The sequence below is a fragment of the Anaerolinea thermophila genome, from assembly GCF_020723905.1.
GTDB classification, from domain to species: Bacteria; Chloroflexota; Anaerolineae; order Anaerolineales; family Anaerolineaceae; genus Anaerolinea; species Anaerolinea thermophila_A.
Map to the genome: position 1 here is coordinate 57,672 of NZ_DYHZ01000005.1, position 115,343 is coordinate 173,014.

Consider the following 115,343-nt stretch of genomic DNA (forward strand, 5'->3'; position numbering starts at 1 on the left):
GGGCGTTTTGCCGCAATGATTACCTTGAAATGAATATGGACGCTTTGGTACAGCAAATTCGCAACAGGTATCAACAGGTAAAAGAACAGGTTGCCCAATCAGCGCTTCACGTAGGGCGAACCCCAGAGAGTGTTCGTATTCTTGTGGTGACCAAAACCCAACCGGTTGAAATCATTCAGGCGGCGATTCAAGCCGGAATTACGCTTTTTGGGGAGAATTATCCAGAAGAAGCCCTGCCTAAAATTTTAGCCTTTCGGGATCATCCATTTCTTGAATGGCACATGATTGGACACCTGCAGAGCCGGAAAGCGCGGATTGTGGTTCAGCATTTTGATGTTATGGAAACCATTGATCGCGTGGAGATTGCAGAGAAGTTAAACCGTCTGGCACAGGAAGCCCAAAGGTGCTTGCCTGTCCTGCTGGAACTGAACGTCAGCGGTGAGGAGAGTAAATTTGGTTTTCCTGCCTGGAATCAGGAGACGCTTTCTCTTCTGGAAAATGAAGTAGAAAAAATTCTTTCTCTGCCATTCTTGTCCATTAGAGGTTTGATGACCATGCCACCTCTGTTTGAGCATATGGAAGAAAGCCGTCCTTATTTTGTAAAATTGCGCCAGGTGCAGGATTTGTTGAAAAAGAAATTCCCACAGGCTTGCTGGGATGAACTCTCGATGGGAACCAGCGTGGATTATCCGGTGGCGGTGCAAGAAGGTGCAACCATTATCAGGATTGGAACGGCAATCTTGGGTCCGAGAAGACAAAAAACAGTATAATTGATTGCATATGACAGGAATACTGATTACATTAATTCAAAGTGTTGCACAGATTTTGAGTGTTCTCATCATCATTGATGCATTGTTATCCTTTTTCCTTTCTCCTTTCCATCCCGTCAGAGAGACACTGGGAAGAGTCTTGAACCCCCTTTATGCTCCGATTCGGCGAGTGCTCCCTGCTATGGGTGGGTTTGACTTCAGCCCCCTGATTTTGATTATTTTGATTCAGGTAATCGAAACGCTTTTGATTTCTTTGATTTCTTCATTGGGGTAGTGAAATGACCAAGGCAAAACGTGAATTCCGTTTGCATGATGGGATGACAGGTGCGGCAATTACCGTACGGGTTACACCTCGTGCGAGTAAAAATGAAATTTACGAAATTCTAGATGACGGCACCATAAAAATTCGCCTGACCGCTCCCCCGGTAGAAGGAAAAGCCAATCAAGCCTTGATTGATTTTCTCTCGGAAGTGCTGGATGTACCAAAGTCTTCACTGGAAATTGTGGCGGGAGAAACAGGGCGAGATAAAATTGTCACCATCTTGAACCTGGATGCCCCGACTGTACAGGCGAGGATCCTCCAGCATTTGAGTTAAATCAAAAAAGCCCCAACTCTGGGGCTTTTTTTGATTTAACTCAAACAGATAACACTCCCCACAAATTCCAGATCCAGAGCACCGAAAAAGCCATATCCTGAACCGATCGATCCATGCTTTGTGAAAGACGGTAAACTTCTGTCTGGATTTGTTTATCAGGATACATGCGGGCATATTCCATAGCGGCTTTTTGATCCTCCACGGAACTGGAGCGAAGCGCTTCTAGCAGTAATTCAATTGGCGGGACATTGGGGGTAACGCCAATACCCCGCTTGGCGGCAAAACTGATCAGCCAGGAAGACTCCCATGGAGGCGGAACAGGATTTGGTATTCTTGGATTCTTTTGGGCAAGAACTTCGGCAACCTGAGATGCAACATTCCGAACCACCCATTGCCCATCTTCCACTGCAACCCGTTCTGCAAGTTGTTTTGCCCACTCTTCTCTAAATTGAAGAAGCGCCAGAACCGCGGCTCGACGGGTCAACAAATCAGACACTTTGAGGGCTTGTTGGATAATTTCCTTCCCTTCTTGAGGATGATGAGCCAGAGCCTCTGCCGCTGCCTGACGCATCATTTCATCCCCATGCATCAAGGTTTCGGCAATTGCGCTTTGTGCGCTTTCTGAGGGGATGGCGCTTAAGGATAAGCAAGCGGTCAATCTGACTTCTTCAGATGGGTCGGCGAGGAATGGCAGGATATCTGGAACGAGCGTTGTATCTCCCGATGCACCAGCCCCCAGGAGGCTAAGCCGTTTCATGACGGGGGAGGGCGATGAAAACAGGGATTTGAACAAACGCGCTATGGATGGATCTCCAGAATGGACAAATGCTGCAACAACCCTGGCTCTCAACCCTTCTGGCAAATTTTCGTCCTGTAAATATTGCACCATTTGTTTAAACAGGTTGGATCGCCACGGTGCAGTGGTAGAAATATCAGGAAGCCAGCGTGCCAGAAGGAAGAAGTGGCTTTTCAGGGTAGAGTCATCACCGGATAAAAGGGTTAGCGCATCAATAGAATTGGCGTTTCGAACGATGAGGTAACGCACTGTCTGGCGGGCTATTTCCCACTGGTTCTGGGTCCACAACTGGGGTAAATCCATCGGAGTAAATCGGCCGCCTGCAAGAAAACCAGTAAAGAGTGGGTTGACGATGCATAACTTTTCACCCGGGTACTCTCGAAGAAGCCCCTCCGCTAGCAGGCTTTCCAGCACCTGTTCAGAAGGCGAAAGAATAATATCGCGCTTCTTTTTCTGTCGCTTTTGTTGGGTTTCGGAGACGATTTGTGCCAGTTCGTCAGGGCGTGGACCGGTGATCTGCGCAATCGTTTTTTCCAGGTCTCGATAGGGCAAAGCGCTGGTTTTCCTCAGCAGATATTCGCTGGCAATTACCTCCAGAATTTGATAGGTGATATTCCCCTGGATAAACCGATTCAGGAAAGTACGGAGAACCTGAACTTTTTGAGAAGATTGTATTTCACCGGTGAAAGCCAGCCAGATTCGGAGTGTCCATTCAAGCGGAGAAAGATAACTTTTTTCTCCCCTGAGCCAGTTCTTGAGTAGAAAAGTAGCAACAGGTTGAGCCTCTCCTCTTTTTTGTATCTCCGGTGCAATCCATCGCTCCCAGGCTTCACACCACTTTTCAAGGAATTGCTCTCGTTTTTGAACTCCCCAGGCGGACAAGGCGAGTACCTGGAAGCCGCTCTCAATTAACCCATTCAGATATGCTGGGGAAGCGGCTAGCATAATCCGCAAGTTGGGGTATTTCGTTTTGAGCAAATGAATGTATTGGTTAAAAAGAGGGAGTTCTTCCTGAGAAAGTTCATCCACTCCATCAATCAGCAGAATGGCTCGCCCCGAATTGAACCGGTCAGTCAGAAATTGATGGAAACGGGGACGTAGGACAACCGGTAGCCGTCCCTGGAAGAACGATAAAACCGGTTTTAAAGGCTCTGACACCTCTTCAAAGATCTCGATCTCCCTGATATGAAAATAGAATGGTGAAAGTCCTTTCAGAGAGTTTTCTGTTACTTCGTTTCGCACCAGTTGACAGGCAAGATGTGCCAGTGCCACGCTTTTGCCACTACCCGGTTCGCCAACGATAGCAATCAAAGGATGTCCTGAGATTGCCTCTTCGAGGGTGAGTGTTTCTACCGGATAGTTGGCGCTCAATTCGGGCCAGTCTGGGGTGTAGGGGATAATTTGACTGGCAATGGAGTCGGGTGCCGTAGGATGTTTTTCCAGGGCAGATACCGGCGGAGCCAGCACTGTGGGAGGAATGAGAATTTCATCCAGAGGAAACAGTGCCGAGGCAAGATGCATCCGTTGAGCGCGTTGTAAGGTGTCTTTCTGAAGGAACTGGTTGGCAACTTCGAGATTTCTTTCTCGAATATCCTGAATGAATTTCTTGATTCGATTGATGAGTGGTGGAATTAATGGGCGAAGTCGTCCGATTAACCACCAGAAGACGCTTGCGGCAACAAAACCAAGGAGAAAGGAGGTGAGATCAATTCTCGAAAACGCGCCCATGAAACATCACCCTGAATACAAGATTCGTCCACAGGAATTGCAGAAAATGAGATGCGGTTGCATCCGCGCGGCTTGTACCTCGGATGCCCGAATGGTAGCACCACACGCAGAACAGGAATTCTCTTCTACGAGTGTCACGGCTACACCTTTTTTCTGTGACCGCAGTTGTTCGTAGATTTGAAGATTTTCGGATCGGATGGAGGCGCAAATAGCCTGGCGTTCTGTCTCTAATCGAGATTTGGTTTTTTCTAACTGCTCCCGCTCGCCTGATAACCCCGCCTGTTCAGAAATGACCTGCCCGAGGGTTTTTTGATATGCTTCAGAAGCCTCTTTCTCGAGCAGTTCGTTTTGCTCAACAGCCATCATGGCTTCCAGTTGTTGATCTTCCAGCGTTTCTAAATGCTTTTTCAGAGAAGCCAGTTCTTTTTCGAGATCTTGTAGTTCTTTAGGGTTCCGGACACTGCCACTGTACAGAGTAGATGTGGTTTGTTCTATTTTGATGGTGTGCTGTCGAACGAGTTCTTCGGCATTGTGAAGTCGAAACCGGGATTTTTCTAACTGGCGATGAGTTTCTTCCAGTTTCTTCCGGGCGTCCAAAATGCGCGAGTCTTCGGAGAGCATTTTTTCAATTTGTTTTAAGCGGGCATGAATTTGATCCAGTTGGGAATCAATTTGCTGGAGTCGGTAGAGATGAGCACTCTGGTTCATACGACCATTATAGGTTGGGTTGAACGCAACCGCAAGTTTTTTGAAAGAAGGCGAAAAAGTTTGACCGTATAATTAGTATACCGCCTATGAAGACAAAAATGTCACTCACTACAATCGTCATTGTTCTTGTGATCGTTTTCTTTCCCTATGTCCTCGGATGGTTGTTACAGGGAGATTTTGTTTTCTCGGGTTTCCTGTTCAATCCGCAGGATGGATTTTCGTACCTTGCCAAAATGCGACAGGGTTGGGAGGGTTCGTGGGGGTTTACTCTGCCATTTACCTCGAATCCTGGTGAACCGGTACCTCTTTTTCTGTTTTATTTGTTTTTGGGACACCTGGCAAGAATTTTTCATCTTTCTCTCCCTGTGATGTATGGCATAACCCGTTTCCTTTCCTCGGCATTCCTGCTTTTCATGCTTTGGGATTTTCTCCAACGCACCTTTAAGGAGAAATCTCCAGATGCGCAAAGGGTGTTCTGGCTCCTGGCGCTGGGAGGTGGATTGGGGTGGCTGGTTGCTCTTACCAGCGGTTTTCTGACGGGAGATTTCTGGGTGGCGGAAACCTACCCGTTTCTATCCATGTTTGCTGCTCCTCATTTTTCACTGGGGCTGGCTTTGATTTTGTGGGGTGATAAGATTTCAACGATGCCCTTCAATCCCCTCAATGCGTTAGGCTTGAGTATTATCAGTCTGACTCTGGGGTTTATTCAACCATTTGGAGTGGTCATCTTAGGGTTATGGCTCGGTATACGTTTCCTGGTTCAGGGTTTGTTTCAACAGAATTGGATACCATGGGTTCGTTTTATTCCAGTTGTTCCCGGATTGCTGGTGTTGTTCTGGCAATATGGGTTGATTTCATCCCATCCGGTTTTGAGACTGTGGAATGAGCAAAATGTCACTTCAGCCTTGCCTTTGTGGGATTTGCTGGTCTCGCTTTCGCCTGCTGTCATCCTGGCTGTGCTGGGGGGAAGGCGCGCATTTCAGCGCAAAGATTTTCCTTTCATTGTGGTTGCAGGATGGGTCCTTGGGGCAATGGTATTGATTTATTTCCCTTTCAATTTACAGCGGCGATTCATGACCGGATTGTATATCCCGGTTGGGGTTTTAGCGGGATATGGGGTGAGTGCGTGGTTGGGATCGCGCTCTGTTCTAAAAAAATGGGTATGGCGCGTGGTGTGGATAACTTCTTTTTTCACACCTTTACTGGTTGTACTGTCCACAATCGGCGCTGTCTTCCAGAAAGACGCCAGTGTGTATTTGTACCCTGATGAGGTGCGTGCTTTCCACTGGATGGAGCAAAATCTTCCCAAAAATGCTGTGATCTTAGCCGCTCCTCAAACGGGATTAATGATTCCCGCATGGACAGGGTTGAGAGTGGTTTATGGACATCCCTTTGAGACGGTGCGCTCGGACGAAAGCAAGCAATGGGTGGAAAAATTTTTCCTTGGGGAGATGACAGCAGCAGAAACTGATGTGTTTTTCCGCCAGTTTAATATCCAGTATCTGTTAATTGGTCCACGAGAAGAAGCGCTTTTACAGGGCAGGAATCCATCTGTTGGCAGGATGGTTTATCAAACAGAAAATGTGCGAATATTTCGTGTAGAAAAATGAGGCGTTTGACTCACAAAGTTTGGCTTCTGGCGATTCCATTACTGGGATTGATTCCTGGGTTATGGGGTGTTTTCTTTCCAGCACAGTCTTCCTATAGTGACCTGGTGATCAGTCATTTACCCAATGCACTCTGGATCCAGACATCCCTTTCTACCATGGGGGAAATTCCCTTATGGTCTCGTTTGATTTTGAGCGGGTATCCGTTTTCTGCCAATCCATTATCAGGTCTCTTCTATTTTCCTTCCTGGTGGGGCTTGCTGTTTCCTCAACCTGCAGGTTTATATCTGGTGACTGCCTTCCATCTATTCCTTGGCGGGGTAGGAATGGTGAAGTTTTTGGAGGAAAAACATTTGCCCTACCCGGCAGCAATTTTTGGTGGGTTGTTGTTTCAAACCATGCCTCGACTTTGGGCTCACTTCCTCGCCGGGCATATTACTCTGGTATTTGCTCTTTGCTGGATGCCTTGGCTTTTCTGGGCTGTTGACCGCTCTATCAGGGTGAGAGGACGTATCATTGGCTTGTCTGCTTTATTTTGGGGGTTGATTGCACTTGCGGATCTGCGGATGGTTCTCCCTGTTGGTCTGGCATGGGGTGGGTACGTTCTGTTCAGGGTGCTTATTGCCGAAAAATGCTGGAAAGATTTATTCAGATTCATTTTGGAAGGTACAGGTGGGCTTCTTCTTGCCGCTTCAGTCTGGTTGCCCTTGAGTGAGTACACCCGTCTCTCTACACGGGCGCTGATGAGCACAAGCGAAAATCTGGTTTTTTCTTTTCCTCTTGACCACCTCTGGGGGCTGTTCATACCGGATCTGGGCGGCAGTCCCGAATGGGTAATTTATCCGGGGGCTGTTGTGCTGGTACTGCTTCCACTGGCTTCGTGGAAAAGAAAAGAAAATGTGTTTTGGTGGATTCTTTCCATAACTGGGATTGTCTTTGCCCTGGGTGATACTGTGCCGGGGCTGGGGGAACTGTATCACTGGCTCGGGTTAGGAGTGTTACGGGTACCGGCAAGGATGCTTCTGATCACCCAGTTTTCCTGGATCTTGTTAGGCTCATTGACGGTCTCTCAATGGTTAGAAGTTCCTCCGCGAATAGCGCCGTCCATGAAACTGGCTGGAGTTGCCGTTACGACGTTTCTCCTGTTACTGGCTTTTGGAACCGGGGTCATGACCGGGGAGTGGATCCCTCGATTGTGGACAGGTAGTGTATCTTTTTTCCTGGCTTATGTATGGCTCAGGATACTGGTTGCGAAAGGCTTTTCATTCAAGAATTCTATGAGCATTTTTTGGGGAGTGCCGCTGCTTTGCAACTTACTGGTTATCGCTTTTGGGGCAAAAATACTCCCGGCAGGAGAGGTACTCGCTCAAAATGCAGAAGTGGCTCGCTGGTTGACAGCGCAAAAGCGAGAAATGGGTAATTTTCGCACTTACTCGCCTTCGTATAGCCTTCCACAGCAAACTGCCGCTCTTTACGGAATTGAACTGGCGGATGGGGTCGATCCTCTCATACTGGCGTCATACCAGCAATTTATGGAAAAAGCCACCGGGGTTCCCTCCAGAGGGTACAGTGTTACCCTGCCTCCTTTTGAAACAGGAGAGCCGGCGCTGGATAATCGTTTTTACAAGCCCGATTTTCAACAACTTGCTCTGGTAGGGGTTAAGTATGTGCTGGCTGACTTTGATCTCGTGGGTGCGGAAACGAATCTTGTGACAACCATCGGCTCAACAAGGGTTTATCAAAACCCATTTTTTGTGGGCATGGCATGGCTGGAACAGGGACAGGAAACCATTCCTGTGTCTGAAGTTGTTTATACAGCCAACACTCTTGAAGTTCGCCGGGTGGGACAGGGGCGTTTAGTGTTTGCAGAACTGGATTATCCGGGCTGGCGTGCCTTTGTGGATGGAAAACCGGTTGAAATCACTCCAGCCTATGGAATCTTGCGATCTGTTCTGATACCTGCTGGCACTCATCAGGTTCGAATGGAATATCATCCACAAAAAGGGTACTGGGGGATCCTGGTGAGTGTGCTTTCCTGGGGAGGGCTGGCTGTTCTGTGGTTCAAGCAGAAACGTGTTGATGATTGATATGAAACGTCGAAACATCTTTTCCTTTGCATTCATTGTTATTTTATTGACCAGTCTTCCATACCTGGTGGGCTATCTGCGCCAGGATGAACAGTGGCGTTACACCGGGTTGTTAATTGCCGCCGAGGATGGACACTCATACCTGGCAAAAATGTTGCTGGGTGCTGCAGGGGACTGGTTGTTTCGTACCCCCTATACGGCATACCCTCAAAGAGGCTTCCTGGCGTTTTTCCCCTATATCCTGTTAGGAAAACTGACTTCCCCTCCCGGACAGTACAGTCAACTGGTTGCTTTGTTTCATCTGTTTCGAATTGCCGGGGTGATATTCTGCATCTGGGCAACTGACCGATTCGTTTCTCTCTATTTCTCCGAATGTCGCTACCGATTATTTGCTGTAGTTTTAGCCACTCTTGGCGGAGGACTGGGATTTCTCTACGTATTTGGATTATCTTCTTTCTGGCAGGGGGGGCTTCCTCTGGAATTTTATTCACCGGAAACTTTTGGTTTCCTCTCTTTCCTGGCTATTCCCCATTTGCTCTGGGCGCGAGGTTTCCTGTTTTGGGGCTTGACAGATTATCTTCATGCCCATCGCGAGGAATCTTTTTGGGGAGGATGGAAGGCTGGGGTAATCTGGAATCTCACCGGTTTGATGCAACCCTTCACAATTGTCGTTGGATGGGCTGTTTTAGCCATTCACCTGTTTGCTGAATTTCTTTATTCTCTCCTGCAAAAAAATAATCCTCTTCATTCCTCTTTTAGTTTCTGGGCAAAACGGGCATCAGGCGCTGTCCTGGCTTCATCTCCTTTTGTGATCTACACGTTTGTCTCTTTCCGATTAGATCCTTTCTTGAAGCAGTGGGAAAAACAAAATATTATCCTTTCGCCCCCAATCGGGGATTATCTTCTGGCATATGGGATATTGCTGCCCTTATCCTTGGTGGGGACATGGAAATGGTTGCGCCAATCAGATGTCTCCAAACGGTTATTGATTTTCTGGGCATTGTTTTTCCCTGTTCTTGCCTATGTGCCCTATAATTTACAGAGGCGCTTACCGGAAGGGGTATTCGTTGCCCTCTCCATTCTGGCTGTGGCTGGTTTTTCTATCCTCTCAGGATTCCCTCGTTCTCTGGCAAAGATCTGGCTAGGACTGAGCATGATTCCATCCCTCATTTTGGTGGGCGGCGGGATAATCACTCTGCTGAATCCCTCTCCACCTTTATACTTCAGTGCGGATGAACAGGATCTTTTTAAGACAATGCGGGATATGGTGCCACGGTCATCTGTGGTTTTAGCCGATTGGGACCTTTCGAATTTGTTGCCTGCTCATGTTCCGGTGCGAGTGATTATTGGTCATGGTCCTGAGAGCCTCCGGGCAATTGAATTGAAACAACAGGTGGAAAAATTCTATCGAGGAGATTTGAGCGAGAAAGAAAGGTTACAGTTCTTAAAGCAAGAAAACGTGGATTATTTAATTGTGAGACAGGAGATCTCCCCAAATGGGTGGCGAAAAATGCCCGATCTTAAATTGCTTTATCAAAATTCTTCTTTAGCATTATTTCAAGTCACCAGACCATGAACAAAAATAAACCCCGTCTTCATGCTCTTTTGAATTCCTCTGTGTTTCGTCTGGCCCTGATTGCCGTGGGTCCTCTGATTCTGGTGGGGCGTTTTTTGATTCAGGGAAAAGTCCTGTTCTGGGGAACGCCGTCTTTACAATTTGTTCCATGGTGGCTGGAAGGGTTGCGACAGATGCAGGATGGGGTTGTTCCCCTGTGGAATGCCTTTAATGGCATGGGGGCTCCTTTACTGGCTAATTATCAAACGGCTTTCTTTTACCCCCCAAACTGGATTTTATTTCTTTTCTATTTCATCTGGAAAACAGAAGGTCTGGCTTGGGGTTTTACTTTTCTGGCGATGCTTCATCTGGTTTGGGGCGGGTGGGGAATGCTTTTCTTTCTCAGGCAACGGGGTGCCAGTCCATTTGCACAGGTAATTGGCGGGATGGCTTATGCTTTAGGGGGGTACCTGGTTGGAAGGTTAGAGTTTTTCAGCATGATCTGGGTTGCTTCCTGGCTCCCGTGGATTGTGGGATATTGTGAGCGGTTTTTTTCAACAGAAGAAATTAAGGCAGGTGTATTTCCGATGCTTGTCCGTTGGCTACCTGGTTTGGCGGTGCTTTTCTCCTTCCAGTGGCTGGCAGGGCATGCACAGTTATCCTGGTACACCCTTGTATTTACAGGAATTTGGGGCATTGTGAGGTCTTTTTCGACTGCCAGGTGGCATGGCCTTATCCGATGGCTGGTTTTATTGGCTTGCGCCGGAGTCCTGGCAGGGATGATTAGTGCCGTTCAGTTGCTTCCAACCGCAGAATATTTATTGCATTCTCAGCGGGCAAGTGAATATGGATTTGAGGAAGCGGTTGTTTATTCCTACTGGCCCTGGCGATTATTGACCCTGCTGGCTCCCGATTTATTCGGTAACCCTGGCACTGGCAATTACTGGGGGTATGCAACTTACTGGGAAGATGCGGCTTATCTTGGTTTAATCCCTCTGGGTATGGCTTTCACTACCTTAAGAGGGGTGTTTGGTCGCCGATATGCTCATCCATGGTTGACACGAAGACAAACCCTGGGATTATGGCTTGGAGTGGCTGTATTCTTTATCCTAGCAATGGGAAAAAACACCCCGGTTTTCCCGTTCCTCTATCACCATGTCCCCTCTTTCAATTTATTCCAGGCGCCGGCACGGTGGATGATTCTGGTAGTGTTTTTATTGATTATTCTGGCTTCTGCGGGAATTGATTCATGGCATCATCCTTCAGGAAGAGGATTGTACTGGTTACGTCTTGGAACCGCAGGAGCGTTTGCCATCACTCTGGGCGCTGGATTGGCTTCGCTGGTTTTCCAAAATATTCGTTCGACCTTTATTCTGAGTACAGCCGTGATGGGATGGTGGGCACTTCTTGCGGGAGGTCTGACCCTGATCATTCCATGGTTTGAGAAAAAGGATGGTTTATTGTTCTGGCAATATCTGGTGGTTTTGGCGGTTGGAGCCGATTTGCTTTTGGCTGGTTGGAACCTGAATCCGGTGGTTTCGACTGCTTTTTATTCCGAAACCACTTCTTCCGAAAGATTATTACAGCAAAAGGCTTTTTCTGGTCGAGTGTTTCTCTCTGATGCAGAGGAATATTTCTTGAAATTCAGACGTTTTTTTCGTTTTCAGGATTATCGTGCAGTGGAACCATGGCACCATCTCAGAAGTGTTCTTTTACCCAATACCAACCTTTATAATCGGATTTCCTCAGCGGTTAATTTTGATCCCTTCGTTCCTCGACGCTTTGCCGACTGGATGGATGCTCTGAATCAACGCAGTGAAGAAGAAATATCTCTTGTTTTACCCTGGATGGGAGTGTCTGTGTGGGAAAAACTGGATGGCTCCTCTCCGATAGGAGTCCGTTTTGATCCGGTTTCGAAGCCGATTGAGGTTGCTTGGTTTGCGTGTGCTCAAAGGGGAGTTGAAGATGTCCATCAAGTGATGGATTATTTGGTTGAGAGGAAAGCCGTGAAAGGGCCCCTGCTCCTTGAAGCAATCCCTGGGGAATCTTGTGCTGATGAGGATATGCTTCTTCTGGATGCGCAACTGCGTTCTTCCCAAATTGTGGTTGTTTCACCAGAGGAAGGATGGCTGTATTTTGCTCAAATTGTCTTTCCGGGCTGGCAGGCGTATGTGGATGAGCAACCGGTACCCATTTATCGGGCAAACTATGCCTTCATGGCAGTGTATTCGCCCAGGCAAGGTGCTTCCATTCGTCTCATATATAACCCTCTGTCATTCCGAATTGGAGCATTGTTGAGTATACTGGGTTTAATTCTCCTGGGTATTTTCACCCTGAGAGCGTTTGATCGGTTCAACCGCGTAAAAAAGGATAAAGACGCATGGAAAAAATCAGCATGACTGTAGCCGATGTTCAAAAATTGAGTGAGAAAATCCTCCAGAATCTGGAACGTGTCATTGTTGGGAAACGCCATGTTCTGGAACTGACTCTTATTGGATTACTCAGTCAGGGACATATCTTAATTGAAGATGTTCCTGGCGTGGGAAAAACGATGCTGGCGAGGAGTCTGGCAAAATCTTTAGGATGTTCCTTTAATCGCCTTCAATTTACTCCTGACATGCTTCCCAGTGACATTACCGGCGTTTCGATTTTTAATCAGGTTACTCGTAATTTCGAGTATCGTCCCGGTCCAATCATGGCTCAAATTGTTCTTGCCGATGAAATTAATCGTGCAACGCCTAAAACGCAATCGGCATTGCTGGAAGCCATGGAAGAGCGCCAGGTTACGGTGGATGGGGTGACGCATCCTCTCCCAATGCCGTTTCTGGTCATGGCAACACAAAATCCTATTGAGTATGAGGGAACATTCCCTCTCCCTGAGGCACAACTGGATCGCTTTTTGTTGCGGATCCGTTTGGGATACCCAGCGCTGGAGGACGAAATCAAGATTCTTGGAGAACAACAGTACCAGCATCCCATTCAAACTCTTGAGCCGGTGCTTTCTCAAGACGAATTGTTGGAGATGCAGGAAGCGGTGAAATCCGTCTTTATCTCCCCGGCAGTTAAGCGTTATATTGTAGAACTCAGCCGGGCAACCCGAGAGAACGATGACGTGTACCTGGGAGCCAGTCCGAGAGGAAGTTTAGGTTTGGCAAGAGCCAGCCAGGTCCGGGCTGCGATGCAGGGCAGAGATTATGTGTTACCTGATGATGTGAAAGCCCTGGCTGAGAGTATTCTGGCTCATCGAATAGTCATTAATCCAGCCGCACGTTTGAAGAATCTGACTTCCAGTCAAATTGTCAATGAAATCGTCTCTGCACTTCCTGTTCCGGGTGGTTTAATGAGTAAGTCCTGATGTTGGTTCTACGAAAAACGTTTTGGGTTATTTTGGGTGTGTTTTTGTTTGCTTTGCTGGGAGGGTACCTCATTCCCAGCGGGATTTTCCCTGTTCCTGCGTCCTTACAGAATCAGACCACAATTCGTATCTTTACCCGGATTGCTGCCATCAGCGGAGGCGCTATTGTGTTAGGCTGGCTCTGGGCTCAGTTTTCTCTGGTGGGTATAGTTGTCCGCCGTGAGGCTCGAGTATTGCGTCATCAGGTAGGGCAGATTTTTGAAGAACGTTTTCGTGTCATCAATCGCCTGCCGGTTGTGCGCCTGTGGCTGGAAATTCTGGATGAATCGGAGTTGCCCGGGGCATCAGGTTCCAGGGTTTTATCCTTAATGGGTCCTCGGCAACAAAGAACCTATGTGGCTTACACATTGCTGAATCAACGGGGAGCGTTTCGGTTAGGACCGACGCGAATTTCCTCAGGAGATCCGCTGGGGATTTTTCGAAAAGTGGTAGAAATACCCGGAACTCAGGAATTGATTGTCCTGCCCTTTGTGGCAAACCTCCATCGCTTTCCATCCCCCCTTGGGCAATTTCCGGGCGGAAAGGCGATTCTGCAAAAGGCTACTGAAGTCACCCCCCAGGCAGCGGGAGTCAGAGAATACCTTCCCGGGGATGCTTTGAGATCTATTCACTGGCCTACTTCTGCCCGAAAAAATCGTTTAATGGTTAAGGAATTCGAACAGGATCCCCAGGCTGACGTGTGGATTATTTTGGATGCAGAATCCAGAGTGCACTTTTCTCTTTCTGAGAACGTTGTTCCTCCCCGGATTGATCATATCTGGTTGAGAAAAACCGAGTTAGCATTCAATCTTCCACAGGATACATTTGAGTATGGCGTTAGCGCGGCGGGCTCGATAGGGGCTTATTATCTCAAGCAGGGAAGGTCGGTTGGATTTATCTGCGCAGGACAGGCATTTGTGGTTTTGCCGGCAGAGCGTGGGGAAAGACAGCTGAACAAAATTCTAGAGACACTGGCTTTCTTGAAACCGAATGGAAATTTACCCCTTCTGGCTGTGGTGGAAGCGGAAGCCACGCAAATTCCCCGTGCCAGCACAATTGTCCTCGTCACACCGTCTATTCACCCTTCAATGGATTTAACCATTGACACGCTCCTGGTGCGTCGCATGAAACCCGTTTTGGTTCATATTGACGCACATACCTTTGGAGCGAATTTTTCCAGTGAAGAATTTATAGATCGGGTCTGCTTGAGAAACGTTCCGGTTCTGCGTATCAGGAATAACGAACCACTCACCGAAGCGTTAGAAATGAAAACACCCTCTTATTATCGAGAAGATTGAGTTTCCTCACCCTTTTCTTCGGATGTTGCAGGAACTTCGATTACCGCGGGTCCTACATTGCTATGGATTTGATTGTGGGTGCCATCACAAAACGGGAAATTTTTAGACCCATAACAACGACAAAGCGAGACCCTCTCTCCCGGTTTTAACTGGACGATATGACGAAAATGTCCGTTTTTCTCCACGGTAGAAAACTCAGGCATAGATCAATCCTCCTTTTATATATCAGGATGAAGAAAGGGTATGTCCCTTTTCTGCATCTGGACTTTCCTGAAGTAATTCTACAGCATGAGGAATAACAGCGGCAACGGTTTGTAGATTCTCAACGGCTGCTTTTGGACTTCCGGGTAAGTTGATGATGAGGGTGCGTTTTCGGATTCCTGCAATTGCCCGGGAAAGCATGGCGTGAGGGGTTATTTGCAGGCTTTTCTGTCGCATGGCTTCAGCAATTCCGGGAGCCTCGCGCTCAAGAATAGCGCGGGTTGCCTCAGGAGTCACGTCTCTTGGAGCAAATCCAGTCCCACCTGTGGTTAAAACCAGGTCAGTTTTACCAGAATCGCATGCCTGGATTAACCAGTTGGAAATCATCTCTTTTTCATCCGGAACCAGTCCAGTTTGCACCACATTCCAGCCCAATTGTTGAATGGCTTTAACCAGCGCTGGACCGGATAAATCTTCTCTTTCTCCCCGAAAGGATCGGTCAGAGATGGTAAGGATACTGACGCGAATGCCTGGATTACTCATGGGGCTGAACCTGGTGAATCAAACTCAGCAGGTCATCGGGCATATAAGGCTTGAGCAGGAATGCATCTGCTCCGGCTTCAAGACATTCCTCTTTAAGATATTGTCCGGAAGTCATGATGACGCGGATATTTCTGGTTACGGGATTTTGTCTTATCTCTTTGACAATTTCAGTGCCGTTCTTATCCCTCAAGTAGTAGTCCAGAATCAGTAGTTCGGGCATTTCTCTCTGAATTTGCGAGAGGGTATCGCTCTCAGAAATACCATCCCAGATAATGACTTGATGATGATCCAGTTCCAGCAAGGTTTTCAAAATAGCCTGCATGGTTCGATCATCATCCACCAGCATGATTTTCATGGTTGCTTTTTTTTCCCTTTCCGCGGCTTTTTCTGTTGAGGTGTTTCTTCTGACACTTTCCCGGCTGGTTCAAGCGCCGTTTCCAGTACTTCGTCTATTTCATCAACCAGCACAAACTGCATGCTCTTCTTAACCTCTTCAGGTAATTTTTCCAGATCCGGTTGATTCAATTTGGGAAGGATGACAGTTTTCAATCCCGCTCGATGCGCTGCCAGAACCTTTTCTTTAATTCCCCCCACGGGAAGAATTTGCCCTCGCAAGGTGATTTCTCCTGTCATTCCAATATCCGATTTGACCGGACGGTTGGTCAATAAAGAAACCAGAGCAGTTGCAATGGTTACGCCTGCAGAGGGACCATCCTTGGGTTGGGCGCCTGCCGGTACATGGACGTGAATATCCGATTTTTCAAAGAAGTCCACCGGAATCTGATATTTTTCTGCTCTCGCCCGGACTAAGGAAAGAGCGGCACGTGCCGATTCTTGCATGACATTTCCAATGGATCCGGTGACTATGAACCCTTTGGCTCCGGGCATTCGGGTGGCTTCAACGAATAAAATATCCCCCCCTACCGGCGTCCACGCCAATCCGATGGCAACCCCCGGTTGTGAGGTGCGGATATTAATCTCGTCGTTGGTACGATAGCGCGGTTGCCCGAGCAATTCGCGGACAATCTCCGGGGTAATTTCGGGAGATACCTGCTTTTGCTCTGTGATGCGTGTGGCGATCTTCCGCAAGACGCTGCCAATCTCCCGCTCAAGGTTTCTTACCCCCGCCTCCCGCGTGTAAGTGCGAATGATGGTTCGCAGGGCTTCATCTGAAAATCTGGCTTCATCTGGCTTCAAACCGTTTTCTTTCAACTGGCGAGGAACCAGATATTGTTTTGCAATTTCTACTTTTTCCCCTTCTGTGTATCCCGAGATGCTGATGATCTCCATGCGGTCAAGCAAAGGGGGAGGAATGGTTTCTAACTGGTTGGCGGTGGTAATGAACATTACCTGGGAAAGGTCAAAGCCCACTTCAATGTAATTATCTCGGAAATCATTGTTTTGCTCGGGGTCAAGCACTTCCAGAAGAGCCGAGGCTGGATCTCCGCGAAAATCAGTGCCGAGTTTATCAATTTCATCCAGCATAAAAACCGGGTTTCGGGATTCTACCCGCCGAAGTGCCTGAATGATTCTTCCAGGCATGGCACCAATGTATGTTCGTCGGTGACCGCGAATCTCGGCTTCATCCCGCACGCCGCCCAGAGAGATGCGGACGAATTTTCTTCCCAGTGCTCTCGCAATGGATTGTCCCAGTGAGGTTTTTCCAACCCCCGGTGGACCCACAAAGCACAAAATGACCCCTTCGCGTTGTTTGCGAATAAAATCGGTAGGGGGAGTTTCTTCAGCCGTTCCGGTCTGACGTTCAAGTCTGAGTTTCCGAACGGCTAAAAATTCCAGAATACGCTCTTTTACGTCTTCCAGACCGTAATGGTCTGCTTCCAGAACTTTTCGGGCGTGAGGAATATCCAGATTATCCTGGGTCAGTTTCGACCAGGGGAGCGAAACCAGCCAGTCCAGATAGGTTCGGATAACCCCGTATTCCGCTGCCGCCGTGGGAAGCCGGGACAACCGGTCAAGTTCTCGGCGGGCTTGTTTGTAGGCTTCCTCAGGCATTCCAGCCGACTCGATTTTTTGACGAAATTCTTCCACTTCAGCGGCCTGTTCATCCATTTCGCCCAGTTCGCGTTGAATGGCTTTCATCTGTTCCCGCAGGAAATACTCCCGCTGAACCTTTTCAATTTCCGAACGGGCTTCATTCTGGATTTTTTGCCCGAGTTCAAGCACCTCAATTTCCCGGGTGAGGATTGTGGTCAGTTTCTTTAACTTCTCAGTGACTGAATTGAGTTCCAGGATGGCTTCCGCATCTTCCAGATCCATTCGCTGGAAGTTGGCGATGGTGTAGACCGTGAGCAATGGATCTTCGATGGCTTCAATGGATGCTACCAGTTCTCTCGGAAATGAGGGGATCAATTCCGCAATCCGTTTAAACTGATCCCTGGCGTTTCGAGCAAGGGCTTCAACTTCAAGGCCCTCTTCAACTGTTTCGGGAGCCAGTTCGATATTGGCTCTCAGGTATGGCTCAATCTGGGTAAAGTCTTTCAGGATAAACCGATGAATGCCCTGTACCAGCAGGCGAATGGTGCCGTCGGGGACGCGGAACATTCGGTGAACAACTGCAACGGTGCCATATGAATACAGGTCTTCCGGTCCCGGATTATCCAGTTCGGGATTTTTTGAGGTGACCAGCCCGATGAGTTTTTCCCCAATCACAACATCATCTACCAGTCGAATGGATCGGGGTTGACCGATGGTCAGGGGAACGGCAATTTGGGGATAAACCACCAGCCCGCGCAGTGGCAGGATGGGTAAATTGCTGGGAATGGGGGCACCCGTTGAGGAATTTTCGCCTTCTGGCTCTTCGTTTGATGGGTCGATTTTATGCTGTTCGGTCATGAACTCCAGAATTAAATCCGCAAAATTTTCTTTGATTTGATTTTCTTCGTCTTCCATCCACTTGATGAGTTCGAGAGGCGTTGAGTTCCATCGTGATGCGGGCATAGATTTTTACTCAATTCGAATATGTTTTACAGCAAGTTTGGGCAAACGAATCAGCAAAAAACCATTTTGGTATTCTGCGGTTGCCTGTGAGGGATCGACCGGACCCGGCAATTCAACGGCGGAGAAGAAATCGCCAAAGTTCACTTCCATCTGATGGTAAATTCTCTGACCGGGGATGTCCGGACGGGTACCCTGAATGATCAGGGTTTGCTGGTCCAGACTGATTTCGAAATGTTTCTCGTCCATACCGGCAATTTCCACTCGCACCAGATAGGCATCTTCCACTTCCAGCAAATCGGTGGGGGGGCGCCAGATATGCGAACGTCCTGTGACCCGCCAGTTTACAATGAGATAGTCGGGTTTATCGGAATTGAATACGTTTTTTAAGTAGGAGGGACGCATGGCAACTGTAATCATAGAACACCTCTTTATAAAGCGGCACGTGCCGCTTCGAGAACTTGTTCGTAATTGGGTTCATCTCCCAGCGCTGCCATGTACTCTGCATAGGTTACTTTGTCATTGCGATCTACAACAAAGACTGCACGCCGTAGGATCCGGTATTCCTTCATCAGACATCCGTAGCGTGTGCCAAATTCAACTTCCCGATGATCGGATACTACCAGAACCTGATCAATTCCGGCTGCGCCGCACCAGCGTTTCTGGGTGAATGGCAAATCGGCAGAAATGACAATGATAACAATATCTTTACTCAGTTTGGCGGCTTCTTCATTGAAACGTCTGGTTTCGCGGTCACAAACTGAGGTTTCAAGAGACGGAACGGCGGCAATGACCCGTACTTTTCCTTTTGTACTTTCCAGTACAGCAATATATTCCCAGTTTTGAGTGACTGCATGAAATTCAGGGGCGATTTGTCCGGGAAGGATGTCTTCACCAATAACAGGGGTATCCTTCCCTTGAAACTTGATCAACCCGTACCGTTCTTTCATTGTTCCTCCCTGGAAGACCGGAGAAAGGCGCCCCTGGAGAGATTCGAACTCTCAGCCAACTGCTTAGAAGGCAGGTGCTCTGTCCATTGAGCTACAGGGGCACACCATTTTATTTGATTTTACCATGAAAAATTTTCGCCGTTTGACATCAGTACAAAAAAACTATCCCGTTTCCAGAAGAATATTTCATGAATCTGTTTCCCTTCACTATTTGTATAATAAATTTATGAATGCAATCACAATCTCTCGGCAAATGGGGGCTTGGGGCAGGAAGGTGGCGGAAGCCACTGCTGAGTTATTAGGGTATAAGTTGGTCTGGCGAGAGGTGATCAATCAGGCAGCGTTGAGGGCGGGAGTTCCTGAAGTCGCTCTGGCGGCAATTGATGAATTTGGCTTTATGGGCATAAAACCCAGAGAAGAAGATTTGCAGGCGTATCATCGTGCTGTACGTCAAATCATGGAAGAACTGGTGAGGGAGGGCAGGGTGGTGATTATTGGCAGAGCGGGGCAGTGCATTTTGGCAGATAATCCCCGTGTTTTTCACATACGCGTCATTGCTCCCATAGAGGTAAGGATTTCCCGGGTTGCAGAAGAGCAAAAAATGCCCCCGGAGCAGGCAAGAATCCTGATTGAACGCAGTGATCGTTTCAGGCAGGATTATCTGAAACGGTTTTATCACGCCAATATTGATGATCCGACCCTGTATGATCTGGTGTTGAACACGCATCGCATTGATATCAGATGTGCAGCGCATTTGATTGAATCCTTAGTCAGAAACCATGAGGCTGAATCGTCTCCCGGAGATTTTCACCTTGGACTCTGAAAAAAAATCGCCCCAATTTGTTCATCCAATTGAAGAGGTTTTTGCGCGGATTCTGGATTTCTATGGAATCCAGTGGGAATACGAGCCGCGAACTTTCCCGTTGAAATGGGATGACGAGGGGAATGTGCTTGAAGCCTTTACACCAGATTTCTATCTACCAGAACAAAATTTGTTTGTTGAGTTGACTACGCTTCGCCCAAGGTTAACCACCAGGAAAAATCGCAAATTAAAACGGTTAAAGGAACTGTATCCTGAAATCAATATCAAACTTTTTAAGAGAAGAGAATTGAGAAATATGATGTTGCGATTTGGACTGCGCGAAGAAGTGGAGAGAATCATTGGAACGGATGCACAGGAGATGGATGAATAACCTATGGAAAGAGAAACATGGTTAAAAGATATTCAGGAAGTCCTGTTCACTGAGGAGCAGATTCGAGAGCGAGTGAAAGAACTGGCGCGTCAAATCTCGGTAGACTATCAGGATAAAAATCCTATCCTGATAGGGGTTCTTAAGGGGGTGATGTGCTTTTTACCGGACTTAATTCGTGAAATGAGCATTCCTGTAGAAGTGGATTTTATTGCGGTATCCAGTTATTCGACTGAATCGCGAGATAAGGGAGTGGTTCGCGTCGTCAAGGATTTAGATCTGCCATTGATGGATCGGCATGTCTTGTTTGTGGAGGATGTAGTTGATACCGGTTTGACCCTTCATTACTTGCTACGGAACCTGCGAGCACGCAATCCGGCAAGTTTAGAGGTATGTACCCTCTTAAATAAAAATCCCCGCAGACTGGTAAATATTCCCATCCGTTACATAGGTTTTGAAGTGCCTGATTACTTTGTGGTGGGATACGGGCTGGATTTTAATGAGCAGTATAGAAACCTGCCGTATATCGGGATTTTGAAGCCTTCGATCTTGTTTGGGAAAGATTAAAAAGTAAGGGGCCTCAAGTAACCCGTCCAGCCTTCTCTTCAAATTTGCCTAGTCTTTTACTCTAGTTTTGTTCACTGCGGTACCGCTGTGCATCCGGTCCGCTCCCAAAACCTAATCGGTTTATGACTGAGGCTTTTTAGAGTGCTTATCGAATTTCTTGAGGCTCCCTTTATCCGAAGGATTTTTCCTTCGGCATTTTCATCTTAAACGATAAAAGATTAAAATTCAAGATGGTTAAGATTAGAAAATTCGCTTTTGCCCATTCGCTATTTTTTTGGGAGAAAGATACAGGAGATTTCTGTGCCTTGATGCATGCATTGATGTTGTCCGTAGGAAATTCCTGTCAGCCGTTCGAGCATCTTTTGATCGAACGCACATATCTGTGGATGGTGTTTCCATAAAGAGGCGTATGGGCAACTTCGGAGGATGATCCTGGGACCGTTCTGGGTTGCTTCCCACCGGGGGGCGTAATGAAGTTTCTCTAAAACTTCCATAGCACGACGAAGTTTTGTGGGCAGGGGGTATGCTGGACTTTCGGGAAAGATCTGCCCGGCAAGGCTTTCCCAGATGTGAGGTTCAGGGCATTGAGGCACAATTTGTTTGAGAATACCCAGTATCAACATTTCTGTATTCTCCGGGTGATTTGTGGGAGCAAGGCGGTATCTTTGGGGGGGGCGCCCAACTTTACCGGGCGAATTTAAACCCGGAGGAATTTCTTCAATCCGATTTTCTTGCAAGAGAATCTTTAAATGATACCTTATGTCGACAGGTGAAAGCCCTGTGTGGCTGGAAATTTCCCTTGCAGTCAGAACAGGTGATTTTAAAAACAGGTTCAGAATTTTTTCTCTGGTTGTGGAATCAGCCATAGAGACATTATAACGCAATTTAATAAAATAATTTTTATTAAATTATCCTGCTTGACACTCCCCAGTATCCTGTTTACAATGAACAAAGATGCCCGATACAATGGAGTAGGTTATGGCAAATGAAGATCTGCAAATTCCCGGTTATGAAATCCCCCCCGAAATGCAGGGACAGGTCGCGGTAACAACCCTGGACCGTATTTACAACTGGGGGAGAAAAAATTCTCTCTGGCCCATGATGTTTGGTCTGGCTTGTTGTGCCATTGAAATGATCGCCACTGCCGCATCACGTTTTGATTTCGCTCGTTTTGGGATGGAAGTTATGCGCCCCAGTCCCCGTCAGGCGGATGTGATGATTGTCTCAGGCACGGTGACGAAAAAAATGGTGCCCCAAATTGTGCGTCTGTATAATCAGATGCCTGAGCCGAAGTATGTGGTGGCAATGGGAGCATGTGCTTCCGGAGGCGGTCCGTTTAAAGAAGGGTACAACGTGGTCTCCGGAATTGACAAGTTCATCCCCGTAGATGTGTACATCCCGGGATGTCCGCCTACCCCGCAGGCGCTTATCAATGGATTAATGATGTTGCAGAAGAAGGTCGAACGGGAATCGTTACGCACTGCGCGCTGGTATTCTCGTGAACCTGCACCAGCAATTCCTGTGCCGGTTTTAGGACCCGACCTCATGGATCCGCGTCGTTACGATGAAATCCGGGCTTATACCCTGAGCAAACGAAACCAGCAAACGACTGAAGAGCAGACGGAGGCGTAATCATGGCTGAGTCTCCCGTTGTAGGAACCCAACTCAATTTGTTGGATCATTTTCCGGAATGGCTGAAAAAAGATGAGCGTCCGGGTTTTGAGGGCTACATTGTACCTGCTGAGCATCTCCTGGAATTTGCCCATGCCCTCCGGGACCGTTTTGGCTATGATTTGCTTTCCAGCGTCACCGGGGTAGATTACCTCCCTGAAGGAAAGATGGAGGTGGTTTACCACGCTTTGCAAACTACCGGCGGACCGGTCCTGAACTTCAAAGTACAGGTGGATCGCCAGAATCCTGTGGTGCCCTCTGTGGTATCCATCTGGCCCGGTGCAGATTTTCAAGAGCGAGAAGCTTGGGATTTGCTGGGTATCCGTTTTGAAGGGCATCCGGATCTGAGGCGCATTCTCATGTGGGAAGGGTTTGCCGGGCATCCGCTTCGGAAGGACTGGAAAGAGCCGTATTTTGAAGAAGAAGCAAAGCCCTATAAGAGCCGCTGGCCAGAGGGTCATGTTCAACGGGCAGAAGACCGTCATCCATTACACGATAACGTAGATTATCCTGCGGGGTTTGATCCAGATTCGTGGTCTCCAGAAACGGCTGATGATGTCCTCTATAAAACTTATCAATCCATAATGGAAGGGTCAGATTCCGAACTTCATACCGACCGAATGATTGTGAACCTTGGCCCTCAGCACCCTTCCACTCATGGCGTTTTTCGTATGGTGGTTGTGCTGGATGGCGAAACCGTTGTGGATGTAAAACCAGTCTTCGGGTATCTTCATCGCAACCATGAAAAAATTGGTGAGCGCTGTACGTGGTTGCAAATCATGCCGTTTACCGATCGCCTGGATTATATTTCGTCCATGAGCAACAACTTTGGATACGCTCTGGCGGTGGAACGGTTGATGGGAATTAAGCCCCCCGAACGGGCGGAATATATCCGCGTGATGATGGCTGAACTGACCAGAATTGTGAGCCATCTGATTTCGATTGGATTCCTTCTAAACGATTTAGGGGCTTATTTTACTCCGTCGTTATATGCGCTCGAGGAACGTGAACTGATTCTGGATATCTTTGAAGCCGTATCGGGTTCCCGCATGATGTGCAATTACTTCCGGTTCGGCGGGGTGGCGCGTGACCTCCCTGAGGGAGTGTTGGATAAAGTTAAAGAGCTGGTCTTTGAACGCCTGCCGCGGAAGATTGATGAATTTGACCGTTACCTGACGCGCAATGAAATTGTCAGAGTTCGCACGGAAGGCGTTGGAGTTTTGACGGCGGAACAGGCTATTGCGCTTTCGGCAACCGGACCCATTCTGAGAGCCTCTGGCGTTCCATATGATATTCGTCGCGCTGACCCGTATAGCATTTATGACCGTTTTGATTTTGATGTGGTGGTCCGTTACCATGGCGATGTTTACGACCGCTATCTCGTACGTCTGGAAGAAATTCGCCAGAGTATCCGTATTCTCCAACAGGTGGTGAGGGATATTCCCGAAGGACCGGTTCAGACAGGCAAACCGCAATGGCAGGTTCGAGTTCCTGCTGGCGAATCCTATGGCAGAGTGGAAGGCCCAAAGGGTGAACTGGGGTATTACATCGTTTCTAACGGAAAACCCAATCCATGGCGATACCATGTCCGGGCGCCTTCATTTGTCAACCTTACCAGTCTGGCACAAATGGCGCGCGGTGGTAAAGTTGCCGATATTGTGGTTATTTTAGGTTCGATTGATATTGTGCTGGGCGAAGTGGATCGCTAGGAGGATTTTCATGAACGGACTGGGCATCGTTCGAGGTCTCTGGGTGACCTTTAAACATTTCATCCTTACCTACATTGAGGACATTCGTACAGGCAAACGGCGATATTATTCTCCAGAAGGGATCCTGGCTCGTACAAAGGGGGATGTCCAGGGAGCCTTTACCATTCAGTATCCCGAAGAAAAATATCCTGTTCCAGAGGAATTTCGCTATATCCCCTTCCTGGTTTATGAGGAAGGGGAAAATGGGCAAAAGAATTATCGCTGTACTTCCTGTGGAATTTGTGCAAAAGTTTGCCCTCCTCAGTGTATCTGGATTGTGCGCACCAATGATCTCAACACGGGAAAGCCCATTCCCGCACCGGCTGAATTTTACATTGATGTAGATATCTGCATGAATTGCGGCTTGTGCGCAGAATATTGTCCCTTTGATGCCATCAAAATGGATCATGATTATGAGATTGCCTCATACAATCGCTTTACCGACCATATCTTCAACAAAGAAAGATTGGGAAAACCGCTGAGTTACTACGCACAGATTCGACCGCAGAACTTTGCCCGCGAAGAAGCCGCCCGAAAAGCAGAAATGGAAGCAAAGGCTGCCCGAAAAGCCGCAACTGCGTGATACAATTTCAGGAAAACAGGCAGGTGGTGGATGTATAATCCAGATACAGATTTGCTTTTCCCCTTGAGGGTGGTTCCTCAACTTCGCTCGTTAAGAGGAAGCGAGTGGGCAAAATTGATTGATGAAATTCAATCCGAAAAGGCAAGTCTGGCGGAACAGGCAGCATTTGTTTTATTAATGGTGAAATTGAGCGGCTGCGGTACATGTAATGCTGATTCTTTCAGGGCAATGCGAGGATGTACGGCTTGCTCACGTCAGGTTGTACGCAGATACCGGGGTAGCGATACAGAACTGGTTGAGCAGTACCGGTTTTTAGTGACTGAGGTTCAGCAATTTATAAGCGCTCAAGAATCTAACGGTATAGACTCTTTTTGATGAAAAGATTGTCTTATAGGAGAACATGATGAGCAGTGTTGTTACCAGAGAAGCGGTTTTACAGGCTCTCAGTCAGGTTCAGGAACCTGAATTACACAAAGATTTGGTCACTCTCGACATGATCAAGGATGTTGAGATTGATGGTGATAAGGTTCGTTTTCGCATTGTGCTGACTACACCGGCTTGTCCTCTGAAGAGCCGTATTGAAAATGAAGCACGGAACGCGGTTTTATCCATCCCCGGTGTCAGGGAGGTAGAAGTGGTGTTGGATGCCCGGGTTCCTTCTGATGGGCGAAATCGGGGGGTGCTCTCTCTACCCGTTCATAATGTTGTGGCTGTGGCGTCGGGCAAAGGTGGTGTGGGTAAAAGCACTGTTGCGGTCAACCTGGCAGTCAGTCTGGCACAATCGGGTGCCCGGGTCGGGTTACTGGATGCCGATATTTATGGTCCCAACATTCCCACGATGATGGGGGTTCAGCGCTTGCCTCCCCAAAATGGTCAAAAGTTGATCCCTGCTGAAGCCTACGGAGTACAGATCATGTCCATTGGTTTCCTGGTGAAACCTGGACAGCCTTTAATCTGGCGTGGTCCCATGCTTCATTCAGCCATTCGGCAATTCCTGGCAGATGTGGCGTGGAATGAACTGGATTATATGATTATTGATCTGCCTCCAGGAACAGGGGATGCGCAGTTGAGCCTTGCGCAGTCTGTCCCGTTGAGCGGCGGATTGATTGTTACCTTGCCCCAACGAGTTTCCCAGGAAGACGCCATGCGCGGTTTGCAAATGTTCCGCGAATTGAATGTCCCTGTACTGGGAGTGGTGGAAAATATGAGTTACCTGGAACTCCCCGATGGAACGAAGATGGACATCTTCGGTTCGGGTGGCGGAGAGGAATTGGCGCGTGCTGCCGAAGTTCCCTTCTTAGGGGCGATTCCTATGGATCCAACGGTGCGAGTTGGCGGAGACCAGGGGGTACCGGTAGTTATCTCTGCTCCGGATTCAGCACCTGCACGTGCCTTGACTGCTATTGCTCAAAAAGTTGCCGCCAGTTTGAGCGTTGCCGCCTTATCTACGCCGGGAGCCATCTCAATTGATGTGATTGATTAATCATGAACGGCATGCTTCCTGTTCTGGTCGGTGTACGTTTCTCGAAAGTCGGGAAAATCTATCATTTTGACGCCACGTTAGTTCCAGATGTGGAAGTGGGGGATTCTGTTGTCGTTGAAACTGCAAGAGGACTTCAGATTGGTACCGTTGCGCAAATTTTCCCAACCCCCGAGGAAATACCTGAAGGTCTTAAGAGGGTAGAACGCAAGGCCACCCCCCAGGATTTACTTATTCGTCAGGAATGGCAGGCAAAGGAAGCCGAAGTCGTCTCGGTGTGCAAGGCGAGAGCGCGCGAACTGGGGCTTTCGGGTGTCAAAATTGTTGCGGCAGAATACAGTTTTGATGGCACCAAACTGGCTATTCTCTTCAGTACAGAAACGGATGAGCGAGTGGATTTAAAGTCCCTTCGGCAGGATATGCAAAAGCAATATGCTCCCGCTCAGGTAGAATTGCGTCAAATCGGTCCCCGTGATGTTGCCAAGTTGCTGGGAGGTATGGGCGCCTGTGGTTTGGAATCCCGGTGCTGTTCCCAATTCCTGTGTGAGTTCAGTTCCATTTCGATTCGAATGGCAAAGGAACAGGGGATTTCTCTGACCCCCTCAGAAATTACCGGGATGTGCGGAAGGCTTCGGTGTTGTCTCATCTATGAATTTCAGCAGTATGCTGAGGCACGCGCTCGACTTCCAAAGCGTAACAAGCGGGTGGTTACCCCGGATGGAGAGGGTAAGGTTGTGGATGTAGTCCCATTGAAGGGAGCGGTCATTGTGGAACTGCCGGATGGCGTCAAGAGGGAATATCCGGGAGAGAAAATCTCGCTGGTTGGTGAACCTCTGCCACAGAGCGCTACCCCGGTGACCATTTCAGCAGAAGAACCTGAACCCGCTGACCTGGTAGAGGAAGAATCGGGCGGGGAGTGGGAAGAAGGAGAAGGGCTTGTGGACGAGGAGCAGGAATTAGAAACTCTTCCACAAGAGTCACCTGAACAAACACAGAGGGATCAAGCCCGAACGCGACGTGGTGGCAGGTTTCGGAGGAAGCCGAAAAAGAAACCCAGGCAGTAATTCTCAACCTGAAGGAGGATCATGGAAGCCTTACGACAAGACGCACAGCGTTTAGCCCCGGAACTCGTGGCAGTCCGCCGGGATCTTCACCGTCATCCTGAATTAGGGTTTCAGGAAGTTCGTACTGCCGGGGTGGTTGCCAAAACGCTTACCGGGCTGGGATTGGAAGTCACGACCGGGGTTGCCAAAACCGGGGTGGTAGCCTTGCTGGAAACTGGCAAACCAGGTCCTACGATTCTGGTTCGTTTTGATATGGATGCCCTCCCCATTCAGGAACAGAATACTGTTGATTATGCTTCCCAGACTCCCGGGGTCATGCATGCCTGCGGTCACGATGCTCATGTGGCAATTGGACTGGGGGTCGCCAGACTTCTGTCTGCTCATCGGGAAGAACTTCGCGGGCGGGTGAAATTCATGTTCCAGCCCGCCGAAGAAGGTTTGGGCGGCGCAGAGAAGATGATTCAGGAAGGGGTTCTGGAGAATCCACGTCCCGATTACGCATTGTCCATGCACGTATGGAACGAAAAACCGGTTGGGTGGGTAGGTATCAAATCGGGTGCGCTTATGGCAGGTGCGGATAGTTTCCGCATTTTGATTGAAGGCAAGGGAGGACACGGCGCTATTCCTCATCAGACTGCCGATCCGGTATATGCAATGGCGCAAATCATCACGGCTTTGCAGTCCATTGTGTCCCGCAATGTTTCTCCTCTGGAAACCGCGGTTATCTCAGTGGGCAGTGTCAGAGCCGGGGAGGCTCATAATATTATTCCGCAAACGGCTGAAATTTTAGGCACGGTTCGCACCTACTCAGACGAGGTGCGTGAATTGGTATTAAACCGTTTATGCACGATTGCAGAGGGTGTGGCGCAATCTTTGGGGTGTCGAGCGACGGTAAAAATCAACGATGTAACTCCGGCTGTTATCAATGACAAAAAAGTAGCCCAGATCGTTCAAAGTGCTGCTGCGAAAGTGTTGCCTGAAATGACGAATGATACTTCCTGTCAGACTATGGCATCGGAAGACATGGCATACGTGTTACGGGAAATTCCCGGTTGTTATTTCTTTGTCGGATCTGCTAATCCTGAAAAAGGACTTTCTTTTGCTCATCACCATCCACGGTTTGATATTGACGAAGAAGTCCTCTGGCGCTCTGTGGCAATCATGTCTGCGGCAGTGATGGAACTGGTATGGAGCGAATAAACTTTTCTCTAGACCATGTTCTTTCTCAATTACTTCGCCCGCCCCGGCGAGTGGTATCTCTGGTTCCCTCATATACCGAAAGTTTGTTTGAATTAGGATTTGGTTCTTCGGTGGTGGGGATTACAGATTATTGTGTTCATCCATCTGAACATTTGAAGAATATTCCTCGCGTAGGGGGTCCAAAAAACGCCCGCATTGAGGCGATTCTTTCGCTAGAGCCGGACCTTCTCCTGGCTAATCCTGAAGAAAACAGCGCCGATGTGGTCTTGGCTTTATCGGGAAAGGGTATTCCCGTGTGGGTGAGTTTTCCCCAGACAGTCCAGGAGGCTATCCAGTTTCTATGGGGGCTGGTGGATTTGTACCGGGATAAACAGGCAGGGTTGAAGGTGCGTATCCTTGAGCAAAGTTGGGAGTTTGCGCGTCAGGTTGCTGATACTCTTCCGCGATTCCGGTATTTTTGCCCGATCTGGGAAGAACAAATCGGTGAAGAAACCCGGTGGATGACCTTCAATAATCATACCTACTCAGCGGATTTGCTCGCTTTATTTGGCGGGGAAAACCTGTTTGGTTCCAAAGAAAAAGAAATTCCGGCAGAGAACAAGCGTGTTCACGATCTTCGCTACCCGAACGTCACTCTGGCAGAGGTAATTGCGGGTCAGCCCGAAGTTATTCTTCTTCCCGATGAGCCTTTTGCATTTGATTCAGGTTCGGTTGATCGGTTTTTTAAAGTATTTCAGGACACCCCGGCTGGGAAGAACCGCCACATTTACCTCATCCCCGGGAATTTGATTTTCTGGTATGGAGTGCGTTTAGGGAAAGCCCTAACCGAACTACCCGACCTATTATCCCCTCTCTACCAGCAAAGTTAATAATCTGGTTGCATAAAGGTTTGATCTCAGAACCAGTTGACTGAGAGATCCTCTTATGGTATGATTTAATCAGATTAATCTGATTAATTAGAGCAATTCCATGATTTTGCCAGAGCGCCAAAACTTAACCTTTCTCAGTCCCTTTTTAAAGTATCTTGCCACAATACAAAAAGAGGGGGATTCTCTGCCCCCTTTGACCGTGATTAGCGAACAACTGGGAATCAGTCTGGCTTCCCTTCGAGAACAACTCGAGGTGGCAAGGGCATTGGGACTGGTTGAAGTGCGTCCCAGAGTGGGTATACGTATTCTCCCTTATTCCTTAAAACCTGCTTTGCTTCAGAGCGCCGGCTTTGCCATTCAAATGGATGAAGCGTACTTTTCCCAGTTTTCGGACTTGAGGAAGCAGGTGGAAACGGGTTTCTGGTATCAGGGCGTTAGAAGTATGAGTCCCGCAGATCGCCAGTTGCTGTTAACACTGGTGGAAAGAGCCGAAGAAAAATTAAACGGTACTTCTCCACAGATTCCTCATGAAGAGCATCGTGAACTGCATTTGAGCATGTACCGTAAACTGAATAACCCGTTTGTAATGGGGGTTTTGGAAGCCTACTGGGATCTGTACGAGGCGGTCGGTCTGGCTTATTACACCGATATGACGTATTTATGCAGGGTTTGGAATTATCATCGCCGCATGGTTGAAGCCATTCTCAATGATGATCTCGATCTGGGATTCCAATTATTGATTGAACATGCAGGGCTGTTGACCGAACGTCAGCGACCTGATGTTGTACCTCGATTTGAGTGATCAATTGATCCAAAAAGGAGTTTTTATGCCCCTCACAGAACAGATTGAATCGGTTTTATCCTCACACCTCCAGTCGGAAGTGATTAATGATTTTGCCATTACCTTTTGCACGGTGAATGGCTCAGGGAGTGCTACTGCCAACCTTACTGTCATGCGTGCCCTGTTTAAGATGGGTATCCCGGTTTCGGGTAAAAACATATTCCCGTCGAATATTCAGGGGTTGCCCACGTGGTATACCATTCGGGTAAGCAAAGATGGTTATATTGGACGGGTTGAAAAAGATCATATCATTGTGGCGATGAACCCTGCCACTTTTTTGAAAGACCTCGAATTTCTGGTGCCCGGTGGAGTCGTGTTGTACAACGAGGATATTAAAACTCCCCCAACCCGTGATGACCTGATTTATTATCCCATGCCCGTCAAGCAACTGATTAAAACAGTGGAGGTTCCCTCTCAGTTGCGTGATTTTATCTCCAACATGGTTTATGTTGGGGTATTGTCCTACATCCTGGATATCGATTTGAATGCAGTACATTCAGCATTGGACTTTCACTTTAAGGGCAAAAAGACCCCTGTGGAAAGCAACATGGCGGTCATTCAGAATGCCTATAACTGGGCAAAGGAAAATATCCAGAAGAGAGATCCCTATAAAGTGGCTCCAATGGAAAAGACAAAAGGGAAACTCCTCTCGGATGGCAACACGGCGGCTGCTTTAGGGAGTATTTATGGCGGTGTGCAGTTTGTTTCCTGGTATCCCATCACCCCGGCTTCTTCCCTTCCAGAGGCTTTAATTGAATACATTCCCAAACTCCGCACCGATCCTGAAACGGGAAAGCAAAATTACGTTATTGTACAGGCAGAGGACGAGATTGCTGCCATTGGTATGCTGGTAGGTGCAGGTTGGGCTGGTCTGCGATCAATGACCGCGACTGCTGGACCCGGATTAAGTCTGATGAGCGAATACATGGGGCTGGCGTACTTCGCCGAGGTCCCGCTGGTGATTTGGGACGTTCAACGCGTGGGACCCAGCACTGGCTTACCCACGCGCACGGCTCAAGGGGATATTACCGAAGTTTATTTCATGAGCCATGGAGACACTCAGTTCATCCAGTTGTTCCCCGGCAATATTAACGAGTGCTTTGAATTTGGCTGGAAAGCGTTTGATATTGCGGAGCGTTTACAAATGCCAGTGGTGGTCATGAGCGATCTGGATTTGGGGATGAATAACTGGATGTGCGATCCTTTTGAATATCCTCAAACGCCGATGGATCGGGGCAAAATCTTGTGGGAACAGGATCTTGAAGAAATCCTCCAGAAAAATGGCGGAAAGTGGGGAAGATATCTGGATATTGACGGCGATGCTATCCCTTATCGCACCGTTCCGGGAAATCTGCATCCAAAGAGCGCTTATTTTGCCCGTGGAACAGGACACGATGAATTTGCAGGATATTCCGAAGATCCAGAAGTCTGGGAACGGGTACTGGACCGGTTAGCCAGGAAATGGGAAACTGCAAAGCAGTATGTGCCCGATAGCGTGCATTACCCCAGGGGAGGCGAAGGTATTGGTATTCTTGCCGTGGGCTCCACCGAAGCGGCAATTCTGGAAGCGTTGGACCTGCTTGAGAAGGAAGGAATCAAGGCAGATTACCTCAGAATACGTGCCTTCCCGCTGAAAGAGGATGTGGAGAAATTCATCCGATCTCACCAGCGTATTTATGTAGTTGAAATGAATCGAGATGGTCAATTGCGCCAGATTTTGATGATGAATTACCCGGAGCATGCCGGAAAGTTTGTCAAAGTTGCTCGAATCAACGGCTTGCCATTAAGCGCTCGATGGATTAAGGATGAAATTCTGACTCAGGAAAGGAAATAACCATGGCAGACATTCAGGCTCTTAATGCAATAGGGCTTTCGCGAACCGATTATCGCGGTTTACCTTCTACTTTGTGTCAGGGCTGTGGACATAATGCAGTTTCCAATCAAATTATCCAGGCTATGTACGAAATGAACATCCAGCCAGAGAAGATTGTCAAGTTCTCGGGCATTGGTTGTTCCAGTAAAAGCCCTGCGTATTTCCTCGGACGTTCATTTGCGTTCAACGGTGTGCATGGACGTATGCCTTCTCTGGCAACCGGCGCGTTGTTTGCAGATACTTCCCTGTACGGGATGGGTGTGAGTGGAGACGGCGATACAGCCAGCATTGGCATGGGACAGTTTAAACACGTCATCCGGCGCAATTTACCCATGGTGTATATTGTGGAAAACAACGGCGTGTATGGGTTGACCAAGGGACAATTTTCTGCGACCGCAGAAAAAGGACTAACCCTCAAGCACGAAGGCACCAACCTGTTTTTACCGGTGGATATTTGTCTGGAAGCCCTGGCTTCCAATGCCACGTTTGTGGCGCGCGGGTTTGCAGGGGACCCCAAACAACTCAAGGAATTGCTCAAAGCGGCTATCAAGCATCGCGGGACGGCTGTACTGGACATCATCAGTCCCTGTGTCACTTTTAACAATAAAGATGATACGATACACTCTTATGCTTTTGGGAAAGAGCGCGAAGTGCGTTTGCACGATTTGATTTTTGTCCCAGCGCGTGACCAGTTAACCATTGAGGATTTTGAAGAGGGAACTGTCCGCGATGTTGAACTGTATGACGGCTCGATCATCACCTTGCGCAAACTGGAACGGGATTATGACCCAACCAGCCGCAGTGAGGCTTTCCGCATTTTGGAAGAGGCTCGTGAACGGCGAGAATTGATCACCGGGTTGATTTATGTTGAGCCGGATGCTCCTTCGATCTTTGATTTGTATCAGTTACCGGAAAAGCCTTTGAACCGGATGACCGAAGAAGAACTCCGACCGGCTTCCCACACCCTGAAGGACGTTCATTCGTGGTTGTTTAACAATCTCTGATTGAGATGACATTTATGAAGAAGCCGTGCGAGCGACTTTTCGCCGCACGGCTTTTTTTTCATGGTTGGTTGCCTCGACGGATGGGACGCTTGGGATCGCGAATCCACTCGCTCCATGAACCCGCGTATAATCGTGCCATCCCCAGCCCGGCTATGGACATTGCCAGAAGATGATGACAGGACGTTACGCCAGATCCGCAGTACACAACAGTGTGATCTATGGGTGTTTCTCCAAGAAGTCGTAGAAATTGATCGCGTAAAGTGTCCGGCGGTAGAAATGTACCATCGGGTTGCAGGTTAAGCCCATGAAAACGATTTATTGCCCCGGGAATATGTCCGGCTACCGGGTCAATCGGCTCTTCTTCTCCCGCATAGCGTTGCGGTGCCCGGGCATCAATGATTTTCCATCCGTTTTTCCCAAGGATTGCCATCATTTCTTCAGTGGAAATGAGCCAGCCGCTTTTGGGGGTAAGGAATGGCTTTCCGCTGGAAGGAGGGGGAACCTCTGCCGAGACCCGGCGGTTTTCGCGTACCCATTTGTCCCAGCCGCCATCCAGAACGCACACCGTCTCATTTCCCCAGTATCGAAGCATCCACCACAGACGGGCGGCATAGGCGCCGCCATTCTGGTCGTACACCACAACCAGAGATTGAGGTGAGATTCCCCATGTAGACAATCGTTTTGCAAAGGTTTCCGGTTCTGGAAGAGGATGTCGTCCAGTCTGTGGCGTGCGTACTCCACTTAAGTCTTCATCCAGATGAGCGTAGAATGCGCCGGGAATATGGGACTCCCGGTATTGTTCTCTGCCCCATTCGGTTTGAAACAGGTCAAACCGGCAATCCACAATGACCAGATTGGAGTCATTCAGAAGTTGTTCAAGTTCATCGGTTTGGATCAGGTCTTGAACGACGGTCATATTATTTTCCGGATTGAGGACTGGTATAGGTCTCGCCGAGGGTGTGAAGCAGGCAGAAATTGGGCTGTCTCATGGCGCCTACCGGTAAGCCAGAAATCAAAACAATTTGTTCCCCTTTATGAAATCCCAGTTTGCCCAGCAACATCTCTTCAACAATTTGCAACATGCTCTCCACAGAATAGGCAAAAGGTACGTAATAGGCGCTGACTCCCCAAAACAGCCCTAATTTTTGCAGAGTTTCCTGAACGGGTGTAAAAGCCAGAATAGGGACGATAGGACGAGATTTTGAGGTGAATAAAGCCGTCCTGCCCGTTTCAGTAAACACGATAATGGCTTTCACGTCTCGATCATGGGCAAGTTCCCGTGCTGCCCACGTGATGGACAGAGCATCGCTTTGCACCGCCTCGCGGGGCAAATCTTTATAGTGCCCCCACATGGAATAATTGGTCTCGGCATCTTCAACAATGGAAGCCATGGTACGAATCGCCTCAACCGGATACTTCCCTGCGGCAGTTTCAGCCGAGAGCATGACTGCATCTGTTCCATCAAAGACAGCATTGGCAATGTCAGAAGCCTCAGCACGTGTCGGACGGGGGTTGTAAATCATGCTTTCCAGCATCTGCGTGGCGGTAATCACAATTTTGGCGTGACGGTTAGCCAGGTAAATGATTTCTTTCTGCAACGTGGGAACTTCGGCAAGGGACATTTCTACCCCTAAATCGCCGCGGGCAACCATAACGCCATCTGCCTCGTGAATGATTTCATGCAGGTTCTGGATGGCTTCGGGAAGTTCGATTTTGGCGATGACCAGGGGAGCAGAGCATTTTCCACTGCATTGTGAATCAATGGCGTTCTTAACGGCTCGGATGTCATCGGCTGTTCGGACAAAAGACATGGCAACCACATCTACACCATGTTCGAGCCCGAAAATGAGGTCAGCCCGGTCTTTCTCTGTAAATCCGTCAATTCCCAGGTTGGCTTCCGGGAGATTGACACCTTTCTGAGAGCGCAGGTTTCCCCCGTTGATGACCTCACAGATGATGTAATCTGCAGAAACTTCACGAACTTTGAGTTCTAAATTCCCATCATCCATCAAAACCCGGTTACCTTCATGGACGCTGGATTCCAGATTGGGTACATCCATAGGAATGATTTTAACGGAGGAAGGAATATCAGGGAGCGTTTTCTTCGAGGTCAGGGCAATCACTTCACCGGGATTGAGATCAATGCCATTTTCAGGTAAGACTCCTACCCTTAATTTGGGACCCTGTAAATCCTGCAGAATGGTGATTTCCTTTCCCAGTTCTTTGGAAATCTGTCGAATGGTTTGAATGCGTCGGGCATGTTGTTCATGTGTACCGTGAGAGAAATTCAAACGGGCGACATCCATTCCGGCTTCTGCCATTGCACGGATCGTCTCTGCGTTTTCGCTTGCAGGACCTAAAGTGGCAATAATTTTGACTCGTCTATTCAAGTTCGCCTCCCGTTTTTTATAAAAATTATACCGCCGCTCCGGTTCCGGAGCGGCGGTGATTTTCAGAGACTGGTCAGGACGTCGCGGATCTTGGGGAGTGCCCAGTCAATGGTAGAACGGTCTATGATTAGAGGAGGAGCAAACCGGATGACGTGCATATGGGTTTCTTTTGCCAGAATACCCTGAGTCTTTAAGGCTTCACAGAACCGGCGGGCGCCTCCGGCTTCGGGTTTTAACTCAACCCCGATCAACAAGCCTTTTCCGCGGACCTCTTTGATGTGTTTGCTGGGAATTTCTGACAGTTGTTCAATGAAGTACTCGCCCTGAACCGCAGCATTTTCAATCAGGTTTTCTTCCTGTAAAACTCGAATGGCAGCCCGGGCAATTGCCGCGGCAAGCGGGTTTCCTCCAAATGTGGAGCCATGTTCGCCGGGCTGGAATAACCCCATGAGTGGCTCATCTGCAAGGACGGCAGAAACCGGATAAAAACCTCCGGAAAGGGCTTTGCCAACCACGACCATGTCTGGACGCACATTTTCATGCTGGCAGGCAAATAATTTACCGGTGCGCCCTAACCCGGTTTGAATTTCATCGGCGATGAAAAGCACCTGATGTTTCTGGCAGATCTCAGCCACCTGTTTCAAATAACCCGATGGAGGGATTATTACACCGGCTTCCCCTTGAATCGGCTCAATGAGAATAGCGGCAGTATTCGGTGTGATTGCCTTTTCAAGGGCTTCCACATCGCCGTATGGAACCACGACAAAGCCGGGAGTGAATGGACCAAAGGGCTCTTTGTAGGCGGGTTCGGTAGAAAACGAAATGATTGTGGTTGTGCGACCGTGGAAGTTACCGCTGGCAACGATAATCTCTGCCTGGTATTTGGGAACTTTCTTGACCTCGTATGCCCACTTGCGCGCCAGTTTAATGGCAGTTTCAACAGCCTCTGCCCCGCTATTCATCGGAAGAGACATGTCATAACCGGTCAGTTCAGAAAGTTCTTTATACAGGAGGGGTAACTGGTCGTTTCGAAACGCTCGAGAGGTCAGGGTTACCCGGGAGGCTTGTTCGACCATTGCCTGCAGGATTTTGGGGTGCACATGCCCCTGGTTCAAGGCGGAATAAGCAGACAAACAGTCCAGATATTGATTACCTTCTACATCATATACCCAGACTCCCTGTGCCCGTTCAATGACCACGTCCAGGGGATGATAGTTGTGTGCGCCGTGTTTTTCTTCCAGTTCAATGAAATATTGAGATTTCATAGATTCCTTCTATTCATTACCCTGCTTGGAATAATCGAACCAGAATGGCTTTTTGGGCATGCAGCCGGTTATGTGCCTGAGGGAAGAGAGCAGAATGGGGTCCATCGGCAACTGCATCGGTAATTTCCTGTCCACGATGAGCAGGTAAGCAGTGCATCACGATGCAGTCCTTGTCCGCTTCGCTAACCAGTTGCTCATTTACCTGGTAGGGAGGAAAGACCTTTTCGCGTTCTCTGGCTTCTGCTTCCTGCCCCATGCTTGTCCAGGTATCGGTATAGATGACTTGAGCATTCTTAACGGCTTCATGGGGATCTCGGGTGAAACGCACTTTTGACCCGCTCTGAGCCGCAAATTGCAATCCCAGTTCGACAGCCTGTTTGGGCATGTCATATCCTTCGGGGCCGCTGTGGGTGAAATTCCCGCCCAGTTTGGTGACGATGTGCATCAGTGAGACACACACATTGTTTCCATCGCCCACAAAGGTCACATTGATTCCCTTGAGCGTGCCGAACTTTTCCAGAATGGTCAGTGCATCTGCCATAGCCTGGCAGGGGTGGTCGTAATCGCTCAATCCGTTGATCACCGGCACGCTTGCCCACCTGGCGAGTTCCAGAACATGTTCGTGGGCGAATACTCTAGCCATGATGGCGTGAACATATCCGGAGAGAACCCGCGCCACATCAGCGATGGATTCCCGTTGACCCAGACCAATCTCGTTGGGAGAGAGATACAGCGCATCTCCTCCCAGGTGGCGCATTGCCATATCAAAACTTACCCGGGTACGTAAACTGGGTTTCTGGAAAATCATTCCCAGCACTTTCCCTTTTAGAAGCGGGGGGTTGCCTCCTGAAAAGTACTCCTTTTTGAGTTGAATTGCCAGATCCAGCATGCTTTGGAGTTCTTCGGGGGTGAAATCTTGAATACTGATGAAATCTTTTTTCATAACCACTCCTGTTTATCATAAAGTCGTGGAATCTGCTGTAGTATAACATAAGCGAATATATCTCCGCATCCGTCATTCGAATTGCCTTTGACTGAATAATGTCACAACCTGGAGTCGTTTTGATTAAAGTCAGGGGATAGGTACAGTTGCCTGTTTCTAAAGATTGAGAAATTCGTGCTGGATACGGGTAAATCTCCAAATCAGTTTGGATGGGCGGTGGTAAAATTATCCAGATTTTTTATTAATATTAGCAGGTGAACAACCTGCATTTTCATCAATCTATTTCAAGGGGCGGCATGATGGAAACAAAAGAGTTTCAAAACAAAGCCTTAAATACCATCCGATTTCTTTCTGCCGATGGTGTTCAGAAAGCCAATTCGGGGCATCCCGGATTACCCATGGGCGCTGCTGCAATCGCCTACACAGTTTGGACAAGACATCTAAGGCACAACCCGGCGAATCCAAAATGGTTCAACCGCGATCGCTTTATCTTATCGGGCGGACACGGTTCCATGCTTTTGTACAGTTTATTGCATTTGACCGGGTATGATCTCCCACTGGAAGAACTTCAACAATTCCGTCAGTGGGGTAGCCGCACTCCAGGACATCCTGAATATGGATTGACCCCGGGTGTGGAGACTACAACTGGACCGCTCGGACAGGGGTTCGCCAATGGTGTAGGTATGGCAATTGCCGGGAAACATTTGGCGGCAGTGTATAACCGTCCTGGTCATGAAATCATTAATTATTTTGTCTATGCTTTAGTCACTGACGGAGACTTAATGGAAGGTGTAGCCGCAGAAGCCGCTTCTCTGGCAGGGCACCTGAAGTTAGGAAACTTGATTTATTTATACGATGATAACCGCATTTCCATTGAGGGCTCCACGGAGGTTGCTTTTACCGAGGATCGTGCCAGGCGTTTTGAAGCCTACGGATGGCAGGTGCTTTTTGTTGAAGATGGGAATGATGTTGATGCCATTGATGCGGCGATTTCGCAGGCGAAAACCGATCCAAGACCCAGTCTTATCATTGCCCGAACGCATATCGGTTATGGTTTGCCCACCCGACAGGATACTGCCAAAGCCCATGGAGAACCCCCGGGGGAAGAAGAACTGCGAGGCGCAAAACAAAAACTTGGCTGGCCTCTTGAACCAATGTTTTACATTCCCGAAGATGTGCTGGTGTTTTTCCGTCAGGCTGTAGAACGCGGCAAGCGTTGGGAAGAAGAATGGCAAGCCAGATGGATAGCCTATCGCCAGGAATTTCCGGATTTAGCCTCCGAGTTGGAACGGCGAATTCAGGGGAATTTACCTGCCGGATGGGCTGATGATTTACCTGAATTTCCGGCGGATCCAAAAGGAATGGCAACCCGGGTTGCCTCTGGTAAAGTCATCAACGCGCTTGCCGCTCGATTGCCCGAATTAATGGGTGGCTCTGCCGATTTAGCGCCTTCGACCATGACGTGGATCAATTCATCCTCTTCTTTCCAGGCTGAATCACCTGAAGGGAGGAATTTACAGTTTGGCGTTCGTGAACACGGCATGGGTGGAATTGTGAATGGGATGGCTTACAATGGCGCTTTCATCCCCTTTGGTTCAACTTTCCTGGTGTTTGCGGATTATATGCGCGCAGCCATTCGTCTGTCCGCGCTTTCGCATTTGGGTTCCATCTGGGTTTTTACCCACGACAGTATTGGATTGGGAGAAGATGGTCCTACCCACCAGCCCGTTGAACATCTGGCAAGTTTGCGGGCAATTCCCAATCTGGTAGTCCTCCGTCCGGCAGATGCCAATGAAACCCGAGAAGCGTGGAAAATTGCCATCGAACGACGCGATGCTCCCACAGCACTGGCGCTCTCCCGTCAACCTGTGCCAACGCTGGATCGAACTGAATGCGCTCCGGCGAGTGGTGTTGCCAGAGGCGCTTACGTACTGGCAGATTGGGGAAGTCAATCCCCTGAAGTGATTCTGATGGCATCAGGTTCGGAAGTGTCGCTCATCTACGAAGCTGGCAAGGAATTGGTCAAACAGGGCGTTTCTGTACGCCTGGTTTCTTTCCCCTCCTGGGAATTGTTTGCCCAGCAAGACCTGTCCTATCGGGAAAGTGTTTTACCCTCCCGGATTAAACATCGGATTGCCGTGGAGGCAGGTGTGGGCATGGGATGGGAACGCTGGGTTGGCTGTGAGGGGAAGGTGATTTCAATTGAGCGATTTGGCGCATCTGCCCCCTATAAAGTCATTTACCAGCAGTTGGGGTTAACGGTAGAAAGAATTGTTGAGGAAGCACGTTCTCTTTTGAAGGGAGGGCACTGAAATGCGCATAGCCGTTGCATGTGACCATGGCGGTTTCCCCCTGAAAGCCACTGTCCTTCGGGTAGTTCAGGAAGAAGGGCATGAAGCGATGGATCTGGGCGCATACGATGCTCAAAGCTCCGACTATCCTGATTTTGCGGAGAAAGTTGGAGAAGCCATTCTCAGTGGAAAAGCGGAGCGTGGGATTCTGATTTGTGGCTCGGGAGTTGGTGCCTGCATCGCGGCAAATAAAATCCGTGGTGTTTATGCGGGAGTCTGCCACGATACTTATTCCGCCCACCAGGGCGTTGAGCATGATGACATGAATGTCCTCTGTCTTGGCGCAAGGATTGTGGGAGAAGAACTTGCCAAGGAACTGATTCGGGCGTTTCTTCGAGCACATTTTTCTCAAGAAGAACGCCATGTTCGTAGAGTGCAGAAAGTCCGTAAAATTGAGCAGAAAGGAGCGGTTCAACCGTAAGGAATTATGAGCAACCGATTCCAGGAACTGTTACAGGCAGGTCAATCGCTTTGGTACGATAATATTCAGCGCTCCCTGATTAAGAACGGGGTACTGAAGCAAATGATTGAACGGGGTGAAATTCGAGGTATCACCTCCAATCCTACAATATTTAATCTGGCAATCTCTAAATCCAATGATTATGACTCTGCAATTGCTCCTATGGCATGGGCTGGCTGGACAGCCGAGGAGATGTTCTACCAACTGGCGGTAGAAGACATCCAATCTGCTGCTGACCTGTTCCTGCCTCTTTATCAACAAAGCAATCGCGCAGATGGTTATGTGAGTCTGGAGGTGAGCCCGTATCTTGCCAGAGATGCTGAAAACACCCTTCGAGAAGCGATTGAACTATGGAAGCGGGTCAACCGCCCCAATTTGATGATTAAAATTCCCGCTACCCGGGAGGGATTGACAGCCATTCGTGAGGCTATTGCACAGGGTATTAATGTGAATGTGACCCTGATTTTCTCCCTCGAACGCTACCGCGAAGTGATTGAGGCTTATCTGGCTGGACTGGAACAGCGCATCCAGGCTGGATTACCTGTTGACACCATTGCTTCAGTGGCGTCTTTCTTTGTGTCCCGGGTGGATACCAAAGTAGACGCTCTTCTGGAGAAAGGGATTGCAGAAGGAAAACTGGGGGAGGAAGCACGCGCTCTCCTGGGGAAAACGGCAATTGCCAATGCCAGGCAGGCGTATCAAATATTCAAAGAGGCGTTTAACTCCCCTCGCTTTCACGCGCTGGCTCAAAAAGGATCGCAGGTGCAGCGTCCCCTTTGGGCTTCGACCAGCACCAAGAATCCGAATTACCGGGATGTGCTGTACGTAGAAGAACTTATCGGTCCATTTACCGTCAATACCGTTCCCCCTCAGACCCTGGATGCCTTTCGTGATCATGGGCGGGTTGCCTTAACGCTCGAACAGGGGATTGAGGAAGCCCGGGCGCATCTGGAAGCCCTCGAGCGGTTGGGTATTTCTATGGCGGTGGTTACGGCTCAACTGGAAGATGAAGGGGTTAAAGCCTTCGCCGATTCATTTACAACCCTCTTACAGACGTTAAACCAGCGCAAAGAGGAATTTAAGTCTGCTCTGGGCCCTCTGGCTGAGTCCGTTTCTCAACGCGTAAAATCCTTTGAAGATATCCAGTTTCCTGAACGGTTTCATCGTCACGATCCTACACTCTGGTCTTCACTTCCGGAAGATCAAGAGGAAATCCTCAAGCGGATGGGCTGGTTGGAAGCACCTCAAACGAGCCGCGCTCTCATCCCTGCCATTCAGGAATTTGCCCGCGAAGTGACAAAAGCAGGATTCACTCATGCGGTGTTGTTAGGCATGGGAGGCTCTTCTTTAGCCCCTGAGGTCCTGCGCCAGGTTTTTGGGGTTGGAAAGATTGAGGATCGTCCTGCCCTGGATTTGCTCATCCTGGATTCCACAGATCCTGCTCAGGTACAGGCAGCAGAAGCCTGGTCGCCTATAGAGAGGACTCTTTACATCGTTTCCAGTAAATCAGGAACCACCATAGAAATTACAGCCTTTATGGAGTATTTCTGGAAGAAAGCCGAAGAGCGCTGTGGGGCGGAAGCCGGTACTCATTTTATTGCCATCACCGATCCTGGAACAAAACTGGAAAAGATTGCCAGCGAACGCAGGTTTCGCAAAGTATTTCTGGCAGATCCAATGGTTGGTGGGCGTAATTCAGCGCTTACGGCTTTTGGACTGGTACCTGCTGGTTTACTTGGAATCCCTCTGGATGAGTTTTTATCTCGCGCCCAGCAGGTTGCAGAAGAATGTGCTCCCGGTATTCCAGCAGGACGCAATCCCGGATTGGTGCTGGGGGCAATCATGGGAGAGGCTGCTTTGTCAGGGCGGGATAAAGTTACCTTCCTGGCAGATAAACTATGGCAGCCGTTAGGTGCCTGGCTGGAGCAACTTATTGCTGAAAGCAGTGGAAAGAGAGGTAAAGGTATTGTTCCCGTTGACCTTGAGCCTTTCTATCCGGCTGATGTGTATGGGAAAGACCGTTTGTTTGTTTACTTACGTGCAACGGGCGAGAAAGATGCGATGGTTCGCCAGCTCGTGCAATCAGGACACCCGACGGTTGTGCTCACAGCAGAAACCCCCATGGATCTGGCGGGAGAATTTTACCGATGGGAAGTTGCCACAGCAGTGGCTTGCTCCATCATTGGCGTGAACAGTTTTGATCAGCCCGATGTTCAGGACAACAAAGATCGAAGTGTTAAGAAAATTCAATCTTTCCATGAGACCGGGGTACTGGAACAGGAGAAACCGGCATGGGAGAAAAATGGGGTACAGGTTTTCAGCAAAGACCCGGTGCATGGGATGTCTCTGAAAGAAGTTGTCATGCGGTTCCTTCAAAACGCTTCTCAGGGAGATTACATTGCCATTAACGCCTATTTGCCTCGTAATTCGGAGATGCAGACCCAACTGGGAAAACTGCGCTACTGGATTCAGCAGTTAACCGGTTTGCCCACTACTCTGGGGTTTGGCCCTCGTTTTTTGCACTCCACCGGGCAGTTGCATAAAGGCGGGGCAAACAATGGCGTTTTCATCCAGATTACCGCTGACCCACAATTCGATGTCGAAATCCCGGGGATGAACCTGACTTTTGGGCAACTGGAACGGGCTCAGGCTTTGGGCGATTACGAGTCGCTGGTGGCTCGAGGCAGGCGGGTCATTCGGATTCACCTTGGCAAGGAATCTCCCGAAATTCTGGATTTCTAGGGTCATCTTCCCTTAAAAAGCAAGGCGGAGCAGGGAAAGCATCACCTGCTCCGCCTTGGCTTTACAAACTTATCATTCAGATAATCTGTTGTGCCATGGCTAAAGAGCCCAGAATCCCGGAGCGATTTCCCAAACCGGGCGGCACAATGTACTGGTCAATGTTCTCCAAAAGAGTTCTGGCTTGTACATAACCATTCAGGAGAGTGATGACCCTTTGACGAATTGCAGGGAATAAATGGGAGCGTTGCATGACTCCGCCACCCAGAATCACTTTTTGTGGAGAGGTGGTAAGAATCAGGTTGCTCACAGCCAGAGCGATATATTCGGCTTCCAGAGCCCAGGCGGGGTGGTCATCGGGTAATTGATGTCCGGGCATTCCCCACCGCTTTTCCAGCGCAGGGCCGGAAGCCAGACCTTCAAAACAGTCTCCATGATAGGGGCAGTTTCCAATGAACGGGTCTTTTTTGAGATCGTGAGGAATACGCATGTGACCGATTTCAGGATGCACCAGTCCATGAATCGGTTTTCCGTTTACCAGGATTCCCCCGCCAATCCCCGTGCCTATGGTGATATAAATAAAATCACTGAGCCCCTTTGCGGCTCCCCACGTGGCTTCGCCAATTGCCGCACCAACGACGTCATGTTCAAAGGCTACCGGGAGATTGAGGGCTTTACGCAATGTTCCCACAACATTGGTGTTTTTCCATCCCGGTTTGGGGGTGGTGGTGATAAATCCATATGTGGGGGAATGAGGATTTAAATCAATTGGACCAAAACAAGCGATTCCCAGGCTTCGTAATTTTTCCCGGTATTTTTCCTGTTGTTCTTTGAAAAATGCTATGGCTTTTCCAAGGGTCTCTTCTGGATGAGTGGTTGGAATGCGAATTTCTGCCCGGATGTCATCAGGCCCCGTCCCAACCGCGCAGATAAACTTGGTTCCACCGGCTTCAATACCACCTGCGAGTTTCGACATATGCCCTCCCTGATAAATGTCCTTTATTCAAATTATAAGCATAAACCATCCGACTTAACCAGCCTTAATCCGGTATAATCTATTCGTGCTCTGATTCATTTTTTCTCATATCAGAGCAAGATTATTTTTTTCATTCTACCTGATGAGGAATTCATATGGACATCTTTGAGAAAACCCGTCAATTTACTGCCGCAAAGGAGGCAATAAAGGAAGGGTATTACCCATATTTTATCCCACTGGATGAAAATGAGGGCACTGAAGTTGTGTACAAAGGGCACCGGCTGATCATGTGCGGCTCCAACAATTATCTGGGGCTAACCACACACCCCAAAGTGCGAGAAGCCGCTGAGCAAGCCATTAGAAGATACGGTACCAGTTGCACCGGCTCACGTTTTCTGAACGGTACTCTGGAAATGCACGAGGAACTGGAACGCCGGCTTGCTAAGTGGGTGAAAAAGGAAGCCGCCCTGGTATTTTCTACCGGTATGCAGGCAAATTTAGGAGCGGTTTCGGCAATTGTTGGGCGAGGGGATTACGTGATTCTGGATAAGGATGACCACGCCAGCATCGTGGATGGAGCGCGGTTGAGTTTTGGAGAAATTACCCGTTTCCGCCATAATGATGTGGCTCATCTGGAAAAAGTCCTCCAATCCTTACCAGAATCTGCCGGTAAACTGGTGGTTGTGGATGGTGTCTTCAGTATGGGTGGAGACCTGGCGCCGTTGAAGGAAATGGTACCCGTGTGCCAGAAATACGGAGCAAGATTAATGGTGGATGATGCTCATGGTATGGGCGTGATGGGGAGAGGGAGAGGAACTGCTGAAGAACTGGGTGTAACTGACCAGGTGGACCTGATTATGTCCACTTTCAGCAAATCCTTTGCCTCGCTGGGTGGTTTTATTGCTGGAGATGAAGATGTTGTTCATTACATCAAACATCATGCCCGTTCATTGATCTTTAGCGCCAGCATTCCACCGGCAAATGCTGCTGCGGCTCTGGCGGCGCTGGAGATCATGGAACAGGAGCCCGAGCGAGTCCAGCGGGTCATTGATATTGGTAAGAAGATGAAGGCAGCCTTTGAAGAGATGGGTTATAACACCGGAAATTCGCAAACTCCCATCATTCCTATCATCATTGGTGATGATCAAAAAACTTTCTTTTTCTGGAAAGCCTTGTTTGAAGCAGGCGTTTTTGTTAACCCGGTAATTTCTCCGGCAGTACCTCCTGGAATGCAGTTACTGCGCACCAGTTACATGGCCACTCACACAGATGAACAACTGGACCGGGTGCTGGAAATTTTCTACCAGATTGGCAAACAAATGGCGATAATATAAAACGAGAGCGGGCTTTTCTAAAAAAGCCCGCTCTACTTTTTATTTCAGTCTGTACAGAATACCGATCGTATTCGGGCCACAGTGACTGGCGATGACCGAACCCGCATAAGTAATGAGGATTTCTTCGATGGGAGCGCGGTTTAATAACTCCTGTTTGAGGAATTCTGCATCTTCATCGCAACCCGTGTGGGTAACAAAGACCCTCTTCAACCAGACTTGAGGCAAATCTTTCTCGAAGTCGGAGATCATTGTCATCAGTCCTTTTCGCCTTACTCCCCGGGTTTTTGAACGAACTCCCAGTGTTCCATCTTTACGGACTTCAATGATTGGGCGGATGGACAGCAAACTTCCCATCAGATTTTGCAACGCGGAGCACCTGCCGCCTTTATATAAATAATCAAGGGTATCAATGATGAAAGAAGTACGCACTTTGGGAACTCGTTGGGAGATTTCTGAGGCAATTTGTGCAGCATCATAACCGGCATCTCTTAATTCTGCTGCCTCAATTGCCAGCATCCCGATGCCTGTGGAAAGGTTAAGACTGTCCACAATGTAGATATCGTCCCGTCCAAGGTTCTCTCTGGCAAGAATGGCATTTTTTAAAGTTGCAGAAAGTTGAGAGGAAATGCCAATATACACATGGGGTCCCGGGGCTTCAAACCGTTTCAAGAAGTCTCCGATAGAAGCCGCTGAAGTTTTTGGTAATCTTCCCGTCCTGGAAACAAAATCAAATAATTGAGGAAGGTGAATTTCGACACCATCCAGGTAGGTCTTATCATCCAGAAGAACGTACAGGGGGATGACAGAAAGGTTGTACCGCTCAATTAAAAAAGGGCTTAAATCGGCTGTGCTGTCTGTCCAAATGGTTGTCATAATTCCCTCAAAACCAGTTTCGTTTTTTGAAAAAAAGAATCATTCCTGAAGCGATCAGGATAAAAATAACCCAAACCATCAAATAGCCCAAACGCCACTCCAGTTCCGGCATATATCTGAAATTCATGCCATAGATTCCGGCAACGAAGGATAACGGCAGGAAGATGGTGGAAACAATTGTCAGGGCTTTCATGATTTCGTTCAGCCTTAAGGATGTGGAATTCAGATAGATATCCAGAATCCCGGTGACGATGTCTCTAAGAGACTCCGATAAATCTTGAAGCCGGACAAGGTGATCATAAATATCTCTGAAATAAATCCGGCTTTGCCGGTCTATCAAAGAAAAGTCATCTCTGCTAAGCCGATTGACAATTTCTCGTTGCGGTGCAACCAGTCTACGGAGGGACATCAGGGCGTGTTTTATTTCCAGAGTTTTCGAGAGTACATCTGGAGTAGGAGATTGCAGGACCTGATCTTCCAGATGCTCTATTTGCTCATCAATTTCGTCCAGAACCGGTAAATAATCATCTACAAGGCGATCAAGAATGGCATGGCATAGAAAATCAGATCCGCGGGTGAACAGGCGTTCATCTTTCTCAAGGCGTTGCCATACTGCCTCAATGGGAGAGACGTGCATTTCATGAGCAACCGTCACCACATAATTTTTTCCGAGAAACAGGTCTAGTTCCACCGGGTTTGAAATCTCCCAGTAATTTCCGGGAGGAAGTGCGTGCATAATGATGAATAAATAGTCCCCAAAGTCATCCATTTTGGGGACTTGATAGCCATTGCTGGTACAGTCTTCAATGGTCAGGGGGTGGAAGTGAAACAAATTTCCAAGGATGGTTTGCAATTCTTCTTCCGTGGGTGCGTTCAGACAAATCCACACCAACCCCTCTGGGTCCTGTAATGCTTCTTGTATTTCCCCAGATGAGAGGTTGATCCTTGGGGGATGGTTGTTTGTGTAGTATAACGATCGGATCATGACGCAGAGACTTCCACATTGAACAATGTGAGGGTTATTTTATTCGATTTTCATCGTTTTGTGGGTAACTTTGGATGGCTCTGCGAAAAGATTTGGCAATTCAGTCTATTCCCGTTACAATGAAGAAAAAGAGACAAATAAGAGGAACCGATGCAGGAAATTGACAAAAATCAGATTACCCAGATGTTGCTTCAAGCCTTTCAACCCGAAAAAGCAGCAGGTATGAAAGCCGTCATTCAAATTGAACTCAGTGGGAATCCGGGCGGAAGTTATTACCTTCGGATTGAGAATGGACGCCTGGATGGAGGAGAAGGTAAAGCGGAAAAACCTCATCTGACATTAATTTCAGATGCGCAAACCATTCTGGATTTGCTTCAAAAGAAAAGCGACCCAACGAGTGCTTTTTTTCAGGGTCGCTTGCAGATCAAAGGAGATATGGGGTTGGCGATGAAATTGCTCCAGGTGTTTAAAAATCCTTTGGGTTAGTAAATTCCCCAGTCGTCAATCAATCCTTCTTCCATATAGGAAAAATCCCACATCTCATCTGCCCGGAAGTCAATATGAGTGGGCATGCCTAACACTTCTTCCGTTTTCTGGCGGGTAGTTTCCAGCATTGCTGGACCATATGGACAGAATGGTGTGGTGAGAATCATCTTGATTAAGGCATTTCCATCCTGAATGGTGACATCTCGAACCAACCCTAACTGGATAATGTTTAAGCCAATTTCTGGATCAACAATGGTCCGCAGGGCTTCGGTGAGCGGTTCAACCAGTTCGGGATGTGTGGAGTCAATCCCCCATTCTGGACGGTTATGATTTTGGTTTTCGGTCATCCTGATCTCTCCATGGCGGATTTTTTATTAATGACATAACTGCAGTGAGGATCCCCCGATAACACACAGGAGATTTTCTCAGCAGGGACTGAAAGCATGGTGCTGATCAATTGCTGGTCCACAGCACACACTTCCGGGTGAGATTGCCCGATTTGATAGTACGGACAGGTAATTTCTCGAATGATATATTGATCGTCTTGCTGTTCCAACTCCACAGTGAACCCTTCCTGCGCCAGTAATTGTTTGACGGCTTCCATCTTTTGCTCAAATGGAAGGGTTTTCACTTTTTCTGCTGCATCTGCTGCAATGTCTTCAGCGATTTGCTCGAATAATTTGCTGACCATGGGGGCGGGAAGGGCTTCTTTCAATTGTTCCAGTAAACGGTTGGTTAAACGAAGGTATCGCGAGGGAAACCGCTCCATTCCCTTTTCGGAGAGAGAGTACACCTGGCGAGGTCTCCCCACGCCATGGCGTTCTTCTTCTATGACGATCAACCCTTCTGCCATCAAGGCGCTCAGGTGATGTCTCACGGAAATACCATTAATGCCCGCGGCATCTGCCAGTTCCTTAATGGTAGATTTGGGGTGGGTTAATAACGTATGAAGAATTCTGTCTCGCGTGCTCTTAATCTGTTCCATAGACCTTCTGTCCAACCTTTGATTTGTAGTATAACGATTTCCTGAGAATTTGTCAATATATAAGATTTTTATATTAAATATTGACGCAGGGGTTCTGCTATGCTATAATGCCATCAGTTGATAGGATATTCCAGACGATAAAGGAGTTGAAGTTATGTCTGAGTTGGTCATCAAAAATTTACATGTAGCCATAGAAGGTAAAGAAATTATTCGAGGCTTGGATTTAACCATTCGTCAGGGTGAGGTGCACGCCATCATGGGTCCTAACGGGACGGGGAAGTCTACTCTGGCATATACCCTGATGGGGCACCCCTCTTATGAAGTCACTGAAGGAGAAGTCTGGTTCAAGGGGCAAAACATTCTTGAACTGGAGCCTGATGAGCGCTCTCGCCTGGGCATCTTTCTGGCTTTTCAATACCCGGTTGCTATTCCCGGAGTTACAGTAGCCAATTTCCTGCGCACTGCCATTAACGCCCGGCGTCGCGCTGAAAACCCCGAAGACAAGGGCATCCCCATTCCTGAATTTCGTAAGTTACTCAAATCCAAGATGGAACTTTTGAAGATGGATCCATCTTTTGCTGGGAGATACTTAAATGATGGCTTTTCTGGCGGCGAGAAAAAACGCGCCGAGATTTTGCAGATGGCGATGCTTCAACCGGAAATTGCCATTTTGGATGAGACCGACTCAGGCCTGGATATTGATGCACTCCGCATTGTAGCAGAAGGTGTTAATGCCCTCCGTGGCAAGGATTTAGGGGTGTTGGTAATTACCCACTATCAGCGCATATTAAACTATATTACTCCCGACTTTGTGCATATCATGTTGGGTGGTCGGATTGTAGAATCTGGCGATGCTGAACTAGCCCTTCATCTTGAAGAGCACGGGTACGATTGGGTGCGCGAGAAGTACGAAGCCGTTTCCTAAGTGTCTTAATGGTATCAGGAGGTTGATATGTCGAACTCCCCGCAAAATGACTTTTTAGAGGCGCTGGATGAATATCGGTATGGATTCAGCGATCCGGAGACTTATGTCTTCAAGAGTCAAAAAGGGCTGAGCCGGACGGTCGTGGAACAAATCTCCCACATGAAGGGAGAGCCGCAGTGGATGCTTGAATTCCGCCTTAAAGCCCTGGAGCATTTCTTGAAGCGTCCCATGCCCACATGGGGGGCTGATTTGAGTGACCTGAATCTGGATGATATTTATTACTACGTCAAGCCTACCGACAAAGAAGGACGTACATGGGATGATGTGCCTGCTACCATCAAAGAAACCTTCAACCGTTTGGGGATCCCGGAAGCAGAACAAAAATTCCTTGCGGGTGTAGGCGCTCAGTATGAATCTGAAATGGTATATCACAGTATTCAGGAACACCTTGAAAAGCAAGGGGTGATTTTCCTGAGCATTGAAGACGGCTTGCGTAAGCATCCTGATCTCTTTCGCGAATACTTTGGCACGGTGGTTCCCATTGAAGACAACAAATTTGCCGCTTTGAACAGTGCGGTCTGGTCTGGTGGGTCTTTTGTGTATGTGCCAAAAGGGGTCAAGGTGGACTTACCGCTTCAGGCGTACTTCCGTTTGAACGTTGCAAACATCGGGCAGTTTGAACGCACCCTGATTATTGCAGATGAAGGTGCCCAGGTTCATTACGTGGAAGGTTGTACGGCGCCTCAATACACCACTGATTCATTCCATAGCGGGGTGATTGAAATTGTGGTAAAGCGCGGAGCGCGTGTGCGTTACTCCACCATTCAGAACTGGTCCAATAACGTTTACAATCTGGTCACTCAGCGTGCGGTAGTCTACGCAGATGGGGTCATGGAATGGGTTGATGCCAATCTTGGTTCCAAGGTGACCATGAAGTATCCTTCCTGTTACCTGATGGAACCCGGTGCTCGAGGGGAAATTCTTTCCATTGCCTTTGCAGGAAAAGGACAACATCAGGATGCGGGCGGTAAGGTGGTTCATTTTGCGCCTCACACCAGCAGTAAGATTACTTCGAAGTCAATCAGCAAGAGTGGCGGGCGTACTTCTTACCGCGGTCTGTTGAAGGTGTATAAAGGCGCCGCTGGAGTCCGCTCCAACGTGGTTTGTGATGCTCTGCTTCTGGATGACAAATCTCGCTCAGATACGTATCCGTACATTGAAATTGATGAAGATGATGTCACCATTGGACACGAGGCTTCGGTTTCCAAAGTCGGAGAAGAGCAACTCTTCTACCTGATGAGCCGTGGATTGAGCGAGGAAGAAGCCACCACCATGGTTGTTTCGGGATTCATTGAGCCTCTGGTCAAGGAACTCCCCATGGAATATGCCGTAGAGATGAATCGGCTGATTCAGTTGCAAATGGAAGGCTCAATCGGTTAAGGGAGGAAGAATCATGGCAATGCAGGAAACACCGCGAATCATTACCCGGACTCGTCGGGCAGATATTGCGAAACCCAGGGAATTTCAATTTGACGAGAGTGCGGTAGATTTGTCTTTACCGCATCCTGATTTGGTTGCATATCGTCAACAAGCCTGGCAACACTTTAAAAATCTTCCCATGCCCTCTGTTCAGGAAGAAGCATGGCGCAGGACGGATATACGAGGTTTAAAAGCCGATACATTCCGCTTGCCTCGCAAAGAAGAATACAAAGATCTGACTCCTCCTCCGGATGACCTTCTTCAACCTCTGGCAGATGGTGAACACGGGGGGGAAATTGTCCTGTTCCCCGGTGGCGCCCGCGTTTTCCTGGATGAGGAATTGCAAAAGCAGGGTGTGATTTTTACCGATTATCAGACGGCTTTGAAGGAGCATCCTTCCCTGGTGACAAAAATCCTCGGAAAGGCTGTACAAACGTCCGATGGGAAATTCGCTGCTCTGGCAGGGGCATTGGCACAAACCGGGGTATTCCTGTATGTACCTCGCAACGTTCATCTGCAGACACCTTTGCACAGCCTGTTGTGGGGACCGGGAATTGGACTGGCGCATATCTCTCACATCCTTGTTTACCTTGAAGAAGGGGCTTCGGTAACTTACGTACACGAGTCTGCCTCCCCAACCGAAATGGATCAGTCTCTCCATGCAGGGATTGTCGAACTCTATGTGGGTCCGTCGGCTCAATTAACTTTTGTTGAATTACAGAGTTGGGGTGAGCATGTCTGGAATTTTACCCACGAGCGAGCGCTGGTGGACCGTGATGGCAATCTGGACTGGATTTTTGGCGCTATTGGCAGTCATTTGACCAAGAACTTCTCGGAAATTAATCTGGTTGGCGAAGGAAGTACTGGTAAGATGTCCGGCTTCTACTTCACCGATCATGACCAGCACCTTGACCATGATACCCAGCAAAATCACTTAGCCCCTCACACAACCAGCGATTTGCTTTTCAAAGGAGCACTGATTCAGGAATCGCGGTCAGTGTGGCAGGGAATGATTTACGTTGCCCCTGGTGCTCAAAAGACGGATGGCTATCAGGCAAACCGCAATCTGGTGCTCAGTCCAAAAGCCCGAGCCGATTCCATCCCCGGATTGGAGATTCTGGCGGATGATGTTCGCTGTACCCACGGCGCAACGGTAGGCAAAATTGATGAGGACCAGATTTTCTACCTGGTGTCGCGGGGCATTCCCCGTCCACTTGCAGAGCGGTTAATTGTAGAAGGCTTCTTTGATCCGATTATGCAACGCATCCCATTTGAAGGCGTACGACAGCGCTTCCAGAGGACGATTGCTGAAAAAATGCGCGTCTTCGATGAGCAAATGGGTCGTTAATATTGTATAATTGTCTGGCTTAATAACTTTGCCAGGAGCAAGTAAATTATGGCACAGTTTTCATACATGAAACCGCCTGAAACCAGCAAGACCTATGAGGTTGGGGATGTTGTAGAAGTCTATTGTGACCACGAAAAGGGAGGCCAGCGCATTCGCGGTTGGCTGAAGGGCATTGTGGTTCAGGTAGATGCCAAAATGGTTGCCATTCAATTCCGTTCCAACGTTTTTCTGACCGATGGATGGATGGTTCCTGACCATATCCTCTGGTATCCGGTCAATTCTCCACACGTGCGATTCCCTGGCGAAAAGAAGGGCCCGGGGCGCACAGACTACACAAAGGACTTCTAGGTTATGCTATCTGTTGAAGAAATTCGCAGACAATTTCCCATCCTCCATCGTCAGGTACGGAAAGGGGTGCCGCTGATCTATCTCGATTCGGCGGCAACCTCACAAAAGCCGCTGCAGGTCATTGAGACCATGCAGCGGTTTTACCAGTTAATGAATGCCAATATTCATCGCGGAGTCCACACTCTGGCAGAAGAATCCACGGCGGCTTATGAAAAAGCCCGTGAGAAAATCGCTTCATTTATCGGCGCATCCTCCACTAAAGAGGTTATCTTTACACGCAACACGACAGAAGCCATTAACCTTGTTGCCTATTCCTGGGGCAGAAAATTTTTACAACCCGGGGATGTGATAATCCTGACCGAGATGGAACATCATTCCAACCTTGTTCCATGGCAGATTCTCTCATCTGAAAAAGGCATCAGGCTGGAATTTATTCCCGTACAGGAAGATTTCCTGTTGGATCTGGATGTGTACCGGCGATTACTGGAATTACGCCCCAAACTGGTGGCTTTTACCCATATGTCCAACGTATTGGGCACAATTAATCCTGCAAAGGATATGATTCGCCTTGCTCATGAAGCAGGGGCTTTGACACTTATAGATGGCGCCCAATCAGTTCCTCATTTTGCAGTCAATGTGCGGGATCTGGATGTGGACTTCATGGCTTTTTCCGGGCATAAAATGTGCGGTCCCACCGGCATTGGCGTTCTTTACGGAAAGCAGGAATTGCTGGAAAAAATGCCTCCATTCTTGGGTGGCGGTGACATGATTAAAAAGGTGCTCCTCCGTGATTTTGTACCCAATACCCTTCCGCATAAATTTGAAGCCGGTACACCAGCCATTGCGGAAGCCATTGGCTTGGGAGCCGCCGTGGATTTTCTCCAGGAAATCGGTATGGATTGGGTTCTTGCTCACGAGCAGGAAATTACCGCTTATGGTTTAGAGCGGTTATCTGAAATTCCTGGTTTGAAGATCTTTGGCCCTGATGCCTCACATAAAGGGGGGGTCATCTCATTCACCATGCAAGGCGTACACCCTCATGATGTGGCCCAGATTCTCGATCAGGACGGGATTGCTGTGCGCGCAGGGCACCATTGTGCCATGCCCTTGCATGAGAAATTCCACATTCCCGCCACCACTCGTGCCAGTTTCTACCTGTATTCCCGTAAAGAAGAAGTGGATCTACTGGTGGCTGGGCTGGAAAAAATCCTCACAATCTTTGGATAGGCTCTTTTATGGATGATTTATACCGGGAAGTAATCATCGAGCGTTATAAAAATCCTCTTTACAAAGGGGAACTGGATCCATGCGATATCCGCTTTGAGGATGAAAACCCGCTCTGTGGAGATCATATCCGAATAGACTTGCGGGTGGATGACCAGAATAGGGTTACCGAGGCGGCTTTCAGTGGACATGGATGCGCGATTTCTCAGGCATCAGCAGATCTCCTGCTCGAGTCCATCATTGGAAAATCCCTGGACGAGGTCAAGGCTCTTACTAAAGAGGATGTGCTTGACCTTCTGGGAATTGAACTGGGACCGGTGCGGTTAAAGTGTGCTTTGCTTTCTTTAAAAGTCTTGAAAGCCGGAGTGTACGGACTGGGCGAAGCACCCGATGATCTTGTTGGCGAGGGTATTGAGTGATATGAATGACTCTTCCAACGTTGAATTTTTGCAAATCGTTGAGCAATCTGAACTTCCCCCTGGAGAACGTTTGTTTGTCGAAGTAGAAGGCGTACCCATTGTTCTGTTCAATGTAGGCGGGCAATTCTATGCCATTGGGGATGTCTGTACTCACGATGATGGTCCTCTGGGAGAGGGTGAACTGGACGGCTACTGCATCCGATGTCCCCGCCATGGCGCCAGATTTGATATTCGCAATGGCAAAGCGCTTTCCCTGCCTGCTGTTGAAGATACGCTTTCATTCCCGGTGCGCGTTGTCAACGGATGGATTGAACTGGGGTTTCCTAGAAAATCCAAGTATTAATATTGACTGGAAAAAGTAAAAAAAGGCGGCTAAAGCCGCCTTTTTTGTTATTCTTCGCATGCGTTCAGCATTTCCTTACAGCCAAAGGCTCCAACAATTCTCAATATGTCGAACCCCTCGGCATACGGTCTTTCGCAGATGGCACCGTTTCGAATGAGCGTTGCACGGGTAATCTCTGGATTAAAGTAGTACCTCTCAGCGTAGGTTTTATATTCAGCAAGGGCTTGAATCTTTCGATCGACATCCTGCTGGCTGACTTCTACCAGAAAACTGGGGAAAAAGCCGTAACTGCTGCGAATCACGTCAAAGCCCAGCACAGTTTTTCCTCTGAAGGCTCTCAATGCTTCTTCGGTGACTGTGCCGTGGTCCTGATGAATGTCGGCTCTGGTATGAACGAAAATGATATCGGGTTGGAATTTGCGATTCCAATCCAGTAAGTATTCCAGAATCTCCTGCCGATAATGGGGAAATCGCCGGGTTTCGAACGGACCCAAAATCGCCCATTCCCTGGGAACGCCCAGAACATCCATGCTGCGATAATGTTCTTCGACCAGATTTTTCAGGGCGGGATTTTTCTGGTTGTCCGAGAGGGTTACACAGCGAATTTCGGTGTGGGGAACGATATGCGCAATCAATGCCCCACATCCCAGTTCGATGTCATCTGGATGTGCACCCAGGAAGAGAACCCGGCGCCCATAAAAGATCATGTCGTTGTTCATCGTGATTTACTTCGTAGCGATAAATCCGCCTACCACCTTGGTCATAACCAGTTTTCCATCGCGTTCAATACGTGCTCTGGCAACCTGCTCAATTTGCTTCATGATGGTTTCAAATTCCTCTTTGGTATTAAAGAGGCTGTTCCACAGCTTGCGATCTTCGGAGAGAGATGCACGCGTGTATGCAAGGAAAGGTTCGACAGTCTCAAAGGTAAGAGGATTTTCGAAAATATGTGTCTCAACCTTCGAGAACAGTTTTTCAATCGCGCCGAAAATTTCCGTGCTGTAGCGGGAACTTCCCGGCATGGGAGGAATGGGTTTTCCAGTGGCTTCCCGAATGATGTCGTAAAAGACTTGCTTATTGGTGGGCATTGGCCCGGTTGTGAACAACCGTCCGCCAGGTTTCAGTACCCGGTGCATTTGTTCAATAGTAAAAGGAATATTTTCTGCATAGTAAATGGCGAAACAGCAAGATACCAGGTCGAATTGATTGCTATCCAGAGGAAATACCTCATTGAAGTTCAATTCGGAAAATTCGACCTTGCGATTGGTTTTCTCTGCGATCTGGCGCGCTTGCCCAAGCAATTCTTCGTTGATATCTACACCCAGAATAGAGGCTTCCCCACCAAGAAAATCGTAAAAAGAAAAGCATTGTTTTCCAGCCCCACAGCCTACATCCAAGATACGCATTCCCTTTTGTAAGGGAAGAATGTCCAGCATCCATGCATCAATGTCTTTTGCGCCATACTGGTTGTGAATATTGATGCGAGTTTGCAAATCGTTCGTTGTTTCGTGGTATTCAATTTTCATGGTTCTCTCCTTAAGAAGAATTGGAATTTAATTATACCAGGCCTTTTTTCGATCTTTTTCAGCAGATTCTCGGTAGAATTTCTCCAGAAAGACTCTCAACAATGCGGGTTGAACCGATAACGGTACGCATCAGGACTTTGCCGGGGTTCTCGGCAATTACTTTTCCAATGATCTGGGCTTGAGCGCCGTGGGGGTGCTCTCGTAGCGCCTCCAAAGCGGTGTGCGCTTCACTTTCTGGCACAATGGCGAGAATCTTGCCCTCATTGGCAACATAGAGGGGGTCAAAACCCAGCATTTCACACATGGAACGTACTGCTGGATTGACCGGTAATGCCATCTCATCTAGCAGGATGCCCACCTGACTTTGTGAGGCAATCTCATTGAGGGTTGTTGCCACTCCACCTCTGGTGGGATCCCGCAGGACATGAGTGTGAGGTGCTGCTTTCAGCAATTGTTTAATCAGTTGGTTGAGGGGAGCGACATCAGATTGAATGGGGCTTTGAATTCCCAAATCTCCCCGCGCGGTCAGGATTGCCATACCATGGTCTCCCATTGTACCCGAAATCAGCACCAGATCGCCTGGTTGGGCATTGGCTCCATGGATATCGCAGTCAGAAGGCAACCACCCGAATCCGGTAGTATTGATAAATACTCCATCCATCTTGCCTCGTTCGACCACTTTAGTGTCCCCGGCGACAAATGTCACGCCGGCTTCTTCGGCAGTTTTTTGCATCGAAGCGAGAATCTGCTCCAGCAATGCCACAGGAAAGCCTTCTTCAAGGATGAAAGAGGCTGTTAAGTACAATGGAGTGGCGCCAGAAACAGCAACATCATTGACTGTGCCAGCGACAGCCAGGCGTCCGATGTCTCCGCCCGGAAAAAACAGGGGGAAAACCACATGGGAATCAGTTGAGACAATCAGTTTTCCCTGGCTTTCAGGAAGTTCAGGCAAAGCCAGCCTTGCAAAGTCATTCCCTGCAAGGAGAGCAGGACTGGAAAGGTATTTTTGAAAGACCCTGCGAATTAAATCGTGGGTCATTTTACCGCCGCTCCCGTGCCCGAGAACAATTTGTTCGTTATGCGGTAGAGGCAAGGGACAGGCTAGCCCCTGATAATCAGGGAGTTGTTGACTCTCGTTTAAGTCGTTCATGACCTGATAATCCTGGAGTAACGATAGAATGCAGAACAAGCGCCCTCAGCTGAAACCATTGGGGCCCCCAATGGATGTTCGGGAGTGCACTGTGTACCAAAGGCAGAACATTGATGGGGTTTCTTAACCCCCTGAAGGATTTCGCCGGCAATACAGAGGGGCGATTCGTGAGTCTGAATATGCCCAACCTGGAAGCGGTGCTCTGCGTCAAATTTTTTGTAGGCTTCGCGCAACCCCCAGCCGCTTAGCGGAATGAGACCGATACCGCGCCAGTTTCGGTCCACCGGCATAAATACCTGATCAATCATTCTTTGTGCAGGTTGATTTCCTTCTCGCTGAACAGCACGGGGGTAAGCGTTATACACTTCCGCTTTGCCGTTTTCCAGCAATTCAACGGTTTTTAAAATGCCCAGCAAAATATCCGCGGGTTCAAAACCGGTCACGACGATAGGCACCTGATACTTTTCTGCAATGGGTTCATATTCCCAGTAACCCATCACCGTGCAAACATGTCCTGCCGCCAGAAACCCCTGAACCCGGTTGGAGGGGGAACTCAGGATGGTATGCATGGCAGGGGGAACGCGAACTTGAGAGACCAGCAGAGAGAAATTTCCAAGGTTTTGTGCCTGCGCCTGAAGGATTGCCGCTGCGTTTGCGGGTGCAGTGGTTTCAAATCCAATTGCGAAAAACACCACTTGTTTATCCGGATTTTCCCGGGCAATCTGTACCGCATCAATGGGGGAGTATACTACCCGGACATCTCCTCCTCTGGCTCGTATGGAAAAGAGATCATCCGAACTACCCGGGACACGTAACATATCGCCAAAAGAAGTAAAAATGACATCTTTCTGGCTGGCAATTGCCAGGGCTTTGTCAATTTGTTCCAGTGGAGTTACACACACAGGGCATCCTGGTCCATGAACCAGTTCGATTTCGGGAGGAAGAACCTGATCGATTCCATAGCGGAGAATGGCATGCGTTTGCCCGCCGCAAATTTCCATCAATACCCATGGTTTGCTAACGGTGCGTTGAATCTGCCTTACGATTCCCTGAATGAGATGATGATCTCGGAATGGAAGGTTGATATCACTCATAGGTTTTCTTCTTCATCCAGAGCGGAGATTTCACTGAGTAATTGTAAAGTCTCGCGGGCTTCCTCTTCACTCAACAGGGTAATGACAAATCCCGCATGCACTAAGGCGTATTGGCCAATCTCTGCCTCAGGAACAGATTCAAGGCAGGCTTCCCGAATGGCACCTCCAAAATCAATTTTTCCCATTTTCAACCCGCCTTGCTGATAAATTTCAACAATTTTTCCCGGGATTCCCAGACACATATTTTTTCTCCTTATCCGTTTCTCTTCGTGGCTTTCCATCCCGCAATTGCCGCCTGTCCCAGCGATAACCCGCCGTCATTTGGAGGGACAATCTTGTGGAAGAAAACCCTGAACCCATGTTGTTCAAGAAGCGTTTTGGCTTTTTGAACCAGAACTCGATTTTGCCATACACCACCTGAACAGGCTACCGTATTGATTCCGGTTTCTGAACGGATGGTTTCACTGGCGTAGAGGGCAACTGTTGCTACCCAGTTGTGGAATTTTGCTGAGATTGTCGAAGGTGGGGTGCCGGCCAGCCAGTCGTTCAGTATCTCTTGCCATAATGTGCCTAATTTTATCTCATCCTCTTGTAGGATGACGGAATATGTACCCGTTTCCTTGGGATCGCATATGGTTTCCAGCATAATAGCAGCCTGGGCTTCATAACTGGCTTCATGCCGTAATCCGATGCAGGATGAAACAGCATCGAAGAGCCTGCCCATACTTGAAGTCCATGGGGCATTAATTCGGTGTTTCAGTTGCGAATGAAGCAAAGTCAGTTCATCTCCACACAGAGCTGAGCAGGGCGGTAAATGTTCTTCCCATGGAATGCCGGCATGCCAGAGATGCGCCAGCGCTGTACGGGCAGGTTTTCGTATCGATGCATCACCACCCGGCAACGGAATATATTCCAGATGGAAGCGGCGATGATATCCGCTGTACCCACCGACCAGAATTTCACCTCCCCAGATAGCGCGGTCTTCACCCAGCCCGGTGCCATCAAAGATTAATCCAATGACAGGATCATCCGTGTCCCATTGATGTTCCACCAGACAGGAGGCCAGATGGGCGTGATGGTGTTGAATACGAATTAATGGGAGGTTTTCCCGTTCGCTACGGGCTTCTGCGTATCGTGTGGCCATGTAATCGGGGTGTAAATCACAAGCCAGGACTTCGGGAACTGTTTTAAAGACATTCTGGTAATGCTCGATCCCCTCTACAAAAGAATTGAGCGTTTCCAGATTCTCCATATCTCCAATGTGGTGGCTCAGGAACGCATACCGTTCGCGAGTGAGACAGAAGGTATTTTTCAATTCTGCTCCCGCCGCTAAAATGGGTGGAAAGTGAAATGGGAGAGATATCGTGTCGGGAGCATATCCTCGCGCCCGACGTATGGGAAGAAAACCGCCTGCCGAAACGGCCACTACAGAATCATCTACCCGCATATGAATTGGTCGGTTATGCAACAAAAACGCATCGGCGATGTTTTGTAAGCGAGTGAGCCCTTCTTCATCTTCGTAGGCAATCGGTTCTTCGCTGAGATTGCCGCTGGTCATTACCAGCACCTCAGGGAAACCTTCTCCTGGTTCTAGAAGCAAATAATGCAACGGCGTGTAGGGTAACATCACACCAATGGTATCCACATCCGGAGAAACATCCTGCACCACTCGCGCATCTTTTTTCTTACGCAATAAAACGATGGGTTTTTGGCGCGAGAGGAGGATAGCCTTTTCTTCTTCGTTTATTTCAGCAATCTTTTCCACTCTGGAAAGATCAAATACCATGACAGCAAAGGGTTTATCACTCCGTTTTTTGCGGTTGCGCAGGGCCCTCACAGCTTTTTCGTTTGAAGCGTCGCAGGCCAGGTGGAACCCTCCCAGTCCCTTAATCGCAACAATGGCTCCTCCTTTGAGAAGTTGACGGGCTTTCTGGAGAGCATCTTCTCTCTCCGCAACCCGCTGACCTTTCACCTCTAACCAGAGGTACGGGCCGCATTCAGGACAGGCGATGGGTTGGGCATGGAACCGCCGATCCAGAGGATTAGTGTATTCCTCCTGGCATGCAGGGCACAGATCAAAAGAAGCCATGGTCGTGTTAGGGCGATCATAAGGGATGCCCTTGATAATGGTAAATCGCGGTCCGCAATTGGTGCAGTTGATAAACGGATAGCGGTACCTGCGATCGTTTGGGTCAGATAATTCTCGCAGACAGTCTTCGCAAATGCTGATATCGGGCGATACAGGTAGAAACTGGCTCTCGGAATCTGCACTCTCCAGAATCAGGAATTCAGTAGCCCCATTGGGATGGGTTTCGGTTACCTTGATGTGGTCTAACCGTGCCAGGGGAGGGGGATTATTCTGCAATGTGTGGAGAAACTGTTCCACGCATTTTCGAGTGCCGCATATTTCAATTTCCACCCCACTGGAGGTGTTTCGAACCCATCCAGTCAAAGAATTTTTAACCGCTTCCTGATAGACAAAGGGACGGAAGCCTACTCCCTGCACTATGCCCCTGACTAATATTTTCACACAATAAAGATCTGTGTCAATCATGAGCGATTCGTTTGAATTTGAGCAGAGAGCCACTGCACCCACTCTTCAATTCCCTCACCTGTTTTGCAGGAAACCGGGAATGTTACCAGACCTGGATTTAGCATCTCCACTCCTTGCCGGAAGTAATCCATATTGAAATTCACATACGGCATAAGGTCGGTTTTGTTAATAATCAAAACCTGGATGCCTCGATAGATCGCAGGGTATTTGTACGGCTTATCGTCTCCTTCGGGTATCGAAGCAATGAGCACATTAATGTGAGTACCCAGTTGAAAAGCCGCTGGACAGACCAGATTTCCCACGTTTTCAATGATCACGACATCCAGTTGCTCCAGGGGTAATTTTTCCAGTCCTTTGCTCACCATGATAGCGTCTAGATGGCAATCGCCGCCGGTGTTGATCTGTACAGCAGGAATGCCCACTGCGTTGACTTTGTCGGCGTCAATGGTGACCGGTGCAGTATCCCCTTCAAGCACACCAATTCGAAATGAAGGGCTAAGGGCTTTGATGGTTTGTAAAATAAAGGAGGTTTTCCCTGCACCGGGAGATGCCATCAGGTTGATAGAGAAAATTTTCCGGTCATCCAGTAATTTTCGGTTCAGGTGTGCCACCTGATCGTTTGCGCTGAGAATATTTTCCACAACAGTGACTCGATTGCTCATTTTTCCTCCGTAGCCGTTTCAATTGCAATACTGTCCAGGTAAAACTCTTCTCCCTGTAATACTTTAATCCTTGTGCTGGAGCAGCTTGGACAGGGGGTTAAATCTGCAGGAATCTCATAGGTATATTCACAATCCAGACACAATAACTGGGCGGGAATTCGTTCAAAATGAAGAACGGCGCCTTGACAGAGAGTATTCTGGCTGATGATGTCCCAGTAGAACTGAATGGAATCGTCTACAATGCTGGACAACCGCCCGATAACCAGATAAATATCTGTTACCCGGGTGGCGTGATGTTGCTCTGCATACTGGAGCGAGAGGTTAAGGATATGTTCGGTTACCGATAATTCGTGCACAACGTGATTATACCTGTAATTATTCTGAAAATTCCAGTGTATCCTCTTTATGAATTTGTGAGGCTTGTTCTCGAATCACCTGTAATAAATTGATGCGGCTTTGCATTAAGGTAGTTGCCGCAAGGTTGGCAACTCTTTGGATGATCTGGTATCCTACGGAGGGAACTTCATCGCAAATTTTTTGTAGCGCTTCAGCATTAATGCAAAGCACGGTGCTCCGGCGAATGCTTTGGGCAGTCTCAAGTCGCTGACGAATCATTGAGGTCATGGAAGACCACCCAATGATATCCAGAGGTTCTGCCTTTGCAATGATCACCTCACCATAACCGGGGGCGTAACACGAGAGTTTTACTTCTCCATCCAGCAAAATATACAGGGTTCGATCTACATCGCCCTCTTTAAACAGAATTTCCTGCGGCGGAATCTCGCGAAGATGGCTGATTTGTGCCAGCTTGAAGAGAATCTCCGAAGAGAATCCATGGAAGAGAGGAATGCTCTGAAAGATTTCAGTAAGGTTTGTAGACTGCAAATTCATTCTGAAGCGTTTTTATCATTATCAAGGCAGTTTCTAAAGTGCAGTGTGTCATCATCCCAATCGAAAATTGTCATGCAAAAAGAAGAGCCCCATGAGCGGGGCTCTCATTCAAATGCTTTGCCCTTATGCTTCCTGAGGACTCTTTTCTGGCACCATGGTACACACGCCGGTCGGACAGACACCTAAACGAATGTGGGCTTCTACTTCGGCGCGGAAGTACTTCAGGATGTCTTTAATCGGCGTTGCCGCTGTTTGTCCCAGTCCGCAATTAGACAGATTTACCAGGTTATCACTCAGACTTAAAAGTTCATCCAGATCTTTGAGCACCCCTTGACCTTCAGAAATGCGTTGCAGGATTTGATATGCCCGATAGGTGCCAATTCGGCAGGGGGTGCACTTTCCGCAACTTTCTTTCCGGAAGAAGTTCACCAGCACTTTGGCTAAATCCACAACACAGGTGTCTTCATCGCAAATAAGCAATGCTCCTGAACCAAGAGATACCCCGGCTTTGTTATAGGAATCAAAATCCATGGGAGTATCCTGAAGGCTGGCTGGAATGACAGACCCTGAAGATCCACCCGTCTGAGCCAGTTTGAAGGTGCGACCGTTTTTCATCCCCCGGGCGTAAATAGCGATCACTTCCCGGAGGGTGATTCCCATGGGAACTTCAATCAACCCCGTGTTGTTCACGTTGCCCAGAATGGTGTAAACCTTGGTTCCGGGACTGCTGGGAGTGCCAAATTTCCGATACCACTCGGCACCGTTGCGCAGGATGGGAGGAATATTTGCCAGTGTTTCAACATTGTTGACCAGAGTAGGTTTTCCCCATAAACCATGCGTGGTTGGATAGGGTGGACGGGCGCGCGGTTCTCCCCGTTTTCCTTCAATAGACTCAATCAGGGCTGTTTCTTCGCCGCAAATATACGCTCCCGCGCCGGAGTGGATATGAATTTCGAAGTGAAAATCGGTACCAAAAATATTTTTCCCCAGGAAACCATATTCTTTTGCCTGAGCAATGGCGACGTTCAGGCGTTCCTGCGCCAGGGCGTATTCCCCGCGCACATAGATATAGCCTTCATCGGCTCCCACCGCATAGCCGGCAATTGCCATGGCTTCCAGAATTGCATGGGGATCCCCTTCCAGGATAACCCGGTCTTTAAAAGTACCCGGTTCACTTTCATCTGCATTGCAAATGACGTATTTTTTGCCTCCGGGGGCTTTTGCAACGAATGACCACTTCAACCCCGTTGGGAAACCCGCGCCGCCGCGTCCTTTCAGCCCGGATTTTTGAACCTCGGCAATGACATCCTCTGGCTTCATTGAAGTGAGCACTTTACCGAGGGCGGCGTATCCATCATGCAGGATGTAATCTTCAATATTTGTAGGGTCAATCACTCCGGCGCGTTCCAGCACGATGCGCTGTTCAGCAGGAAGCGTCCCTTTTCGGGCAGTTAACCAGGCAATCCGTCCGCTTAATTCCTGGGGCGAAAGTTGCAATTCAGGAACAACCCGCCCTTTGTAGAGATGCTCTTCAACAATAAGAGGTACGTTTTCGGGCTTCACAGGTCCGTACAATACTGCTTCAGGATAAACAATGACAACCGGGTGGACTTCATGTCGTCCCAGATCGCCTACCATGGATACTTGCACTTCATCCTGTAATCCTTTGGCTTCAATTTCCTGTTGAAAGCGCTGGAATACTTCTTCCGCACCATACAGCATGCTTTTGGGGTCGCTGGAGATGAGAACCATCGAACGATAGATTTTCACGGCACCCTCCTTAGTTATATCGCGCCAAGATGTCGGGGATCATCTCAGGGGTTACATTTCCATACAGGTCTTCATCAATGACAATTACAGGTCCCACACCGCAAACTCCTAAACAGGACACTGTAACCAGGCTCCATTTCTTGTCCGGTGTGGTTTCACCGGCATCAATTTTTAATTCCTGTTTCAGGCGTCGCCACACTTCGCGTCCGCCAACCACATGGCAGGGGGCGCTTTCGCAGAACAGAATGATATGGCGCCCCATCTCTTTAACATTGAGCATGTGGTAGAAAGTAGCCACTGAGAACACCTGACTTTTCGGAATCTGAAGGAGTCGGGCAACTTCTTCCAGCCCTTGAGAAGGGATATACCCGTATTCTTTATTAATGTCCTGCAGAATAGGGATGAGTTCTTCGCGCGTTTTGCCATGAACTTCTACCACGTGTTTAACAATTTCGAGGATGTTTTTTCCATGAGGTTGTTCGTTTGTCATGAGCCTGTTCCTCCCGACGAAAACATGGTGATTGGAAAAAAGCACGAAGGCGCCCTTTTTGAGCGCCTTCGCTGGGTCCTTAGTTGACAACGATCGCATTGAAGTTGCACACCTGCATACAAATTCCGCACCGTACGCAGATGTCTGGGTCAATCTTGTGGGGCTGCCGTCTTTCGCCGGTAATGGCGTTGACCGGACAGTTACGCGCGCAGACCGTACAACCTGTGCAGGCTTCAGGCACGATTTCATATGCGATTAACGCCCGGCATACTTTTGCTGGACAACGTTTCTCGTAAATATGGGCTTCATATTCGTGGCGGAAGTACTTCAACGTGCTGGCAACCGGATTAGGTGCACCCTGCCCAAGCCCGCACAAACTTGCAGTGCGAATTTGTTCGCACAATTCTTCCAGCCGCTCGATATCACCGTCTTCCCCTTTCCCTTCGCAAATGCGGGTGAGAATTTCCAGCAATCGGCGGGTTCCAATTCTGCAGGGGGTGCATTTTCCGCACGATTCTTCCTGGGTGAACTCCATGAAGAATCGTGCAATATCTACCATGCAGGTTTCTTCATCCATGACCACCATGCCCCCTGAACCCATAATCGAGCCAGCCTGGGTCAGGGACTCATAATCTACTGGCAGGTCTAAAAATTCTGCCGGCAAACATCCACCCATGGGACCACCCGTCTGGATGGCTTTGAACCCCTTATCGTCTTTGATGCCACCGCCAACATCGTAAACAATTTCGCGTAGAGTAATACCTAAAGGAACTTCAATCAGCCCGGTATGTTTCACATCGCCTGCCAGGGCAAAGGTTTTCGTGCCTTTGCTTTTTTCAGTTCCCATGCTGGCAAACCAGTCTGCGCCTCTAAGAATGATCTGGGGAACGTTGGCATAGGTTTCCACGTTGTTGATGTTCGTCGGTTTGCCCCACAAACCGGAGACGGCGGGGAAAGGAGGACGGGGACGTGGCTCTCCCCGGCGTCCTTCGATAGAAGCCATCAGAGCGGTTTCCTCGCCGCACACAAATGCGCCAGCACCCTGCCGAACTTCCAGATCAAATGAGAAACCTGTTCCGAGGATATTCTCTCCCAGGAAACCAAATTCTCGGGCTTGTTTGATAGCAATGTTCAAAGTCTTTACGGCTAATGGATACTCAGCACGACAGTAGATATATCCCTGCCTTGCGCCAATAGCATATGCGGCAATGATCATTCCTTCAATCACTGAATGCGGATCAGATTCAAGCACCCGGCGGTTCATAAAAGCGCCTGGATCGCCTTCATCCGCGTTACAGACCACGTATTTCATGTCTGCCTGACTGTTTCGGCAGAACTGCCATTTCCGTCCCGTTAAGAAACCTGCGCCTCCACGACCCCTCAGACCCGAACGGGTTACCTCATCAATGACCTGTTCCGGGGTCATTTCTGAGAGGACCTTTGCCAGCGCCATGTAACCATCTTCTGCAATGTAATCCTCGATGTTATTGGGGTCAATGACTCCGCAATTGCGCAAGACGACCCGCACCTCTTTGGCTTTGGGAGCACCCAGTTCTTCATCTACCACTTTTTTCTCTTGAGCGCGGAATTTTTCAACAATCCGCCCCTTTAAGAAGTGCTCCTCTACCAGATAAGGGATATCATCGGGGCTTAAGCAGGCATAATGTACCCCTTCAGGGTAAACAATCATGTCGGGACCAAATAAGACGGGGTCGCCAATTCGCGATGTCTCTAAAACCTGAATTTCGTCGATGAGCCCCTGTGCTACTAACTCATCATTTAAGGCATCAATAATTTGATGTGCCCCTCGCTTCACGCACTCAGGATCCACCGACACCAGTACATGTGATCGGTAAAATGCCATAAACCACCTTCTATTCTTTTAGGATCAGGACAAGGCGGTAAATCCTTAACCTTCTAATAAATGATCTTTTACCACCTGTCCGTTCAGGACATGCTCTTTCATAATGCGAATGGCAGCATCAGGAGTCACCTTTCCATAAGTGACTTTTGGCTGTTCTCCAATAACAACCTGAACAATCGGTTCGTATGAATCCCAGCCAATGTTGCCCGTCTGTCTGACTGTAATTCCGGAAAGATTTTCTTTTTCAATGAATTCAAGGATGGCTTTTAGAGTTTCACGGGCTCCCGCAGCAATGCCCACAGTGCCCATTCCCACAATAATCTGAACCTCCCCTGAAGCGGTTTTTACCTTCCGCTTTTCCAAGGCCTGTTCCCGCAATTTTTTCAGATCCTCAAGGCTTTTTACCCTGTCCATACATGTCTCCTCATGATTATGAGATTTCTGAATAGGACGCCTGGAGTGCCTTAATACCAGATTCAAATTCCTTGCGCAGATAATTTAAAACAAGTGGATCTGTCAAAGGCACATCACCAAGTTCCTGTTTAACCAATGTATCATCAAACTCAAATTTTTGTTCATCCACTTCGTATATAAACGTCCAGTGGACTTCCGGACATCCCACTTCAAGAGAGAAGAAAGTTTCAGCAAGATTTCCTAAGGGCATTCGGTCAATGTGACTGCGTTGAAACGTTACTTTCACCTCAGTCCCTTTTCCCGGGGTGGAGTGGATTTCCAGGTTTCCACCGCACGCTTCGGCAGCGGCTTTCAAAAGGGGGATGCCCAGCCCTACATTGCGGGTGGTTCGGGTGGTTACAAATGGATCGATCACCTGTTGAACCATTTGGGCATCCATACCTTTACCGTCGTCTTTCACTACCAGGGTGAGCAAATCTGATTTTGTATCTTCTTTAACCTCAATCGTAATGTTTCGAGCGTTTGCTGAAACACTGTTGTGGGCGATATCCAGTAAATGTAAAGCCAGTTCTTTCACGCTTCTTTCTGTTCGTCTTGAATCAAACGAAGCAATTGCGGGAACTTGTTTGGACGAACGCGCCCCTGAATTTCTTCGTCCACCACAATCACAGGTGCCTGACTGCAAGCCCCAACGCACCGGCATAATTCAAGGGTAATCTGACCGTCGGGAGTGGTTTCACCGGGGTCAATTCCCAGAATCTGTTTTGCTTTTTCAATCAGTTGGGGGGTTCCGCCTACATAACAGGCTGTGCCCATGCAGAATTTGATAGTGTGTTTTCCCCGGGGAGTGGTGGTAAAGAAGGAATAGAAAGAGACCACGCCATGAACTGTACTCACAGGCACGTGAAGTTTATTGGCAATGTATTGTTGCATGGGTTCGGAGATGAAGCCAATCTGGCTTTGCACCTCATTGAGAATCACCATTAAACCGCCGGGCAAATGTTTGTTTTGCTCTAAAATCTGATCAATAATGGCGCGTTTCTCTTCGATGGCAACAGGGTCGTTTTCTGGTACGGTAACGGTTCTCAGCATACTTTGCTCCGAATGCATAAATTAGATACAAAATATATAAATATTTCCTGGAAACCTACATGAGTTTACCCTTTGAAAACCAGAATGGTCAATTATCAAATGTCATATAAACAAATGAGACTTGTCAATTCAGGTATTCCTCCAGACATCAATCCGGAATAATCTGGTGCTTTTGAGGACAAAGGCTCTTGATGGCTTCGGAAATATCTTTCAAGGATATTTCGGGTATGCTCAGATAATTCCATCCAAGAATATCTTCCAGAAAATGGGCGTCGCCGCTTTGAATCAAAGGGAGATTCTGGATTTGTGGGAATAGCATTGCCGCTTTTTCCACCGGGAGATGCCGGGAGATTTCCACAATTTCAATAGGGGTATCCAGGGGGATCATCCCCAGTATGGGGATCAATCCAAAGGCTTGCCGATTGACGTGTGCGGGAATGAACAGCCCTTCCAGTGCTTGGACTTCCTCCCATGCTTGATGAAGGGTCAGTGTAGTGGAGGTTAGCAACAGGCGTTCTTCTCTGCGGATGAAATCACCGGTCTCATCTACAACAAATTGTTCCCCAAAGTATTCGATGTTATTTTCAATGTTGGGCAAATGGGCATCAACGATTTTCTGAAAGGCAAGAGCCTGATCCAGTTCATCGAACAGGCACAATACATGCACTTCCTCGGAGGTTTGTAATTCCATACCGGGGAGGATTTTTAGTGGAGTATCTTTTGCCGCTTTTTGAACGGCTTCTATGTTTGCAGTGTGGTTGTGGTCTGTGATGGCAAGAATGTGAATTTTCTTCCGTAAGGCTTCCTCAACAATCAACGGCGGGATCATTTCAATATCCGCGCACGGAGAAAGGACAGTATGAACATGAAATTCTGCCCGCAGGAAGTCACTCATGGGAAATTCTATTCTTCCGGAGGCATTGCCCTCAACCCCATCTCCCATAACCGTCCAGCCACCTCAAAGGAGCCCTCTTTTGTCGAGAATAAAATTACTCCTTTTTCATTGGCCTTTTCAATGGTAGAGGGTTCAGGCTGTGCTCCTTCGGTGATGATCACCGCAGAGAGTTCTAACAATGCGGCAACGGCGATGATGTTCATATGGGCTTGTAATGTGATCCAGATCCCCCGATGGGGAGCACCAGCCATGACACAGGACAACATATCCGAGGTATACCCGGCAGAGGGACGGATTTCTTCCCAATCTTTCGATTGTGTCAGCAGTTCAAGGTTGAGGGCTTTTGCAATCTCTCCAAGGGTTAGATTCATGGATTCTCCTGTTTGACCTTATGATTATTTAAGCCGCAGATTCTTCAGGTTTCATAAATATTCTGACTTTCAAGCGCGTTCCTTTTCCCCAGGTCGATTCCAGACGGAATTGATCTACACAGCGCTTGATATTGACCAGTCCCATCCCTGCTCCAAAGCCCAGTTCGCGAATTTCTTCGCTTGCTGTGGAATATCCGGGTTGCATTGCCAGGTCAATATCACGGATACCAGGTCCATCGTCGGAGGCTTCGATAGTAATCTGGTGAGGTTCTATTTCCACCCGAATCATTCCTCCGTTGGTGGTATGGATGATGAGGTTCATTTCTGCTTCATAAGCGGCAATGCCACACCGTCGCGCTATGTTTGGCGTCGCCCCGAGCCGAAGTAATGCCCGCTTGATATTGCTGGAAGCGGCGCCTCCATGGCTGAAATCTCTGGGTTTGATCTGGTATCGGAGAATAAGGCTGGTACGGTCGGAAACAATATCTTCAAATAAATGACTGGCTCGATACCGTCGAAGTTCTTCTGCATGGAAGTCTTTCTGAAGAGCACGAAGAAGCCCTGCTGTAATGTCGCCTTTAGTCAGAATGCCAACAACCTTACGATCTTGGTCAACTACAGGTAATCTGCCATGTCGGGTAGAAACGAAGAGCTTCAAGGCTTCAATTACAGGATCCTGTGGGTGAATGAAGAAAGGATTGGGGGTCATGTAATCGGAGATGCGCGCATCCAGATCCTGTTTCAAGAGGCAGCGAATCAAGTCTTCCATACTGACTACGCCACAGAGGGAAGAATCGCAGGTGACTGGTGCGCCTGAAATCCGTTTTGTGCGGAATAACTCTAAAGCATCATGCATCAACATGTCGGGATGCAGACATTGAACATCCCGACTCATCACCTCTTCAACTTTTAACTCATAGGCAAGTTCTTCCGCGCGGGTAATCTGTTGAATATCTTGATCGGTGAGAATTCTTTGAGGGTTTGAGTTATCACTCATGATTCAATTATCCGCAGTCACAATCATCTGGGTGTATCACCTGTTCCAGACTCGACACACCGGCTACGTACAATTTCCCGCACACTTCAAACATCCCAAGCGGGGTTGAAATGAGGGGGATCGCTTCTTCATCGGCTAAATCAATTGTTTCCTGAGGGGGTTGTTTTCCTCGAACAAGCACAATAGCGGTGACATCTGCCATGACTGCAGTGCGGACTACCTGCGGATTGCACAATCCTGTGATAAGCACTGCATGAGGTTGGATAGTTGCCAGCACATCCGACATTAAGTCTGCCGCAAAAGCCCCTTTGATTTCTTTCATGGATGGCTTTGTATTGTTGAGGAATTTGCCGTTAATCAATCCAGATAATTCGTTGAGATTCATATGAACGCCTGTTGGAAGTTTTTAATGATTTTACACCAGATTGATTGGGAAAGGCATGAAACCCATCGTTTCCATGTTAAAATCGGGGGCAGGAGAGTGGAGGATATGAAAACAATCGTGCCTTCTGTTAAAGGAACCCGGGACTTCTACCCGGAAGTAATGGCAATTCGAAACTGGCTGTATGCAAAAATTCGGGAAGTATCAGAAAAATTTGGTTATCAGGAGTATGAAGGTCCCTTCCTGGAACGGGTTGATTTGTATGCAGCAAAATCGGGAGAAGAACTGGTTAATGAACAGTCGTTTGTATTTCAGGATCGTGGCGGAGACTACATTGCCCTGCGTCCGGAATTAACACCCACATTAGCGCGCATGGTGGCACAGCGCCAGAATGAACTGGTATATCCTTTACGATGGTGGTCCTTTGGTCCCTTCTGGCGTTATGAACGTCCTCAAAAGGGACGCACCCGCGAGTTTTTCCAGTGGAATATTGATATGATTGGCTCCCAGTCCATTGAGTCAGATGCAGAATTGCTGGCTGTGGCTGTGGAATTTTTCAAACGGGTTGGGTTGTCTCCCGAGCAGGTAAAGTTGCTGATTAACAATCGTCGTTTGATGGATGCTCAACTGGAAAAACTGGGAATTCGCGAAGAACAAAAGCGGGCGGTCTTTCGTTTGATTGATCGTAAGGAAAAATTGCCTTTGCAGGAATGGCGGCAGTATGCCCTGGAATTGGGGTTGACTGCAGAACAGTTGTCTGGAATTGAGGAGTTGCTCTCCAATCAATCTCTCTGGGAAACTTCAGACGAACTGAAGCGGGTGTTTGAACTTCTGGAGGCGATGGGGATCCGTGAATACGTGGAGTTTGCTCCCCAGATCATTCGTGGTTTGGATTATTACACCGGCACAGTCTTTGAGGCTAAGGATTTGGATGGCGGGCGTTCCATCCTGGGAGGCGGGCATTATGATAATCTGGTAGCCAATGTCGGTGGAGATCCTCTCCCGGGGGTAGGTTTTGCAATGGGCGATGTGATGATCACCCTGGTGTTGGAAAAATATGGCAAACTGCCGGCATTTGAAACCTCACCTGCCCAGATTTTAGTCACTGTGTTTGATCAGGAGCGACTACCACAGTCCTTCTCTCTGGCGGCTCGTCTGCGTGAGCAGGGGCTGAAGGTTGTCTGGTACCCTGAATCTGCCAGACTCCAAAAGCAGTTGAAATTTGCTGATCGTAACGGAATCCGGTTTGCAGTGATTTATGGCCCAGATGAAATTGCTGCTGGTCAGGTAGCCCTGAAAGACCTCGCTCAGAGGAATCAGGAACTTGTCTCTGTAGAGCAAGTAGGTGAGCGTATTCGCCAGATTCTTGCACAGAGCGAAAGGGTGTGATAAAATAATTTGCGCAAAATATGGTGCCTGTAGCTCAATGGCAGAGCGCTTGACTGTGGATCAAGAGGTTGAGGGTTCGAAACCGTCCAGGCACCCCATCAGTATGACTTTTAGAGACAACCTGAATCTTTATCAAGAGGGGTTGTCTCGAATTTTTTAACTTGTTTGTGCAGGTGGTGCCTGTGAAGTGCTCCATTGTGATCCGCGCTTTTAATGAAGCAGAACATTTACCCAAATTGTTTGAAGGGATTCGTCGCCAGACCATTCAGGATGTAGAAATTATTCTGGTGGATTCAGGTTCTACAGACTCCACCGTGAGCATTGCTCAATCTTTCGGAGCCAGAATCTGCCATATTTCTTCGAAAGAATTTACTTTTGGCCGCTCGCTCAATGTGGGAATTTCAGCAACAACCCGTGAATATGTGGTAATTGCCAGTGCGCATGTGTACCCTGTTTATCCGGATTGGCTGGAAAGGTTGCTGGAACCATTTACCAATCCCCAGGTGGGGTTGACTTATGGAAAACAGCGTGGCCCTGAAACTGCCAAATTCTCAGAAAAACAAATTTTTTATCAATGGTACCCCGAAAGGAGCAATTTCCAGCAGAGCACGCCGTTTTGTAACAATGCGAACGCCGCTATTCGTCGTTCCCTCTGGGAACGTCATCCTTATGATGAATCCCTTACCGGGCTGGAAGATGTTGCCTGGGCAAAGTGGTTGCTCAATCAAGGTTATATTGTGGCTTATGTCTCAGAAGCGGAAATTGTCCATATCCATCGAGAAACACCCAGAGGGGTTTACAACCGATACCGCCGGGAAGGCATGGCATTTAAACGCATCTTTCCAGAGGCGCACTTCAGCCTTTACGATTTTTTTCGCCTCAGTGTGGAAAACATCTTTTATGATGTGTGGCACGCATTGAAGCAAAAAGTCCCATATCGAGATATCCCTTCAATATTCTGGTTCCGTTTAATGCAGTTTTGGGGAACGTATAGGGGATATCGGCGCCCCGGAATGGTCACTCCCCAGTTAAGGGAAACCTTTTATTACCCGCGTGGAATGCAACGGATGGATGAAAATTACCGCAACGATGTTGAACCCATTGCCTATTCGTTAGAAAGTCATCAAAAATCACCGCCGAAGAATTGACATTTTGGGCACTTCGCCTTAAAATACACATCGCTCTGGCGAGGTAGCTCAACGGTGGAGCAGTGGACTCATAAGCCATTGGTTGTGGGTTCGAATCCCACCCTCGCCACTGGCAATCCGCTGAGTGGCGGGTTGGAGAAATACCTCGAGAGAGGTCATACTGGGGGCTCGTCTAATGGCAGGACGACAGACTCTGGATCTGTTTGTAGAGGTTCGAATCCTTTGCCCCCAGCCTGTAAGCGCCTCAAGGGCGCTTTTCTTTTTCCCAATACTCCCATAATTTCTGTACAATCCTTCTGATTCCCTTCTTCTAGAAATCTTCTATAATCAAAAATAATCCTCTCTTCAGAGTTTTTCCGATGAGTACCTTCAACGGTAAGGTTGTTGTTGCTGGACATCTCTGTCTGGATATTTTCCCCGATATGAATCATTTGCCTCCTGGGCAGTTAATGAAACTCCTCCAGCCAGGACATTTGATTCTTACCGGTGAGGCAGTTATGTGCACAGGGGGTCCGGTATCCAACACGGGGTTGTCATTACACCGTCTGGGTATTCCGGTTTACCTTATTGCTCGAATTGGCAATGATCCGTTTGGCTGGATTGTTCGAAAACTGGTTGAACAATATGGGGAACATCTGGCACAGGGATTGATGGTGGATCCGCATTCATCAACCTCCTATTCAATTATTCTGAGCGCTCCTGAGGTCGATCGGATTTTTCTCCATTCCCCTGGCGCCAATGACCTTTTCGGTGTGGAAAACCTCGATGAATCCTGCTTACGGGAGGCTTGTTTATTTCACTTTGGCTACCCTCCCATTATGAAACGAATGTTTCAGAATGACGGAGAAGAATGTATCAAGATTTTTCAAAAGGTTAAGTCTTTTGGTGTAACAACTTCTCTGGATATGGCATTGCCGGATCCGCAATCGGAAGGCGGCAGGGCAGACTGGAGGAAGATCCTGGAGCGCCTTTTGCCCTTTGTGGATATCTTTTTACCAAGTTTCGAAGAAATTTTATTTATGTTACACCGGCAAGAGTGGGAAAAATTTTATCAATCTGCCCCCTCAGGAAATATTCTTTGTTTGGCAACACCGGAACGGATGAGTGCATTAGGAGATGAACTGATACAACTCGGTGCCAGGATTGTCTTAATTAAAATGGGAGATCAAGGAATTTACCTGCGAACATCGGGAGGATGGTTGCCTGAAAGTTTTGGTAGAGCCAGACCTGCCCCATTGGATGAGTGGCAGAACCGTGAACTTCGTGGAGCGTGTTTTCAGGTTAAGGTTGTGGGAACTACCGGTGCCGGCGATGCCACCATTGCAGGTTTTCTTTCTGCTTTCCTGAGAGGATATTCTCCGGTAGATGCCCTCAACATTGCACTTGCTGTAGGCGCTTCCAATGTGGAAGCAGAAGATGCTCTCAGTGGTATTCAAGAATGGCAAGCCACGCTTTCCAGACTGCAATCAGATTGGAAAAGGAGAGACCTGTTACACTCGCTGGATCAATGGGTGCCTCTCATGGATGGTGTCTGGGAAAACAAAAAGTGAGAATTAACCATAACCATTTTAGGGTATCGTCATATAATAAAGATGACTGTTAGATGACAGAATGCCAGATGTCCTGAAGCAGGGGAGTTGTTATATGGCAGAATTCTCAAGGTATGAAACCTATATCTTGCTCAATCAGCCCAAACCCTTATGGTTGAGCCATATTGACCTGAGCGGAATGGATTTGCGCGGGGTAATGCTCTCTGGAGCCACTTTAATTGGCGCAAACCTTTCCAATGTAGATTTGCGTGGCGCAGTGATGGTTGAAGCCAACCTGGGTGGGGCAAATTTGAGGAATGCTGTCCTTATTGGGGCTGATTTGCGACGTGCTCATCTTCGCGGCGCTGATCTTCGGGGGGCAGATTTACGAGAAGCCAATTTAGCCGAAGCAGATTTGTCTGAAGCCAACCTTACGGGGGCTAATCTCATTGATGCAAACCTTGGGGCAGTAGATTTAACAAATGCGAATCTTACAGACGCTGATCTGACCGGAACAAATGCACCTGACCATCGTTTGTTACGAGCCAAATCGCTTTCAGGAACGATTATGCCTGACGGACAAAAACACGATTAATGACTGGGTTGTGGATTGTATGCCCCTGCTCAACCAAAAGCAGGGGCTTATTTTTTAAGTTCAATCAAAGAAAAGCGGTTGATAATTGGCTTGGGGTTGTTGGCATATAAGTTATGATAGCCAGGTCTCTGAAGGTATGTGTATACTTGAAATTAGAGGTGTGTTATGAGCAATCACGTGCAGATATTGGTGGAACCAGTCCCAAAAGCGCAATTTATGATTCTGGGGTGGCGTCAGTGGGCAGATGCCGGGGCAGTTTCTTCAGGGCTTCCGGTTTACCTGATTGAAAAATACCATGGCGAACGAGTAGCGAGTATTGATTCTCAAGGATTTTATTTGTTTCAAATCCCGGGTACTCATGATTTGCTGCGCCCGATTGTTCATTATCACAATGGTTTTCCTCATAGCCTGGAAGTACCGGAAAATCAATTTTTTATGATTAGACGAGCGGGTAAAAATATTCTGGTATTTATTGGAGACGAACCTCACTTAAATGTCGAAGAATATATCCAGGCGATATTGAGTGTAGCCGCAGCCTTTGGTGTTGAAAAGATGATAGGACTGGGCGGCGTTTACGGAGAGTTCCCTTATGATAAGGAGCGAGATATTTCCGGAAGTTACAGTCTGCAGGATATGCAACAGGAAGCCGAGAGGCTGAGTTTGCACCTGACCAATTATCACGGTGGTGCCAGTATCGATTCATATCTTTGCAAGCGTGCGGGAGAGGCAGGCATACCTTACATTGGAATGTATGCCATGGTCCCCTATTATGATCTTTCCCCACTATTGAATGTTGAGCAAACATTGCGCATTGAAAACGATTACATGGCTTGGCTGGGGATTATGCGCAGGATTAACTACCTTTTTAAGACCGATTTTGATGTTCTGGATCTGGCTCAAAAAAGCCGCCAGTTAATTCAGGAAGTTGCTCAAAATGTTCAGGAACTCTCCAGGCAGGTTCCTGAGGCTGGGATTCAAGAATATTTTGAGAATCTCTCAAAGGATTTTAAAGAAACGCCCTTTATTCCCCTGGAAGATGTCTGGGAAACGCATCTGAGAAAAATTTTGAAAAAGATGGATGGTGAGGGGGAATAAACCTGTATCCGGTCAAACAAATAAGTCTTTTGGACGGTATTGCAGGGCTTCTGCCAGATGAATGGACTGAATCTGCTCACTGCCGGAAAGATCGGCAATGGTACGAGCCAGTTTTAAAATGCGGTGGTATGCTCTGGCAGAGAGATCCATTTGGGACATGGCAGTTTTCATTAAAGCACTGGTGGCTTGATCCAGTGCGCAGTATTTTCGAATATCTGCCGGACGCATTTCTGCGTTGCAAGTCACTCCGTTGGATGTTCCAAACCGTTGCCGTTGAATTTCGCGGGCTTTTTCCACTCTTGCCCGGATGACTTCGACTGATTCACCGGTGCGACGGTCACTGAGCTTTTCGTAATCAATGCGGGGGACGGTGACAAAGATATCAATTCGATCCAGCAAGGGTCCAGAGATGCGTTTTTGATATTTCACCACTGTACCCGGTGAGCAGGTGCAGGGTTTAACAGGGTCACCAAAATAACCGCAGGGACATGGATTCATTGCTGCTACAAGCTGGAAGTTGGCAGGAAAGGTCAAAGATCCCTGTGCCCGGCTGATGGTCACAATTTTATCTTCCATAGGCTGCCGTAAAACTTCCAGAACGCGAGAACCAAATTCAGGAAGTTCGTCCAGGAAAAGCACCCCGCGGTGGGCAAGAGAAATTTCACCGGGGTGAGGCTGATTGCCACCACCAACCAGACCGGCATGGCTGATGGTATGATGTGGCGCGCGAAAAGGACGCGAACGAATTAGAGGGATGTCCTCGGGAAGTTGATCGGCAACCGAATAAATTCGGGTCACATCCAGGGCTTCGTCAATAGTCATCTGAGGCAAAATACCCGGCAATGCTCTTGCCAGAAGCGTTTTACCGGAGCCAGGAGGCCCGATCATCAGCAGGTTGTGTCCACCTGCCGCAGCAACTTCTAAAGCCCGTTTTACGTGTTCCTGCCCTTTAATTTCACTGAAGTCCGTTGCAACTTCAATGGGAATGTTTTCTGGTTGGGTAGGGGGATGCGGAGGGATGGTGATGGTATTTCTCAGATGAGCCACAAGTTCTGCAAGCGAGTCTACAGGAATAACCTCAAGATTGGGGAGCAGGGCGGCTTCGGCAGCATCCGTTTTGGGTACGAATACCCGCGAGATTCCCTGCTCTCTTGCCACTGCAGCCATCGGAAGGACCCCGCGGACGTGACGCACACTTCCATCCAGTGAAAGTTCTCCGATAACCAGACTGTTTTCCAATGCATCACAGGGAATTTGTTCGCTTGCCGCCAAAACCCCTAACGCAATTGGTAAATCGTAGGCAGGCCCTTCTTTCCTGACGGAAGCCGGCGCCAGATTGACAGTAACCCTTTTGCGGGGGAATACCAGCCCGGTATTTTTAATGGCAGACTGCACCCTTTCGCGGCTTTCCTGCACTGCCGTATCCGGTAATCCAACAATGACCATGCCGGGCAGTCCAGGGCTGGTATCCACTTCAACTTCAACCAGAACACCATCCAGACCAATGACAGCACAGGAATAGATCCGGGCGAGCATGAAATTAGTATAGGTAAGGAAAATAAAAAAGTCAAATCAAACCGTGGAATATCTGTACAAATACCATGATAGATTAAAAGAGGGCTGCCCACTACTTTTTGGACAGTTCCAGAATGATTAATCCGCACATCAGGGATAAGCCGAATTGTTTTCAATGTGGCAAATGTGGATACGAAAAAAATCGAATGGCTTTAGAAGCAAGGAAAACCACCCATGACCAGGCTTTTTTAGAGGGCAAGTAAAGGTGCATTTTCAGTGATGAAGAGGGAAAAAGTCAAACAGACCGGGTATTTTCACAGATCGAAGGATTATGTCAATTTGTTTGCAGAAAGCGAATTGATTGACCGGGAGCAGGGCTGTTCTGCCAATCTCCTTTGCTTTTAATGCTTTCTCGGGCTTTCTCATTGACATCGTTCAAAAATTCACATATACTACCTGTACTCACTAAGTGAGTAACCCAGTTGAACAGGAGAACATGATGAATCGGGTTTTGTTTGTTGTGATAATCAGCCTGGTGTTGTTAAACGCCTGTTCCGCACCTGCTAAACCGGAAACGATCACCCCCTTTGCACAGGAGACTGTTGAAGCGATGGAAACTGAAATCGCCCCGAGAACGGATATGGCGCAACCTTCCATCGTCATTGTGGATGCACTTGGTAGAGAAGTGACTTTTTCCAAAGTGCCCTCACGTATTGTGATCACCGGTAAGGGGTTGATTCAGATTCTGGATGCTGCGTATATGTTTCCAGAAGCACCCGAGCGGATTGTTGCTTTAGGTAAAGCCACCCAGGGTACCGGAAACTTTATTTCGCTTATTGATCCCGGTTATGGTTCTAAAAAACTTCTGGAAAACGATGCCAGTGCAGAGCAAATCGCCGCGGTACAACCGGACCTGGTCATTCTAAAAAGTTATCTGGCTGAAACGGTTGGTAAGCCAATTGAAACGCTCAACATCCCTGTGGTGTATGTGGATTTTGAGACACCTGAACAATATACGCGCGATCTTGCCATTCTGGGCAAGGTATTCCAAAATGAAAGCAGGGCACAGGAACTGGTTGATTTTTATCAAAATAAAGTCAACTTCATTCAAGAAGCGTTGAAAGATGTAAAAGAAAAACCGAGTGTTCTGATGCTTTACCACAACGATAAAGATGGAGCGGTTGCCTTCAGCGTGCCGCCAATGACCTGGATACAGACTCAAATGGTCGAACTTGCCGGCGGAATGCCTGTCTGGGGTTCTGCAAACCCGGGCAAAGGTTGGACTGTGGTCACTCTGGAGCAAATTGCTGCCTGGAATGCAGACCAGATCTTCATCATCGCTTATCAAAAGGATTCATCTGAAATTACTGCCTCGTTAAAAAATGACCCGCAATGGAGCGCTTTGCGTGCAGTGAAGGAAGGGCACCTGTACGGATTTCCCGCCGATTTATACAGCTGGGATCAACCAGATTCACGCTGGATTCTGGGACTTTCCTGGCTGGCTGCCCGCTTGCATCCTGATCGCTTTCCGCAGTTTGATATCGTTGCTGAAGCCCAGCAGTTCTACCAGCGGTTATATGGCCTGGACGTTCAATTCTTTGAGTCCAGGATCAAGCCCACATTCCGGGGAGATTTACCTTGAACACTGCCGTCAGCATTGCTGCAATGCAGAAATTGAATTCCCGTAACCACACCAGAGCCTGGATATTCGCATGGCTGGGTGTTGGGCTTCTCACATTCTTCATTCTGTCACTGTTGTTTGGGCGTTATCCGGGAATGGGTTTCATATCCCTGGAACACCTCCGCAATGACGAATTGGCAAGGTTACTGGTTTTCAATTTACGTTTACCACGGTTGTTGACAGCCATGCTGCTGGGCATGTCGCTTTCCGCTGCCGGGACTGTCTTTCAAATGTTGTTCACTAACCCCCTGGTGGAACCCGGTTTTCTGGGGGTCTCCCAGGGAGCCGCTTTTGGAGCCGCATTTTGTATTGTTTTTCTGGGTGGAGCAGCAGTGGTGACGCAGATCAGCGCTGCTGCATTTGCCCTTGCCGGATTAGGGCTCTCTTATCTGCTCGCGCGGCACATCCGATACGGTGGCTGGGTGCTTCGCCTGGTGCTTTCAGGCATTGCCGTTTCAGCCATGTTCTCAGCAGGACTTGGCGTTTTAAAATATCTGGCTGACCCGCTCAGCCAACTGCCGGAGATCACTTTCTGGTTGCTGGGTGGGCTCTCCAGTATCACCTGGACAAAGTTCCTTTCCATCTTGCCTGCAGTTACCCTGGGCCTGGCATTTCTCTTTCTGTTTCGTTGGAGGCTCAACCTGCTGGCTTTGAATGAAGAGACTGCGTTCTCTATGGGACTTTCGCCAAAACAAGAGCGGCTGCTGATGCTTACTGCTGCTGTGCTACCTGCTGCGGCGGTGATCTCCGTGGCGGGTATGGTTAGCTGGGTGGGATTGATCATTCCTCATATCGCTCGCCGTCTTTTCGGCTCGGATACGCGCTTTGTGCTTCCGGCATCCATGTTGCTGGGTGGAATTTTTGTCATCCTGTGTGATGATCTCAGCCGGACGCTTCTGGCTGGTGAAATTCCGTTAGGTATCCTGACATCTTTGTTGGGAGCAGTTATCTTTATCGGGCTGATGATGTCTCGTGGGGTAAAGGTGGACCGATGAATGCGGAGTTAATCACCTTACAAGAAGTGGTGTTTGGCTACGACCGTCGAAAACCCGCGGTGATAGAGGGTTTCAATCTCTCCATCTACGAAGGTAGCATCACTGCGATTTTAGGTCCAAACGGAGTTGGGAAAACCACATTACTGAAACTGGTGCTGGGCTGGTTAAAGCCATGGAGTGGGAAGATCCATTTGAATGGAAAGCCCCTGGAACATTACAGCCGGCGGGAAATGGGTAAGCAAATTGCTCTGATCCCTCAGAGTGAACACACACCTTTTGAATACAGTGTTCTGGAATACGTCCTGCTGGGTCGCACACCGTATATGCCTCCATTGGGCTTACCTTCCTCATCTGATGAGATGATCGCTTATGAGGCGCTGGAACAGGCAGGCATTGCTCACCTGAGTGACCATTCCATTATCGGGCTTAGTGGCGGAGAGCGTCAACTGGTACTGGTTGCCAGGGCACTTGCGCAACAGACGAAAATTCTGTTATTGGATGAACCCACTTCTCATCTGGACCTCAGTAATAAACACAGACTGGTTAATATCCTGCAGAGATTAAAAGAAAATGGCACAACAATTTTGATGACCACTCATGAACCGGATATTGCCTTGGCGCTAAGCAACCAGACTATCCTGATAGCAAACGGGCGTATTCTGGCTGCCGGTCCTACGGACGAAGTCGTTAACAGCGGATCCCTCACACAGGTTTATCATCTTCCAATAAAAATCATTAACTTAGACGGAAAAAAACAGGTATTATGGCTGTAAATCTCTGGATCGTTACAGGGTGGCGCGGAAGTGGGAAAACCACATTTTGCCGGGAAATGGTGCAGGCAGCCAGTCGGATCGGTTTGGACCCGGCTGGACTCATATCGCCAGCCGGTTTCAAACAGGATCAAAAAGATTCCATTTGGGCTGAAGCAATCCGCTCCGGAGAAAAGAGATTATTAGCAACTGATCGCCCTCGCACACAAGAGGATTTGGCTTTTGGCGACTGGTACTTTAACCAAAGCACATTAGAATGGGGTAATGAGGTACTGAAATCCAGCGTTCCCTGTGACGTGCTTGTGATTGACGAGTTAGGTCCACTGGAGTTTCATTTTTCTTTGGGTTGGGTGAGCGCAATGGATGTGATCAGAACAGGAAACTATCATCTCGCTCTGGTTGTTGTCAGACCTGAATTGCTTGAAACTGCAAAAATAATCCTTCAACCTGTTAATACCATCCAGATGACCAATGTTGAAGAGGTAAATTCCAGAGTACTTCAATTCACACCTTTGTTGTTTCAGGTTAAAGAGATTGTGTGCCGAACCTCAATGTAAACACACAGAGATTCGTTCTCTTGACATTGTCATGGGAACATGATAATCTTGCGCTCACTGTACGACGCCGGGAATTCGCCTGACCATCGCGCAGCCCTGGACGGCTCGGGGGTTGTTGGCGAGCAAGCGTCATCGAATTCAATTTTATGGAGTGTGTTTCATGTCTGTTCGTTATACTGGAACCGTAAAATGGTTCAACGCCACAAAAGGGTACGGCTTCATCGGGCGTGATGACAATGCCGGGGATGATGTGTTCGTTCATTTCTCGGCGATCCAGATGGAAGGGTATCGCACCCTGAAAGAAGGTCAAAAGGTTGAATTTGAAATTGAGCAGGGTCCAAAAGGACTTCAGGCTGCTCAGGTCATTCCACTGTCCTGACACCACGAGAATCAATACTTATGCGCCGTTTCGAAATGAAAACGGCGCTTTTTATTTTTTGCCCAAAAATGCGAGCAGAGAAATTAATTCCCGAACAACCGAATTCCTGGAATCCCTGTCCAGATACCACAGCCATGCATTCAAACGGGGTTCTTTTGAAGATACGACGATAAATTCTACAGGCTCTTTGCTCAAAACTTGCTGGAATATGAGTTGACTCCTTCTCGTGTGATATGGGTCGGTCACCACAATCAAGGTGTTCCATCCTCTTTCTTTGAGGATATCCAGAGTGGCAATGGCTTCTTCTTGAGTGTTTGTAGCAACTTTTCGGGTAATGACGATTTGGGGTACAGGGATACCCCGTTGGTGGGCTTCACTGGCTAGATAGTCGGCAGTTTTCCATCCACTCTCAGTTGTTTCCTGCGTTTCAGTCAGAATTAAGTATCTCGCTTTTTCCGCCTTGATGATGTTGACTGCTTTCTCCAGCCGGTCCAGTTCTCCGCCACTCAAGACGACCACGGCATCTGCAGGTTGCAATGGCTCATTTACGACTAAAAAGTTTCCCAGTGCTCCCAGGACAAAGAGGGCACTACACAAACAAAATAAGCCGATTCCTGCCAGGATCAAACCGATCGAAATAATGTGTTTGTGTTTCATGAGTAAAGGGCGTGTTTCATTCTTTCCAGTGCTTGCTGGAGGGTCTTTCTTGGGCAAGCAAAGTTCAAACGCACAAAACCTTCCCCCTCTTTTCCGAACCATTTTCCATCCACTAATGCAACTTTTGCCTTTTCAAGGAAAAACTTGGCGGGGTTGGAATGAGTAGAGAGGAGTTTTCGGCAGTCAATCCATGCCAGGTAAGTCCCTTCAGGTTTGGACATTTGAAGTTCAGGGAATTCGGTATATATCATCTCGAAGAGAAAATCCCGGTTGGATTGAAGGTAGTCTAGAAGCTGGATAAGCCATTCTTCGCCATCCTGGTATGCTGCCAGAGCAGCAGTCAGTCCCATCACATTGACTCCACCGACCAGCCCTTGTCTGGCAATTTGAAACGTTTCTCTCAATTTTGGATTTTGGATGATGGCGAAGGAACAATACAAACCGGGCAGGTTGAAAGTTTTTGATGGTGCCATCAATGTAATGGTGTTTTGCGCAATTTCTGGTGAAATTGCTGCAACTGGTGTGTGAGGGTGCCCTTCGTAAACCAGGTCGCAGTGGATTTCATCCGAACATAATATCACTTCGTTCCGAAGGCAGAATTCTGCAACTTGTTCCAATTCTTTTGACGTCCAGACTCTGCCGACCGGATTATGTGGACTGCAGAGAATCATTAGCCGGGCTTCATTTGAAAGAGCAGAAGCCAGGATATCCCAGTCGATTTCGTATTCTCCGGTTTCTTTTTCCACAAGGGGTGCATCAATACGAATGGCTCTGGCATTTTGAGGGGCGGTTAGAAACGGACCATAAACCGGAGGCTGGATTACCACCCCTTTATTTTGGGCAAAAGCGTGGCAGGTGATATTGATTCCCGGAACAACACCCGGTATCAAGACAATGTCATCGGGAGTAATTTTCCATGAGTATAGTTTTTCCATTCGCGAGACCAGGGTCTCTTTTAGAGCCAATGCCTGGTTGGGATACCCAAAAATCCCATGATCTGCTCTTGCTTTCAGGGCTTCTATAACGGGTTCAGGAGAACGAAAATCCATATCGGCTACCCATAAAGGAATGACATCTTCCGGGTAAAGGCTCCATTTTTCACTGTCAGTATTTTGGCGAGGAATAATTACGTCGAAGTCGTATTTCATTTTGGTGTCCTCTTAATTTTTTATTGATTATAAACGCTCCATGATATACTTTTACTCCAGAATGAACACTACCCCTCCTTTAGAACTTCGGTTGCTCTACCCACAAAACTGGAAGGATTATGAACTTCTGGATTGTGGGAATGGATATCGTTTGGAACGGTTTGGCCCTTTTCGGGTGGTTCGCCCGGACGCAGAAGCAATCTGGGATCCAGTATTGCCTGAAAAAGAATGGAAAGATATTCATGCTCGATTTGTTCCCTCACCAGAAGAAAATGGGGGACACTGGGAGAAAATTCGGCTGATTCCAGAGCGCTGGTATATTCAGTATAAGAATCTAAAATTCTGGCTTCAGATGGGTGGATCAAAGCATTTAGGAGTTTTCCCTGAGCAATCTGTACAATGGGAATGGATTCAGGATCAAATTACAACGTTTTCTCACCCTGTGCGTGTTCTAAATTTATTTGGTTACACTGGTTTATCCACCCTTGCTGCTGCTGAATCTGGGGCAAGTGTTACTCATGTGGATGCCTCTCGAAAGGCGATTTCCTGGGCAAGAGAAAATCAAATCCTTTCTGGATTAGACCATAAACCTGTGCGCTGGCTGGTGGATGACGCCTTGAAATTTGTCCAACGGGAAGCGAGACGTGGAATGACCTATGAGGGAATCATTCTGGACCCACCTAAATTTGGTAGAGGTCCCAAAGGCGAAGTGTGGGAATTTTATAAGTTGCTTCCTGAATTGCTACAGGCGTGCAAAACCATTTTAAGTCCAAAACCGTGTTTTATTGTATTGACGGCATATGCCGTGAAAGCCTCTGCTGCCACGATGTATTATGCACTTGAAGACATTGTGAAAGGGAAAGGTGGGCATCTGGAGGCTGGCGAAATCGCGCTGAGAGAAAATAATAAAAGAGCAAGGTTGCTTGCAACAGCATTATTTGCACGGTGGACGTATCAGAGAGGAGTAGAAGGTTTATGAATCCGAAAATTGCCTTGATTGGACCAGGAGCCATGGGAGAAGCCATAATCATTGGTCTGCTTAATAAAAAAATTACATTACCGGAATTTATTTATGCCTCTGGTCCTGTTGTGGAACGTGGCGAAGAGTTAAAAGCAAAATATGGGATTATCCCGTTGACGGATAATGTTCAGGCTGTCCAGCAGGCCGATCTTATTATTATGGCGGTCAAGCCTCAAATTTTGAAAAAGGTCATGAAGGGGTTGAAAGGACATATTCCCCCCGGGGCACTGGTGCTTTCTATTGTGGCAGGCGCGTCTATCCAGACTTTGAGTGAGGGTTTAGCGCATCCATCCATTGTTCGTGCCATGCCCAATACGCCGGCTCAAATCGGGGAAGGAATTACCGTATGGACGGCTTCTTCATCCGTCACTCCTTCCCAAATGGAATTGGCCAGGCAGGTTCTGACAGCGCTTGGTGTGGAAATATATGAGGAAGAAGAATCCCACCTGGATATGGCTACGGCATTGTCGGGCACAGGTCCTGCCTATGTATTTCTCTTTATGGAAGCCCTGATTGATGCCGGGGTGCATATGGGGTTTGCTCGAAAAACAGCAGAGCAACTGGTTACTCAAACAATTTTAGGTTCGGTGCTGTATTATAAGAAAATTGGGATTCATCCTGCCCAACTGAGAAACCAGGTGACCTCGCCGGGTGGCACCTCTGCTGAGGCGCTGTATTATCTGGAAAAGGCAGGCTTTAGAACTGCTTTATCTCGAGCCATTTGGGCAGCCTATGAGCGTTCGCTCGAACTTGGGAAGGGGCTGAACAGCAAACCGCCGGAGAGCAAGAGCGAGTCATAACTTTGACCATGAGCAAGCAAAAAGAGACTGCCTGGTGGATGTTGGTAGTGGCAGTCTCTTTTTGTCGGCTGAAAAATTACTACACAGCCCAAAATGTCTGAACCAGTTTGAACCAATCTGTGGAAAAGAGAATGGAGAGTACAAGGATTAAGAATATGAGAAAAATAATGAATCCGCACCCGCATCCTGTACACGAGCCACTTTTCCATCCAAAGGTTTTTTGAAAGAACTCATAAGCCCACTTTAAAAGAGTGAGTTTGAGCAATCCAACCAGGCAACCGGGGCGATCATCCATTGTGTCCTCCTCATACATGCTTTTGCTTTTCATATCTTTTTACGCACATCCGATAGAAAAGTTGCAAAATGGCTAAAAAAAAGAGGCGCAAACGCGCCTCTGAGGGTATTCCTGGAAGGAAGTTACGATAATCCAATAATTTTTTCCGTGTCCGGATCTATGTCGATTTCAAAGAAAGCAGGGCGAGTGGGCAATCCAGGCATGGTGCTCATCTTTCCAATGAGTGGATACAGGAAACCCGCCCCGGCTGAGGCTCGAACTTCCCGAACAGGTAGTCGAAAGCCCTTGGGAACCCCTTTCAGATTTGGATCATGGCTCAGGCTGAGATGGGTTTTTGCCATGCAGATGGGTAATGTGTCAAAGCCCATTCGGGTGTATTCCTCAATTTGTTTTTCTGCTTCTGGAGAATAATCCACGCCATCTGCTCCGTACACCTCACGGGCAATGGTTTCAATTTTTTCTTTAATCGGCATCTCGAGAGGATATAAGAAACGGAAGTTTCGGGGCTTTTGTGAAGCCCGAACCACGGCGTTTGCAAGGTCAATGGCGCCTTCTCCACCAAGTTCCCAGTGCCGTGAAACAACTGCATCCTCTGCCCCCGCCTGGACTGCCGCTTCCTGAATCATGGCTAATTCTGCCGGGGTATCAGTATGGAAACGGTTAATGGCTACCACAACTGGAATACCAAACTTGCGCACAATTTGGATATGGTGGATGAGGTTCCCAAGACCTTCCCTGAGCAACGGAAGATTTTCATCCGTGTACGCAGGGTCTAATGGCTTTCCGGCTACCACCCTGGGTCCTCCCCCGTGCATTTTCAAAGCGCGGACAGTCGCTACCAGTACCACTACACTGGGAAGCAAGCCGGAGTATCGGCATTTGATGTCAAAGAATTTTTCCATGCCGATGTCAGAACCAAATCCCGATTCGGTCACCACAAAATCGGCCAACTTGAGAGCAATTTGATCGGCGAGAATGGAACTGTTGCCATGAGCAATATTGGCGAATGGACCTGCGTGAACAAAAACAGGCGTTCCCTCAAGGGTTTGCATCAGATTAGGTTTGATAGCGTCTTTCATTAACACCGTAAGCGCACCTGCCACTCCCAGATCCTCAGCAGTGATCGGCTCGCCACTACGGCTAACAGCAACTACAATGCGACCGATTCTCTCACGCATGTCTTTGAGACTGGTGGTGAGGGCAAGAATTGCCATTAATTCACTGGCAACAGTGATATCAAAACCCGTTTCTCGTTCAAACCCGGCTTCTTCAGGTCCTTTGCCAATGATAATTCCACGCAGGAAACGATCGCTGGTATCGAGAACCCTTCTCCATGTGATAGTTGCAGGATCAATGTCCAGACGAACCAGTCTGGAGCGTTCTTCTGGTGTCAGATCATCAGGATCGGTTTTCTGAATGCCCAGTTTTTTAAGTCTTCCGAGCAAGCCGGGAGCGAAACGGCGTTTCCCATTTTTATCAGTCGGACATAATCGGTTGAATAATTGCTCGTCGGTGGCTCCAGATTCGTGTAAAACTCTGGCATCAATGGCTGCGGCGAGAAGATTATTTGCGGCAGTGATGGCGTGGATATCTCCGGTCAGGTGGAGGTTGAAATCCTCCATAGGGATAACCTGGCTATACCCCCCGCCAGCCGCTCCGCCTTTAATACCGAATGTAGGTCCCTGGCTGGGTTGTCGAATACAGGTGAACACACTGTAACCCAGATGGGCACCTAATGCCTGACTCAGTCCAACGGTTGTGGTCGTTTTTCCTTCTCCCAGAGGAGTTGGAGTAATAGCAGTTACATCAATATATTGTCCATTGGGGACATCTTTGAGCCGTTCCAGAATGGATAGTTTAACTTTGGCTTTATAGGGCCCGTATAATTCCAGTTCTTCCGGCAAAATACCAATCTCTTCTGCAAGTTGGGCAATGGGCTTAAGAGTAGCAGATTGAGCAATCTCAATATCCGCTGGAACAGGTGTAACTCGTTTGAGCGGAGTAGGGGTAACCGGTTTTCGGGATGTCATAATGTTGTGGGTCCTTTCTCTCAAGGTAGGGGTACACTGAATTATCTTTCAGGTTGGAGAAAAGCGCAAGGCAATTGATATTGTCGGACAAATTTGAAAGAAAGTTTATCCTGTCTCCTTACCGTTTCTTGAAAGCACCCAGAATGGTAGCCGTTGCTGTAACACCGCAGCGGGTGCATCCTGCTTCAATGACCTTCGATAAAGAATTCAGGGGTCGCACTCCACCAATTACCTCCTGTTGGGTTTTCTCTGGGCGGAGCAAAGAATGAACAATAACCTTTGCAATTTGTTCACAGGTCAAATTTTCAGTCCTGAACATGCCTCATTCTTCTTTTAATCCCGAATGGCATCGGCTTTTCCCAATCCAACATCTCATTGACATAGGCGAATGCCAGCGCCGTTACAGGATCAGCAGCACCGTGATAAATTTCCATTCTCCCTGTTCGCCCGTCTATGAGTGCCTTGCAGGGAATTACCACGGTTAGAACATCTCCAATGCATTCATACAGTATTGGGGGAGACATTAAGTTAGGGTATATCATCTTTCAGGAGTTGATCCTGCTCAAGGAAAACCGCTTCTATTTGGTGGTATTTTTTATGGGAACCGGTGTTATATTAATTACCTTGACAATGATATAACAAAATCATTCGCTTGTGTTTTACTTTTTGAGCAGAATCTCTGCTGGAGTACCCAAACGGGTCATTTTGAATAAGGAACTTCCCGTAAAATTAACTCAGGTTTTGGCGAAGGTTCACATTCCCATGACAACCATGCTTCTCAGTGTATTAGAGAATCTCAATCGTATTGGCAGAGCGATTAATCAAATTGGCGCAGAAGCCAGTGAAAATGAGCACGCGGTTTTACAGCAAATCGTTGAAAGTGCCATACAGGTAATCCCCGGATCTGCCGCTGTCATTTTCACTTATAATGAAGCCCAAAAAAGTTTTGATCCCCAATCAAGAGTCTCAGCAGGTGAATTTGTACAGGGCCTGGCGGGAGAAAAGCCTCGTCCAAAAGGCTTTGGCTTTCGCGCTATCGAGCAAAAACGTCCAGTTCTTTCCTATGAGGAAGTAGATCTGGATATAGACCCTGTGAAAAGGAAACAGGGCGCACAGACTCTTGTTTGTTTTCCTTTGATTGTCGCTCGCGAGCCAGTTGGAGTGTTATACGTTTACCTGAAGGAAGAAAGGCGATTTACTCGCCTCGAACTGCTGATGCTGGAAAATTTTACCAATCAGGCGGCAATGGCTTTATATCAGGCGCATCACCTGGCAAATGTATCCCGAGATCTGGCTCGGAAAGAAGAACAAATGGCGCGCCTGCAAAGAGCCAGCATGATCATTTCATCCCGACTGAGATTGGAAGAAACCCTGGAAGCCATTTTACAAATGGCTTTAGAAGTGACCAATGCCCAGTACGGTATCTTCCGATTATTAGACCCTGTGCGGAATGTTTTGGTGACCCGGGCTTATGCAGGGGAAGGTTTAGGCCATCCATTTGTTCAGGAGTTGCCTTTAGATCAACCCAGTATTAGTGCATGGGTGGTAAAAAATCGCCAGTCTGTACTCATTCCGGATCTCACTGCCCAGCCGTGGTCAAAAATTTACTTTCCATTGGATGCCAATTTGAGCATGAAATCGGAACTGGCGGTACCGTTAATTTCATCAAGTGGTCGGTTAGAAGGCGTTTTGAATTTAGAAAGTCCAAGGAAAAACGCGTTTTCAGAAGAGGATCGCCTCCTGTTACAATCGCTTGCAACTCATGCAGTGATTGCAATTCATGAAGTTCGCTTACTGGATGCTTTGCAGGAGATTTCGCAGTTATTGCTTACACAACCGGAAGAGGTGGTTCTGAAGCGGTTGGTATCTCTGGCAAAGGACTTGCTGGATTCCCTGGTTTGCGGAATCTGGATGCTGGATGAACAACGTTTGATATTGCGCGTAGCCGAAAGTGAAGAGAAAATTTCTCTAAAATTCATTGTTCCTGAAATATCAGAAATTCTTAATTCAGAAAAAGAAATCTTTCAGATCCCTGCCGCGTCGTTTCTGATGGAGATTCCTCAAGAATTACCTGCATCTGCCTGGGTGGTTCCCATTGGTTCTTTGCCGGAATATGGGGCGGGGGGAATTTTGCTGGTTTACCCTGTCTTTGCCAAAGGGGCAGAAAATGAATGGGAAAAGAAAGTCCTTTCTTTGCTGGCACATTATGCAGAAATGGCAATTTTCTTCTCCTCTCATCAAAAAGAACTGAGACAGGCTCAAGAACAGCGTTCCGTTGCTGAAATGTTTGCCGCTGTGGGAGACATTGCCACAAATCTGTTACACCAATTGAACAATAAAATTGGCACAATTCCTGTGCGAATTCAAAGTATTCAGGATAGAAGACAGGAACTATTATCGCAAGACCCCTATTTATCGAATCATCTGGAGGAAATTGAGCGCAGTGCCACCGAAGCCATGCGGATTGTGAGAAAAAATCTGTCCCACCTTCATCCTGTACAAATTGTTCCGGTTAATCTGGCTACCTGCATTCAAGAGGCTATCCAGATGGCTAACCTGGGTGCCGAGATTGAGGTACAGGTTGAGAATCTCCAGAACTTGCCCGAAATTGCCGGTGCTCAATATAACCTTGCCCTTGCTTTTGCAAACTTACTCGAAAATGCTTCTCATGCTATGGAAGGCAGAGGGAAGATTATCATCAGCGGGAGTCAGTCTTCTTCCTGGGTTGAAGTTGTCGTGCGAGATTTTGGGCCCGGAATTCCGCCAGAGATGCATCAACGGATTTTTGAACTGAATTTTTCCAGCGGATCCCCCAGTCATGCAGGGAAACTGGGGTTTGGTTTGTACTGGGTTAAAGCCTTGATGATCCGACTGGGTGGCAGTGTGGATGTTGAAAGCGATGGAATGAGTGGTACGGCTTTTCGCTTGAGATTTCCCTTACGGAGGAAACCTTTATGAGCAATATCTCCCTTCGGGCTTTGGTGGTTGATGATGATCCCTCGTGGCTGGAACTGATTGCTGAGATTCTGGAAGAAGTAGGATATCTTGTTGAACGGGCTGCAAGCCTCGAACAGGCGCAATCATTACTGAAGCGTCCCTTTCATTTGGCGGTGGTTGATTTGTCTTTAGATACTTATGATCATCATAACCAGGAAGGGTTGAAAATTCTGGAGGAAATTCATCATCTGTACCCGGATTGTGCTACCATCTTACTGAGTGGATACGCAACCGTAGAGATAGCGGTAAGTGTCATCAAGGATTTAGGCGGGTACACCTGTTTACGTAAAGAAGTTTTTCGACGTTCAGAATTTCGCACACTTGCCAGCAGACTTTTAGAACAAACCCTGATGGCAGAGCAACTCGCCGGCGCAAAGATGGATACCCGGCGTCCCAAACCGGAGGAATCGCTGGCGCACTCGACCATACTTGTTGTTGAAGATGATGCCGGATGGAGAGATTTATTGGAAGAAATTTTGCTGGACGCTGGTTACTCTGTAAGGGTTTGTACGGGATATGGTGATGCACAGGGAATTCTCCGGCGGGAACGATTTTCTCTGGTGATTTTAGATCTAAACCTCAGAGGAAATTTGCTGGAAAGCCCACGAATGTTGAAAGGGGAATCTCTGGATCAGTTGGAAGGATTTCGCTTACTTGCCAGTGCCAGAGCAAGTGGCGCTCAAATTATTGTCATCAGCGGGTTATCTTCTCCCAATATCATCGATAAGATGTTCAAGAAGGGAAAAATTTTTGCATATTTAGAAAAGCACTCTTTTGAACGCAGAGGGTTTCTTCAAACGGTTCGGGAGGCAATTCTTATGGGAGGGCGTTCCGATGATTTATCATCCCTCACCGAACGGGAGCGTGAAGTTCTCTTGTTGCTGGCGCAGGGGCTAACAAATCGTGAGATTGCCGAAACACTGGTTATCTCTAATAACACGGTAAAACGGCATTTGAAATCTATTTTTGCAAAACTCAATATCCATACTCGCTCTGCGGCAGTTGCAAAGGTTACTGGACTGGAGAAATAAACCGGATTGGGGTGAAAAAAGGCTGTCTGTGAGTCATTCCAGACAGCCTTTTTCTTCATGAATGGATAGCCGGAACAATTTTCACAAAACGATGCATCAGGAGAAAATCATCCTGCAAAAAAGCCCGGAGTCTTTCGGCTGTCTCATACTGATAAGTTTGTTCCAGGGCAAATAAGTAATGTGACATGAGCGCACGAATCTCTTTAAGATCTTCATGAGTAATGGATTCTATGCACACCTGAGCACCTTTGGCGATTCGCCGTTTGAGCATTTCCTGGTCAAAACCAAATTCTGGGGTTAATTTTTGGTACACAACCCCTCCCGTCATGCCAGAAAATGCATAAGGTCCCGGATCTCCCATAATGATCACTGTACCAGACGTCATATACTCGCAGGCAAATCCTTTGAGGTTAGCAACTGTACCGGGATTTTCGTTTTCAGAAATGGGCTGGGTAATTTCCCCGCCAAAAATCACCTTTGCTCCTGAAAGACGGACGCAGGCTCTTGAATCCGCATTTCCTTGCACAATGAGAATGCCATCCTGAGCCCCATAAGCAAAGGATTTTCCTACACTGCCATCGATTCTTAATCCATCATGGTTCAATCCTTTCATGATTGCTACCCGTCCTCCGCTTGCCCCTTTTGCAACGCCATCCTGTGCTCCACCTTCTATAAGCACATCCATTTTTTCTGTGTTCCATGCCGCGAAGCCATTGCCAGCCAGAGCAGAGGGACCAAAGCGGAGATGGATCATATCCATTTGTTCTGCAACTTCAGGATGACGCATGATCTCACCGGCAAGCCGGGAACCCAGAGCCCGGTCAATTGCAGACACGGTATCCTGATAGGTGACTTCCCGTTCCTGATCAGCAATCGTTTTCATGATGAGATCCGTCAATATGGTGGTCAGGCTGTTTCGAGGACGAATCAGTAAGACCCCCACCCCGGGTTGAGAGGCGCTTTTGTTTTGAACAGGCAGTGGTTCAAACAGGGATGACAGATCAATTTTGTCATGAAGATGTCCCTGCTCAAGCAGGTCCGCTCTGCCTACCAGGTCCTGCAAACGCGTGGTGCCTAAACGGGCAGCGATAGAACGGATTTCTTCTCCAATTCCCCTAAACAGGCGGACAACCCGTTCATAATCCTCTTCAAAATGAAGAGGGACGAAATGTTTAAGCCCTTTTTCTTGTGCCTCTTCCTTTGTCTGGATTTGGGTGGCAATACCTACATGACAGGTGCCTAAATTACATTGTCGACATATCGTGCATCCAAGGGCAACCATTGCCATGGTGGCAAATCCAACCCGATTTGCTCCTAAAAGAATCATCTTAACAGCATCTGCGCCGGTTTTCATTCCGCCATTTGCCCACAATTCCACTTTGTGACGGATCCCTGCAGCAAGAAGGGCGCGGTGTGCCTGGATGATTCCTATTTCTGTGGGTAAGCCCACGTATTGCAGGGAATGTTTACGGGCAGCCCCAGTACCACCATCATATCCTGAGATGTTGATAATATCTGCACCAGCCTTGGCAATTCCAACGGCGATAACCCCGATTCCGGGAACAACAGGCACTTTAACAGAAATTTTTGCCTGTGGATTCACCATTTTCAGTTCTTCAATCAATTGCGCGAGATCTTCTATAGAATATAAATCGTGATTATTTGAAGGCGAAAGAAGGGTGACGTAAGGCGGCGTTCGTCTTGCACGGGCAACTTTTGGGGTAACTTTGTAACCGGGTAACATTCCGCCTTCGCCGGGTTTTGCTCCCTGCCCAATTTTAATTTCCAGTACAGAAGCAGAATTCAAAAATTCTGCATTCACACCAAATCTTCCGCTTGCCACCTGCTGACCACGGTTATGACGGTACTTACCCAAAATTTCTGGAAGTTCTCCGCCCTCGCCGTTTATACAGATGATATTTAAGATGGATGCTGCATGGATATAAGACTTAAAAGAATTTTCTCCCTGAGACCCGTAAGACATTGCATCAATGACAATAGGCAAGTCATAGCCATTAATGGAAATATCCACTTGATCCGTGGTTATCTCCTCTTTTCCAGAAGAGCGAAAATTAATTAGATGCCGAAGCGCTACTGGAGAGTCTGAACAGATGGTCTGATAGACCTTCTGGATTTCGGAATATGGGGTTTCACCTTTGGCAAATTGATGAGCAACTTTCCAGAATTTTGGAAACACGCGGGTCTGATAGGGTATTCGGGGTTCGGGGATTTCCTTTCTCAGTTCTGCACCTCTTTGTTTTGAATCTGCATGCAGAAATTCCCAGGTAACCCCTGCTGTTTCATTCCCAAAATAATTGGGTACTCCAAACACCGCTGCAACACTAGGCGCCAATCCAATTGTGCTGAAGACCCTGCCATATCCTCTCAATTCATGACATCCCATGGTGGAGGTTACTTTTTCCAGACCGCTGGTTAAGTTTTCAACCAGTCGTTTCAATACGGTTTGAGTATGCTCGGCTGATTGTGGCTTTGCGAGTGCTATCGCAGATGCAATCATTGCATACGGGTTGACTGCATCGGCGCCTAAACCGCAAAGCAATGCTACATCATGAAGCGTGCGGATGGCTGCACTGCGTACAACCAGCCCCGTCCTTCTTCTCAAGTTTTCCTGAGGTAAAGAAGGTGCGTTCCGGAGAGCGTTATCCAGATGACTGGTTGCCAGGTGTGGATCCAGCCAGTTTAATCCCTTTAAGAGCGCTTCTTCATCATCAAGAATCAGACATTGGACCCCATTCTGGACATGGGCAACTGCTTGCCCGGCAAGACGCTCCAAGGCTTCTTGAACTGTTTCCTCAGGATAAACACCCAGAACCAGCCATCCTAATTTGCCTTGAAATGCAGATGCCAGTTCTTCAATGGTCAATGTGCTAAACTGGTGGGCAATGGCTCTGGATATTGATTCACCCACACAGGTATGCCCACCCGTGAGAATGGGGGTTTCCAGAACAATAACGGTGTCTTCAGGGTTGGGAGTTTTCCCGATGGGTGCACAGGCGCCTATCAGTGTACTGGTAGAAAACGCTTCAACCTCCCGAGCGTGATCGATGGCAGGGTTTGTAACCACAGCAACGGACTCTTTGAAATAATCAGCAAGGTTTACACGGACCTTACTCAATGGGGCAAGAGGGCCATCATAACCCAGGGAACTCACCAGGTCATCTTTGTTTTCACTGATCAGTGATGATACTTCATTGAAATGATCCTTCAACCATCCATTCACTGCAAAGACCAGAGAGTCGAGTTCCATTTTCCATCGGTTTTCTAAAGAGGTTCCTTCAGGGTGAAAAAGATGGGCGGGTTGGCTGTCAAAAGAAACTCCCCGATTTTTTTGAAGGACTGGAAGAATGCCAGGATGGGATATAGCAATCTCTTCTCTTACTAATGGGTATGGCTGTCCCCATCCAGCCCAATATTGACGTGCCAGTTGAGGCACCTCCCGTTGAAACATTTGAATCATGACATGCTGGCGAATCTGTCCATGGTTCAGCAGAATTAATGGATCTCCCCGGCGAATGCGTATCGCTATTTTCTCTCCGGGTGAGAGGGCTCTGGCATCTGTAACCCAGTTTTCCAGAGGAATGGCTCCTCTTTCTGAACTGAAAATATACTCTTTCTCCGTCTCTACGAACCAGAGTGGACGTAATCCCAGGGCATCTACACTTGCCACGACAGTATCCCCATACCGGGCAATAATCCCTGCAGGACCCTGGGCATAGGGACCAAAGGATTGCCTGATGCGTTGATACGTGGCGCGAAGGTCGGGAGGGAATTGCTCCACTTCATATGGAATGGGCGGGAAAACCATTTCCATTGCTTCTATGAGGTCGAGCCCATATTCCACACAGAGCGTATGGAGGAGGCGGTCTAAATCCTGTGAGTCTGAGCCATCGTTGGGGAGAATTGTGCCAATTTGCCGGGCTTCAATCCGCAATCGTTGAATCGTATTAATTTCCCCATTGTGCCCCAGAATGGCAAAGGGTTGTGCTCTTTCAAAAGTGGATATGGTGTTTGTGGAATAGCGGGCATGACACAGCACAATAGAGGTATCGTAATTGTGATCCTGGAGGTCTGGATAATAATGGGTAAGGGCTTCAACGGAGCCTCTCATCTTATAAACTACAGTGTGTGCGCTGAGCGAAGCAAAGTGTAGAGGTAATTGCTGTTCTAAAGCCAGTTGAACACGAAAAAGCCTTTGATCCAGATCAGGGATATTATCATGTCCAGCCAGTTGCCAGAACTGGGGAGGATTCTGGCGTGCATGTTGCCCGAGCATCTCTTTCCTTGTGCGCCCCTCCTGGATCAAGAGTAAGTTGAGCCCTTGCTCGTTGAATTGCTCAAGGATACTTTCCTTAATCGACTCCATATTTAAGTGGGGAGGAATAAACAAATGTCCAACCCAGAAACCTGGATGGGTAGCCAGATATGAAGGCATTCCTGCCTGGCTTAACTTTTTTGCCCACAATCGCCGTGGAATATCGGTTTGTACACCTGCCCCATCCCCCTCTCCGTTGACGAACCCTGTCCGGTGCCCCATACTGATCAGTGCGCCTAATGCACGCTTAAGAGTGCCAAAGGTACTCTGTCCGTGTTTTCTGGCGCTCATGTAAATGGCACAGGCATCGTGTTCTTCACCGTCCTCAAATGGATTGGGAATATCTGTGCGAATGTTTTTCATGGCTATCATCTCCTTTGGCATCTTCCGAATGCATTATTGTGTCCGGAAATGGATAAAAAAATAAGGCTCACCTACCGGTGAGCCTGTTTTGGAAATAGAGAAGATCACTTCACCGGTAGGGTAAGAGGAAAATCTTGATAGCGCGGAAATGGTGTTTTTTCATATGTATACAAGGGTAGTGTTAATTAGCGCGATTATACAATACTGAGGCCGTTTGTGAAGTCCCGAAGCGGGTAATTTATTGGCTATTTTCAATCCTATTTGTGACCCATTGACAGTTGCAGCAAGGAAAAAAGGAGCCGCAGGTAAACACGTTATAATGGATTTAATGAAGTTCATCGAAAAGAGCCTGGGATTTCGTTTATTGATACTGGGTATTCTCCTGATCCTTTTAAACCCTTTTCCTGTGGATGGGAGGGATTGGGAAGATTCTTCAATCGCCAGGAAGGCTCAGTATGAACACCTTTATCAGGTTCAAACTGAGGCGCTCGGGAGAATCTTCAACCGCCATCCCTGGCGTCAGGATTTAAACGAATCTCTGGGGATCCGGGCGTTCTTACAGAAAAATTATGAGGAAGCGCTGGCTTACCTCATGCCTCCTTATCATTCCGGACTCTTGTCAGATCATGGGAAGTACACTCTGGTGTTGATCTTGCTGGAACAGGGAAGGGTGGTTGATGCCAGCCAAATTTTAATGCAATTAAATCCTGTAACCGCATGTCAGGTTTATTCAACCAATCCTGTTTTGAAAAAAATTCCACTTGAGGAGAGAGTGAATATCTTAAGAATTTTGGTGGAGAGATGTCCGGGAAATCCAGATTTTCTTTACCAGTGGGGGTTGTATCAAATTGTGGATAACTATGAAGAAGGCATCAGTTATATCAGGAATGCCGCTCAAATTCATCCGGGGTATCATTCGGCGGTTAATCTAATAGAGCAAGCCCAGGCATTAAGTCTATTGGAGAGGGCTCCTGCTTATCGTCTTACATTGTTTGGAAGGTCATACCTGAATCTGGGGGAGTATGAACTGGCGCAACGGGTACTGGAAAAAGCAGTACACCTCCAGCCTGATTATTCGGAAGCCTGGGCTTTTCTGGGAGAAGCCAAATTACAAATGGGAGATGGATCCGGAAAAGACGACCTGGAAAAAGCCATTGCACAAAATCCTCAATCTGTGATGTCCAGAGTGCTCTTCAGTCTGTACCTTTCGAGAATGGGTGAACTGGACCTGGCAATAGACGAAATGAGAAAGGTGATTGAGATTGAGCCTCACCAGTCTATCTGGTATCTTGAAATGGGAAGGCTGACTGCCCAAAAAGGGAATTTGTTTGATGCATACACCTTTTATGAAAGAGCATCCCAACTGGATCCTGATAATCCGTTGGTGTGGAAGGCTTTAGCCAAATTTTGTGTAACCTATCACTTTGATTTATCTGGGAGAGGTTTATATTCTGCAAGAATGGCTTTGAAGTTAGCCCCGAAGGATGCAGAGTCTTATAAAGTGATGGGGGACGTACTGTATAATCTTGGGGATTTAGCCACTGCAGAACGTTTTTGGGCTGTTTCCTTGAAGTTGAATCCCTCTTATGCTGAAGCATATTTAGCGCTTGGCCAGTTATATCTGCAAGAAAACCGCCTCAAAGAATCCCGGCAAATGTTGAAAAATGCTGAATCTTTCGCGTCACAGGATGAAATCAGGTCCTTGGCCGTAAAATTGCTGGAGCGTTATTTCTCCGAGTCAGTATTTACAGGAAATACCCCATGAAGACTTTTCATCTTTCTCTTCTTCTGGTGTTTGTTCTGGTAATTTATTCCGGATGTTCTCAAATAGATGAAAAAAAGAGCACTGAGAATGTTCTGTTTCGGGATGATTTTACAGAACCCGGCAATGATTGGGGACTCATTAACAGTGAGGAGGGAGTGATTGAATACGCTCAAGGCGGATTGAGATTTTTTGTCAGGAAACAAAACACAGACCTCTGGACGATAACCGGAAGGAATTTCCCCAATGTGGATATCCATGTACAGGCCACACGTCGCAACGCAATCGTGAACAATTTATTCGGCGTAATTTGTCGATACCAGAACAGCCATCATTTTTATATGCTTGTAGTCAGCAGTGATGGTTATTTCGGCGCTTTGAAGAAAAATGGGGAATCCTATAGTTTAATCGGACAAGAGCAGTTAAAATACAGCGATGAGTTGAAGAATACCGGAGATACGGTTCAACTCCGGGCAGTGTGTAAAGGAAATCAGTTATCCATGTTCGTCAATGACAGGAAACTGCTGGATGTACAGGACGATGAGTTTACAGATGGCGCAGTTGGTCTGATGGTTGGCGCCTTATCAGAGCCAGGTGTGGATATCTTATTTGATTTTTTTGAGGTGAGAGACCCTTAGAGACATGAAGGTGTATCTGGATTCAATTGGTTGCCGTTTGAATCAAAGCGAAATCGAAAAATTTGCCCTTCAATTTCGTGCTGCCGGGCATACAATTGTTGCCTCTCCCGCAGAAGCAGATTTAGTGGTGGTCAATACCTGTGCTGTGACGGCTGAAGCAGCATCTGATTCTCGGCAAAAGATTCGTCAGGCGGCTCGGCTTACGCCGGGAGGAATTACCGTCACGGGATGCTGGGCAACGCTGGATCGGGCAGGGGCTATGGCTTTGCCCGGAGTGGATCGGGTTGTGCTCAATGATGAAAAAGACACCCTTGTTTCGACCGTGCTGGGTATTCCTTCAGAAAGTTTCGATTTGGAGCCTTTGGCGCGTCAACCTTTACCCGGATTACATACACGCACCCGCGCCTTTATTAAAGTTCAGGATGGATGTGACAACCACTGTACTTTTTGTGTGACTCGCCTGGCAAGGGGGAAAGGGAGAAGCCGGGGCGTTTCAGAAATTCTATCAGATATCCGCGTGGCTCAAGCCGGCGGTGCTAAAGAAGTGGTTCTGACAGGCGTACATTTAGGTTCCTGGGGGCAGGACTTTACTCCCAAAAATCATTTGCGAGACTTGATACAGGCTATTTTACAGGAAAGTGATGTGCCCCGTTTACGACTATCCTCTCTGGAGCCGTGGGATTTGGATGAAACCTTTTTTTCTCTTTGGAAAAATCCCCGGCTATGTCGACATTTACATCTGCCTCTTCAGTCTGGGTGTTCTGCCACTTTAAAACGGATGGCAAGAAAGACCACCCCTCAACAATTTGAGGCTTTGGTAAAACAGGCGCGCGAATTGATCCCGGATGTTGCCATTACGACCGATATCATTGTAGGGTTTCCTGGAGAGACTGAAGAGGAATTTCAGGAAAGTCTTGACTTTGTTGAGCGGATGCAATTTGCCGGGGGGCATGTGTTTACGTATTCTGATCGCGCAGGCACAGCGGCAACCCGGCTTCCCAATCCTGTTCCTTCAGAAGTTCGAAAACGTCGCAATGCGCTCATGCGGGAAGTCATACGTCTTTCCAGCCAAAGATATCTGGAACGTTTTTTAGGCTCTGAGGTGATTGTGCTGTGGGAGTCTACAGATTCCTTGAGCCCATCTGGATGGAACATCCATGGGCTTACAGATCATTACGTCAAGGTCGTATCTCAGGCTAAGGAAAGGATTTGGAATCAATTTAGCCGGGTCAAATTATTAGAGGTGGATAACGATCGAATCAAGGGTGAAATTCTGGAAATTTTCCCAGATTAAACACCTTCTCTTCCGAATTTCCAAGTATAATGTTGCCGCTTAGACTTTTTCAAGGAGGCACATCATGGCGCGCGTTACCGATCTCAAATGGTGGCAGAAGGTTGTTTTTTATCAAATTTACCCTCGTAGTTTTGCTGATGGAAACGGGGATGGCATTGGTGATTTTTATGGTGTCATTGAAAAACTGGATTACCTGAAAGCATTAGGGGTTGGGGGTTTGTGGATTTCTCCTCACTTCCCGTCTCCCCTTTTTGATTGCGGGTATGATGTGGCAGATTATTGTGATGTGGCACCAGAATATGGGGATTTAAATCTGTTCGCTCGATTCCTGGAGGAAGCCCATCGTCGGGACATTCGAGTCATTCTGGATCTGGTGTTAAATCATACCTCTGACCAGCACCCCTGGTTCATCGAGGCTCGGTCCAGCCGGGATAATCCTAGACGGAATTGGTACATCTGGAAAGATGGGAAAAACGGTGGGCCTCCAAACAACTGGTATTCCACTTTTGGCGGTTCTGCCTGGGAGTGGGATGAGAACACCGGACAGTATTACTATCATTTCTTCTTCAAACAGCAACCTGATTTAAACTGGCGTAATCCAGAAGTCAAACAAGCGATGTGGGATTCCGTCCGCTTCTGGCTGAAAATGGGGGTGGATGGTTTCCGTCTTGACGCTGTAGGGACTATTTTTGAGGTTGAGGATTTACGCAATCAGGATTCTGGAATTACTCAGGAAGAGTTATTTTTAATGGGATATCGGGCAAAGACCCCTCAGGAACAGCGTAAAGTGGGGAAGTTCTGGGAAAAGATGTATCGCTATCAGGTTGACCTCCCCGAAGTCCATGATCTCATGAAGGAACTGCGTCAGGTGGTAGATGAATTCCCTGATAAAGTTCTGGTAGGGGAAACAGATGATATCCGTTTCTATGGGAATGGGAATGATGAACTTCACCTGAATTTCAACTTCCCATTGATGCGGACGCGATTTATCACTCCAACCTGGGTAAGAAAAAATCAGCGCGAACGCCTGGGACAATTGCCTTCAATGGCATGGCCCTGCAATACACTGGGAAATCATGATAGCCCGCGGATGTACAGTCGGTATGGAGATGGGATACATAATGATGCTATAGCGCGAGTAAATCTGGCATTAATCCTGACCTTAAAGGGAACCCCATTTCTTTACAATGGCGAAGAAATCGGGATGAGTGATTATCTGTTCACCGATGAATCGCGTTTTCGTGATTTACTTGCGCTGTTTTTCTTGAAACTGGCTCGTGAACACCCCGACCTTATTGCACCTGAAGAAGCGCCTTTGATTGCTGCCCAGCGCGGAAGAGATAAGTGCCGCACACCTTTCCAGTGGGCAAACAAGCCGAACGGTGGTTTTTCTCCCGAAGGTGTGGAGACATGGCTCCCTGTCAATCCGAATTACGCTGAGGGCGTGAATGCTGAAGATCAGGAACGTGATTCCGGTTCTCTGCTTCACTTTTATCGTGAGATGATTCGAATACGCCAAGAGAACCCCTCCCTCATTGCGGGTGACTATCAGGAATTAGGAAAAGATAAGGATTGTCTGGCATTTTTCCGGCAATCCGATGAGCAAACCTGTCTGGTTGTACTTAACATGTCCAATCGCAAACGCCGATTGAAGGCTTTTGTGAATGAGAACAGGTTGCAAACCTTGTTCTGTTCTCGTCCGCGAAAAGACCAGAAATGGGAATTTGAACCTTACGAGGTTTGGATTGCGCAGGTGAATTAAAATTAACAAGCAAAAGCCCTCGCAGATTTTTTTACTGCGAGGGCTTTCCTCTTAGAACCCCAGATCTTCGATCATTTTTCTCAGAACCGAGGCGGATTTTCTTAAGCCAATAACTTCCTCATCACTTAATTCGAGGTAAATTATTTTTTCTACTCCACCCCGGTCAATGACACAGGGTAAACTCAGGTATACATCGTTGATACCGTAATAGTTTTCAATGAGATTTGAAACGGAAAGAACCGTGCTTTGATCTCGGATGATGGCTTCAACAATGCGGAGTAACCCGGCGCCGATGGCGTAATACGTAGCCCCTTTGCGTTCGATGATGTGGTATGCAGCATCCCGTGTTTGGGTAAAGATTTCTTCCAGATCCCGGTCTATGCACCCCATATTGTTTCGGGAACAGAATATGGGTAATCTCATACCCGCAATATTTGCCAGAGACCAGACAGGAACTTCGCTGTCCCCGTGTTCGCCAATAATATATGCATGGACACTTCTGGGATCTACCTGGAAATATTCACTCAGCAAGTATCTGAATCTCGCTGTATCCAGAATGGTCCCCGAACCAATAATCTGGTTGTGAGGCAATCCAGAGAGTTTCCATGCCACGTAAGACAGAATATCTACCGGGTTTGTGGCGACAAGGATGATGCCATTAGGGTTATACCGGGTGATTTGCGGAATGATGTTTCGGAAGATGTCAGCATTTCGTCCTGCAAGATCCAGGCGCGTTTCACCGGGTCTTTGGGCACTTCCTGCAGTAACGACAGTGACCACTGAGCCTTGCAGGTCCGGGTAATCTCCAGCAAAAACACGTCCCGGACGGGCAAGAGGAACCGCATGATTAAGATCCATGGCTTCCCCCTCTGCCCTAGCCCGGTTGCTATCAATTAAGACAATTTCCGTTGCTAAGCCAGAAAGGAGTAATGCATAAGCAAAAGTGGCTCCAACGTTGCCCGTTCCAACTATTCCAACTTTGACGGGGCGATGGATTTCTTCAGGGGGCATAATTTAACGCATCTTTCTGGAAGATTTCTATTCGTTCTTCTCTTCCGGCTTTTTTTCTTCGGATTTTTCTTCAGAACTTTTCAGCCCTTCACGAAAAGCACGAATACCCGTGCCAAGTTCTCCGGCGATTTTCCCAATCCGTCCTACACCGAAGAGGAGGATGACAATCACCAGGATCAGGACCAGTTCAGGTACACCAAGTCGAATAGGCATAGCATGCTCCTTGATAGAGAATTCAATTGTGGTTGAATTATACCGCATCATTGTGAAAGAAGGATGAGAAAACTTTGACAAAGCCGGCAAGGCATGTTAAACTTTGACCGTTCAAGTGAACAGTGGGGTTTTGCCTGCGGAAATTATGGCAAAGCCCTATTAAAATGTCTGTTGGAATGAACCATGCGTTCGATTGAGTGGGATGAAACCAATAACATTGTTCGTATGATTGATCAGCGCTATTTGCCCCGGCGCTTTGAATGGGTATTATGTTCCACTTATCAAGAAGTGGCTAAAGCGATTCAGGATATGGTGATTCGAGGGGCTCCGGCAATCGGCGTTGCTGGAGCGATGGGAATGGCGCTGGCGGCAATAAATTGCCCTGATGACGACCCCAATCAGTTTCGTGCTTTTCTGAATACAGCCCATCAAACTTTACGTTCTTCTCGTCCAACGGCAGTTAATTTGTTTTGGGCGCTTGATAGAATACAAAGTGTCATTCAACGTCCCATTGATAATGTCGAAAAATTAAAAAAACTGATCCTCGCAGAGGCAATGCGAATTGCTGAAGAGGATGTGGTGATCAATCATCAAATATCAACCCATGGTGCCGAATTGATTCAGGATGGAGACGTTATTCTTCATCATTGCAATACAGGTGCACTGGCTACCGTGGATTGGGGTACTGCTCTTGGTTGCATTCGCAAGGCGCATCTTCAGGGGAAGAGAATTCATGTACTGGTTGATGAAACTCGCCCGAGGTTACAAGGTGCCAGGTTGACGGCATGGGAGTTGGAACAATATGGCATCCCCTATGAAATCATTGTGGATGGCGCTGCAGGTTATTTCCTGAGATCCGGGAAGGTGAAAAAAGTATTTTTTGGGGCAGATCGAATCGCTGCAAACGGGGATGTGGCAAATAAGATTGGCACATATATGCTTGCTCTATCGGCACATGAGAATGGGGTTCCGGTTTATTGTGCTGCTCCAACAAGTACCATTGATATGTCGATTCCAAATGGAGACGTTATCCCGATAGAAGAACGGTCTGCAGATGAAGTGCTGGATATTCAATATAAAGGGGAAGCGGTTGCTCCAATTGGGGCAAAAGCGAGGAATCCCGCTTTTGATATCACTCCTCATTCCCTGATCACTGCATTAATTACAGAAAAAGGCGTGATTTATCCGCCTTTTCAAGAGAGGTTGCTTCAATTTTTGAGCCATTAATGAGAGGTAAGCGTGAAAATCGTTGTCACTGGTTCAGTTGCATATGATTATTTGATGACTTTTCCCGGTTACTTTCGGGATCATATTTTGCCAGAGAGGCTCGAGTCCATCAGCCTTTCATTCCTCGTGGATTCGATGGTGAGGCAGCGGGGAGGCACTGCTCCAAATATAGCCTATACCCTGGCGTTACTTGGCGAAAAGCCCTCAGTTTTAGCCACAGTAGGAGAAGATTTTGGGGATTATCGCGTCTGGCTGGAAAATCATGGTGTTGACACCAGCCTGATAAAAGAAATCCCCGGTTTATACACCGCTTCCTTCTTCGCAAATACGGATCAGGCAAACAATCAGATTGCCAGTTTTTATCCAGGGGCAATGGCATTTGCTTCTAAACTTTCTTTATATGATGTAAATCCCAAACCGGACCTGGTGGTTATTTCTCCCAACGATCCTACGGCAATGGATCAGTATGTCCGTGAATGCAAAGAACTGGGCATTCCTTATGTATATGATCCCAGTCAACAGGTGGTTCGAGTAAGCGGGGAAGAATTAAGACGGGGTGTGGACGGGGCGCATAGCCTGTTCGTAAATGAGTATGAATTTGGGTTGCTCCAGAAACACACTGGTTTTTCTGCTGAGGAGATTGTTCAGCGGGTTGGCTTTGTAGTGGTAACCCTCGGCGCAAATGGTGCTGACATTTATGCAGAAGGCATCAAGTACCATGTCAGTTCGGTTCCCCCGCGGGAGATTCTGGACCCAACAGGGGTAGGAGATGCATTCAGAGGAGGATTCTTAAGAGGATATGCTTTAGGGTTGGATTGGGAAATTTGTGGCAGAATGGGTGCGGTTGCAGCGGCATACTGCCTGGAAGTGAAAGGTCCCCAGGAACATTTCTATACCATTGAAGAATTTGTCAGCCGGTATCGTCAGAATTTTGATGATGACGGTAAACTGGATATCCTGTTATCAAAAGTCGCAAAAGAAATTAAGAACTGAAAAAAGTAAGGAGTAACCATGTCTGGATTTGATATCAAAGATCCCAAGTTGGCAGAAGGCGGACGATTGCGTATCGAATGGGCTGAACGAGAAATGCCTGTGCTTCGTTCTATTCGTGAACGTTTTGCCAAAGAACGTCCTCTGGCTGGAGTCAGAATTTCTGCCTGTTTGCATGTCACCACTGAAACGGCAAATTTAATGCGAACGCTACAGGCTGGCGGCGCTGATGTTGTCTTGACCGCCTCTAACCCGTTATCTACTCAGGATGATGTAGCGGCGGCATTGGTCAATGTGTTTGAGATCCCCACCTTTGCCATTAAGGGTGAAGATAACATTACCTATTACAAGCATTTGCGCGCGGCTCTGGATCATCAACCCCATTTGACTATGGATGATGGTGCAGATCTGGTCAGTACTCTTCATAAAGAAAGACGAGAGTTGCTGGCAAATGTTGTGGGTGGAACCGAAGAAACCACAACCGGCGTCATCCGTCTTCGCGCTATGGCGGCGGATGGGGCGCTTGCTTTCCCCATCATTGCCGTGAATGATGCGCTAACCAAGCATTTATTTGATAATCGGTATGGTACTGGACAATCAACTATTGACGGAATTGTCCGGGCTACCAATGTGTTACTGGCTGGAAAAGTATTTGTGGTTGCCGGGTATGGTTGGTGTGGACGAGGTTTGGCAAGCCGTGCCCGTGGACTGGGTTCCAATGTCATTGTGACGGAGGTGGATCCCTTAAAAGCCCTTGAAGCGGTGATGGATGGGTACCGTGTCTTACCCATGAGCGAAGCGGCTAAAATTGGCGATATCTTCTGTACGGTTACAGGCGACATCAATGTGATTGACCGTCATCATTTTGAAGTGATGAAGGACGGAGCGATTGTTTCCAACTCCGGACACTTCAATGTGGAAATTAATATTCCTGCGCTGGAAGAGATGTCCCAATCGAAGCGGCTGGTGCGTCCGTTTGTGGAAGAGTACACCCTCAAGGATGGACGGCGCATCTATCTGTTAGGAGAGGGGCGTCTGATTAATCTGGCATCTGCTGAGGGACATCCAGCCAGTGTAATGGATATGTCCTTTGCTAACCAGGCTTTAAGTGTGGAATATATGCTCAAACATCATGGCGAATTAGAGAAGAAGGTTTATTCTGTCCCAGACGCCATTGATCAGGAAATCGCGCGATTAAAACTGGAGTCGATGGGAATTGAGATTGATACCCTCACAGAGGAGCAAATTCAATACCTCAATTCCTGGGAAGAAGGCACGTAAATCGTCTGATGAAAAGATGCCGGGCTGGAGTTTAATCCCAGCCCGGTTTTTCTTACTTAACAGGAATTATCCAGGCTTTTGTAAACTCTTTCAAATGAAACGGGGAAACAGGAAATACAGAATTGGGAGTTCCTGCTGCCGCCCATACCACGTCGAATTGGAGAAGATCCTCATCCATGTAGGTGGGAATGGGTTGCCGGTGGCCGACAGGAGGTACGCCACCAATGGGAAATCCAGTGATTTGTCCGACTTCCTGGGCGGTGGCTTTTCTGATTTTATCCTTAAGAAGATCACCCACCTTTGATTCATCTACCCGATTTCGTCCGCTGACCAACAATAAAATGGGAGTCTGATCCCTGGAAAGAATAAAAACCAGTGATTTCACAATTTGTCCAACTTCACACCCAATCGATTGTGCCGCTTCCGTAGCTGTTCGGGTACTGGTGGGTAATTCCTGTACCTGTCCAAAATAACCCAAAGCATTCAAAGTGATCTGGACTTTTTCTGCCAGTGGATGCATCTTTCTCTTTCTTACGGGACAAAAATATTGCAGTTCCAAATTTGTCGAAGAAGTTCTCTTAATTGCCAGAGACCTTGTTCAATGGGAAGGCATTCAATGTACTCTTCAGCAGTATGGGCTTTAGCGCCGTTTGTAATTCCAATGGTTACGGCAGGTATTCCAAGGCTCAATGGAAGATTGGCTTCCGTCGAACCGATTTCGTGCCTTGGTGGAATATCCATCTGGCGCAAGATGTTTTCCAGTAAGGTAACCATAGGATGATTCTCTGAAATGCTCCCTGCAGGGCGATTCCCGATAGGAGTAAGAAATACCTTGACTGAACCGGACTCAAATCGCCGGACAGTTTCCTGTAGTAAATTTTCAATCCTTCTCAGTGCCTCTGAGGTTTCAGATCGGAGATCCACTTCAATCAAGGCGTGTGGGGCGATACTGTTTATAGAAGTTCCTCCACGGATGATGCCAATGTTCAGGGTAGTGCGGGGAAACCGGGGAAGTTGCATATCTAACAGGGCTCTGGAAAGGCGAATAATTTCATGGACAGCCGAGGGGGCTCCCGCATCTGACCAGGAATGACCTCCGGGAGTCTGAATCTCGATACGGTATCGGCTCACTCCCAACCCTCGATGAAGAATACATCCCAACCCCATACCTTCTAAGGAAATATAAACGGTTGGCATCCCTTCAAAACGTTTCAGGAGGGCTTTCATCCCCTTTAAGTTTCCCAATCCCTCTTCACCAGTTGTTGCAACCAGCCAGAGATTTCCCCTTGTGGCGGGGTTCTCGTCTATCAAGGAAGGCAAATTTAACAATGCCGCACAGCCAAGTGCATTGTCTCCAATACCTGCTCCGCATATTCGATTTTCTTCCCGAATAAGGTGAAGGGGAAATTCCGCTGGAAATACGGTGTCCATGTGAGCAGTAATGACCACCTGGAAGGTGGTAAGGGTTCCGGGGTAAAGAGCCAGTACATTTCCCGCTTCGTCAATTTCGGGTTGAAGTTGTCTTAAGGCATTCCAGCGTGAGGAAATAAAATCCGCTCTTGCCTTTTCCTGAAAGGTTGGCGCAGGGATTTGTTGAATGGTGCAGGCATCTTCGATCACTCTTTGGGTGATTTCCTGAAGACTTGCCGTCATACCTGCCTCACCCGTTCTTTAAGGAGTTCTAGACGGGCTTTTGCCAGTCCGGGTAAAGCATCCAACGCATAAAAGGGGTCTGTTCCTTCCACCACCAGGGAAGAGGAAATGCTTCCTTGAAGGGCGGCTTGAACGGGGTCATAGGTTGTGTAGTATCCGACAAGAAATCCTCCACAGAAAGCATCACCCGCGCCTGCAGGACAGCGCACGTTTGAGGGGTACGCAGGAATGACCCATTTTTTACGGGATGCTGTTTCGAAGAGGTACTGTCCTTGCGCACCTCGACGAATTACAACAAATTCACATCCCATTGCAGCAATGCTTTCTGCCATTTCCCATAGGTTCTCTGTTCTTCCCGAAAATAAACGGGAAATATTCTTTTCGCTGGTGTGAAACACCGTCAAACCATTTACCATCAAAGGAATATCATCCCAAAAGGCAGGGTCCATATACCCTTTTCCTGTATCCAGAGAAATAGTATTGATTTGCCCTTGTCGTAAATTTGCTGGTAGCAAGAGATGAGAAAGGAAATCAATTGAACAAATGTGGACTGCAGACGCGTCAAGATATTCTGCTGGAATTTCATGGCTTCGAATTGTAAAAGGTCCCGGTTTGTTTCTCGAGTCCAGAGAATTCGTGCTCGCTTTATAGCCAATAAGTTCCCGGGGAAAAGGACGGTTTAAACTATTCAGGAAAACCTCTAAATTTTCGTCCTCTTCAAAACTGGAATTTTGATAAACAATTAATTCCCGATGATCAATGGTGTCTTCTACCCGTTGAAGTCCCCGGATGTCAAAATTCCAACGTTTGATTTTATTAATCCATTCCTCTGGATAATCATGGCTTACCCGGGCAACAATTCCAATATCCTTTTCCCAGACAGCGGCTCCAACCGCTGCATACAGGGCGTTTCCTCCGGGCTGGTTTTGAATAAATTCGTTATTGGGTAAGGCAATAAACGACTTTCTCAGCTGGCCAATAATGACAAACCTTATTGGAGATACCGGCAGGTCCATAAATTCTGGAAATGAGAAGGCTACTTGCTGCTCAATTCAGAAAGAAGGCGCAACACTGCCATAAGCCCAACACCTACCTTTACGCCATCGCCGGCGGTGAGCCTGGGAGGTTGCCCTGCTTTTTCTCCCGATTGAATGAGCACCAACGCACCAATTGCACCAGTGACTGCGCCTACCAAAATTCCCATCAGAAGGGTTTTCTTCTTCCAGTCCATATTCATGCTCCTTTTTTGTTTTTCAAAACTTTTATGGAAGATAGAGAACTATCTAACTTTATCCATGGAGAAATGATTGTGTTGCAGATGGTCTGGGTTTGTTTTTCTATTCTGGAGAACACCTGTTGAACTTTTGCCATCCATACAGGTGTTTTTCTTAGTATGTGGCTCAACCCTCTGATGCTTAGGACAATGATTATGAGGTTAATCAGGCTGATGAATAAAACAGGGCTGATTAACAGAATTGCAGAGATGTTTCCCCAGTGGTTGATCAGGGTGCTTTTTTGAACCGTTCCCAGAATAGATAACCCTGTCAAAACCAGAACAAGTAGAATGGTAAACCCAAGAGGTAGAAATATTTGATCTCGGACTTGTTTCTGATGAGAGGCTTTAGTGGAAACATTTAAGGATATATTTGTCTGTGCCATGACCTAATTTTATACTATTTCCATGATTTACTGCATACTGTAATGGATTTGATGCGTTTTTATATACGCAATTTTCTTTATTTTCAAGTATAATAATTTCAGGATAATTTGTCGGTTGCCCGAGATTTGAATTAAGGCTTAAACCTTTCGAAATTGGACCACTCCAACAGGAGTGTTTTGAGAATTTTGAGAAAATTGGTTAAGGATGATGTGAAGAGGTCTTTTGGATGTAATCATTGTGAAGTACTGGTTTACTATCCAGGGGCCTTCCTGTCCGATACCATTTTGATTCAGGGATAATATTATTACCTGAGTCGTTATTTATTCGCTCCGTGTTGATTGAGTCATCGAAGGTTTAAGCCGCATTCAGATGAGATTGCGGCTTTTAGGTTTTTAAATGGCTGGCGTTGTTACTGCTCTGGTATCACAAAAACGAAATGCTCAAAGGATCAATGTGTTCATTGATGGTAAGTTTGCTTTTTCACTCTCAAGAATCGTAGCCGCATGGTTGAAAGTAGGACAGTTTTTGCCGGACGAAAAAATTGAGCAGTTAAAGCAAGAGGATGCCAGAGAAGCGGCGATGCAATCAGCCCTGAGGCTTATCAGTGTTCGACCCAGGTCTGAAGCAGAGATTCGGGAGCGGCTTCAATCCAAAAACTTTCCTGAGAACGTCGTGGAAAGCGTCATTTCCCGTCTAAAGGAAAGTGGATTGGTAGGGGATGTCGAATTTGCCCGCTTGTGGCTGGAACAAAGACAACATTTTCGTCAGAAAAGCCGCAAAGTTATTGCAATGGAGCTTCGTCAAAAAGGCGTGACAGACGAGATTATTCAAGAGGTTCTGGCGGAGTCTCCCGGAGATGATCAGACTGCCTATTTTGCGGGACAGAAATACCTGAGGCGGATCATTCATTTAGGAAAAAGAGAATTTTTTCAAAAAATGGTGACTTATCTTGCCCGAAAAGGTTTCTCTTATGAAGTGTCTCGCGAGACAGCAAATCGTCTTTGGGAAGAAATTTCTGATGGTTCCTCAAAATTCGATGGAAGAGAGGATACAGAAAAATGGGACAATTTGGATGGGTGATTATACTTGTAGTGTTGATTCTTGAAATAATTCTTGGGATTGTGGCAGTATATTTCCTCAATCGAAAGTACCGTGAAGAGTACCGGAAAGAACAGGAAGCAAAAGCCGATAATATTATTAATCAAGCCACAGAAAAAGCGCGCATCATTCAACTCGAAGCAAAGGACAAGGCTCTAAAAATTCAGCAGGAAGCGGAAACAGAAATCAGCCGCAGACGTCAGGAACTTGCTCGCGAGGAGGAGCGGTTAACCAAACGAAGAGCCGAGCTGGATCATCGTATGGAGCGCCTTGAACAACGCGAACAGATGTTGAATAAACGGCAGAGTGCAATTGATAAACGGGCAAATGAGATTGAGAAACTTTACTCTGATCAAATGCTTGAACTTCAGCGCATTGCCGAAATGAGCAAAGAACAGGCGCGTGAGGTGCTTCTGCAGGAGGTAGAAAAAGAAGCCCGCAATGATATGGCACGCATTATTCGGCAAATTGAAGCCGAAGCCCGCGTGGAAGGAGAAAAACGCGCTCGTGAGATCATTGCCGATGCTATTCAGCGCGTTGCCTCTGAACATGTTTCTGAGGTGACCACCTCGGTTGTTTCTCTTCCTAATGATGAGATGAAGGGGAGGATTGTTGGCAGAAATGGGCGGAACATTCGTACCTTTGAACAACTGGCGGGAGTGGATGTTATTGTGGATGACACTCCTGAAGCCGTCACCATTTCCTGTTTTGATTCCGTACGACGTGAAGTGGCTCGCCGCGCCTTGGAGCGTTTGATTCTTGATGGCAGAATTCATCCTGCTCATATTGAGAAAATTCTCAACGAAGAACAGCGCAATGTGGAAAAAGAAATTGAGGAGGCTGGACAGCAGGCAGCCTTTGATGCCAACGTTGCGGGGCTGCATCCGGAAATTCTCAAAATCTTGGGAAGATTGAAATTCCGTACCTCCTATGGACAAAATCAACTGGCGCATGCAGTTGAGGTTTCCCGCCTGGCGGCTGTGATTGCTTCTGAATTGGGGGCCGATGTTGAGGTGTGTAAAGCCGGTGCATTGCTCCATGATTTGGGCAAAGCCATGGATCACAATACCGAAGGAACCCATGCCATGTTAGGCGCAGAGTTTGCCCGCCGATATGGCGTACATCCAAAAGTGGTCAATTGTATTGCTTCTCATCACCATGAAGTGGAACAGGAATCTGTTGAGGCTGTAATTGTTGAAGCCGCCGATGCGATTTCTGGCGCACGTCCTGGGGCGCGCCGTGAGGATTTGGAGCAATACATCAAGCGCTTACGGGCTTTGGAGGAAATTGCCAATTCCTTCAAGGGGGTAAGCCAGTCGTTTGCTATTCAGGCAGGGCGAGAGGTAAGAATTATTGTGCGTCCCGAAGATGTAGATGACCTGGCTGCAACACGAATGGCGCGAGATATTGCCAAGAAGATTGAAGAAACCATGCAGTATCCCGGTCAGATTAAAGTGACAGTCATTCGAGAAACGCGTGCGATTGATTACGCAAAATAAACCTTTACGGAATGTGGAACACAAGGAGCCCGCGATAAAAGCGGGCTTTTTGTTCAAATGGTAATGTATGGATTTTCCATTTTTTCTTCTCCAACGGTTGTAGTTGGACCATGACCGCTTAACAGCAGGTACTCCTCTGGAAGGGTATATATCTGCTCAAGGATGCTCTGGAAAAGTAATCTGGGATCTCCTCCGGGTAAATCTGTCCTTCCTATACCGCGGTAGAAAATTAAATCACCGGTAAAAGCCATTTTTTGAGTGTGCAAAATAAAGCACACATGCCCGGGACTATGACCTGGGGTGTGAACAACTTCTATGGTTGTATTCCCCAGTTGCAGAGTTTGATGATGAACGAGCATGATCTCAGGATTGGGCAGTGGTTTCATATGGAAACCAAAATATTGAGATCCACCGCCGTCTTTCCATAGATCAAGATCGAGTGCATGGAGCGCTATGGTTGCCCGGGGAAATTGCTTACGAATGGCTTCAATTCCCCCAATGTGGTCAAAATGTGCATGTGTAATCCAAATGTTTTCAATGGTAATTTGTTTTTCCAGACATGTTTTAACAATTGTTGAAGAACCAAATGCCGGGTCGATCACCGTGGCAGATGAAGAACTTGTATCGACTAGCAGGTAAGTATTGTTGGAAAGTGGTCCTAATTCAAAGGTGAGGATTTCCAGAGTCATTCCGTCTTCTCCATTTCCAATGAGGCTGGATTCTTTAAGTCCAGAGTTTGAGGTTTGAAAAAGGTTACTCTCAGGATAAGGTTAAAGATCAAAACAGCGCCAATAAGAATCAGAGCAAATGAGTACATCCCTCTGGGGGATTGTTGATAGAGAAACCCGGCAACTGTAGGGGCAAAAAACGCCGCCAGTCCGTTGGCTGTTTCAATCAATCCATAGGCTGTTCCGGTTTCCTTTGCTTTGATATAGGTTCTGGCAAAAGCCAGACCCATTAAGCGCATTAACCGAAATCCTCCCATGAAGAGATACCCAAACGCAAAAACGTATACACTTTGCCCTTTCCAGAAAGAAAGGACGTAGATCATCCCAAGGATCTGCCCAACCAGAAAGCCATCTGGACCTTTCATTCCCCCAAAAATAAAAGCAATGAGCACATTACCCAGGCTCGCTATTGTTCCAAGGGTTCCTAACTCATTAACAGAAATTCCGGCTTCGTTGGTCAGGAAATTCGGTGTCAATGGTTGGGGCAAGTATAGAGCAAAAGAAGTAATTCCAATCGATGCCAGCAAAATAAAAAACTTCCTGTTGGATAGTAATTCAGGATTCCTTTGGGTTTCTGCGTGACTTTCGGTTTCTACAGACTTCCTGGCAAACAGGATGATAATTGTCGAAAATATAAACAGGCCCGCAGAGAACGGATAAATGCTTTTTATCCCGCTTGCCTCAGCGATAATCCCTCCGACTTTGGGACCTACAATCATTCCCAGATTGAATGCGATTGCGGTAATGGTTAATGCGCGCTCAATACTCCAGTTTTCCCGAACACTGGTGATGTATGCATTCATTGGAGCAATGACAAACGAAGTAAGGCCATATAACAGCATTCCCGCAATGAAAATATCTGCTGTAGGCGCCAAAGCCATGATGATTGCCGAGGC

The 115,343-nt window shown here is 47.8% G+C and carries 111 protein-coding genes, 4 tRNA genes and 1 pseudogene (2 of these 116 cut by a window edge); 63 read left to right on the forward strand and 53 right to left on the reverse strand.

Annotated elements, in window-relative coordinates; translation table 11 throughout:
* The 4 genes in view from pgeF to LHF31_RS08745 are tightly spaced (at most 10 nt apart) and all read left to right on the forward strand, a layout consistent with a single transcriptional unit that may run on beyond the window.
* Positions 1-33, forward strand: the final stretch of a protein-coding gene (gene pgeF / locus LHF31_RS08735; RefSeq protein WP_298008008.1) for a peptidoglycan editing factor PgeF. It extends 756 nt beyond the left edge of the window; only the last 33 of its 789 coding nucleotides appear in the window; its start codon lies beyond the left edge, outside the window; the stop codon is at positions 31-33.
* Positions 34-35: 2 nt separating this feature from the next.
* On the forward strand, positions 36-770 hold the full coding sequence (locus LHF31_RS08740) for a YggS family pyridoxal phosphate-dependent enzyme (RefSeq protein WP_298008011.1): 735 nt from the start codon (positions 36-38) through the stop codon (positions 768-770).
* Positions 771-780: 10 nt separating this feature from the next.
* Positions 781-1,044 carry a YggT family protein gene (locus LHF31_RS14630; RefSeq protein ID WP_363324781.1) on the forward strand — a complete coding sequence of 88 codons (264 nt, stop codon included), beginning with the start codon at positions 781-783 and terminating at the stop codon, positions 1,042-1,044.
* A gap of 4 nt (positions 1,045-1,048) precedes the next feature.
* On the forward strand, positions 1,049-1,366 hold the full coding sequence (locus LHF31_RS08745; RefSeq protein WP_298008013.1) for a DUF167 domain-containing protein: 318 nt from the start codon (positions 1,049-1,051) through the stop codon (positions 1,364-1,366).
* 40 nt (positions 1,367-1,406) lie between these two features.
* On the opposite strand, the gene LHF31_RS08750 is transcribed toward LHF31_RS08745, so the two are convergent.
* Complete coding sequence (locus LHF31_RS08750; RefSeq protein WP_303774140.1) at positions 1,407-3,890, reverse strand: HEAT repeat domain-containing protein; 2,484 nt, start codon at positions 3,888-3,890, stop codon at positions 1,407-1,409.
* 6 nt (positions 3,891-3,896) lie between these two features.
* Complete coding sequence (locus tag LHF31_RS08755) at positions 3,897-4,598, reverse strand: zinc ribbon domain-containing protein (RefSeq protein ID WP_298008694.1); 702 nt, start codon at positions 4,596-4,598, stop codon at positions 3,897-3,899.
* A gap of 98 nt (positions 4,599-4,696) precedes the next feature.
* Between LHF31_RS08755 and LHF31_RS08760 the strand changes: the two genes are divergently transcribed.
* From LHF31_RS08760 to LHF31_RS08785, 6 genes are read left to right on the forward strand one after another with little or no spacing between them, the layout of a single operon-like run.
* Positions 4,697-6,208: a hypothetical protein gene (locus LHF31_RS08760; RefSeq protein ID WP_298008697.1), complete on the forward strand. Its 1,512-nt coding sequence runs from the start codon at positions 4,697-4,699 to the stop codon at positions 6,206-6,208.
* A 5-nt stretch (positions 6,209-6,213) separates the two neighbouring features.
* Positions 6,214-8,292, forward strand: a complete 2,079-nt coding sequence (locus tag LHF31_RS08765) for a YfhO family protein (RefSeq protein WP_298008699.1) — start codon at positions 6,214-6,216, stop codon at positions 8,290-8,292.
* A gap of 1 nt (position 8,293) precedes the next feature.
* Positions 8,294-9,868, forward strand: a complete 1,575-nt coding sequence (locus LHF31_RS08770) for a hypothetical protein (protein WP_298008702.1) — start codon at positions 8,294-8,296, stop codon at positions 9,866-9,868.
* Positions 9,869-9,909: 41 nt separating this feature from the next.
* On the forward strand, positions 9,910-12,246 hold the full coding sequence (locus LHF31_RS08775; RefSeq protein WP_298008705.1) for a YfhO family protein: 2,337 nt from the start codon (positions 9,910-9,912) through the stop codon (positions 12,244-12,246).
* Positions 12,228-13,202, forward strand: a complete 975-nt coding sequence (locus tag LHF31_RS08780) for a MoxR family ATPase (RefSeq protein ID WP_298008708.1) — start codon at positions 12,228-12,230, stop codon at positions 13,200-13,202. The genes LHF31_RS08775 and LHF31_RS08780 overlap by 19 nt, the downstream gene beginning before the upstream one ends.
* On the forward strand, positions 13,202-14,539 hold the full coding sequence (locus tag LHF31_RS08785) for a DUF58 domain-containing protein (protein ID WP_298008711.1): 1,338 nt from the start codon (positions 13,202-13,204) through the stop codon (positions 14,537-14,539). The genes LHF31_RS08780 and LHF31_RS08785 overlap by 1 nt, the downstream gene beginning before the upstream one ends.
* Here LHF31_RS08785 and LHF31_RS14635 read toward each other — a convergent pair.
* From LHF31_RS14635 to LHF31_RS08815, 7 genes are all read right to left on the reverse strand, one after another.
* Positions 14,524-14,742 carry a CDGSH iron-sulfur domain-containing protein gene (locus LHF31_RS14635; RefSeq protein WP_363324786.1) on the reverse strand — a complete coding sequence of 73 codons (219 nt, stop codon included), beginning with the start codon at positions 14,740-14,742 and terminating at the stop codon, positions 14,524-14,526. The genes LHF31_RS08785 and LHF31_RS14635 overlap by 16 nt on opposite strands.
* 22 nt (positions 14,743-14,764) lie before the next feature.
* A complete protein-coding gene (gene mog, locus LHF31_RS08790; RefSeq protein WP_298008714.1) occupies positions 14,765-15,283 on the reverse strand; it encodes a molybdopterin adenylyltransferase in 519 nt (172 codons plus the stop codon).
* On the reverse strand, positions 15,276-15,638 hold the full coding sequence (locus tag LHF31_RS08795; protein WP_298008717.1) for a PleD family two-component system response regulator: 363 nt from the start codon (positions 15,636-15,638) through the stop codon (positions 15,276-15,278). The genes mog and LHF31_RS08795 overlap by 8 nt, the downstream gene beginning before the upstream one ends.
* Positions 15,635-18,241, reverse strand: coding sequence for an endopeptidase La (lon, locus tag LHF31_RS08800; RefSeq protein ID WP_298008720.1), 2,607 nt, complete (start codon positions 18,239-18,241; stop codon positions 15,635-15,637). Before lon ends, LHF31_RS08795 begins: the two co-directional genes overlap by 4 nt.
* Positions 18,242-18,247: 6 nt before the next feature.
* Entirely contained in the window at positions 18,248-18,658 is a 411-nt protein-coding gene (locus tag LHF31_RS08805; protein WP_298008723.1) for an Hsp20/alpha crystallin family protein, read from the reverse strand.
* Between the two features lie 11 nt (positions 18,659-18,669).
* On the reverse strand, positions 18,670-19,188 hold the full coding sequence (gene tpx / locus LHF31_RS08810) for a thiol peroxidase (protein WP_298008726.1): 519 nt from the start codon (positions 19,186-19,188) through the stop codon (positions 18,670-18,672).
* Between the two features lie 28 nt (positions 19,189-19,216).
* Positions 19,217-19,289 (reverse strand) — tRNA-Arg (locus LHF31_RS08815).
* A gap of 125 nt (positions 19,290-19,414) precedes the next feature.
* On the opposite strand from LHF31_RS08815, the gene LHF31_RS08820 reads away from it, so the two are divergent.
* The 3 genes from LHF31_RS08820 to hpt are packed head-to-tail and all read left to right on the forward strand — an operon-like array spanning position 19,415 to position 20,945.
* Positions 19,415-20,011 (forward strand): AAA family ATPase, encoded by a 597-nt coding sequence (locus tag LHF31_RS08820; protein WP_298008728.1) that lies wholly within the window; start codon positions 19,415-19,417, stop codon positions 20,009-20,011.
* Entirely contained in the window at positions 20,001-20,381 is a 381-nt protein-coding gene (locus LHF31_RS08825; RefSeq protein WP_298008731.1) for a hypothetical protein, read from the forward strand. The genes LHF31_RS08820 and LHF31_RS08825 overlap by 11 nt, the downstream gene beginning before the upstream one ends.
* A 3-nt stretch (positions 20,382-20,384) precedes the next feature.
* Positions 20,385-20,945 carry a hypoxanthine phosphoribosyltransferase gene (gene hpt / locus LHF31_RS08830; RefSeq protein WP_298008734.1) on the forward strand — a complete coding sequence of 187 codons (561 nt, stop codon included), beginning with the start codon at positions 20,385-20,387 and terminating at the stop codon, positions 20,943-20,945.
* Positions 20,946-21,211: 266 nt separating this feature from the next.
* Here the strand turns inward: hpt and LHF31_RS14640 are convergent, their stop codons facing one another.
* On the reverse strand, positions 21,212-21,811 hold the full coding sequence (locus LHF31_RS14640) for an ArsR family transcriptional regulator (protein WP_363324787.1): 600 nt from the start codon (positions 21,809-21,811) through the stop codon (positions 21,212-21,214).
* Positions 21,812-21,923: 112 nt separating this feature from the next.
* Here LHF31_RS14640 and LHF31_RS08835 point away from each other — a divergent pair, with 112 nt between their 5' ends.
* The 12 genes and pseudogenes from LHF31_RS08835 to LHF31_RS08885 all read left to right on the forward strand — a co-directional run bounded on the left by LHF31_RS08835 (position 21,924) and on the right by LHF31_RS08885 (position 33,278).
* Positions 21,924-22,577 (forward strand): NADH-quinone oxidoreductase subunit NuoB, encoded by a 654-nt coding sequence (locus LHF31_RS08835; RefSeq protein ID WP_333657037.1) that lies wholly within the window; start codon positions 21,924-21,926, stop codon positions 22,575-22,577.
* Positions 22,578-22,579: 2 nt separating this feature from the next.
* Positions 22,580-23,008: pseudogene (locus LHF31_RS14645) on the forward strand (NADH-quinone oxidoreductase subunit C); the annotation flags it as partial.
* A gap of 228 nt (positions 23,009-23,236) precedes the next feature.
* Complete coding sequence (locus LHF31_RS14650) at positions 23,237-24,325, forward strand: NADH-quinone oxidoreductase subunit D (protein ID WP_363324788.1); 1,089 nt, start codon at positions 23,237-23,239, stop codon at positions 24,323-24,325.
* 10 nt (positions 24,326-24,335) lie between these two features.
* A complete protein-coding gene (locus tag LHF31_RS08845) occupies positions 24,336-24,947 on the forward strand; it encodes a 4Fe-4S binding protein (protein WP_298008740.1) in 612 nt (203 codons plus the stop codon).
* A 30-nt stretch (positions 24,948-24,977) separates the two neighbouring features.
* Positions 24,978-25,322 (forward strand): hypothetical protein, encoded by a 345-nt coding sequence (locus LHF31_RS08850; RefSeq protein WP_298008742.1) that lies wholly within the window; start codon positions 24,978-24,980, stop codon positions 25,320-25,322.
* Positions 25,323-25,350: 28 nt separating this feature from the next.
* Entirely contained in the window at positions 25,351-26,430 is a 1,080-nt protein-coding gene (locus tag LHF31_RS08855; RefSeq protein ID WP_303774141.1) for an Mrp/NBP35 family ATP-binding protein, read from the forward strand.
* A gap of 2 nt (positions 26,431-26,432) precedes the next feature.
* Positions 26,433-27,491 carry a regulatory iron-sulfur-containing complex subunit RicT gene (locus LHF31_RS08860; protein ID WP_298008748.1) on the forward strand — a complete coding sequence of 353 codons (1,059 nt, stop codon included), beginning with the start codon at positions 26,433-26,435 and terminating at the stop codon, positions 27,489-27,491.
* A gap of 21 nt (positions 27,492-27,512) precedes the next feature.
* Complete coding sequence (locus LHF31_RS08865) at positions 27,513-28,691, forward strand: M20 family metallopeptidase (protein WP_303774142.1); 1,179 nt, start codon at positions 27,513-27,515, stop codon at positions 28,689-28,691.
* A complete protein-coding gene (locus tag LHF31_RS08870; protein WP_298007595.1) occupies positions 28,679-29,560 on the forward strand; it encodes a helical backbone metal receptor in 882 nt (293 codons plus the stop codon). Before LHF31_RS08865 ends, LHF31_RS08870 begins: the two co-directional genes overlap by 13 nt.
* A gap of 199 nt (positions 29,561-29,759) precedes the next feature.
* Positions 29,760-30,362, forward strand: a complete 603-nt coding sequence (locus tag LHF31_RS08875; protein ID WP_333657394.1) for an FCD domain-containing protein — start codon at positions 29,760-29,762, stop codon at positions 30,360-30,362.
* A 25-nt stretch (positions 30,363-30,387) separates the two neighbouring features.
* The gene (locus LHF31_RS08880; protein ID WP_298007599.1) at positions 30,388-32,235 is read left to right on the forward strand and encodes a 2-oxoacid:acceptor oxidoreductase subunit alpha; all 1,848 of its coding nucleotides are present in this window, start codon (positions 30,388-30,390) and stop codon (positions 32,233-32,235) included.
* A 2-nt stretch (positions 32,236-32,237) separates the two neighbouring features.
* Positions 32,238-33,278, forward strand: a complete 1,041-nt coding sequence (locus LHF31_RS08885) for a 2-oxoacid:ferredoxin oxidoreductase subunit beta (RefSeq protein ID WP_298007601.1) — start codon at positions 32,238-32,240, stop codon at positions 33,276-33,278.
* A 58-nt stretch (positions 33,279-33,336) separates the two neighbouring features.
* Here LHF31_RS08885 and LHF31_RS08890 read toward each other — a convergent pair whose 3' ends face one another.
* From LHF31_RS08890 to argF, 4 genes are all read right to left on the reverse strand, one after another.
* The gene (locus LHF31_RS08890) at positions 33,337-34,194 is read right to left on the reverse strand and encodes a sulfurtransferase (protein WP_298007603.1); all 858 of its coding nucleotides are present in this window, start codon (positions 34,192-34,194) and stop codon (positions 33,337-33,339) included.
* A 1-nt stretch (position 34,195) separates the two neighbouring features.
* On the reverse strand, positions 34,196-35,668 hold the full coding sequence (gene pyk / locus LHF31_RS08895) for a pyruvate kinase (protein ID WP_298007605.1): 1,473 nt from the start codon (positions 35,666-35,668) through the stop codon (positions 34,196-34,198).
* 62 nt (positions 35,669-35,730) lie between these two features.
* Positions 35,731-36,933: an ornithine--oxo-acid transaminase gene (gene rocD, locus LHF31_RS08900; protein ID WP_298007607.1), complete on the reverse strand. Its 1,203-nt coding sequence runs from the start codon at positions 36,931-36,933 to the stop codon at positions 35,731-35,733.
* 16 nt (positions 36,934-36,949) lie between these two features.
* The gene (argF, locus tag LHF31_RS08905; protein ID WP_303774143.1) at positions 36,950-37,876 is read right to left on the reverse strand and encodes an ornithine carbamoyltransferase; all 927 of its coding nucleotides are present in this window, start codon (positions 37,874-37,876) and stop codon (positions 36,950-36,952) included.
* Between the two features lie 299 nt (positions 37,877-38,175).
* Between argF and tkt the strand changes: the two genes are divergently transcribed.
* Genes tkt through LHF31_RS08920 form a run of 3 tightly spaced genes read left to right on the forward strand, consistent with a single transcriptional unit; the run spans position 38,176 to position 43,429 of the window.
* Complete coding sequence (gene tkt / locus LHF31_RS08910; RefSeq protein WP_363324794.1) at positions 38,176-40,188, forward strand: transketolase; 2,013 nt, start codon at positions 38,176-38,178, stop codon at positions 40,186-40,188.
* A gap of 1 nt (position 40,189) precedes the next feature.
* The gene (rpiB, locus tag LHF31_RS08915; protein ID WP_303774144.1) at positions 40,190-40,648 is read left to right on the forward strand and encodes a ribose 5-phosphate isomerase B; all 459 of its coding nucleotides are present in this window, start codon (positions 40,190-40,192) and stop codon (positions 40,646-40,648) included.
* Between the two features lie 6 nt (positions 40,649-40,654).
* Entirely contained in the window at positions 40,655-43,429 is a 2,775-nt protein-coding gene (locus LHF31_RS08920) for a bifunctional transaldolase/phosoglucose isomerase (protein WP_303774145.1), read from the forward strand.
* 76 nt (positions 43,430-43,505) lie between these two features.
* Here the strand turns inward: LHF31_RS08920 and LHF31_RS08925 are convergent, their stop codons facing one another.
* Positions 43,506-44,402 (reverse strand): ROK family protein, encoded by an 897-nt coding sequence (locus LHF31_RS08925; protein ID WP_298005720.1) that lies wholly within the window; start codon positions 44,400-44,402, stop codon positions 43,506-43,508.
* A 155-nt stretch (positions 44,403-44,557) separates the two neighbouring features.
* Between LHF31_RS08925 and LHF31_RS08930 the strand changes: the two genes are divergently transcribed.
* Positions 44,558-45,736 carry an aminotransferase class I/II-fold pyridoxal phosphate-dependent enzyme gene (locus tag LHF31_RS08930; protein WP_298005723.1) on the forward strand — a complete coding sequence of 393 codons (1,179 nt, stop codon included), beginning with the start codon at positions 44,558-44,560 and terminating at the stop codon, positions 45,734-45,736.
* Between the two features lie 39 nt (positions 45,737-45,775).
* Here LHF31_RS08930 and LHF31_RS08935 read toward each other — a convergent pair whose 3' ends face one another.
* Positions 45,776-46,609 carry a DegV family protein gene (locus LHF31_RS08935; protein ID WP_298005726.1) on the reverse strand — a complete coding sequence of 278 codons (834 nt, stop codon included), beginning with the start codon at positions 46,607-46,609 and terminating at the stop codon, positions 45,776-45,778.
* Between the two features lie 7 nt (positions 46,610-46,616).
* Positions 46,617-47,594 (reverse strand): magnesium/cobalt transporter CorA, encoded by a 978-nt coding sequence (corA, locus tag LHF31_RS08940; RefSeq protein WP_298005729.1) that lies wholly within the window; start codon positions 47,592-47,594, stop codon positions 46,617-46,619.
* A gap of 183 nt (positions 47,595-47,777) precedes the next feature.
* Here corA and LHF31_RS08945 point away from each other — a divergent pair, with 183 nt between their 5' ends.
* Positions 47,778-48,080 carry an SCP2 sterol-binding domain-containing protein gene (locus tag LHF31_RS08945; RefSeq protein ID WP_298005746.1) on the forward strand — a complete coding sequence of 101 codons (303 nt, stop codon included), beginning with the start codon at positions 47,778-47,780 and terminating at the stop codon, positions 48,078-48,080.
* On the opposite strand, the gene LHF31_RS08950 is transcribed toward LHF31_RS08945, so the two are convergent.
* Positions 48,077-48,427: a metal-sulfur cluster assembly factor gene (locus LHF31_RS08950; protein WP_298005732.1), complete on the reverse strand. Its 351-nt coding sequence runs from the start codon at positions 48,425-48,427 to the stop codon at positions 48,077-48,079. The two genes, LHF31_RS08945 and LHF31_RS08950, sit on opposite strands and share 4 nt — an antisense overlap.
* Positions 48,424-49,065, reverse strand: coding sequence for a metalloregulator ArsR/SmtB family transcription factor (locus LHF31_RS08955; RefSeq protein WP_298005735.1), 642 nt, complete (start codon positions 49,063-49,065; stop codon positions 48,424-48,426). The genes LHF31_RS08950 and LHF31_RS08955 overlap by 4 nt, the downstream gene beginning before the upstream one ends.
* A 154-nt stretch (positions 49,066-49,219) precedes the next feature.
* Here LHF31_RS08955 and sufC point away from each other — a divergent pair, with 154 nt between their 5' ends.
* Genes sufC through LHF31_RS08990 form a run of 7 tightly spaced genes read left to right on the forward strand, consistent with a single transcriptional unit; the run spans position 49,220 to position 55,151 of the window.
* On the forward strand, positions 49,220-49,990 hold the full coding sequence (gene sufC / locus LHF31_RS08960) for a Fe-S cluster assembly ATPase SufC (RefSeq protein ID WP_298005737.1): 771 nt from the start codon (positions 49,220-49,222) through the stop codon (positions 49,988-49,990).
* Positions 49,991-50,017: 27 nt separating this feature from the next.
* The gene (gene sufB, locus LHF31_RS08965; RefSeq protein ID WP_298005740.1) at positions 50,018-51,430 is read left to right on the forward strand and encodes a Fe-S cluster assembly protein SufB; all 1,413 of its coding nucleotides are present in this window, start codon (positions 50,018-50,020) and stop codon (positions 51,428-51,430) included.
* Between the two features lie 13 nt (positions 51,431-51,443).
* Positions 51,444-52,817 carry a Fe-S cluster assembly protein SufD gene (gene sufD / locus LHF31_RS08970; protein WP_303774146.1) on the forward strand — a complete coding sequence of 458 codons (1,374 nt, stop codon included), beginning with the start codon at positions 51,444-51,446 and terminating at the stop codon, positions 52,815-52,817.
* A gap of 48 nt (positions 52,818-52,865) precedes the next feature.
* Positions 52,866-53,165, forward strand: coding sequence for a hypothetical protein (locus LHF31_RS08975; protein WP_298005257.1), 300 nt, complete (start codon positions 52,866-52,868; stop codon positions 53,163-53,165).
* A 3-nt stretch (positions 53,166-53,168) separates the two neighbouring features.
* Positions 53,169-54,392, forward strand: coding sequence for a cysteine desulfurase (locus tag LHF31_RS08980; RefSeq protein ID WP_298005253.1), 1,224 nt, complete (start codon positions 53,169-53,171; stop codon positions 54,390-54,392).
* An 8-nt stretch (positions 54,393-54,400) separates the two neighbouring features.
* Complete coding sequence (sufU, locus tag LHF31_RS08985) at positions 54,401-54,808, forward strand: Fe-S cluster assembly sulfur transfer protein SufU (protein ID WP_298005250.1); 408 nt, start codon at positions 54,401-54,403, stop codon at positions 54,806-54,808.
* Position 54,809: 1 nt separating this feature from the next.
* Positions 54,810-55,151 carry a non-heme iron oxygenase ferredoxin subunit gene (locus tag LHF31_RS08990; RefSeq protein ID WP_298005247.1) on the forward strand — a complete coding sequence of 114 codons (342 nt, stop codon included), beginning with the start codon at positions 54,810-54,812 and terminating at the stop codon, positions 55,149-55,151.
* Positions 55,152-55,198: 47 nt separating this feature from the next.
* Here the strand turns inward: LHF31_RS08990 and LHF31_RS08995 are convergent, their stop codons facing one another.
* The 19 genes from LHF31_RS08995 to LHF31_RS09085 form a co-directional block, all read right to left on the reverse strand.
* Positions 55,199-55,870: a PIG-L deacetylase family protein gene (locus tag LHF31_RS08995; RefSeq protein WP_303774147.1), complete on the reverse strand. Its 672-nt coding sequence runs from the start codon at positions 55,868-55,870 to the stop codon at positions 55,199-55,201.
* A gap of 6 nt (positions 55,871-55,876) precedes the next feature.
* A complete protein-coding gene (locus LHF31_RS09000) occupies positions 55,877-56,677 on the reverse strand; it encodes a class I SAM-dependent methyltransferase (RefSeq protein WP_298010129.1) in 801 nt (266 codons plus the stop codon).
* A gap of 58 nt (positions 56,678-56,735) precedes the next feature.
* Positions 56,736-57,827 carry a hydrogenase expression/formation protein HypE gene (gene hypE / locus LHF31_RS09005; RefSeq protein WP_298010127.1) on the reverse strand — a complete coding sequence of 364 codons (1,092 nt, stop codon included), beginning with the start codon at positions 57,825-57,827 and terminating at the stop codon, positions 56,736-56,738.
* Positions 57,824-58,921 carry a hydrogenase formation protein HypD gene (hypD, locus tag LHF31_RS09010; RefSeq protein WP_298010125.1) on the reverse strand — a complete coding sequence of 366 codons (1,098 nt, stop codon included), beginning with the start codon at positions 58,919-58,921 and terminating at the stop codon, positions 57,824-57,826. Before hypD ends, hypE begins: the two co-directional genes overlap by 4 nt.
* Positions 58,918-59,163: a HypC/HybG/HupF family hydrogenase formation chaperone gene (locus LHF31_RS09015; RefSeq protein WP_298010122.1), complete on the reverse strand. Its 246-nt coding sequence runs from the start codon at positions 59,161-59,163 to the stop codon at positions 58,918-58,920. The genes hypD and LHF31_RS09015 overlap by 4 nt, the downstream gene beginning before the upstream one ends.
* Before the next feature lie 11 nt (positions 59,164-59,174).
* Complete coding sequence (hypF, locus tag LHF31_RS09020; RefSeq protein ID WP_303774148.1) at positions 59,175-61,451, reverse strand: carbamoyltransferase HypF; 2,277 nt, start codon at positions 61,449-61,451, stop codon at positions 59,175-59,177.
* Positions 61,452-61,471: 20 nt separating this feature from the next.
* Positions 61,472-62,137 (reverse strand): hydrogenase nickel incorporation protein HypB, encoded by a 666-nt coding sequence (hypB, locus tag LHF31_RS09025; RefSeq protein WP_298010117.1) that lies wholly within the window; start codon positions 62,135-62,137, stop codon positions 61,472-61,474.
* Positions 62,134-62,493, reverse strand: a complete 360-nt coding sequence (hypA, locus tag LHF31_RS09030) for a hydrogenase maturation nickel metallochaperone HypA (RefSeq protein ID WP_298010115.1) — start codon at positions 62,491-62,493, stop codon at positions 62,134-62,136. Before hypA ends, hypB begins: the two co-directional genes overlap by 4 nt.
* A 19-nt stretch (positions 62,494-62,512) precedes the next feature.
* On the reverse strand, positions 62,513-63,028 hold the full coding sequence (locus LHF31_RS09035; RefSeq protein ID WP_298010113.1) for a Crp/Fnr family transcriptional regulator: 516 nt from the start codon (positions 63,026-63,028) through the stop codon (positions 62,513-62,515).
* Between the two features lie 123 nt (positions 63,029-63,151).
* Positions 63,152-64,798: an NADH-quinone oxidoreductase subunit NuoF gene (gene nuoF / locus LHF31_RS09040; protein WP_303774149.1), complete on the reverse strand. Its 1,647-nt coding sequence runs from the start codon at positions 64,796-64,798 to the stop codon at positions 63,152-63,154.
* A gap of 10 nt (positions 64,799-64,808) precedes the next feature.
* Positions 64,809-65,288, reverse strand: a complete 480-nt coding sequence (nuoE, locus tag LHF31_RS09045; RefSeq protein WP_298005221.1) for an NADH-quinone oxidoreductase subunit NuoE — start codon at positions 65,286-65,288, stop codon at positions 64,809-64,811.
* Positions 65,289-65,367: 79 nt separating this feature from the next.
* Positions 65,368-67,152 carry an NADH-quinone oxidoreductase subunit NuoF gene (gene nuoF / locus LHF31_RS09050; protein WP_298005218.1) on the reverse strand — a complete coding sequence of 595 codons (1,785 nt, stop codon included), beginning with the start codon at positions 67,150-67,152 and terminating at the stop codon, positions 65,368-65,370.
* A gap of 45 nt (positions 67,153-67,197) precedes the next feature.
* Positions 67,198-67,632 carry a ferredoxin gene (locus LHF31_RS09055; RefSeq protein WP_303774150.1) on the reverse strand — a complete coding sequence of 145 codons (435 nt, stop codon included), beginning with the start codon at positions 67,630-67,632 and terminating at the stop codon, positions 67,198-67,200.
* Positions 67,583-68,143 (reverse strand): ATP-binding protein, encoded by a 561-nt coding sequence (locus LHF31_RS09060; protein WP_298005213.1) that lies wholly within the window; start codon positions 68,141-68,143, stop codon positions 67,583-67,585. Before LHF31_RS09060 ends, LHF31_RS09055 begins: the two co-directional genes overlap by 50 nt.
* The gene (locus LHF31_RS09065; RefSeq protein WP_298005210.1) at positions 68,140-68,658 is read right to left on the reverse strand and encodes an NAD(P)H-dependent oxidoreductase subunit E; all 519 of its coding nucleotides are present in this window, start codon (positions 68,656-68,658) and stop codon (positions 68,140-68,142) included. The genes LHF31_RS09060 and LHF31_RS09065 overlap by 4 nt, the downstream gene beginning before the upstream one ends.
* Positions 68,659-68,806: 148 nt before the next feature.
* Positions 68,807-69,553 (reverse strand): PHP domain-containing protein, encoded by a 747-nt coding sequence (locus LHF31_RS09070; protein ID WP_298005207.1) that lies wholly within the window; start codon positions 69,551-69,553, stop codon positions 68,807-68,809.
* Between the two features lie 8 nt (positions 69,554-69,561).
* Entirely contained in the window at positions 69,562-69,924 is a 363-nt protein-coding gene (locus LHF31_RS09075) for a DRTGG domain-containing protein (RefSeq protein ID WP_298005204.1), read from the reverse strand.
* Positions 69,925-69,952: 28 nt separating this feature from the next.
* A complete protein-coding gene (locus LHF31_RS09080; RefSeq protein ID WP_298005202.1) occupies positions 69,953-70,921 on the reverse strand; it encodes a CBS domain-containing protein in 969 nt (322 codons plus the stop codon).
* A 7-nt stretch (positions 70,922-70,928) separates the two neighbouring features.
* Positions 70,929-71,306: a DRTGG domain-containing protein gene (locus LHF31_RS09085; RefSeq protein WP_298005199.1), complete on the reverse strand. Its 378-nt coding sequence runs from the start codon at positions 71,304-71,306 to the stop codon at positions 70,929-70,931.
* 105 nt (positions 71,307-71,411) lie between these two features.
* Here LHF31_RS09085 and hisS point away from each other — a divergent pair, with 105 nt between their 5' ends.
* The 8 genes from hisS (at position 71,412) to LHF31_RS09125 (ending at position 77,059) form a co-directional block, all read left to right on the forward strand.
* On the forward strand, positions 71,412-72,692 hold the full coding sequence (gene hisS / locus LHF31_RS09090) for a histidine--tRNA ligase (RefSeq protein ID WP_298005196.1): 1,281 nt from the start codon (positions 71,412-71,414) through the stop codon (positions 72,690-72,692).
* Between the two features lie 23 nt (positions 72,693-72,715).
* Positions 72,716-72,790, forward strand: a tRNA-His gene (locus LHF31_RS09095).
* A gap of 84 nt (positions 72,791-72,874) precedes the next feature.
* Positions 72,875-73,840 carry a glycosyltransferase family A protein gene (locus LHF31_RS09100; protein ID WP_298005192.1) on the forward strand — a complete coding sequence of 322 codons (966 nt, stop codon included), beginning with the start codon at positions 72,875-72,877 and terminating at the stop codon, positions 73,838-73,840.
* A 37-nt stretch (positions 73,841-73,877) separates the two neighbouring features.
* Positions 73,878-73,949: transfer RNA gene (locus LHF31_RS09105), tRNA-Met, on the forward strand.
* Positions 73,950-74,001: 52 nt separating this feature from the next.
* A tRNA-Gln gene (locus tag LHF31_RS09110) sits at positions 74,002-74,072 on the forward strand.
* A gap of 127 nt (positions 74,073-74,199) precedes the next feature.
* The gene (locus tag LHF31_RS09115; RefSeq protein ID WP_298005190.1) at positions 74,200-75,390 is read left to right on the forward strand and encodes a carbohydrate kinase family protein; all 1,191 of its coding nucleotides are present in this window, start codon (positions 74,200-74,202) and stop codon (positions 75,388-75,390) included.
* Positions 75,391-75,484: 94 nt separating this feature from the next.
* Positions 75,485-75,964, forward strand: a complete 480-nt coding sequence (locus tag LHF31_RS09120; protein WP_298005188.1) for a pentapeptide repeat-containing protein — start codon at positions 75,485-75,487, stop codon at positions 75,962-75,964.
* Between the two features lie 165 nt (positions 75,965-76,129).
* Positions 76,130-77,059, forward strand: coding sequence for a PAC2 family protein (locus LHF31_RS09125; RefSeq protein ID WP_298005185.1), 930 nt, complete (start codon positions 76,130-76,132; stop codon positions 77,057-77,059).
* Positions 77,060-77,071: 12 nt separating this feature from the next.
* On the opposite strand, the gene LHF31_RS09130 is transcribed toward LHF31_RS09125, so the two are convergent.
* Positions 77,072-78,595, reverse strand: coding sequence for a YifB family Mg chelatase-like AAA ATPase (locus LHF31_RS09130; protein ID WP_298005182.1), 1,524 nt, complete (start codon positions 78,593-78,595; stop codon positions 77,072-77,074).
* 475 nt (positions 78,596-79,070) lie between these two features.
* Between LHF31_RS09130 and LHF31_RS09135 the strand changes: the two genes are divergently transcribed.
* The 5 genes from LHF31_RS09135 (at position 79,071) to LHF31_RS09155 (ending at position 82,956) form a co-directional block, all read left to right on the forward strand.
* Entirely contained in the window at positions 79,071-80,216 is a 1,146-nt protein-coding gene (locus LHF31_RS09135) for an ABC transporter substrate-binding protein (RefSeq protein ID WP_303774151.1), read from the forward strand.
* On the forward strand, positions 80,213-81,250 hold the full coding sequence (locus LHF31_RS09140; protein WP_298005174.1) for an iron ABC transporter permease: 1,038 nt from the start codon (positions 80,213-80,215) through the stop codon (positions 81,248-81,250). Before LHF31_RS09135 ends, LHF31_RS09140 begins: the two co-directional genes overlap by 4 nt.
* On the forward strand, positions 81,247-82,023 hold the full coding sequence (locus tag LHF31_RS09145) for an ABC transporter ATP-binding protein (RefSeq protein WP_303774152.1): 777 nt from the start codon (positions 81,247-81,249) through the stop codon (positions 82,021-82,023). Before LHF31_RS09140 ends, LHF31_RS09145 begins: the two co-directional genes overlap by 4 nt.
* Positions 82,014-82,577 carry a nucleoside-triphosphatase gene (locus LHF31_RS09150; RefSeq protein WP_298005169.1) on the forward strand — a complete coding sequence of 188 codons (564 nt, stop codon included), beginning with the start codon at positions 82,014-82,016 and terminating at the stop codon, positions 82,575-82,577. The genes LHF31_RS09145 and LHF31_RS09150 overlap by 10 nt, the downstream gene beginning before the upstream one ends.
* A 160-nt stretch (positions 82,578-82,737) precedes the next feature.
* Complete coding sequence (locus tag LHF31_RS09155; RefSeq protein WP_298005166.1) at positions 82,738-82,956, forward strand: cold-shock protein; 219 nt, start codon at positions 82,738-82,740, stop codon at positions 82,954-82,956.
* 51 nt (positions 82,957-83,007) lie between these two features.
* Here LHF31_RS09155 and LHF31_RS09160 read toward each other — a convergent pair whose 3' ends face one another.
* Together LHF31_RS09160 and LHF31_RS09165 are read right to left on the reverse strand one after the other, a co-directional pair.
* On the reverse strand, positions 83,008-83,613 hold the full coding sequence (locus LHF31_RS09160) for a YdcF family protein (protein ID WP_298005163.1): 606 nt from the start codon (positions 83,611-83,613) through the stop codon (positions 83,008-83,010).
* Positions 83,610-84,761 carry a MalY/PatB family protein gene (locus tag LHF31_RS09165; protein ID WP_303774153.1) on the reverse strand — a complete coding sequence of 384 codons (1,152 nt, stop codon included), beginning with the start codon at positions 84,759-84,761 and terminating at the stop codon, positions 83,610-83,612. Before LHF31_RS09165 ends, LHF31_RS09160 begins: the two co-directional genes overlap by 4 nt.
* Before the next feature lie 61 nt (positions 84,762-84,822).
* Between LHF31_RS09165 and LHF31_RS09170 the strand changes: the two genes are divergently transcribed.
* The gene (locus LHF31_RS09170; protein ID WP_303774154.1) at positions 84,823-85,740 is read left to right on the forward strand and encodes a class I SAM-dependent methyltransferase; all 918 of its coding nucleotides are present in this window, start codon (positions 84,823-84,825) and stop codon (positions 85,738-85,740) included.
* Entirely contained in the window at positions 85,737-86,582 is an 846-nt protein-coding gene (gene proC / locus LHF31_RS09175; protein WP_298009898.1) for a pyrroline-5-carboxylate reductase, read from the forward strand. The genes LHF31_RS09170 and proC overlap by 4 nt, the downstream gene beginning before the upstream one ends.
* Positions 86,583-86,999: 417 nt before the next feature.
* Here proC and LHF31_RS09180 read toward each other — a convergent pair whose 3' ends face one another.
* The gene (locus LHF31_RS09180) at positions 87,000-88,907 is read right to left on the reverse strand and encodes a formate--tetrahydrofolate ligase (RefSeq protein ID WP_303774155.1); all 1,908 of its coding nucleotides are present in this window, start codon (positions 88,905-88,907) and stop codon (positions 87,000-87,002) included.
* A gap of 305 nt (positions 88,908-89,212) precedes the next feature.
* A complete protein-coding gene (locus LHF31_RS14655) occupies positions 89,213-89,449 on the reverse strand; it encodes a hypothetical protein (protein WP_369685049.1) in 237 nt (78 codons plus the stop codon).
* A 220-nt stretch (positions 89,450-89,669) separates the two neighbouring features.
* Here LHF31_RS14655 and LHF31_RS09185 point away from each other — a divergent pair, with 220 nt between their 5' ends.
* Both LHF31_RS09185 and LHF31_RS09190 read left to right on the forward strand, forming a co-directional pair.
* The gene (locus LHF31_RS09185) at positions 89,670-91,865 is read left to right on the forward strand and encodes a GAF domain-containing sensor histidine kinase (protein WP_298007031.1); all 2,196 of its coding nucleotides are present in this window, start codon (positions 89,670-89,672) and stop codon (positions 91,863-91,865) included.
* On the forward strand, positions 91,862-92,935 hold the full coding sequence (locus LHF31_RS09190; protein ID WP_298007028.1) for a DNA-binding response regulator: 1,074 nt from the start codon (positions 91,862-91,864) through the stop codon (positions 92,933-92,935). The genes LHF31_RS09185 and LHF31_RS09190 overlap by 4 nt, the downstream gene beginning before the upstream one ends.
* A 55-nt stretch (positions 92,936-92,990) precedes the next feature.
* On the opposite strand, the gene LHF31_RS09195 is transcribed toward LHF31_RS09190, so the two are convergent.
* The gene (locus LHF31_RS09195) at positions 92,991-97,631 is read right to left on the reverse strand and encodes a glutamate synthase-related protein (RefSeq protein WP_303774156.1); all 4,641 of its coding nucleotides are present in this window, start codon (positions 97,629-97,631) and stop codon (positions 92,991-92,993) included.
* Positions 97,632-97,872: 241 nt separating this feature from the next.
* Between LHF31_RS09195 and LHF31_RS09200 the strand changes: the two genes are divergently transcribed.
* From LHF31_RS09200 to LHF31_RS09215, 4 genes are all read left to right on the forward strand, one after another.
* Positions 97,873-99,396 carry a tetratricopeptide repeat protein gene (locus LHF31_RS09200; protein ID WP_298005228.1) on the forward strand — a complete coding sequence of 508 codons (1,524 nt, stop codon included), beginning with the start codon at positions 97,873-97,875 and terminating at the stop codon, positions 99,394-99,396.
* Complete coding sequence (locus LHF31_RS09205; RefSeq protein WP_298005230.1) at positions 99,393-100,031, forward strand: hypothetical protein; 639 nt, start codon at positions 99,393-99,395, stop codon at positions 100,029-100,031. Before LHF31_RS09200 ends, LHF31_RS09205 begins: the two co-directional genes overlap by 4 nt.
* A 4-nt stretch (positions 100,032-100,035) precedes the next feature.
* Positions 100,036-101,325 (forward strand): tRNA (N(6)-L-threonylcarbamoyladenosine(37)-C(2))-methylthiotransferase MtaB, encoded by a 1,290-nt coding sequence (gene mtaB, locus LHF31_RS09210; RefSeq protein WP_298005233.1) that lies wholly within the window; start codon positions 100,036-100,038, stop codon positions 101,323-101,325.
* A 64-nt stretch (positions 101,326-101,389) separates the two neighbouring features.
* On the forward strand, positions 101,390-103,087 hold the full coding sequence (locus LHF31_RS09215) for an alpha-glucosidase (RefSeq protein ID WP_298005235.1): 1,698 nt from the start codon (positions 101,390-101,392) through the stop codon (positions 103,085-103,087).
* A 51-nt stretch (positions 103,088-103,138) separates the two neighbouring features.
* On the opposite strand, the gene LHF31_RS09220 is transcribed toward LHF31_RS09215, so the two are convergent.
* On the reverse strand, positions 103,139-104,098 hold the full coding sequence (locus LHF31_RS09220) for an L-lactate dehydrogenase (RefSeq protein WP_298005238.1): 960 nt from the start codon (positions 104,096-104,098) through the stop codon (positions 103,139-103,141).
* Positions 104,099-104,125: 27 nt separating this feature from the next.
* A complete protein-coding gene (locus tag LHF31_RS09225; RefSeq protein ID WP_298005240.1) occupies positions 104,126-104,311 on the reverse strand; it encodes a twin-arginine translocase TatA/TatE family subunit in 186 nt (61 codons plus the stop codon).
* Between the two features lie 183 nt (positions 104,312-104,494).
* Between LHF31_RS09225 and mtnA the strand changes: the two genes are divergently transcribed.
* The 3 genes from mtnA to ahcY are packed head-to-tail and all read left to right on the forward strand — an operon-like array spanning position 104,495 to position 107,809.
* On the forward strand, positions 104,495-105,538 hold the full coding sequence (gene mtnA, locus LHF31_RS09230; RefSeq protein WP_298005243.1) for an S-methyl-5-thioribose-1-phosphate isomerase: 1,044 nt from the start codon (positions 104,495-104,497) through the stop codon (positions 105,536-105,538).
* A gap of 12 nt (positions 105,539-105,550) precedes the next feature.
* The gene (locus LHF31_RS09235) at positions 105,551-106,531 is read left to right on the forward strand and encodes a carbohydrate kinase family protein (protein ID WP_303774157.1); all 981 of its coding nucleotides are present in this window, start codon (positions 105,551-105,553) and stop codon (positions 106,529-106,531) included.
* A gap of 18 nt (positions 106,532-106,549) precedes the next feature.
* Positions 106,550-107,809, forward strand: coding sequence for an adenosylhomocysteinase (ahcY, locus tag LHF31_RS09240; RefSeq protein WP_298010481.1), 1,260 nt, complete (start codon positions 106,550-106,552; stop codon positions 107,807-107,809).
* A gap of 52 nt (positions 107,810-107,861) precedes the next feature.
* Here ahcY and LHF31_RS09245 read toward each other — a convergent pair whose 3' ends face one another.
* Genes LHF31_RS09245 through LHF31_RS09265 form a run of 5 tightly spaced genes read right to left on the reverse strand, consistent with a single transcriptional unit; the run spans position 107,862 to position 111,121 of the window.
* A complete protein-coding gene (locus tag LHF31_RS09245) occupies positions 107,862-108,329 on the reverse strand; it encodes a YbaK/EbsC family protein (RefSeq protein WP_298010478.1) in 468 nt (155 codons plus the stop codon).
* 11 nt (positions 108,330-108,340) lie between these two features.
* Positions 108,341-109,462: a M20/M25/M40 family metallo-hydrolase gene (locus LHF31_RS09250; protein WP_298010475.1), complete on the reverse strand. Its 1,122-nt coding sequence runs from the start codon at positions 109,460-109,462 to the stop codon at positions 108,341-108,343.
* Positions 109,459-110,478 (reverse strand): carbohydrate kinase family protein, encoded by a 1,020-nt coding sequence (locus LHF31_RS09255; protein WP_303774158.1) that lies wholly within the window; start codon positions 110,476-110,478, stop codon positions 109,459-109,461. Before LHF31_RS09255 ends, LHF31_RS09250 begins: the two co-directional genes overlap by 4 nt.
* A 20-nt stretch (positions 110,479-110,498) precedes the next feature.
* Positions 110,499-110,693 carry a hypothetical protein gene (locus LHF31_RS09260; protein ID WP_298010469.1) on the reverse strand — a complete coding sequence of 65 codons (195 nt, stop codon included), beginning with the start codon at positions 110,691-110,693 and terminating at the stop codon, positions 110,499-110,501.
* A gap of 2 nt (positions 110,694-110,695) precedes the next feature.
* A complete protein-coding gene (locus tag LHF31_RS09265; RefSeq protein WP_298010466.1) occupies positions 110,696-111,121 on the reverse strand; it encodes a hypothetical protein in 426 nt (141 codons plus the stop codon).
* Positions 111,122-111,518: 397 nt separating this feature from the next.
* Here LHF31_RS09265 and LHF31_RS09270 point away from each other — a divergent pair, with 397 nt between their 5' ends.
* Positions 111,519-112,202, forward strand: coding sequence for a regulatory protein RecX (locus LHF31_RS09270; RefSeq protein WP_298010463.1), 684 nt, complete (start codon positions 111,519-111,521; stop codon positions 112,200-112,202).
* Positions 112,181-113,719: a ribonuclease Y gene (rny, locus tag LHF31_RS09275; RefSeq protein WP_298010460.1), complete on the forward strand. Its 1,539-nt coding sequence runs from the start codon at positions 112,181-112,183 to the stop codon at positions 113,717-113,719. Before LHF31_RS09270 ends, rny begins: the two co-directional genes overlap by 22 nt.
* 53 nt (positions 113,720-113,772) lie before the next feature.
* Here the strand turns inward: rny and LHF31_RS09280 are convergent, their stop codons facing one another.
* A complete protein-coding gene (locus tag LHF31_RS09280; protein ID WP_298010457.1) occupies positions 113,773-114,408 on the reverse strand; it encodes an MBL fold metallo-hydrolase in 636 nt (211 codons plus the stop codon).
* A protein-coding gene (locus LHF31_RS09285) for an MFS transporter (RefSeq protein WP_298010455.1) crosses the window boundary here: on the reverse strand, positions 114,405-115,343 show its 3' portion. 237 nt of this gene lie beyond the right edge of the window; 939 of the gene's 1,176 nt are visible here — the last part of the coding sequence; the start codon falls outside the window, past its right edge — the gene reads right to left on this strand; its stop codon occupies positions 114,405-114,407. The genes LHF31_RS09280 and LHF31_RS09285 overlap by 4 nt, the downstream gene beginning before the upstream one ends.

Bases quoted from the DNA above. Each gene is read 5' to 3' on its own strand.
- LHF31_RS08795 (WP_298008717.1), bottom strand. From the start codon at position 15,638: ATGAAAATCATGCTGGTGGATGATGATCGAACCATGCAGGCTATTTTG.
- LHF31_RS08930 (WP_298005723.1), top strand. From the start codon at position 44,558: ATGGACATCTTTGAGAAAACCCGTCAATTTACTGCCGCAAAGGAGGCA.
- LHF31_RS09180 (WP_303774155.1), bottom strand. From the start codon at position 88,907: ATGACATCCCGAAAACCGGTTACCCCTACTCCGCTCAAACGAGTTACA.
- mtaB (WP_298005233.1), top strand. From the start codon at position 100,036: ATGAAGGTGTATCTGGATTCAATTGGTTGCCGTTTGAATCAAAGCGAA.
- mog (WP_298008714.1), bottom strand. From the start codon at position 15,283: ATGAGTAATCCAGGCATTCGCGTCAGTATCCTTACCATCTCTGACCGA.
- LHF31_RS14630 (WP_363324781.1), top strand. From the start codon at position 781: ATGACAGGAATACTGATTACATTAATTCAAAGTGTTGCACAGATTTTG.
- LHF31_RS09260 (WP_298010469.1), bottom strand. From the start codon at position 110,693: ATGGACTGGAAGAAGAAAACCCTTCTGATGGGAATTTTGGTAGGCGCA.
- LHF31_RS08880 (WP_298007599.1), top strand. From the start codon at position 30,388: ATGCCCCTCACAGAACAGATTGAATCGGTTTTATCCTCACACCTCCAG.
- sufU (WP_298005250.1), top strand. From the start codon at position 54,401: ATGGATGATTTATACCGGGAAGTAATCATCGAGCGTTATAAAAATCCT.
- sufC (WP_298005737.1), top strand. From the start codon at position 49,220: ATGTCTGAGTTGGTCATCAAAAATTTACATGTAGCCATAGAAGGTAAA.
- LHF31_RS09085 (WP_298005199.1), bottom strand. From the start codon at position 71,306: ATGAATCTCAACGAATTATCTGGATTGATTAACGGCAAATTCCTCAAC.
- LHF31_RS09115 (WP_298005190.1), top strand. From the start codon at position 74,200: ATGAGTACCTTCAACGGTAAGGTTGTTGTTGCTGGACATCTCTGTCTG.
- LHF31_RS09190 (WP_298007028.1), top strand. From the start codon at position 91,862: ATGAGCAATATCTCCCTTCGGGCTTTGGTGGTTGATGATGATCCCTCG.
- tpx (WP_298008726.1), bottom strand. From the start codon at position 19,188: ATGAAAGAACGGTACGGGTTGATCAAGTTTCAAGGGAAGGATACCCCT.
- hypB (WP_298010117.1), bottom strand. From the start codon at position 62,137: ATGAGCAATCGAGTCACTGTTGTGGAAAATATTCTCAGCGCAAACGAT.
- proC (WP_298009898.1), top strand. From the start codon at position 85,737: ATGAATCCGAAAATTGCCTTGATTGGACCAGGAGCCATGGGAGAAGCC.
- LHF31_RS08935 (WP_298005726.1), bottom strand. From the start codon at position 46,609: ATGACAACCATTTGGACAGACAGCACAGCCGATTTAAGCCCTTTTTTA.
- LHF31_RS08770 (WP_298008702.1), top strand. From the start codon at position 8,294: ATGAAACGTCGAAACATCTTTTCCTTTGCATTCATTGTTATTTTATTG.
- LHF31_RS09015 (WP_298010122.1), bottom strand. From the start codon at position 59,163: ATGTGTCTGGGAATCCCGGGAAAAATTGTTGAAATTTATCAGCAAGGC.
- LHF31_RS09215 (WP_298005235.1), top strand. From the start codon at position 101,390: ATGGCGCGCGTTACCGATCTCAAATGGTGGCAGAAGGTTGTTTTTTAT.
- LHF31_RS09120 (WP_298005188.1), top strand. From the start codon at position 75,485: ATGGCAGAATTCTCAAGGTATGAAACCTATATCTTGCTCAATCAGCCC.
- rpiB (WP_303774144.1), top strand. From the start codon at position 40,190: ATGCGCATAGCCGTTGCATGTGACCATGGCGGTTTCCCCCTGAAAGCC.
- LHF31_RS08990 (WP_298005247.1), top strand. From the start codon at position 54,810: ATGAATGACTCTTCCAACGTTGAATTTTTGCAAATCGTTGAGCAATCT.
- rny (WP_298010460.1), top strand. From the start codon at position 112,181: ATGGGACAATTTGGATGGGTGATTATACTTGTAGTGTTGATTCTTGAA.
- sufB (WP_298005740.1), top strand. From the start codon at position 50,018: ATGTCGAACTCCCCGCAAAATGACTTTTTAGAGGCGCTGGATGAATAT.
- LHF31_RS08845 (WP_298008740.1), top strand. From the start codon at position 24,336: ATGAACGGACTGGGCATCGTTCGAGGTCTCTGGGTGACCTTTAAACAT.
- LHF31_RS08995 (WP_303774147.1), bottom strand. From the start codon at position 55,870: ATGAACAACGACATGATCTTTTATGGGCGCCGGGTTCTCTTCCTGGGT.
- LHF31_RS08740 (WP_298008011.1), top strand. From the start codon at position 36: ATGGACGCTTTGGTACAGCAAATTCGCAACAGGTATCAACAGGTAAAA.
- LHF31_RS14655 (WP_369685049.1), bottom strand. From the start codon at position 89,449: ATGATATACCCTAACTTAATGTCTCCCCCAATACTGTATGAATGCATT.
- nuoF (WP_298005218.1), bottom strand. From the start codon at position 67,152: ATGGCATTTTACCGATCACATGTACTGGTGTCGGTGGATCCTGAGTGC.
- LHF31_RS09155 (WP_298005166.1), top strand. From the start codon at position 82,738: ATGTCTGTTCGTTATACTGGAACCGTAAAATGGTTCAACGCCACAAAA.
- LHF31_RS08975 (WP_298005257.1), top strand. From the start codon at position 52,866: ATGGCACAGTTTTCATACATGAAACCGCCTGAAACCAGCAAGACCTAT.
- LHF31_RS08855 (WP_303774141.1), top strand. From the start codon at position 25,351: ATGAGCAGTGTTGTTACCAGAGAAGCGGTTTTACAGGCTCTCAGTCAG.
- hypD (WP_298010125.1), bottom strand. From the start codon at position 58,921: ATGAGTGATATCAACCTTCCATTCCGAGATCATCATCTCATTCAGGGA.
- sufD (WP_303774146.1), top strand. From the start codon at position 51,444: ATGGCAATGCAGGAAACACCGCGAATCATTACCCGGACTCGTCGGGCA.
- LHF31_RS08850 (WP_298008742.1), top strand. From the start codon at position 24,978: ATGTATAATCCAGATACAGATTTGCTTTTCCCCTTGAGGGTGGTTCCT.
- LHF31_RS08750 (WP_303774140.1), bottom strand. From the start codon at position 3,890: ATGGGCGCGTTTTCGAGAATTGATCTCACCTCCTTTCTCCTTGGTTTT.
- LHF31_RS09135 (WP_303774151.1), top strand. From the start codon at position 79,071: ATGATGAATCGGGTTTTGTTTGTTGTGATAATCAGCCTGGTGTTGTTA.
- LHF31_RS14650 (WP_363324788.1), top strand. From the start codon at position 23,237: ATGATTGTGAACCTTGGCCCTCAGCACCCTTCCACTCATGGCGTTTTT.
- LHF31_RS08805 (WP_298008723.1), bottom strand. From the start codon at position 18,658: ATGATTACAGTTGCCATGCGTCCCTCCTACTTAAAAAACGTATTCAAT.
- LHF31_RS08870 (WP_298007595.1), top strand. From the start codon at position 28,679: ATGGAGCGAATAAACTTTTCTCTAGACCATGTTCTTTCTCAATTACTT.
- LHF31_RS09165 (WP_303774153.1), bottom strand. From the start codon at position 84,761: ATGAAATACGACTTCGACGTAATTATTCCTCGCCAAAATACTGACAGT.
- LHF31_RS09245 (WP_298010478.1), bottom strand. From the start codon at position 108,329: ATGCATCCACTGGCAGAAAAAGTCCAGATCACTTTGAATGCTTTGGGT.
- LHF31_RS14640 (WP_363324787.1), bottom strand. From the start codon at position 21,811: ATGGCTGATTCCACAACCAGAGAAAAAATTCTGAACCTGTTTTTAAAA.
- rocD (WP_298007607.1), bottom strand. From the start codon at position 36,933: ATGAAATCTCAATATTTCATTGAACTGGAAGAAAAACACGGCGCACAC.
- LHF31_RS08835 (WP_333657037.1), top strand. From the start codon at position 21,924: ATGGCAAATGAAGATCTGCAAATTCCCGGTTATGAAATCCCCCCCGAA.
- LHF31_RS09205 (WP_298005230.1), top strand. From the start codon at position 99,393: ATGAAGACTTTTCATCTTTCTCTTCTTCTGGTGTTTGTTCTGGTAATT.
- LHF31_RS09065 (WP_298005210.1), bottom strand. From the start codon at position 68,658: ATGCTGAGAACCGTTACCGTACCAGAAAACGACCCTGTTGCCATCGAA.
- hpt (WP_298008734.1), top strand. From the start codon at position 20,385: ATGGAAAGAGAAACATGGTTAAAAGATATTCAGGAAGTCCTGTTCACT.
- LHF31_RS09000 (WP_298010129.1), bottom strand. From the start codon at position 56,677: ATGAAAATTGAATACCACGAAACAACGAACGATTTGCAAACTCGCATC.
- LHF31_RS09225 (WP_298005240.1), bottom strand. From the start codon at position 104,311: ATGCCTATTCGACTTGGTGTACCTGAACTGGTCCTGATCCTGGTGATT.
- LHF31_RS09185 (WP_298007031.1), top strand. From the start codon at position 89,670: ATGACAACCATGCTTCTCAGTGTATTAGAGAATCTCAATCGTATTGGC.
- LHF31_RS08745 (WP_298008013.1), top strand. From the start codon at position 1,049: ATGACCAAGGCAAAACGTGAATTCCGTTTGCATGATGGGATGACAGGT.
- LHF31_RS09070 (WP_298005207.1), bottom strand. From the start codon at position 69,553: ATGAGTGACTTCCTGCGGGCAGAATTTCATGTTCATACTGTCCTTTCT.
- LHF31_RS08780 (WP_298008708.1), top strand. From the start codon at position 12,228: ATGGAAAAAATCAGCATGACTGTAGCCGATGTTCAAAAATTGAGTGAG.
- hypE (WP_298010127.1), bottom strand. From the start codon at position 57,827: ATGAACGACTTAAACGAGAGTCAACAACTCCCTGATTATCAGGGGCTA.
- LHF31_RS09170 (WP_303774154.1), top strand. From the start codon at position 84,823: ATGAACACTACCCCTCCTTTAGAACTTCGGTTGCTCTACCCACAAAAC.
- LHF31_RS09145 (WP_303774152.1), top strand. From the start codon at position 81,247: ATGAATGCGGAGTTAATCACCTTACAAGAAGTGGTGTTTGGCTACGAC.
- LHF31_RS14635 (WP_363324786.1), bottom strand. From the start codon at position 14,742: ATGCCTGAGTTTTCTACCGTGGAGAAAAACGGACATTTTCGTCATATC.
- mtnA (WP_298005243.1), top strand. From the start codon at position 104,495: ATGCGTTCGATTGAGTGGGATGAAACCAATAACATTGTTCGTATGATT.
- LHF31_RS08945 (WP_298005746.1), top strand. From the start codon at position 47,778: ATGTTGCTTCAAGCCTTTCAACCCGAAAAAGCAGCAGGTATGAAAGCC.
- LHF31_RS09265 (WP_298010466.1), bottom strand. From the start codon at position 111,121: ATGGCACAGACAAATATATCCTTAAATGTTTCCACTAAAGCCTCTCAT.
- lon (WP_298008720.1), bottom strand. From the start codon at position 18,241: ATGCCCGCATCACGATGGAACTCAACGCCTCTCGAACTCATCAAGTGG.
- LHF31_RS09080 (WP_298005202.1), bottom strand. From the start codon at position 70,921: ATGAGTGATAACTCAAACCCTCAAAGAATTCTCACCGATCAAGATATT.
- LHF31_RS09130 (WP_298005182.1), bottom strand. From the start codon at position 78,595: ATGCTCGCCCGGATCTATTCCTGTGCTGTCATTGGTCTGGATGGTGTT.
- argF (WP_303774143.1), bottom strand. From the start codon at position 37,876: ATGAAAAAAGATTTCATCAGTATTCAAGATTTCACCCCCGAAGAACTC.
- LHF31_RS08955 (WP_298005735.1), bottom strand. From the start codon at position 49,065: ATGGAACAGATTAAGAGCACGCGAGACAGAATTCTTCATACGTTATTA.
- LHF31_RS08760 (WP_298008697.1), top strand. From the start codon at position 4,697: ATGTCACTCACTACAATCGTCATTGTTCTTGTGATCGTTTTCTTTCCC.
- LHF31_RS09160 (WP_298005163.1), bottom strand. From the start codon at position 83,613: ATGAAACACAAACACATTATTTCGATCGGTTTGATCCTGGCAGGAATC.
- LHF31_RS09280 (WP_298010457.1), bottom strand. From the start codon at position 114,408: ATGACTCTGGAAATCCTCACCTTTGAATTAGGACCACTTTCCAACAAT.
- LHF31_RS08980 (WP_298005253.1), top strand. From the start codon at position 53,169: ATGCTATCTGTTGAAGAAATTCGCAGACAATTTCCCATCCTCCATCGT.
- tkt (WP_363324794.1), top strand. From the start codon at position 38,176: ATGGAAACAAAAGAGTTTCAAAACAAAGCCTTAAATACCATCCGATTT.
- LHF31_RS09035 (WP_298010113.1), bottom strand. From the start codon at position 63,028: ATGAATTTGCAGTCTACAAACCTTACTGAAATCTTTCAGAGCATTCCT.
- LHF31_RS09250 (WP_298010475.1), bottom strand. From the start codon at position 109,462: ATGACGGCAAGTCTTCAGGAAATCACCCAAAGAGTGATCGAAGATGCC.
- nuoE (WP_298005221.1), bottom strand. From the start codon at position 65,288: ATGACAAACGAACAACCTCATGGAAAAAACATCCTCGAAATTGTTAAA.
- LHF31_RS09270 (WP_298010463.1), top strand. From the start codon at position 111,519: ATGGCTGGCGTTGTTACTGCTCTGGTATCACAAAAACGAAATGCTCAA.
- LHF31_RS08865 (WP_303774142.1), top strand. From the start codon at position 27,513: ATGGAAGCCTTACGACAAGACGCACAGCGTTTAGCCCCGGAACTCGTG.
- LHF31_RS08885 (WP_298007601.1), top strand. From the start codon at position 32,238: ATGGCAGACATTCAGGCTCTTAATGCAATAGGGCTTTCGCGAACCGAT.
- LHF31_RS09150 (WP_298005169.1), top strand. From the start codon at position 82,014: ATGGCTGTAAATCTCTGGATCGTTACAGGGTGGCGCGGAAGTGGGAAA.
- LHF31_RS08890 (WP_298007603.1), bottom strand. From the start codon at position 34,194: ATGACCGTCGTTCAAGACCTGATCCAAACCGATGAACTTGAACAACTT.
- LHF31_RS08820 (WP_298008728.1), top strand. From the start codon at position 19,415: ATGAATGCAATCACAATCTCTCGGCAAATGGGGGCTTGGGGCAGGAAG.
- LHF31_RS09195 (WP_303774156.1), bottom strand. From the start codon at position 97,631: ATGAAAAACATTCGCACAGATATTCCCAATCCATTTGAGGACGGTGAA.
- LHF31_RS08950 (WP_298005732.1), bottom strand. From the start codon at position 48,427: ATGACCGAAAACCAAAATCATAACCGTCCAGAATGGGGGATTGACTCC.
- corA (WP_298005729.1), bottom strand. From the start codon at position 47,594: ATGATCCGATCGTTATACTACACAAACAACCATCCCCCAAGGATCAAC.
- LHF31_RS08860 (WP_298008748.1), top strand. From the start codon at position 26,433: ATGAACGGCATGCTTCCTGTTCTGGTCGGTGTACGTTTCTCGAAAGTC.
- hisS (WP_298005196.1), top strand. From the start codon at position 71,412: ATGAAAACAATCGTGCCTTCTGTTAAAGGAACCCGGGACTTCTACCCG.
- LHF31_RS08785 (WP_298008711.1), top strand. From the start codon at position 13,202: ATGTTGGTTCTACGAAAAACGTTTTGGGTTATTTTGGGTGTGTTTTTG.
- LHF31_RS09075 (WP_298005204.1), bottom strand. From the start codon at position 69,924: ATGAATCTAACCCTTGGAGAGATTGCAAAAGCCCTCAACCTTGAACTG.
- LHF31_RS09220 (WP_298005238.1), bottom strand. From the start codon at position 104,098: ATGCCCCCTGAAGAAATCCATCGCCCCGTCAAAGTTGGAATAGTTGGA.
- LHF31_RS08755 (WP_298008694.1), bottom strand. From the start codon at position 4,598: ATGAACCAGAGTGCTCATCTCTACCGACTCCAGCAAATTGATTCCCAA.
- LHF31_RS08925 (WP_298005720.1), bottom strand. From the start codon at position 44,402: ATGTCGAAACTCGCAGGTGGTATTGAAGCCGGTGGAACCAAGTTTATC.
- ahcY (WP_298010481.1), top strand. From the start codon at position 106,550: ATGTCTGGATTTGATATCAAAGATCCCAAGTTGGCAGAAGGCGGACGA.
- LHF31_RS09125 (WP_298005185.1), top strand. From the start codon at position 76,130: ATGAGCAATCACGTGCAGATATTGGTGGAACCAGTCCCAAAAGCGCAA.
- LHF31_RS08920 (WP_303774145.1), top strand. From the start codon at position 40,655: ATGAGCAACCGATTCCAGGAACTGTTACAGGCAGGTCAATCGCTTTGG.
- LHF31_RS09255 (WP_303774158.1), bottom strand. From the start codon at position 110,478: ATGGACCTGCCGGTATCTCCAATAAGGTTTGTCATTATTGGCCAGCTG.